Here is a 111,850-nt window from a genome sequence, read left to right on the forward strand (position 1 = left end):
CACCTGGAAGCCCGTTTCGCAACCCCCGCCGCACCCGGCCCGATTCGTTTTCGGCCCGTTCCGTGCTGGCAGAAAGAAATCTACACGGGCCTGAAACGGGCCTGAACACCACCCCCCATTAACGCGAAAACCGCAGGTCATTGCAGCTTCACCCAGATGGCGGCTTGCTGCGGGACCATCGCGCACCACGACACCGGTCCGCCGACCGCCGGAACTCCGGCGACCTCCATCGAGTGATCGCGGTGCGTTTCGCGCGCTGATGCGCGCCGCGCGCGGGTAGCGTGCTCGCCGACCAAGAGGCAGGGGGTAACCGTGGACTCCACACCCATCTACACCGAGTTGCAGCAGCAGCTGATCGACCCGGAAGCGAGCAACTGGGGCCTCAGCGCCCCACCCGAGTTCGCCGCGGCGCTCACGGAGAGCGCCGAGTCGTCGGCCGCCGAACCGGCGGCCACCCAGCACGCCGACGCCGGCGGTCGCGGGAAAGGGCGCAGGCACCGCGCGGCGGACTGAGGAGCGCGCGTTCCGCGCGCGGGGGAGGCGGCAGCGGAGCGACCGGTCCGGAAAGACGACGGTCCCGGAAAGACGAAGAACCGCATCGCGGATCACCACGATGCGGTTCTTCTGCGTTCGGGGCCGGTTGCGCCCCGGCGCCGGGAACGCGACCGGCCGAGACCACCGGTACCGGCTCAGTCCACTGCGGACGAGAATTGCGGCAGCGAGACCGAAGTGGCGGTGCCGTTCGGCCGTTCCTCCTGCGGGCGCGGAGCTTCCGGGGCGGCCTGTTCCGGTTCGCGCGGTTCCACCGCGAGCACGGGTTCGGCCTCGGCCTGTTCGTCCGCTTCCGGTTCGTGCTGCTTGTGCAACCGGTCCTTGCTCCGTTGTGCGGCGCCGCGAATCTGCTCGGTCAGCTGCCGATTCGCCTGGCGGGCGTCGCGCTCATCCCGTTCCTGGCGCTTGGCCGCGGCGGGGGACTGCTCCCGCTCGGGAACGCGCGCCCGCTCGATGTACCGGGCGAAGACTCCGCGCAGGCGTTGCGCGTGCCGTTCGCTCAAGTCGATTTCGTAGGTCACGCCGTCCAGCGCGAAAGTAACGGTCTGCTGGGCTGGCGACCCGTCTATGTCGTCGACGAGTTCGACCTGAATCCGCTCGGCCATGATCACCTGTCTCGGGAACGTGCCCCGTCTCGATCCGCGACACCTGCAGGCGAGACTCCTGCGACCCTGGCCCACGTTGTAGCACGCGGCATCGCTGTTGTCTCGCGTCAACGATAGAACAGCACCACCGGCCGTTGAGAACCGCCGTGCGGGGGCACCGTCGACCCCGCGATGCCGGGTCCCCGGGCGAACCACCCGCAACACACCGTAGCCGATCGGCCGCGAAATCGAGAAAGTAATCTGAAGCACAACGCGGTCACAACAGCGTTCCGGCACTCACGGTCAGTGCTCGACGGACCCAGGGTGGCACATTTTCGCAACAACGGTTTATTGTTCAGAACGTTCTTCGTACGCTCTTGCGCGAAGGCCAGCAATAACGAACCGGAATCGAGGGTTTTCAGTGGCGCAGAAGGTCACCGTGCAGCTCGTCGACGACGTCGACGGGTCGGAAGCAGAGTCGACGGTCGAGTTCAGCCTGGACGGGGTCGACTACACGATCGACCTGTCCGCCGACAACGCAGCGAAACTGCGGGACTCGTTGGCGTCGTACGTCTCCGCCGCACGCCGCACCGGGGGCCGCAAGCGCGCGGCGGGCAAGGTGGGCAAGGCCGCCGCCGCTCCCACGGCCGCCGACCGGGAACGCAACCAGGCGATTCGGGAATGGGCCCGGGAGCAGGGCATGCAGGTGTCGGATCGAGGACGCATTCCCTCGGAGATCGTGGACGCCTACGACAAGGCCAAGTGAGGCGATCGGGATGTCGCGCGGCGCCGCCCGTGCGGGATCGGACATTTCTCCGGTCGGCGGCGTCCGCGACATTCCACCCCGCTTCCGCGCTCAGCCGCGGAACTCCCTGATCTCCTGTTCCGCCGGCATCGACGACATGGCGCCGTGGCGCCCCACCGCCAGCGCTGATGCGGCCGAGGCGGTCGCCAGCGCTTCCCGCACTTCCGCTCCCCCGGCGCGCGCCGCCGCGAAGACGCCGACGAAGGTGTCCCCCGCCGCGGTCGTGTCCACGGCTCGCACGCGGTGTGCGGGCGACCGGAGCACCTCCCCCGCCGCATTGCCGTAGAGCGAACCGGCGGCACCGAGCGTGATGATCACTTCCGGTACTCGTTTCACCAATTCCCGCAACGCCTCGTCCGGATCGTCGCATCCGGTGAGGACGGCGGCTTCGTGTTCGTTCGGCACCAGCACGTCCACGTTCGCCAGCAACGCGGCGGACAGTTCCGCGGCGGGTGCGGGCGTGAGAATCACCGGAACTCCGGCGGCGCGCCCGGCCGCGGCGGCGGATTCGACCCCGGTGAACGGGATCTCCAGCTGCAACAGGAGCGCCCCGGAACTCGCGATCAGATCGGCATCGCCGGGTGCGAGCGAATCGACGGTCGCATTGGCTCCCGGGACCACGACGATCGCGTTTCCGCCGTCGTCGTCCACGACGATATGCGCGGTCCCGCTGTTTCCGGGGACGGTGCGCAGGCCGCGCACATCGACGCCGAAGCCGCGCAATGCCTCGCGCAGCCCGTTCCCCAGTTCGTCCTCCCCCACCGCGCCGATCATCAGCGCCGTGGCGCCCGCGCGGGCGGCCGCGACCGCCTGGTTCGCGCCCTTTCCTCCCGGGTCGGTGCGGAATTCGCGCCCGAGCACGGTTTCCCCGCGCTTCGGGGCGGTTCCCACGTAGGCCACCAGGTCCATGTTGCAGCTGCCGAACACCGCCACCGTCGTCGTCACCAGGTGATGATCCCGCGTTCCGCCGCGGTGGCGCAGGGGGCTCTCCGGGAGCAGTGGCACGTACCATTCGGTGGGTCCGGGAATGGAGAGGCAGCAGCGGTGGACTACGTGGTGACGGCGGTGCTCGAACCGCCGGTGGCGGTGCAGGGGCTGGACGAGTTGCAGCAGCAGGGCGTGGTCGCGTTGCTCGACCGCAGGCTCGCGCTCGTGGAGGGCGTCACCGGGCCGGACCAGGCCGACATCGACGTGCTGGACTTCCGGATCTCCCCGGGTCCGGACCGGACGACGGTGGTGCTGGTGCTGGACGCGCCGTCGCTGGTGGCGGCGGAGTGGGCGGCGGCGACGGTGCTCGACGAGCTGCTCGGCGAGATCGACGAGCTCAGCGGCTGGTCGGTGGCCGAGTCGAAGGTGCGGATCACCGAGGACGAGTTCAACCAGAGCCTGGCCGCGGCGGACGTGCGCACCCCGGACGACTCCAGCGAGCTGGAGCTGGCCGTGGAGGAGGCGCTGGGGGCCGCGGAGCCCGCGGTGGAGGCGAAGCACTGGCGGGAGACGCTGCTGGAGTGCGCGCCCCGGTTGCGCGCGTTCGGCCCGGAGGCCTTCGCGGTCCCGGATGCGGACGAGTCGGCGGCGCGGCTGGCCGCGGGTGCGCTGATCCACGCGGTGTGGGTGGTGACCGACGAGATCTTCTACGACGAGCTGTCGCTGTCCATCAACAACGCGACGGTGGACGAGGCGCAGGGCCTGCTGGTGCTCTCGGAGCTGCCGCCCTGCTACGGCGCCCGCTACGACTCGGCGTTCGCGCGCGCGTTCCTGCTGGCGTCGGCGGCGGTGGCGACCCGCCTGTCGGAGCCGGTGTGGACGCCGCCGCAGTGCGTGGCGGAGGCGCTGGCGCTGCGGCTGCTGGTGCACGAGGCGCAGGTGCTGCTGGATGCGGCGGAGCTGCTGGACTGGTCGCGGAGCACGCCGATCTTCGCGGCGTTCGGAGCGGCCGCGTTCGACGACACCGCCCACGAGCTCTTGTACGAGGTGGACGCGCGGCAGTCGGACGACGCGGTGAACTCGGCGTGGGAGGGGGAGTTGCGGGAGCGGGGCATCGCGTTCGAGCAGTGGTTCGGCGCGCGCACCGGTGCTCCCGGGCTGCACCCGTACCTGCAGTTCCGCTGAGGCCGGACGTGCGAAGAGCCCGCCGGATCGGGTGATCCGGCGGGCTCTTCCGCTGTTCGCTCAGCCCTGGTTGCGCACCGAGTAGGGCGGGACGGTGCAGCCGATGAGGCTGGCGTCGTCGATGGTGCGCGGCTGGTACTCGCTGTTCGGGAGGTTCTCCAGCATGAGGTTGGTGGGGTCGTCGACCGGTTCGGCGCGGCCGAACAGGAACGCCCACTCGTGCTCGTCGGAGCCGAAGTAGGTGACGCTCTCGAACACCGAGCGGAACCGGTTGTAGGCGCGGATCAGCGTTTCGTTGCGCCACACGGTGGGGCAGCCCGCTTGGAACGCGACGACGCCGCCGGGGGCGAGGACCGTTTGGCAGCGCTGCAGGAATTCGAGGCCGTAGAGCCGGTTGTGCTGGCCGTCGGCGTCGTCGGCGCGTTCGTCGGGGAGGTCGACGACGACGAGGTCGTAGCCTTCCGGCGGGGCCTGGTCGAGGAAGGCGACGCCGTCGCCGAAGTGCAGGGTGATCGGTCCGTCGCCGCGTTGCAGCGCGGGGATCTCGTCGGTGGTGTAGCCGTAGGGCAGGTGCTCGGCGCAGGCCCGCACGCAGTCCTCGTCGATGTCGACGTGGTCGACGCGGGTGGCTCCGGCGGCGACGGCGAGCTGGCTGGCGACGCCTTCGCTGGAGCCGATGATGAGCACCCGGTCCAGGTTCGCGGCGAGCAGGAATCCGGGGACCAGCATGGCTTCGTGGTAGACGAGCTGGGAGAACTCGGTGCTCTGCCGGTCGTCGTCGCAGAACAGCGAGACGCCCTGGTCGGTGCGGCCGATGAGCACGTGCTGGTAGGGGGTGTCGCCTTCCCAGATCACGTCATCGACGCGCCACAGCCGCCGCATGTCGGCGCCCATGGGTTCGCTGACCCAACGCTGCCCGTCGATTTCGATCAACGGTGCTCCTCCTCGTCGTGGCGCCCGGGTGGCGGGCATTGAGTGTCCAGTGTGGAGTGATTTCCGCCGGCTCGCGGTCGGCGAGCCGGCGGACCGCTCACGAGACCAGTTCCGGGTCGTAGTCCCGGCCCCGGCGGATCGTCCGGGTGTTCACCGACGCGGGCCGCAGCGCTTCGGCGAGCAGTTCGACCGCTCGCTCCGGCTGCGCGGTGTTCCCGCAGGTGAACACGTCGATGAAGATCGATCCCTCTTCGGGATAAGTGTGCAGCGACGCATGGGATTCCGATAGCAGTGCCAGCACTGTGACGCCCTGCGGTTCGAACCGCTTGGCGATCACCTGGCACACGGTGGCCTGCGAGCGGCTCAGCGCGCTGTGCAGGGTGTCCCGCAGGAACTGCTCGTCGTCGAGCAGTTGCGCGTCCACACCGTCGAGCTCGGCGAGTACGTGCTGCCCGGTGAACAGACCGACGGGTTGCAGGGTTCCGGCATCAATCGACATCTATCGACCTCCCAACATTTCGCAGATTTCGCGGGGAACGTTCGTGTTCGCGCATCGGCGGGGCGCACCGCTGTGGCACGGGCGTGCCGCAGCGGTCAGGGTCGCTCGTGCCCGTCGATGCAGTAGGTCGGCAGCGGCGGGAAGCCGTTGAAGCCGACCGAGGCGTAGCTGGCGGTGTAGGCACCGGCGCTGAGCAGGTCCACGGTGTCCCCGGCGCGCAGCGTCAACGGCAGCTCGTAGCGGGTGCGCTGGTAGATGACGTCGTCGCCGTCGCAGGTGGGGCCGGCGAGCACGACCGGGCCGGTCGGGTCGCCGTCGCGGGAGGTGCGCAGCCGGTAGGTGATCGCCTCGCCCTCGGTCTCGGCGAGCCCGTTGTAGCGGCCGACGTCGAGGTAGACCCAGCGCCGTTCGCCGTCGGAGTCCGGGGCGACGAGGACGACCTCGCTGCGCAGCACGCCCGCGTCGCCGACGAGGCGGCGGCCGGGTTCGACGAGCAGTTCGGGCCGGTCGGCGCCGAAGTCGCGGTCGAGGGCGCGCTCGATGCTCCGCGCGTAGTCGGCCAGCGGCGGCACGGCATCGGTGTAGTGCGCGGGCAGCCCGCCGCCGAGGTTGACCAGGCGCGGGCGGACGCCGTGTTCGGCGGCGCCGCGGAACACCTGCCGCACGGCGGCGATGCCGTGCTCCCAGGCCGCGGTGTCGTGTTGCTGCGATCCGATGTGGAAGGACGCGCCGCACGGGTCGAGGCCGAGCTCGGCGGCGCGGACGAGCAGCCGGACGGCGGTGTCGGGGGTGCAGCCGAACTTGCGGCCGAACGGGGTTCGCGAGCCGTCGTTGGCGACGAGCACGCGGCAGAACACGCTCGCGCCGGGTGCGGCTTCGGCGATGGTGGTGAGGTCGGCTTCGCTGTCGGTGGCGAACAGCCGGACGCCTTGCGCGTGGGCGCGGGCGATGTCGGCGCGCTTCTTGATGGTGTTGCCGTAGGAGATCGTCGCCGGGTCGGCGCCCTGCTGGAGGCAGAGGTCGATCTCGCCGGGGCTGGCGACGTCGAAGGAGGAGCCGAGCTCGACGAGCGCGGCGATGACCTCGGGCATCGGGTTGGCCTTGACCGCGTAGCAGATCCGCGCGTCCGGCAGTGCGGCTCGCAGTTCCGCGTAGCGCTCCCGCACTGCGGTCAGGTCCATCACCAGGCAAGGGGTGCCGGGTACCGCGCCGTCCAGGTGTTCCCGGATGCGTTCAGCGGAACGTGCCGCGGTTCCGGCGACGTCGCCGTCGCTCGGGCGGTCCGTCACACCGGTGGTGGCGGACTGATCGGTCAATCCCGTTACCTCCGTGGCTTCGCGTCGCTCCGGCCGCCGGGGTGGCGGCCGACCAAGCACGGTACCGGTCGACGCACCCGATTACGAACCGATCGGGTGAAACCCCCCGGGCCGGACGGGCGTTTGTGACCACTCACACGACGCAGCGGCCGATCAGGACGGGCCGTCGTCGAGAAGTTGCAGTGCGAGGTGGAAATCCACGCGCGCGGAGAGGTTTCCGAGCTCCCGCCCGGTGATCTGCTCGACCCGGCCGATCCGGTACCGCAACGTGTTCACGTGCACGTGCAACCGGGCGGCGCACCGCGACCACGAACCCGAGCACTCCAGGAACACCCGCAGCGTGCGCACCAGGTCCGCGGCGTGCGCCTCGTCGTACGCCAGCAGCGGGCCCAGCAACTTGTCCCGGTAGGACCGGCGCAGCTCCTCCGGCACCGACGCCAGCAGCACCCGGTGCGAGGCGAGCGCATCCGCCGTCACCACCACCGCATCGGGCGACAGCTGCGCGAGCCGCCGCGCGTGGCCCGCTTCCTCCACTGCCGAGCGCAACCCGTCCGCGGCGGCGACATCGCTGATGCCCGCTCGCAACCCGACCTCCGGCTCCGCGAGAGCGGCGAACTCGCGGAACCGCGAGGGCAGCCGCGCCAGCCGCGACTCCTCGTCCGCGAACACCGCCGTCGCCACCTCGCCCAACGGCGCCGCCACCCACGGCAGGCCCGTCGCCGCCGCCAGCTCGCGCAGCACCGCCGCCGAACGCGCCGCGCCACCGGACACCGACACCTGCACCACCCGCAGCGGCTCCCCCACCGGCAGACCCGCCGCGTCCAGCCGCGCCGCCACCTCCGCCGCGCTCGACGTGCCGTCGAGCAGCCTGCGCAACGCCGACTCCGCGGAACGACCCGCGATCCGGCGGGCCTGATCCACGCGGGTGCGCACCAGCGCGACCACGGTGGCCAGCTCCGCGAGCGCCTCCGGCGGGACCGCACCGGCGCGGGACACCACGAACCAGCGGGCGAGCCGCGGCTCCCGGCCGCCGCCGACCGGGTGCACCGACCACTCGACGAGGCGGGCCGTGCCCGACAGGCCCGGCCGCAGCGCCTCGGCCGCGGGCGGCTCCGGCGGGCCCGCCAGCACCGCGCCCGCGCCCGACACCACCCAGCAGCCGGTGCCCAGCTCCGCCGACGCCAGCCCCAGCACCTCGTCCAGCCCCGCGCCCGCCGCCAGCGCCGGCACCCAGCCCCGGCCCGCCGCGCGGTGCGCGTCCAGCACCCGCTCGGACAGGGCGCTGAAGCTCACCGCGACCGGCACCTCCAGCAGCGGGAGACCGTGCTCGCGGCAGGCCGCCACCAGATCCGGCGGGGTGCTGCCGAGCCGTGCCGTGCCCGCGGCGACCGCCGCCACGCCCGCCGCAGCCAGGTGGGCGGCGAACCGGGCCGAATCCGCCGGGCTCGCCCGCCACATCAAGCCGGTGATCACCAGCTCGCCGCCGCTCAGGTAGCGGCGCGGGTCGAGCAGGTCGGTGACGTACACGCCGCGGAGCACCGGGTCGGTCGAGTCGGTGAGCAGCGTCAGACCCAGCTCCGGGTCGTCGACGAGATCGCTCAGGTGCACGCCGCTCACTCTGCACCGTCGGAGGCGGGCTGTGGAGATATCCGGCGGGATGGAGTGAACGGACCGTTCGTCCGATCCCGTGGGACGAACGGTCCGTTCACTCCGTCCGGGCTGGGCGGCTGGGCGGCGGCGGCGCGCCCCTCCGCAACGCCGCGGGGGTTTCGAGTGAACGGACCGTCCGTCCGATAGAGCCGGACGAACGGTCCGTTCACTCCACCAGCAGCGGAGACGGTCTCGCGCTCGTTCGGGGTGAACGGACCGTTCGTCCCAGCACGTCGGACGAACGGTCCGTTCACTTCGAACCGGGGTCGGGGGCGGAGCGGGGGTGGCGAGCCGGACAGGGACGGCGATCTGTCCGGGTGAACGGACCGTTCGTCCCGTCAGGTCGGACGAACGGTCCGTTCACCCGGTTCGTAGGAACGCACGAGGGGCGGGTGTTCACCCGTCCGGCATTTCGGGCTTTCCACCGCTGGTCGAGTTCCGCTCGCGGGTTGTGTACTGGGACGACGACCCTCGGCGACGGGCCGCGGCCGGTGCGGCTCTCGTCGACGAGCGACGGGAGGAAGCGCCGTGGACTTCCTGCGACCGACCTCGTGGCGCGAGGCCCTGGAACTCCGGGCGGCCCGCCCGGACGCGACCGTGCTGGCGGGCGGCACGGACGTGCTGGTGGGGCTGAACTTCGGGCACGACCGGCCGGCGGCGCTGCTGGACCTCACCGCCACCGGCGCCGAGCAGGACTGGTCGGAGTCGGACGGGCTGCTGCGCATCGGCGCCCTGCTGCCCTACGCGCGGCTGATCGAGGAGCTGGGCGACCGGCTCCCGGGCCTGGCGACGGCGTCGCGCACCGTGGGTTCCCCGCAGATCCGCAATCGGGGGACGCTGGGCGGCAACCTCGGTTCGGCGTCCCCCGCCGGGGACGGGCATCCGCCGCTGCTGGCCGCGGACGCGCGGATCGAGGTGGCCTCGGTGCGCGGCACCAGGACGCTGCCGGTCGCGGAGTTCTTCACCGGTCCGAAGCGGACCGCGCTGGCCCCGGACGAGCTGATCGCGGCGGTGCACGTGCCGCCCGCAGCGGGCCCGCAGCAGTTCGCGAAGGTCGGCACCCGCAACGCGATGGTGATCGCGGTGTGCGCGTTCGCGATCGCGCTGGACCCGGGCCGGCGGCGGGTCGGTACCGGGGTGGGTTCGGCGGGCCCGGTGCCGTTCCGCGCCACCGCGGCCGAGGACTTCCTGGCGGCGGAGCTCACCGCGAGCGACGGGTGGGAGCGGCCGCGGATCCTGCCGGACCTGGTGGTGCGCCGGTTCGGTGCGCTCGTGGCGGCCGCGGCGCACCCCATCGACGACGTGCGCGGCACCGCCGGATATCGCAGGCACGCGCTGGCCGTGCTGGCCCGCCGGACGGTGCAGCGGGTGTGGGACGAGCACCGGAGCGGGAGGCGGTCATGCGCGTGAACTTCACCGTCAACGGGCGGCGGCAGCAGGCCGACGACGTGTGGGAGGGCGAGAGCCTGCTGTACGTGCTGCGGGAACGGCTCGGCCTGCCCGGTTCGAAGAACGCGTGCGAGCAGGGCGAGTGCGGTTCGTGCACGGTGACCTTGGACGGGGTCGCGGTGTGCGCGTGCCTGGTCGCGGCCGGGCAGGTGGAGGGCCGCGAGGTGGTCACCGTGGAGGGACTCGCGGACGGCGACCGGCTCAACCCGGTGCAGCGGGCGTTCCTGGACGCGGGCGCGGTGCAATGCGGGTTCTGCACGCCGGGCCTGCTGGTGCAGGCCACCGATCTGCTGCGGCGGCGGCCGAGCCCGTCGGACGTGGAGATTCGGGAGGCGTTGGCCGGGAACCTCTGCCGGTGCACCGGGTACGAGAAGATCCTGGACGCGGTGCGGCTCGCCGCCCGGCGGGAGGCCGGCGATGCCTGACCGGCCCGTCCCGGTGCGGCCGCTGCCGCGCGGCGCGCGGCGCATCGTCGAGGACGGTGCCCGCACCGCGGCGTCCGAAGTGGACTCGGCGCGCGAGCTGCGCGCCGCGAGCAGCAGGCTCCGCACCCGATCCGAGGCACGATCCGGGGAGGTGGCCCGATGAGCGGCCCCACGCGCACTCCGCAGCACCTCGACACCGGCATCGCGGGCGGCATCGGGGAATCGCCGCCGCGTCCCGACGGCACGCTGAAGGTGCGCGGCGAATTCGCGTTCGCCTCCGACCTGTGGGCGGAGCACATGCTGTGGGGCGCGACGCTGCGCAGCCCGCACCCGCACGCGCGCATCACCTCGATCGACGTGACCGCGGCGCTGCGGTTGCCGGGGGTGCGGGCCGTGCTCACCGCCGCCGACGTGCCCGGCCGCAACCGGTACGGCGTGAAGCAGCAGGACCAGCCGGTGCTCGCGGAGGACGTGGTGCGCTACCGGGGCGAACCGGTGGCGCTGGTCGCCGCCGAGCACCCGGAGCTCGCGCGCCGCGCCCTGGACCGCATCGACGTGGCCTACGAGGTGCTGCCCGCCAGCACCGACGCGGAACTCGCCGCGCACGACACGGCGCTGCCGCCGCTGCACCCCGGCGGGAACGTGGTGCGCCACCAGGTGATCCGCAAGGGGGATCCGGATGCGGTCGCCGACGTCGTCGTCTCCGGCACCTACACCGTCGGCATGCAGGACCAGGCGTTCCTCGGCCCCGAGGCCGGGCTGGCGATCCCCGCCGACGACGGCGGCGTCGACCTGTACCTCGCCACCCAGGACCTGCACTCGGACCGCGCGCAGACCGCCGCCGCGCTCGGCCTCGATCCGGAGCTGGTGCGGATGACGCTGTCCGGGGTGGGCGGCGCGTTCGGCGGGCGCGAAGACCTGTCGATCCAGGTGCACGTGTGCCTGCTGGCGCTGCGCACCGGAAGACCGGTGAAGATGGTGTACGGGCGCGAGGAATCGTTCCACGGCCACGTGCACCGGCATCCCGCGACGATGTACTACGAGCACGGCGCCACCCGCGACGGCGAGCTGGTGTACGTGAAGGCGCGGCAGTACTTCGACGGCGGCGCCTACGCGTCCAAGACCCCCGTCGTGGTGGGGAACGCGACGACGCTCGGCGTCGGCCCCTACCGGGTGCCGAACGTGGACGTCGAGGCCTGGGGCCTGTACACGAACAACCCGCCGTGCGGGGCGATGCGCGGGCTCGGCGCGGTGCAGCCCACGTTCGCCTACGAATCGCAGCTGGACCGGCTCGCCGCCGAACTCGGCATCGATCCGGCCGAGCTGCGCATCCGCAACGCCCTCGCCGAAGGCGACACCCTGCCCACCGGGCAGCGGATCGACCACCCGGCGCCCGTCGCGGAACTGCTGCGGCGGCTCCGCGCCATCCCGCTGCCCGCGGACGGCGGCGAGCGGGACGTGCGGGAACTGCCCGGCGGGGTCGCCAACACCACCCGCGGCGAAGGGGTGGTGCGCGGCATCGGGTACGGCGTGACCATCAAGAACATCTGCTATTCCGAAGGCGCCGACGACTACTCCACGGCCCGCGTCCGGCTCGCCCTCGTCGGCGGTGAGCCGCTCGCCGAGGTGCACACCGCGGCCGCCGAGGTCGGGCAGGGCCTCGTGACCGTGCAGCAGCAGATCGCCCGTACCGAACTCGGCGTCGAACGCGTCACCATCCACCCCAACGACACCTCCGCGGGCCCCGCCGGGTCCAGCTCCGCGTCCCGGCAGACCTACGTCACCGGCGGGGCCGTGCAGGCCGCCTGCGCCGCGGTGCGCGACGCCGTGCTGCTGCGGGCCGCCGAACTGCACGGCGTCACGCCGGCCGCGCTGTCCCTGCAAGGCGGGAAGATCGTGTCCGCGACGGCGGGCGTGCTCGCCGAACTCGCCGAGGTGCTCGGCGACGGGCCCGTCGAGCACACCCGCGAATACCACCACCGCGCCACGTTCCCCCTGGACGCGTCCGGGGCGAGCGAACGCGCCCAGGTGCAGCACGCGTTCTCCGCGCACCGCGCCGTCGTCGACGTCGACGTCGAACTCGGGCTCGTGAAGGTCGTGCGGCTCGACTGCGTGCAGGACGTCGGGAAGGCCGTCAACCCCGACGCCGTCCTCGGGCAGATCCACGGCGGCAGCGCGCAAGGGCTCGGACTCGCCGTCATGGAGGAGGTCCAGGTCGTCGACGGCGCCATGCGCAACGCGTCGTTCACCGACTACCTCATTCCCACCATCCTCGACATGCCGCCGATGGAGACCGACGTCATCGAGCGCGGCGATCCGAACGCGCCCTACGGGGTGCGCGGAGTCGGCGAGCCGCCGACGATCTCCAGCACGCCCGCCGTGGTCGCCGCGATCCGCGCCGCCACCGGCAGAGCCCTCACCCACGTTCCCGTGGCACCGCACCACATCGTCTGAGCCCGCTGGAGAACCCCGTGCCGTCGACCGAAACCGCCGAGGCCCGCTGGGCCGCGGAAGCCGTCGCGCTCGCCACCGGCAGCGTCAGCGACGGCGGCGGACCGTTCGGAGCGCTCGTGCTGCGCGCCGGGCGGGTCGTCGCCACCGGCACCAACCTCGTCACCGGCGAGCTCGATCCGACCGCGCACGCCGAGATCACCGCGATCCGCCGCGCCTGCCGGGAACTCGGCGGGTTCCGGCTCGACGGGTGCGTGCTGGTCAGCTCCTGCGAACCGTGCCCGATGTGCCTCGGTGCGGCGCTGTGGGCGCGGGTCGACCGCGTCGTGTACGCCGCGGACCGCGAGGACGCGGCGCGCGGCGGGTTCGACGACCGCGCCTTCCACGACCTGTTCCGGCATCCCGAGCAGCCGTGGCCGACCGACGTCCGGCAGGTGGCGCTGGCCGAGCGGGCGGTGCCGTTCGAGCGGTGGCTGGCGAAGGCGGACCGGGTCGACTACTGACCCCGCGCGGCCGCTGCGCCGGGTTCGGGTGAGCGGACCGTTCATCCAGCGGGATCGGACGAACGGTCCGTTCACTCCGCGCCTCGGTAGGGTTCGGGGCATGCGGGTCGCTGGGGTGGTGCTGGCCGCGGGAGCGGGTCGCCGGTTCGGGATGCCGAAGGCGCTCGTCGAGTACCGCGGCACCCTCCTGGTCGACCGCGCGGCGCGAGTGCTCACCGAGGGTGGTTGCGCACCGGTGCTCGTGGTGCTGGGCGCGGCCGAGGCGGAGGTGCGGGCGGCGGCGGAGCTGCGGGGCGTCGAGGTGGTGTCCAATCCGGACTGGGACAGCGGGATGGGTTCCTCGTTCCGGGCCGGTCTCACCGCTCTCGCAGCGGAATCCGCGGACGTGCCCGCCGCGCTGTTCCTGCCGGTGGACATGCCGGGCGTGACGCCGGAGGCGGTGCGCCGGGTGGCCGCGCACGCCGCTCCGGACGCCCTCGCCGCCGCATCACTCGACCAGCGTCGCAGTCACCCTGTGTTGCTGGGCCGCACGCACTGGCGGGGGGCCGCGGCGACGGCCGTCGGAGATGCGGGTGCGCGCGGTTACCTTCGTGATCACGCCGTCACCCTGGTGAGGTGCGATGGCGTCTCGGAAGGTTTCGATATCGACCGGCCCGCAGACCTCGACCACGGCTAACCCGTAGAGTCGGCTGTCACGCGTGAGGTGACGCCGAGCCACCGTCCGCGGCTGCGGCGCCCGCCGAGCAGGAGCGCCAACCCGGGCGGTGCGCGCGTGACCGGCCCGCAACAGCGCCGACGGGGAGGCAACATGGCAACGGGACACATCACGGCCAACTACGTGCCGGACGGCGACGACTGGTCGGTCACCGTTTCGACGGGGCAGACGACCCGCACCGCCCGCGCACCCGGCCTCATCGCCGCCCGGGACCAGGCCGACCAGCTCATCGAGCACTTGGCGCCGAACCCGACCGGCCGCGTCGTGATCCACCTGCTCAACGGCGATGGTTTCGCGTTCAGCACCGCCTATCTGCAGGCGCGGCACGGGTTGTCCGACGAGGCGACCCGCCAGGCCGCGGCCGCCGCCGACACCGCCAGCGCGCACGCCGCGCGGTGATCCGGTTCCCGGCGCCCTGGTTCGGGACGATCACCCGGAGGGCCCGGTGGACACCACTCCCCCGTCACTTCTCCCTAGGATGGTCGCCGTGAACGCACCGACCAGCAGCTTGCCCGACGGGACCGGACGGTCCCCCGGACGCGGCCGGCCGCGGGACGCCACGCGCGACGCCGCCCTGCGCACCGCGGCGATGGAAGTGCTCGCCGAGGTCGGCTACCGCGCGCTGACGATGGACGCCGTCGCCGCCAGGGCCCGAGCGGGCAAGGCCACGATCTACCGGCGCTGGGAATCGAAGCTCGACCTGGTGATCGACACCTGCAACGAGCTGGTGCAGCGCAACATCCCGGAACCGGACACCGGCAGCGTGCCGGGGGACCTCGGTGAGTTCCTCCGCGCGTTCGCGGCGTTCCTCACCGGCCCGGCGGGGAAGGCGGCGCAGGCCCTGGTCGGGGAACTCCCGCACGAACGCGAACTGGCGGCGGCGTTCCGCGAATCGTTCCTGCTGCCGCAGCGCGACGTGCTGCGGCGCATCGTGGAGCGCGGCGTGCGGCGCGGCGAGATCAACGCGCAGGCGCCGATGGACACGGTGGTGGAGCTCGCCGGTGCCGCGCTGCTGCACCGCCTGATGCTCACCGGGGAACCGCTGGACTCCCGGTTCGTGGACCGGTTGCTGGACGACGCGCTGCTGCCGCTGCTGCACCGCGCCGTGTGAGCGGCGTGCTCCGCGGGACCATCGCGCGGATGCACCGCTGGCCGGTGAAGTCGTTGCGCGGTGAAGCCGTGCCCGCGGCCCGGTTCGACGAGCGCGGCATGGCCGGCGACCGGGCGCACGTCCTCGTCGACGAGCGCGCGCGGCGCGCCGGTTCGGTGCTGACGGTGCGGCAGAACCCGGCGCTGCTGCACTGGTCCGGGAGCTACGGCGCGGAGGTCGTGGATCCGGGGCCCGGGCCGACGCTGCACTCCCCGGACGGCACCGCGTGGGACTGGTCGGATCCGCGGCTGCCCGCGGCGCTCACCGGTTCGCTGGGGATTCCGCTGCACCTGCGCAGCGAGCCGGGGAACCAGGATCGCGGGCCGACGGTGCTGATCACCGTGCAGTCCACGTTGGACGCGCTGGCCGCCGACCTGGGCGCGCCGGTGGACCTGCTGCGGTTCCGCCCGAACGTGCACCTGGAGCTGGCCGTGGCGCCGTTCGCGGAACTGGGCTGGGGGCCGGGGACCACCATCACCAGCGGCGAGGTCGTCTGGGAGGTCGTCGGCCCGAACTCGGGGGCCTGCGTGCGCTGCGCGGTGCCCAGCTGGGACGCGGGCGGGCGGACGCGGTGGAAGGAGCTGCAGCGGCGGCTCATCGATCGCTGGGACAACCGGTTCGGCACGATCGTGCGCGTCACCCGGGACGGCACCGCGCACCGCGGGGCGGCCGCGGTCGTGCGCCCAGCAGGGCCGTGACCCCGCGGACGCACGCCACGCGGCTCAGCGGAAGATCTTGCGCACGACGATGACGGCGACCAGTGCGCCGACCCCGATCATCGCGTAGCGCACCCGCGGGTCGTTCAACTTCTCCTGCACGCTGGCCTTACCGGACTCCACGAACCGCTTGGGGTCCGCTTTGGTGCTCAACTCGTCCAGTGTCACGGCCAGTGAGTCCCGTGCCTTCTCGATGTCGCGCTGAATGGCGTCCGGATCACGAGCCACGCCGTCCTCCTCCATGTTCACCTGGCTGGTGACACCGTAGATCACACGTCCGGCCCGGACCCACCGACCGTTCCCCGAGTCGAGGCACGCACCGCTCGCCGAACCACCCGGCCGGGGACACAACGGACATCACCAACCGTTAGGCTGGTGCGCACTGGGGGCCGTAGCCCAATTGGCAGAGGCACTAGGTTTAGGTCCTAGCCAGTGCGGGTTCGAGTCCCGCCGGCCTCACCGTCCGCCGCCCGGCGTCGTCGCATTCCGCGCCCGCACCGTCGAATCGGACGGCCTTCCCCGTGTGCTCCGTCGTGGCCCCGCGCTCGCGGGACGTCGCGCCACGGGGTCAGCGGCCGGAGTGGGTGAGCCCTTCGATGGTGAGGGCCTTGCGGCGCTGGTGGACCGTCAGGTAGCGGAGCCCGGACTCCCCGGCGAGGAATTCGCGGCGCGAGCGCTTCGGCAGCCAGAGCAGCACGCCGGGAGCGAGGGGGACGTCGCCGCCTTCGGTGCGCAGCGTTCCCGTTCCGCGCAGCACGTGGATCAGCACGTCGAGGTCGGGCCCGGCGTGCGCGTCGATCTTCCGGCCCGCGGGCAGCTGGATGACGTTGGAGTCCAGGTCGCGGTCGCGGACCGGCAGCGCCCACACCGCACCCGCCGCGTCGGGATCATCGCCCAGGTCGCCGGTGCCGCCCAGATCGCCGGTGTCGCACAGGATCCGGGGCAGCGGCGTGGAGTGCAGCCTGCCGATGCGCACCCGCCACTCCTGCGGACCCTCGGCCAGGTACTCCCAGCTGAAGCCACCGGGGAAGTCCGCTTCGAACTCGCCGCGCAGGGGCTGCGGATCGTGGTCGTCGACCAGGACGACCGCCGCACCGGGGGCGAGCGCGGCGAAGGCGCCGAAGATCGCGGGGTGCTTCCGCGGCTCCGGCAGCGCGCGGACGTCGAGCTCCTGCTCGGGCATGGGGCCTCCCGGGCCTGTTTCCACAACGATCGGTTGTATAAACTCTACGGCCAGGACCGGCAGCGGAACCAGGGCACCTCACCCGGCCCGCGCTCACGGCCACCACGGGAGGAGATCGTCATGGGTGGGAACCCGGCCCCGGCACCGTCCGGGCGGCGGCGGGAAGTGCTGGCGCTGCTGCGGGAGTCCCGCACGACGTGGGACATCACCGCACTCGCCGCACGGCTGCGGGTGCACCCGAACACGGCCCGGTTCCACCTGGACGCACTGGTCGGCACCGGGCAGGTGGAGCGGGTCGACGCGCGGCGCTCCGGCCCCGGGCGGCCGCCGCTGCTGTTCCGCGCCAAGCCGGGCATGGACCCGGCAGGGCAGCGCGAGTACCGGCTGCTCGCGGGCATCCTCGTCGACGAGCTCGCGCAGTCCCCGGATCCGGTGCGCAGCGCGGGCGATGCCGGGCGGCGCTGGGGCGCGCGGCTCGCGGGCGACACCCCGCGGCCCACCCGCCCGGACGCCGTCGAGCACCTGACCGGAGTGCTCGACCGGCTCGGATTCCGGCCCGAGTCGCGTGCGGGAGGCGCGGAGATCGGGCTGCGGCACTGCCCCTTCCTGGAACTCGCCGAGCAGCAGCGGCAGGTCGTGTGCCAGGTGCACCTCGGGCTCATGCAGGGCGTCGCGGCGGCGACGGGTTCGCCGGTGACCGTCGATCGGCTCGACGCGTTCGTGGCGCCCGACCTGTGCGTGGCGCACCTCGCCCCCGCGGAGCGGGGGTGACCGCGTGGGCGGTCGCGGCGGCCGTCACCTTCACCTGGATCGGCATGGTGCTCGCGATCTCGTTCGTCGAGGCCCCGCTGAAGTTCCGCGCGCCCGGGGTGACGGTGCCGATCGGGCTGGGCATCGGACGGCTGGTGTTCCGCGCGCTCAACGCCGTCGAGCTCGTGCTCGCGCTGGTCCTGCTGAGCTGCCTCGCCGCGCGGACGCCGCCGGTCGCGGCCCGGGTCGCGTCGGGGCTCGCCGTGGCGGCGCTGGTGGTGCAACTGCTGCTGGTGCGGCCGGTGCTGGGCCGGCGGACGCGGGCCGTGCTCGCCGGGCAGGAGCCACCGCGCTCGCACGCCCACCTCGCCTACGTCGCGCTGGAGGTCGGCAAGCTGATCGCGCTGCTGACCGGCGGCGTCCTGCTGCTCACGTCCTGAAGGGGAGACCGTTGGCCACGACCCCGCTCACCGAACTCGCCGCCGCCCGGCGCTCCCGCGCGGGACGGGCCGCGAGCACCGTCCACGGCGGGTCGGGGCACGCGTTGCGGCAGGTGCTGCTCGCGCTCACCGCGGGCAGCGCGCTCGCCGACCACGAAAGCCCCGGCGAAGCGACGTTGCAGGTGCTCCGGGGTTCGGTCCGGGTCACCACCGGATCCGATCGCGTCGCCGCGACGGAAGGCGATCACCTCGCCCTGCCGCGCGAACGGCACGGCCTGACCGCGGTCGGCGACGCCGTGGTCCTGCCGACCGTCGTCGCGCCCACCTCGTGACGCGGCCGGTCGTTACCGGCGGATGAGGCCGCGGTCGACGGCCACGGCCACCGCCGCCGTGCGGGAGTCCACGCCGAGCTTGCCGTAGATGTGCACCAGGTGGGATTTCACCGTGGCCTGGCTGAGGAACAGCCGCTTGCTGATCGCCTGGTTCGACAGGCCGTCCGCGACGAGCTCCAGCACCTCCGTCTCGCGGCGGCTCAGCGCGGTGCCGGGCGTGCGCATCCGGTCCATCAGGCGGTGCGCGATGGTCGGCGCCAGCGCGGACTGGCCCGCGGCGGCGGTGCGCACGGCCGCGGCCAGCTCCTCGGGAGGCGCGTCCTTGAGCAGATAGCCGGTGGCCCCGGCCTCGACCGCGGCGAGGATGTCGGCATCGGTGTCGTAGGTGGTCAGCACCAGCACGCGGGGCGCGTCCGGCAGCGCCGTGATGGCGGCGGTCGCGTCCGAGCCGTGCATGCCCGCGCCGAACCGGAGGTCCATCAGCACCACGTCGACCTGTTCGGTGGTGGCGAGCCGGACGGCGCGCGCGGCGTCGGCGGCCTCGGCGACCACCTCGAAGTCCGGTTCGGTGTCGAGCACGGCGCGCAGGCCGGTGCGCACCACCGGGTGATCGTCGGCCAGCAGCAACCGGATGGTCCCGCTCATCACGCCTCCCCTTCCGCCGCCGGCCTGCGCGGGAAGCTCACCGCGAGCGCGGTGCCCTGCCCGGGCGCGGACTCCACGCTCACCGTGCCGCCGAGCGCCCGGGCCCGCGCCCGCATCGCGGCCAGCCCGAAGCCGCCGTCGACGCGCGCGGCGCCGGACTCCGCCGCCGGGTCGAACCCGATCCCGTCGTCCACCAGGTCGAGCGCGACGCGGGTGTCCATGTAGGTCAGCGTCATCTCCGCCGCCTCGGCCCGCGCGTGCCGGACGGTGTTGGCCAGCGCGGACTGCGCGATCCGCAGCAGCGCCACCTCGAACGGGGTGGGGATCGCGGCCGGTTCGCCGTCCAGGTGGAACCGGACGGCGGTCTCGGCGTGCGCCGAGGTGGTCGCGCACAACCGCTCCAGCGCCGCCGGGAGCGAGCCGCCTTCCAGGTCGGGCGGGGTCAGGGCGTGCACGAAGCGCCGGGCCTCCGCCAAGTTGTCCTGCGCCTCCCCGCGCGCCCGCAGCACGTGGTCCGCGGCCAGTTCCGGCTGGTCGGGCAGGGCCCGTTCGGCGGCGCGCAGCAGCAGCTGGATGCTGGAGAGGCCTTGCGCGAGGGTGTCGTGGATCTCCTTGGCCAGTCGCTCCCGTTCCGCGAGCACCCCCGCGGAGCGCTCGGCCGCGGCGAGGTCGTGGCGAGCCGCGGTGAGCTCCTCGATCAGCTCGCGGCGCTGCTCGCTCTCCCGGTACAGGGCCTGGTAGCCGAGCACGACGGCCACCGCGACGGCCGCGCCGAGCGCGGGGCCGAGCGCCGCCGCCGGGGTGAAACCGCCCTGGTGCCAGGCGAAACCGGCGATCGCGAACACCGTGGTGAGCAGGACGACCGGCAGCCCCGACCGATCCGGCAGCAGGTGCAGCTGCAGGAAGAACAGCGGGAACGCCACCCACACGCCGTCCGGGGTGAGCCACAGCAGCACCAGCCACACCGCGCCGAGCAGGCCCAGCCACACCGCCGCGGCCCACTTCGACCGGCTCACCCTGGGCAGCAGCGGCCCCGCGGCGTACACGGCGGCCAGCGCGGTGGCGGCGGCGATCACCCCGCCGGGGCGCGGCAGGTCGTTGGTGACGGCGTGCACGGCGGCCAGCACGAGCAGGCCCGCCATCAGCAGGTGCAGGCACAGGCGCAACGCGCGCAGCGGTCGGGTGAGCGTCAGCGGATCCACGGTTGTTCCAGAGTACGTCCTGGTCAGGGCGGTGCATCGATCGAAAGGTTGATTCGCGGCCGCACCCTTCGACGCCGCGGAGCCGACCGCGGGCGCGATGTTCCGGAGCGCTCCTCGGACGAGTGTCGGTGCCGTGCCGGGGAGGACCCCGGCGGAACGTGAGAGAAAGGCACTCGGCCGTGTTCGTCGCCACCAGAGACCTCCGGTTCGCGAAGGGGCGGTTCGCCCTGATGGGGACCGTCATCGTCCTGATGACCCTGCTCGTCGGCTTGCTGTCCGGCCTGACCGCGGGCCTGGGCCGGGAGAGCACCTCGGCCATCACCGACCTGCCCGCCGACCACGTGGTGTTCGCCGCGCCGCGGGAGGGCCAGGAACCGACGTTCACCGAGTCCGAAGTGGACCGGCAGCAGTGGCTGCGGTGGCGCGAGGTCCCCGGCGTGCACGGCGCGGACCCGCTGGGCATCGCCACCGCCAAGGTGCGGTCCGGCACGACCAGCACGGCGCTGGCCACCTTCGGCGTCGAGCCCGGTTCCGCGCTGGTGCCCGGGGGCGGCGACGTCGGTCCCGGCGCGGTCGTGCTCTCCGAAGGGGCCGCCGAGGACCTCGACGCCGGCGCGGGCGATTCCATCACCGTGTCGGGGCAGGCGATGCGGGTGAGCGCCGTGTCCGGCGACGCCTCCTACAGCCACAACCCGGTCGTGTGGACGAGCCTCGCCGACTGGCAGCGGCTGTCGCCCGGCACCGAGCGGCAGGCGACCGTGATCGCGCTCGACAGCGACGACGACGCCGACCTCGCGGCCGCCGACGCGCGGCTGGGCACCAGCACCGCAACCACCTCCGGCGCCCTGTCGGCGATCGGCTCGTACAGCTCGGAGAACGGGTCGCTGCAACTGATGCGAGCGTTCCTGTTCGCGATCTCCGCGCTGGTCATCGGCGCCTTCTTCACGGTGTGGACCATCCAGCGCAGCGGGGACATCGCGGTGCTCAAGGCGCTCGGCGCCACCACCCGCTACCTGCTGCGCGACGCGCTCGGGCAGGCCGTGGTGCTGCTCGTCGGCGGTACCGCCCTCGGCACCGGCCTCGCCGCCGCGATCGGCGCGGTCGCCGTGGGCACCGTCCCGTTCGTGCTGGAAGTCGGCACGGTGCTGCTGCCCGCCGCCGTGATGGTCGTGCTCGGCGCGCTCGGCGCGGCGCTGGCGGTCCGGCGCATCACGGCGGTCGATCCGCTGACCGCCCTGTCCACCCGTTGACCGCTGCCCCCTCGTCGACCGCTGCCCACCCGTTGATCGGCCTGCCCGCCCGCTGATCACCCCGTTGGCCCGCCGACCGCTCTGCCCACCCGCTGATCAGCCCGGCCATCCGCTGATCGATTCGAACCTGGAGCCAGTCATGAGCTTGCAGTTGCGCGACATCACCCTCACCTACCCCGACGGCGATTCCCGGCTCACCGCCGTCGACCGGGCGAACCTGGACGTGCCCGCCGGTTCGGTGACGGCCGTGATCGGCCCGTCCGGTTCCGGCAAGTCCAGCCTGCTCGCCGTCGCCGCCGCGCTGGTCACCCCCGACTCCGGCCGGGTCGTCGTGGACGGCACCACCCTCACCGGCCTGAACCGGGCGCAGCTGACGGCGGTGCGGCGGGAGAAGATCGGCATCGTCTTCCAGCAGCCGAACCTGATCGCCTCGCTGACCGCCGCCGAGCAGGTGCAGGTCATGGCGCACCTCGACGGTCGCCCGGCGCGCGCCGCGCGGGACCGCGCGGTGGAACTGCTGGACTCGGTGGGCCTGGCGAAGGAGAAGGACCGCAGGCCGCACCAGCTCTCCGGCGGGCAGCGGCAGCGCGTCAACATCGCCCGCGCGCTCATGAACGACCCGGCGGTGCTGCTCGTCGACGAGCCGACCAGCGCGCTCGACCACGAACGCGGCGCCGCCGTGCTCGACCTGATCACCACGCTGACCCACCGCCGCGCCACTGCGACCGTGCTGGTGACCCACGACACCACCCACCTCGGCGAGGTGGACCGGGTCGCCGAGGTCGTCGACGGCCGGGTCCGCGTGCCCGCGGCGGGCTAGCCGGGACGCGATCCGGCCGCGGTGGTCGACGCGGTCCTCGGCCTGGAGCGCCGGTTCCCGTCGATCCACCGCACCCGGCCCGCGCCGATCGGCGCTGAGCCCCGCGGTCCTGGGTGAACGGACCGTTCGTCCGATCCCGTTGGGCGAACGGTCCGTTCACCTGGGCCGTGGCGGGCGGACGCGCCGCCGAGACGAGGTCCGCATCGCTCCGCCGGACCGACCGGCGGAGCGGTACCTGCGGGAGGGCACTTCCGCGGTGCTCAGCACGACCGAGGCGCTGCACGATGCGCCGGCCCCGAGCCGATCCGCTGATCACCGGGACCACCGCGACCCGCGACCGGTGCGACCGCGCGTTGCTCGGCGCCGGGTCCCCGCGCTGCGCCGCGAGCTGAGCCCCCGGGAGGCAGGTGAGCTGGGCCGATACCATGTCCGGGTGAGCGAAGCGGTGGACGAGAATCACGAGGACCTGCCGGAGCAGATGCGCATCCGGCGGGAGAAGCTGGACCGGCTGCGGGAGAACGGAGTCGACCCCTACCCGGTCGGCTACCCGCGCACCACGTCGATCGAGCCCGTCCGCGCGAAGCACGAGGGCCTCGAACCCGACGTCGCCACCGGCGACCGGGTGTCGGTCACCGGCCGGGTGCTGCTGTACCGCACCGGCGGCAAGCTGTGCTTCGCCACGATCCGGGACGACAGCGGCTCCATCCAGATCATGCTCGCGCTGGACAAGATCGGCGCGGAGGCCCTGGACTCGTGGAAGGCCGACGTCGACCTCGGCGACCACGTGGGCATCACCGGCGAGGTGATCACCTCGAAGCGCGGCGAGCTCTCGATCATGGCCGACGAGTGGACGTTGACCTCGAAGTGCCTGCGGCCGCTGCCGGAGAAGCACAAGGGGCTCACCGACCCGGAGGCCCGGGTGCGGCAGCGCTACGTGGACCTGATCGTGAACCCGGAGGCGCGGCAGCTGGCGCACCAGCGCGGCAAGGCCGTGCAGGCGCTGCGGACGGTGCTGCTCGGGCGCGACTACCTCGAGGTCGAGACCCCGATGCTGCAGCAGGTGCACGGCGGCGCCACGGCCCGCCCGTTCACCACGCACATCAACGCCTACGACCTCGACCTGTACCTGCGGATCGCGCCGGAGCTGTACCTGAAGCGGCTCGTCGTCGGCGGGATCGAGAAGGTCTTCGAGATCAACCGCAACTTCCGCAACGAGGGCGCGGACTCGACGCACAACCCCGAGTTCACGATGCTCGAGTTCTACGAGGCCTACGGCGACTACGACACGGCGGCCGACCTCACCACCGAGCTGTTCCGGCAGGCCGCGCAGGCCGTGTTCGGCGACATGGTGGTGCGCCACCCGGAGCACGGGGACATCGACCTGGGCGCCGAGTGGCCGTCGATCACGCTGTACGGCGCGGTCGGCGAGGCCCTCGGCGAGGAGATCACCACCGCCACCCCGGTCGAGCGGCTGCGCGAGCTGGCCGACGGCAAGGAGATCACCTGGGACCCGGCGTGGGGCCCGGGCAAGCTGGTGGAGCACCTGTTCGAGGAGCTCGTCGAGCACACCCTGATCCGGCCGACCTACGTGCGGGACTTCCCGCTGGAGACGAGCCCGCTGACCCGGCAGCACCGGGAGAACCCGCTGCTCACCGAGAAGTGGGACCTGATCGGGTTCGGGATGGAGCTCGGCACCGGCTTCTCCGAACTGGTCGACCCGGTGGAGCAGCGGCGCAGGCTCACCGAGCAGTCGCTGCTCGCCGCCGGTGGGGACGCCGAGGCGATGCAGCTCGACGAGGACTTCCTGCGCGCCCTCGAGTACGGGATGCCGCCGAGCGGCGGGGTCGGCATCGGCATCGACCGGATGCTGATGGCGTTCACCGGCAAGGGGATTCGGGAGACGATCCTGTTCCCGATGGTCAAGCCCGGCTGATCCCGGTGGCTCGTGGCGGGGCGGTGCGCGTGGTCGCACCGCCCCGTTCCGCGTTTCAGAGCGCGGGGAGCACGGTGCCGAGGACCATCAGCCCGCACAGGCCGAAGTTCACCACCCGGTGGTCCAGGAAGATCGCCACGAATTCGCGGATCGTCGCGCTCGGCCAGAAGTAGCGCGCCGTCGGCGATCCGATCACCTGCGCGTTCACCCGTTCCTTCCGGGCGATGCGGGCGGCCCGCATCACGTGGAAGTTGTTCGTGACGACGAGGGCGCGGTGCTGCTGCCGGTGTTCGCGCATGATGACCGCGCTGAACCGCAGGTTCTCCTCGGTGCTGCGCGACCGGTCCTCGACCAGCACGCGGTCCGGCGGGGCACCGCGGGCGAGGAGGTGGTCGGCCATGGCGCGCGCCTCCGGAACGTCCTCACCGGGGCCCTGCCCACCGGAGGTGACCAGCACCGGGTCGCGGCCCTTCGCCCGCTGCTCCTCGAACACGGCGAGCCCCTTGTCCAGCCTGCTCGCCAGCAGCGGCGGCACCCGCGATCCGATCAGCCCCGAACCGAGCACCACGATGAAGTCGGTCTTGCGGCGGTGCGGGAACGCGGCGTAGACGAGGGAGTACAGCAGGAAGCACGCGAACAGCACCGAGACGTAGCCGATGACCCGGCCCGCGGCGTCCAGCGCCACCTCCAGCGGCGTCCACCCGGTGGTGCCCGCCACGCCGCGCAGCACCACGAACGCGATGATCCCGATCCCGGCGGCCAGCGACAGCACGTTCGCGAACCGCCTGCCTTCGCGCCGCAGCATCGTGATCCCGTTCAGGACGAGGAACACCGCCAGCGCCAAGGTGGTCAGCGGGATCAGCAGGCCCAGCACGACCACCACCACCGCCGCCGCGGGCCGCGAGTACGTCGCCAGCCACAGCAGCAGGCCGCCGACCAGGAACAGGCAGGCGAGGAACAGGTAGACGCCGTTGCGGACCAGTCGCCGTTCGTAGGCGAAACCGATTCCGAAGATCACGAACAGGACGGCGGCGGGGATCAGGAACAGCACGCGGCGCAGCCTACCGAGCCGGATCGGGCGAGATGACCGATCGCGTCGATCTCCCGCCTCGTGCGGGGATACCCCTGAGCGCGCCGGAATCTCACCCGGGCTGCGGCGGATCCGGTATCGGCTCGCCGCACTCCGCGCCGCGGCAGCCCTGCAGCGCGTCGAGGTGCCGGTCGAGGAACTCCCGCACCTGCGCGTAGCGGACGTCGTCGTGCTTCGACGCCAGCTCGTACGGGTCCACGTGCAGGTCGTAGAGCTCGTGGTCGCCGCTGACGTACCGGACGTACAGGTAGCGTTCGGTGCGGATCGCCTCGTACGCGGCGTCGAGGACCTGGCTGTGGTCGTCCCGCGGTGCCGCCGGCGCGGGCGGCGAGGCGGAACCGTCCTGGTCCAGGTCACCGGCCCAGGCCGCCCGGCCCGAGGCCACGTCCAGCGCGGACGCCCCGTCGGACGCCGCGCCCGGCCGCACCGGCTCAGGCAACGCGCCCTCCGCCGCCTCGTGCAGCAGCGGCCTTCCGGTGCGCAGCAACGGGTTCTGGGCGAACGGCAGCAGTGAACGCCCGTCCAGCGGGATCGTCGGTTCCGCCCCGCCGATGTCGGTGACGGTGGCCGTGAGGTCGGTGTTCGTGCTCAGCTCCGGGACGTGCGCGCCGCCCGCGATGCCCGGCCCGCGCAGCAGCAGCGGCACGTGCGCCGCCGCCTCGTGCGGCAGGAACTTGCCGGTCGGCACCCGGTGCTGGCCGAAGAAGAAACCGTTGTCCGACACGAACATCAGGTACGTGTCGTCGAGGTGCCCGTTGGCGCGCAGCGCGTCCACGATCCGCTGCACCGCCTCGTCCACGGCCAGCAGCGACTCCAGCCGCAGCCGGTAGCTGGTGTCGATCTCGGTGCGGGTGCCCGCCGAGATCCCCGGGTAGTCGCGGAGGAACTCCGGCTTGTCCGCCACGTCCTGCTCGCCGAACGAGGCGTCGTAGGGCAACCGCTCCGCGGCGAACTCGCCCTGGTGGCGCAGCGCGGGACGCGGACCGCGGCCCACCCGGAAGAAGTCGCCGTTGGTCGGGGCGCCGTGCACGTTCTCCCCGTGCGGAGCCAGGAACGCCAGGCTCAAGAAGAACGGGTTCCCCGCCGCCGACTGCCGGTCGATGAAATCGATCGCCTTGTCCCGGTACACGTCGGTCTGGTACATCGCCGGGTCCTGCACCCACGGGTCGCCGTAGGTGCGCAGCACGCCGTTCTCGTTCAACCGGTAGCCGTACATGTCGTAGGTAGTCGGGTCGATCGAACCGCGCCACTCGTCCCAGCCGGGCGGCACGTGCGTCTCGTCCGACTTGCCGTAGCCGTTCGGGTACTTGCCGATGTGCGAGGTCGTGTAACCGGCCGCCCGCATCCACACCGGCAGCGTGTTCGCCTCGTCCAGCGCGTCGTACCCGCCGAGCGGCGGCGCGTTGTGCCGCACCCCGTTGTTGTGCGCCAACTGTCCACTGAGGTACGTCGAGCGGGACGGGCAGCACAGCGGGAACGACGCGTAGTACCGGTCGAACGTGGCCCCGCCGAGCCCCAGCAGCCGCTGCACGTTCGGCATGAACCGCATGCTGTCCAGCCACTGGTCGTCGGTCATCACCACGACCACGTTCGGCTTGCCGCCCGGAGCCGCCGTGCGCACCGGGGACGCGCAGCCCGCCAGCAGCACGCCGAGGACCAGCAGAGCGGACAGGGCGCGCGGAGTTCCGGCGGAACGGGCCATGACCTCGATTTCCGCGCCGCACCGGGGAAAAGTCAAGGAGCCCGGCGCGGTGGAACACGTTCAGCCGCGTCCCATCGGGTCATCTTCGAGCGCGTGAATCGATCAGGCGGGAACCCGGCCTCCAGCTCCCCGGGCCCGCCGCCGTCGGGATCAGTAGCCGTCGGGATCAGTAGCCGTCGCCGCCGAAGAAGGTCTCCTCCAGCTGGTCCGCGGTGTCCGCCACCAGCTGCAGCGGGTCGAGGAACTCGTTGATGTCGAGGTTCAGCAGCGGCAGCGAGTGGCGCAGCACCACGTGCTCGCCCATGATCACCGCGCCGCAGACGACGGAGGTCTCGCCGATCTCCTTCAGCACCAGGCGCAGGTCCACGTCCGAGACGAGGCCGCACACCGAGGCGATCTGGACCCATTCCTCCCGCTGGTCCAGTACCTCCCGGCACACGATGATCACCTGGCTGCGGTCGTCCTCGTACTCGATGAGGATGCGGATCTCGTCGCCGGTGTCCTCGATGACGCGGTAATCGGACCGGACGAATGCGGCGATGTCGTCCCACGTGGCCAAGGTGCCCCCAAGGTCGTCGAGCGTGCCGCCGCGAGACTAGTGCACTCGATCATGCCGCGGGAACAGCTCGACAGCGTGATCCGATTGCCCCGATCGCACGCCACCGCCCCGAATCCGGCGACACCCCGTGCCTCCCGGCGGCAACGGTGTGACCCCCTCGGTTCTCCGAGTGAACGGACCGTTCGTCCGATCCCGCTGGGCGAACGGTCCGTTCCCCCGGCTCGGCCCGCGGCCGCCGCACGGCTCGAACCGCGCCGCTCTCCTCGGGTGAACGGACCGTCGGTCCGATCCTGTTGGGCGAACGGTCCGTTCACTCCGACCTGTCCGCAGCCGTGCCGTCGCCGGGTGAACGGACCGTTCGTCCGATCCCGTTGCACGAAGGGTCCGTTCACCCCACCTGCTTCGGCGGGTAGCACGGTCGCCTCCCGATCCACGGGTGAGCGGACCGTCGGTCCGATCCCGTTGCACGAACGGTCCGTTCACCCCAGAAACTCCCCGACCGACGGCATGGCAGCCAGATCTTCGAGTGAACGGACCGTCCGTCCGATCCCGTTGCACGAACGGTCCGTTCACCCCAGCCGGACCACGGCCGACGCGGCTCCCCCGGCACCGAGTGAACGGACCGTCCGTCCGATCCCGCTGGACGAACGGTCCGTTCACTCCGGCTCGGGTCAGCGGTGGGTGGGGAACTCCACCACCTGCTGGTAGGTCGGCCGGTTCTGCCAGCTGATCGGGTCGTGCGCGATGCCGCCGATCTTGTTGTGCACGATGGCGTCGGCGCACCACTGGTCGCCGGGTTCGCAGTCGGCGTCGCCGGGATAGGTCTCCTCGGCGGGCGTGTCGGCGGCGGCGCGGAGGCTGTCCTGGAGGGCCTGCCTGCAGGCGTCGAGGCTGCCGTCGCCGCACAGCGAGTTCCCGGGCGCGGCGGGTCCGGCACCGAATCCGCCGGGCACGTCGTCGCCGAGCGCGCCGCGCAGGTTCTTCGACACCTGCCCGTACCAGCCGTTGAGGAACGCGGAGCCCTGGTGCGGTTGCCCGACGTGCAGCCCGGGTTCCCCGTTCTGCCAGCCGGAGGGCGATTCGTTGATGTGCTCGGCCCCGGTCAGCGCCTGGTAGGCGTCGGCGCCGACGGCGGGTTCGAAGATGCCGCGGGTGAGCAGCGGCCACCAGGCGTCGAGGAGTTCGATGGCGTCGGCGTGCGCGTACTCCTCGCTGCCGGGTTCGGTTTCGGTGCGGAGTCCGCCGTCGGCGAGCCAGGCGCGCAGCGAGTCGACCTGTCCGGCGAGCTCGGGGTCGGCGGGCCCGCTGTCGAGGACGCGCAGCAGGTCGGGCAGCACGCGTTCGGCGCGCAGGTCGACGAGGGCGGCTTCGGACATGGCGCGGGTGAGCTCGGCCCGGTCGACGCCGCCTTGCGCGACGAGTCCGCGGACGCGGGAGTCGAGCAGGTCGCCGCGCTGCACGGCGCCCTTGTTGAGCCCCGCGCCGCTGGTGCCGGGGGCCTGCTTGTTGTTCCAGCTGACGTAGTAGTCCTGGTCGACGGACTGCGGGTGCTGCTCGGACGGCAGGTAGCGGGCGGTGTTGCCGTCGGGGTTCCAGTCCTGCCAGTCGTTGCCGGGGTCGGCGAGGATCGGCATGGCGGGGTCGACGTGCGCCGGCCGCGCCGGGTTGGCCCCGGAGTTGAAGTAGGCGGTGTGCTCGGCGTCGGCGTAGAACCAGTTGAAGGTGTAGTTCACGTCGGTAGCGGCCTGCTGGAACGCTTCGGGCGAGGTGATCTCGGCGGGGTCGTTGAACCGCTGGAACCCGATGATCGAGTCGACCTCGTGCTGGAAGGTGGAGCGCAGCGAGGCGTAGGCGACGGGCTTGCCGTCGATGGTCGCGCGGTGCGTGATCGGCCCGTACGCGGTGCGGAAGGACACCAGCCGGTAGGACCCGGCGGGGGTGTCGTCGCCGAGGTTCGGTTCCCAGGAGTCGTGCCGTTCGACCTGCTGCATCGGCACGCAGTCGCCGCGGAGCAGGTAGTGGTCGGCGTCCTTGGTGACGAGCCCGCCGTCCGGGGAGCAGAGTTCGACGGCGTAGGTGTCGATGATGTCCTGGGCGGCGGTGGTGGCGCTCCACGAGTAGTCCTGGCCGCGGCCGAGCAGCGTGTAGAAGCTGAGGCCGGCGAACGAGGCGCCCTTGGAGGAGATCCCGGGCCCTTGCAGCTCTTGCAGGGTGAGCAGCTGCGGCGCGAAGTACCCGGTCTGCGGCCCGTACACGGCGATGGGGTGGCCGCTGGCGGTGTGCTCGCCGGAGACGAGCAGCGCGTTGGACATGCCGCGGGGTTCGGCCATGTCCGCGGGCAGCACGCCGTCGTCGAACATGCCGCGCAGCGCGTCGACCTGCTCTTCGGGGGCCAGCGGCCGTGCGGGCGCGGCTTCGGGCGCGGTCTGCGGCCGGGGCGCGGCGGGTTCGGCGGGTTCGGCTGCGGAGCCGGTGGCGTCGAACACGAGCTGCTGCTCGGTGACCGAGCCGGGGTCGGGCATGGCCCGGCCCTGCGGGTCGTCGGGCGTGGCGGCGTAGGGGAATTCGTGCCCGTCGTGGACGGTGGAGATGGCTTCGGGGTCGTTCTCGGCGCGGAAGGTGCGCCACACCTGTTCGCCGCGCTCGGGACCGAAGCGCTCGTGCAGCGACATGCGGGCCACCGCCTGCTGGACCTCGTTGCCGCCGCCACCGCCGAACTGGGCGCCGACGACGGAGGCGAGCACGACGAGGTCGGTGAGCTGGAACGGTTCGATCTCGCCCGCGTTGGTGATGGCGTCGACGTGGCCGGTGGCGACGTACTCGCCGGGGAAGTAGCGGCCGTCGTGGGCTTCGCGCAGGTAGGTGTTGATGCCGTCCACGTAGGACTGCGCGTCGGCGAGGGCCTGCACGCCGCGCGGCCCCTTCTGCGCGGCTTGGTCGATCTGCCGCTGCAGCTCCTCCTCGGTGTAGGGGGAGGTGGCGAAGAAGTCCTGCTCGAGCTGGCGGTTGGCGGGGGCGCCGCCGGCGAACGAGCTGACCTCGCCGCGACCGGCGTGGCGCAGCACGTCCATCAGGAACAGCTTGTCCTCGGCGGTGGTGTACCCGGCGCCGAAGGTGGTGCCGGAGCGCGTGTCGCCGTAGATGTGCGGGACGCCCGCGGACTTGTCCCGCACGACCGTGACGTCGTCGCGCGGGTGGTAGGTGCGGTCCACGTCGTCGGGCCGCACGCCGAAGGAGTTGTCGTGGAAGAACTCGTCGATGGTGCCGGTGGTGAGCTGCTGGTACCCGGTGGCCAGGTCGGCGTAGGGCGCGATCTGGTCGTCGGAGTGCTTCGGCTTGGTGCCGAACAGCAGGTGCCCGGCGAGTTCGGCGAGCGTGGCGTTGCCGTTCTGGCCGGGCGGCAGCACCTGGTGGCACTGGCCGCCGCAGTGGTCCGGGACCTCGGGCACCGCAGGTTCGGAGGCGGCGGCTTCGGGCGCGGCGGACCCGGGAGCAGCGGGCGCGGGAGCAGCGGGCGCGGCGGCCGCCGCCGGGGCGAGCGCGAGCGCGCCGAGGAGAGCGCCGACGCCGAGTGCGGCGGTGATGCGGTGCGGCCCGGCCATCTGCGAGTCCTCTCGTCGGGTTCGGGCCGGACGCTAATCGAACATCAAGAGAAATGAAATCAATTCATGTTCTGCGTGGATTCAGATTGGGCCATCCGAGTGATCAGGTGGACCTGAATGCTCACGCACGTGACAACCGGCGCTGCGCACCTCGGCGCAGCGGCTCATCCGGCATCCGGGTGCCGCGCCACGTCCGCGGCCGCCCGCTCCGCCGCGGACGTCCCCGCTCCCGGCACCGCCCGATCCGGCATCGCCCCGCCCAGCTCCGCCTCGCCCGACGCCGCCCGATCCGACGCCACCCGATCCAGCGCCGCCCGATCCGACGCCGCCCGACCCAGCGCCGCCCGATCCGGACCGGACCGCTCGATCCCGGAACGCCCCGGCACCCCGCCCGGCGCGGCCCCCGCGATCCCGCCGCCGCGGAGCCGCCGTTCCCGGAGCCGCCGTTCCCGGCGCAGCGCCAGCACTTCCCGCACCACCACCGCCACCCCGTGCGGCAGCAGATCCGCACCGCGCCGCACCAGCCACGGCACTCCCCGGAACACCAGCCACGCCGCGTGGTGCCAGGCCGTGACCCGAACGCCCCCGGCGCAGCGCAACGGCACCGGATCCACCAGCAGACCGGCCGCCACCAGCCGCTCCCCCATCGCCCGCGCCAGCAGCCGGTGCCCGAGCTCGGAGGGGTGCAGCCGGTCCACCGACCACGCGTCCGGCTCGTAGGCGCCGGGCAGCACGTCCAGGTCCACGCAGCGCGCCCCGTGCCGGGACAGCACCTCGTCGAGCACCGCGTTGACCTGCTCGATCCGCTTGCGCAGCGCGCGGTGCAGCGGCGCGGGCAACCGGAACACCCGCCCGTGGTCGTGGTAGCGCGCGGCCACCACCACCGCCCCGGCGCGGGTCAGCTCGCCCACCACCGCGTCCAGCCGCCGCAGCAGCAGGACCGGGTCGAAATCGGAGCGCAGCGTGTCGTTCATGCCGACCACCAGCACCACCGCGTCGGGCCGCAGCCGCAGCGCGCCCGGCAGCTGCACCTCGTGCACGTCGCGCACCCGCGCGCCCGAGGCCGCCAGGTTCGCGTACCGGATGCGGCCCGGCCCGCCGCAGGCGTCCGCGAGCAGCCGGGCGAACCCGCGCCTGCCGCCGCCCGGTGTCCGGTCGCCCATGCCGACGGTCGTCGAATCGCCCAGCGCGACCAGGGTGCGCACCGGTCGTCCTGCGGTTCTCGGCTCGCTCACGCGCAACACCTTCACCGGCGCGGGCTCACCTGCGGTGAGGACCCGGTGGCCGGGCGGAGACGTCTCGGCGAACTGTCGGCCGGTCAGGCCCGGGTGGACTTCTCCGCGCGCCACTCGTCGTGCCTGCTGGTCAGCGCCGACCACAACCGGTTCAGCGGATGCCCCGCGTCGTGCTGCTCCAGCTCGCCCGCCCGCGCGAACGCGCCGACCAGCACCTCCAGCTCCGGTTCCAGGTCGCCGAGCACGTCGAGGGTCCGCAGCCCGCGCCCGTCCGGCAGCCTGCCGTCCATCGCCGCCTCCGCGACGCCGCGGGTGACCAGCATGCAGCCGTGCAGCAGCCCGGAGCTGAGCAGTTCGAACCCGTAGCGCACGTCGTCGACCTCGGCGGCCACGTTCAGCGCCCCCCGGTAGTCGGCGCCGTACCAGCCGCGCAGGAACTCGGTGACGAGCCCGCTGCCCGCGACGATCAGCGGCAGCCGCGGCAGCGCGGCGGCGCGGACCGCGGGACCGGCGACCAGCCTCCGGTCCAGGTTGGTGACGAGGGTGAGCCCGCTGCGCCGCCACTCCAGCACGTCGAGCCCTTCCGGGTCCGCCCCGACGTGGGTGAGGGTGCTGCCGCAGACCAGGTCGACCTCGTTGGCGCGCAACGCTTCCAGCAGGTTGCGGGTGCGCAGGTGCACCACCTTGAGGTCGATGCCGTCATCGCGGAACCCGGCGGCGACCCGCTCCACCGCGGGCGTGAGGAAGCCGAGGGTGAACCGGGTGGTGCCGACCCGCAGCGATCCGCCGACGCGACGCCGGGAGTCGGTGACCACGTCCAGCCAGTCGTCGAGGGTGTCCCGCGCGCGCTCGACCAGCGCCTCACCGGTGCCGGTGAACAGCGCGCTCTTCCCCCTGCCCTGCTTGAGGACCAGCGGTTCGCCGCACAGCTCGCGGAAGTTCCGGTTCAGGGTGTCCAGTTGCTTCTGCACGCTGGACTGCTCGCGGCCGAGCAGCCGGGCCGCGGCCAGCGCGGTGCCCGCCTCGTGCACCACCACCAGGGTGCGCAGCTGGTCCAGGGTCGTGTCCAGGAGTGCCTGCGGGGCGTGCACCCGCCGGTGTTCGGCGTCGGCGGCTGCGATCTCGGAGGTTCCGGTTGACGGCATGTGTCCTTCCACATGTGCGGTGCCGCCCGCTCTGCGGAGCGTGCGTGCTGCGACCGTTGCGCGCGGCGGCTGACGGCCCTCCCCGGGCCGAGTCTATCCCCGCGGACTGATCTCGAGGGCACTCCACATGTTCCGGCGAATTGTCGGCCGTTCCAGTGGAAGCGGTGGTGGCGGTCGTGCCAACCTGATCTCAGCGGCGCCGCGGGGGAGGCGCCGCGCGGCATCCGGGGGGTCGGATGGCCTGGGGGTGGCGGGGGCCCGGTTTCCGGGTCCCCGCGACATCACCGCGCGTGGTCGGCCCGCAGGTCCGGTGCCGGAGCGGGGCTGCGCTGGTGGATCGCGGCCCGGAAGTTCTCGGCGGAGGCGCATCTTCGAGGTGGAATCGGGAATCTGCGGCGGTTCGGGCAGTTCACCAGTACCTGATCGAGCGACGGTTTTTTCCGCGCTGGCACCATATTCTGACGATCATGTCGAACTCCCCCCGGGCCCGCGCACTGGCGGCAGAGGTACGCAAGGTGCGCAAGGACAAAGGGATGTCCCAGGGAGTGCTCGCCGAACAGCTCGGCTGGAGCATCGCGAAGATCAGCCGCATCGAGACGGCGCAGCGCGGTATCGGCGGACCCGACCTGGCTGCGGTGCTGGCGGCGCTGCGGGTGCGCGGCAAGCGGCGCGAGCAGCTGCTGACGATGGCCGAAGAGCTGGGGCGCCCGTCGTGGTGGGAGGCGATGGCGGGGTTGTCGGCGCACACCCGCGCCTGCATCGACGCGGAGCAGCGCGCGTCCCGGCTCACCGAGCTCAGCCTCGGTTACGTGCCGGTGCTGCTGCAGACCCGGGCGTACGCGACCGCGGTGTGCGCGGCGTCCGGCGCAGGGACCGGTGAAGTCGACGAGCAGGTCAACGTGCGCCAGGTGCGGCAGGGCATCCTGCACAAGGCGTCACCCGTGTCGTTCACCGCCTACCTCGACGAGTCGGTGCTGGCCCGGCCCGTCGGCGGTCCGGCGGTGAGCGCCGGGCAGCTGCGGCACCTGCTGCGCTGCGCGGAGGCGCCGAACATCGCGGTGCGGGTGCTGCCGACGAACCTGGGCGTGCACGCCGGGCTCGGCGGCCCGTTCACCGTGATCGAGTTCGCCCGCGGCGTGGCGACGGTGCTGCTGGAGAGCCAGGAGTGCGGACTGCTGCTGGACGACGAGGAGCGGGTCGCGGCGTTCCGCGAATCCGTCGACTGCCTGGACCGGGTCGCGCTGGGGACCGTGGAATCGCGCGCGGTCATCGGCGGCTACGCCACCAAGTTCGAGGACCGCTCGGCCCGCCAGCTCGCGTGAGCTCGGGTTCCCGCTCGGCCGGCGGAGCGCATCCACCGCTGCTGGGTTCTCGTCCCCGGTGGCTCCACCGCGGGAGAAGCCCACGTCCTCGCGGGGAAAGCGCGGCGAACCCGCTGCGGTGCGCGCGGGTGGCCGCCGCTCGGCGGCCGAGGGGACGTCGCCGGTAGGACGAGGCCAGGACGGGACGCCGGGAACGCGAGAACGGGGCGGTCCGCGTGGACCGCCCCGTTCTCGTACCGTTCAGCGGATCAGTTGCCGATCTGCTCGGTCAGGACGTCGTTGTAGGCGCCGACGCGGGCGTAGACGCCGGGCTTGCCGGGGCGGGCGCAGCCTTCGCCCCAGGAGGTGACGCCGATGAGGCGGCCGTCGGCCACCATCGGGCCGCCGGAGTCGCCCTGGCAGGCGTCGACGCCGCCCTCGGGCAGACCGGCGCAGACCATCGAGTCGGGGCTGTACTCGTCGTACCCGGCGGAGCAGTCGGCGTCGGAGCTGACCGGCACGGTCGCGGTCTTGAGGTGGTCGGAGGTGGAGCCGCCTTCCTGGGTGGTCCCCCAGCCGAGGAGGGTCGCGTCGGTGCCCGCGGTGTAGCCGGCGTCGTCGGCGGTGGCCAGCTCGATCGGCGCGGCGCCTTCGACGGGCGCGGACAGGGTCAGCACGGAGACGTCGAAGCCCTGGGTGGCGTCGGTGTACTCGGGGTGCACCCAGACGTCGCTGACCTCGGAGACGGTGCCGCCGGTGCCGCTGATCTCGGTCTGCCCGCTGAGCACGTTGATCTCGGACGGGTCGGAGCCGGTGGTGCAGTGCGCCGCGGTGACGACCTTGGTCTCGGAGACGAGCGAGCCGCCGCAGAACTGCTGTCCGTCGGGCGTGGTGAGGGCGACGACGAACGGGTGGTCGGCGATGTCGGCGTCCTGGCCGCCGACGATGTACGGGCTGACGTCGGCCGGTTCGGCCTGGGCGGCCGAGACGGAGACGGTGGCGGCGGCCGAGAGGGCGACCGCGGCGATCCCGGCGATGCGGGCCAGACGACGTGGGGCAGCGACCATCTTGCTCTCCTCGATCTCGCGTCCGGGTCGATGGGGCGTCCCGGGCGTTGTCGGTTGTCCGGGATCGGCTGCGCGTGGTCCGTTCCCGGGTCCCTCCACGAAACGGGCCGGTGCCCGCCCCGCTGCCATTGAGGAATCGTCTGCGACCCTAATCGCGGCGACATTCGGCCCAAAAGTGCCGGTATTTGCCGTTTTCACAGTGCCGTTCGGCAATCCGCGATTCGCCCGGTCGGCGGTATTCGGGTCGGCGCCGCGCTTTCGCGCCGAATGCCGGGGAAACGGGTCCGCGGCCCCGGCGCGCCCCGAACGCACCGGGGCCGCGGTTCTGCCGCGACCGGTACTCCCGCCGGTCGTGGCGCAGCCAGCGGTCCCCGGACCGTGGCGGGTGCGGCCACCGGGCCCCGACTGCCGCTGTGGCGGACGCACCGCGTCCGGTGTACCGAACGACCGGTGGAATATTCCAGAGCCATTCGGGCGACCACGTTCGCGCAGGCCGCGCGGCACCGGGGCCGGAACCCGCTGACCTGGTGAATCCACCTGGATCACAGATTGGTTGCAACGCGCGCGGACGGGCGCGCGAGAGGCGACGGGCGCGGGGACTCGGCCGCTCCCCCGGCGGGCTAGCACAGCGGCGGTCCGCACCGGCGGCGCCGCGACCCCCTGCCGCAGAACATTCAGGGAATCCCCTCGAAGAAAACCGACCACGCGGATTCCGAAACACGGACCTAACGTTCCACAAGAACGCGAACCTTGACATCGAACGCCGCGGAACACAGTATTCGACCAGCATCACGAGCGGTCCGGAACAGAACCGGCGGACACCGCACGAGAGGCCATGAAACCCAGCGGCCAGAACGGGATTGGCACTGTGACCTCAATTGTGCACCAGCTCTCCCTGAACGAGAATTTCGCCCCACCGCTGCCCGGCGTGAGAACTGCCGCCGAAGCCGCGCTCGACACGCTGAACCTCACTCCGGACCCGTTCTCCGCGGATCTGGTCGCGCGCATCGCCGAGCACCACGGGGTGGCCGCGGAACGGGTGCTGGCGGGGGTCGGGTCCGGCGCGCTGCTCCAGCAGTTCCTGCAGGTCCACGCGGGCCCGGGCACCGAGGTGGTGCACCCGTGGCCGTCGTTCGAGATGTATCCGCTGATGATCCGCAACGCCGGAGCGACCGCGGTGGGCGTGCCGCTGCGGGATGCGGCGCACGACCTGGACGCGATGGCGGCCGCGATCACGGAACGCACTCGTGCGGTTCTGCTGTGCAACCCGAACAATCCGACGGGATCGATCCTGACCGCGGAACAGATCACCGGGTTCCTCGATCGCATTCCGAGTGATGTGCACGTGGTGCTCGACGAGGCCTACATCGACTTCGCGACCGGGACCACCGAGAACATTGCGGATGGAATCGAACTAGCCCGAACGGACCAGCGCCTGACCATCGCTCGGACCTTTTCGAAGTCCTACGGGCTGCTCGGGATGCGCGTCGGTTACCTGCTGGCACCGGAACCGGTGGTGGCCGCGTTGAAGCCGGGCGCGCTGTTCTTCCGGGTGAGCGCCCCCGCACAGGCGGCGGCCGCGGCGGCGCTGGCGGCGTCCGCGGTGATGCGCGCCCAGTGCGCGGAGGTCGCCGCCGAACGCGACCGGCTCCGGGACGGCCTGCTGGCGCGCGGCATCCCGGTGCCCGCCAGCGGCGGGAACTTCCTGTGGCTGCCGCTGGGCGCCGCGAACCAGCGCTTCGTGGACCGGTGCGCCGAGCGCGGCGTGGTGGTGCGGGAGATCGCCGAGTCCGGGGTGCGGCTGACCGTCGGCACCGCCGCGGCGAACGACCTGGTGCTGGAGGTCGCGGCCGAGTTCACCACCGAACTCGCGCCCGCGGAGCCCGGTATCGGAGACCTGGCCGCCGAGGTCAGCGAGCCCGCCCGGTGACCGCCCGGATCACCGACGCCCACGACCTGTCCGGGGATCCGGCGGCGGTGCTGGCCGCGTCCCCGGTGGCGGCGGAGCTGCGCGCCGAGCTGGAGCGCCGCTGGCCGGCGGGCACCGACCACATCGGCGAGGTGTCGCGGTACGCGCTGCTGGCACCGGGCAAGGTGCTGCGCCCGGTGATGCTGGTCGCGGCGGCGGAGGCCGTCGGCGGGGACCGCGCCGCGGTGCTGCCCGCGGCGGTCGCCATCGAGTACCTGCACGTGGCATCGCTGGTGCACGACGACATCATCGACGGCGACGAGCTGCGGCGCGGCCGGGCTTCGGTACCGGTGCGGTTCGGAGTGCCGGACGCGATCGTCACCGGGGACGCGCTGATCCTGAGCCTGTTCGCCGCGCTCACCGAGTGCGGGCTGCCCGCCGAACCGGTGCTGGCCGCGGTGCGCGCGGTCGCCGACGCGGGCGTGGACCTGTGCCGGGGCCAGGCGCTGGAGGCGGAGCTGCTGCGGGACCCGGCGTGCCCGCCGGAGCGGTACCGGCGGATGGCGGCGTTGAAGACGGGTGCCCTGTTCCGGGCGGCGTGCCGGTCCGGCGCGGTGCTCGGCGGCGGGGACGCCGAGCAGGTGGCGGCGGCGACGCGGTTCGCCGACCGGGTCGGCACGGCGTTCCAGATGCACGACGACCTGCTGCCGTACCTGGCGGACACCGAGGTGACCGGCAAGTCGGGCAGCAGCGATGCGGGGAACATGCGGCCGACGTTCCCGGTGATCGTGGCGCACGGCATGGCGGGGACGCGGGATCGCGCGCTGCTGGCGGAGGCGCTCAGCGGCTCCCGGTCGCCGGTGGAGTCGTTCGCGCTGCTGCGGGACGTGCTGACCCGGCTGGGCGCGGTGGAGCGCGCCGCGGCGGAGGCGGCCGAGGAGATCCGGCAGGCGCACCGGGATCTGGCGGTGCTGCCGGTCGGCGAGGGCGCGCGGCTGCTGGCGGCGGTCGCGGACCTCGCGATCCACCGGGACCGCTAGCCGTGGCCGCGTCGATGTCCGCGGTGCGCCGCGGGATCCGGGCGCACGTCGAGACCTGGCGGCCCTACACGACCTGCTATCCGGCGATGGTGGGGATCGCGGGCGCGGTCACCGCGGGCGCCGGTTGGGGCGTGCCGCTGGTGGCTGCGGCGGTGGTGCCCGCGCTGGGCTGGTTGTCCGGGCACTACCTGGGCGACTACTTCGACCGGGAGCTGGATGCGATCGGGAAGCCGCAGCGGCCCATCCCGTCCGGCCGGTTGTCGCCGCGCGCGGCACTGGCCTGCGGGCTGGGGTGCGCGGCGGCGGCCGCGGTGTTCGCGCTGCTGGTGAACTGGCGGGCGGTGCTGCTGGTGGTGGTGGCGACGGCGGGCATCGTCGCCTACAGCCGGTTCTGCAAGGCGCGCGGCCTGTCCGGGAACCTGGTGCGCGGCGCGCTGACGGCGCTGGCGCTGGCGGCGGGCGCGCTGCTGGGCGCGGACCGGTTGCCGTGGCCGGTGCTGGTGTTCGCGCTGGTGTTCTTGGCGCACGACGCGGCGTCGAACCTGGTGGGGACGATGCGCGACGTGGACGGCGATCGGGCCGGTGGCTACCGGTCGGTGCCGGTGCGCAGCGGTGTTCCGGTGGCGGTGCGGATGTCGTTCGCGCTGTACGCGTCGGGGCTGCTGGTGGTGCTGGCGCTGGCGGAGGCGGTGCCGCAGCGGGGCGGCTATTCGGCGTTGGCGACGGTGGCGGCGTGCGCCGGAACGGCGGCGTTCTCGTTGCTGCTGGAGCACATCCGGGAGTTGCCGCCGCGGAAGGCGTTGCGGGCGCACGAGATCCTCGTCGCGGAGCGGCTGGTGCTGGCGGGCGCGCTGATCGCGGGTGCGGCGGGCCTGTGGCTCGCGTTGGCGGTGCTGGTGCCCGCGCTGGTGTTCAGCCTCGGTGCGCAGGCCGTGCTGCGTTCGGGGCACGAGTTCCCCACGGCAGAGCGACGGGAGGCGACGCTGCCATGACGACTTCGCGGGCCGAGGAGGTCTCCGAGGCGATCGAGGCCGCGGCGGAGGCGGTGTTCGCCGCGCGGCGCCCGGACGGCGTGTTCGACTACTCGGAGGACGGGCTGACGTCCACGTTGAGCACGGTGGGCGCGGTGAGCGCGCTGCACTTCGCCGATCCGCGGGGTTCGGCGGACCTGATCGAGCGGGGCGTGGCGTGGCTGCGGGCGCAGCAGTCGGACACCGGCGGCTGGAGCATGGTGCCGGGCGGTGCGGACGAGGCGGGCCCGACGGCGGTGGCGTCGGCGACGCTGCAGCTGGTGGCGCCGGAGTCGGCGGGCGACGCGGTGGCGGCCGGGCAGCGCTGGATGCTGGACCACGGTGGCCTGGACGGGATTCCGCACCCGGAGGTGACGGCCTGGTGCCGCCAGTTCTACTCGTTCGTCGGCTGGCTGCGGACCTCGGACATGCGCCGGTTCCCGCTGGAGCTGGCGGTGCTGCGCGGCCCGTTCCTGCGGTTGTTCGACCTGCGCGCGCCGATGGTGTGCGCGTTGGGCTTGGCGCAAGCGGCGACGCGGGAGCAGACGCCGGTGACTCGGCTGCTGGCGAAGGCGGGCACGCCGGGCGCGCTGGCGATCATCCGCGAGGTGTACGCGCACGAGGGCAGCACCGGCGGCTGGTGCGAGGACGCGTGGGTGACCGGGTTGATCTGCGGCGGCCTGGCGCGCGCGGGCCTGGGCGCGGACATGGTGGCGGGCGCGGTGCGCTGGTTCCGGGAGCAGGTGAACGAGGACGGGTCGTGGAACAGCGGCCCGCTGGGGCTGACCTGGTCGATGTACGCGGGGGGCGGGTTGCTGGAGGCCGGGTACGCGGCGGACGAGCGGCTGCTGGCGACCCGAGAGGTGTTCCTGCGGGAGCAGCAACACCGGCCGTTCACGGCATTCGGCTGCCCGCCGGGTTTCTGGGGCTGGTCCGGCAAGGGCTGGCCGGCATCGCTGGAGACCGGGGAGATCATGTCGGCGCTGGCCCGCTTCCCGGGTGAGCTGCAGCGCCCCGCGCTGGACGCGGGCGCGCGCTGGTTGTTCGCGCAGCAGGACTCGCGGGGTTCGTGGGGCTTGTGCGTGCGGAACACGAAGGTGGCGAACAGCGGGCCGTGCCCGCACATGACGGCGCAGTCGCTGGACGGGCTGCTGGATTCCGGGGTTCCGGCGGCGGATCGGCGGATCCGCAAGGCGGTGCGCTGGTTGCAGCGGGCGCAGCGGCCGGACGGTTCGTTCGAATCGGTGTGGTACCGGATGCACACGGCAGGCACCTCGGCGGTGCTGCAGACGCTGGTGCGCGCCGGGGCGGGCGGTTCGGATGCGGCGCGGCGGGCGCAGGAGTGGCTGGTGCGCGCGCAGCTGCCGGACGGCTCGTGGGGAACCGGTGGCGACGAGCCGGGCACGGTCGAGGAGACGGCGTGGGCGGTCGGCGCGCTGCTGGTCGCGAGCGGCGGCACCGAGGGCGCGGAGGTGCGGCGCGGGGTGCGCTGGCTGCTGGACGCGCGCCGCCCGGACGGGTCGTGGTCGGCGGCTCCGGTGAACGAGTACGTGCGCCACGTGTCCCGCTACGGGAACCGGGCGTTGGCGAACGGGTTGGCGTTGCGGGCGCTGGCCCGCTACCGCGATGCGGCGGGGAGGAGTTGACCGTGGACGCCGATGTGGTGGTGTGCGGCGCCGGGGTCGGCGGCCTCGCCGCGGCCTGCGCGTTGAGCTCGCGGGGTTTCCGGGTGCTGCTGCTGGAGAAGAGCGCCGAGCCGTCGCGGGTCGCGAAGGGCGAGGTGCTGCAGCCGGGCGCGCTGCGGGTGCTGCGGGACTGGGGCGTGGCGCGGCGGCTGGAGGAGCGCGGCGGGCTGCGGCTGGCGCGGCTGGTGGCGCGGGACACCGCGGGCGCACCGCTGATGGCGTTGGACTACGACCGGTTGCGCGAGCAGGAGCGGTGGCTGCTGGCGCACGACTACCCGGTGATCCTGGATGCGCTGGCGGACCGGCTGGACGGTTCGGTGGAGTTCCGCCGGGGTGCGCTGGTGCGGGATCTGCTGCGGGACGCGGACGGCCGGGTCGTGGGGGTGCGGGTCGCCGAGGGCGGGCACGAGCGGGAGGTGCGGGCGTCGCTGGTGGTCGCCGCGGACGGCGTCTCCTCGCGGCTCCGGAAGGCGGCGGGCATCGAGGTGCGGCGGGACGAGTACCCGCACCGGCTGGCGGCGTTCGACATCGCGGACGCGCCGCGGGTCGAGCAGGACTTCTCGGCCTACGTCAGCGAACGCGGCCTGCGGTTGCGGTACCCGCTGCCGGGCGGCCGGGTTCGGCTGTACGTGCAGGTGGGGCCGGACGAGCTGCGCGGACTGGACGCCGACGGCATGGCCGGGTGGATCGAGCGGCTGGTGCGGGACACGCCCGCGCTGGAGCCGCTGGCGGAGGCGCTGCGGGCGAGCGCGGCGAACCGGCAGGTGCTGCCGGTGTCCCGGTTCCTGGCACCGAGCCTGGGGATTCCGGGGTTGGCGCTGGTCGGCGAGACGGGACACGCGGTGCACCCGATGGCGGCGCAGGGCATGAACACGTCGATCACGGATGCGGAGAGCCTCGCCCGGCACCTCGGCGACGACCTGGGCGCGGAGGGGGTGGACGCGGGAATTCGCTCGTACGAGGCGGAACGACTCCCCGAACTGGTCCACATCGGACAGACGAGCCACAACGCGGCCCGCATGATCACGGACCTGTCGTGGACCGGCCGGGTGGTGGGGCGGCGCGCGCTGCGCTGCACCGGCGGCAACGACCGGTTGCGCTACACGGTCATGCACAACATGGCCGGGCTCGGGCAGCACCGGTTGTCGCTGCTGGACCGGCTGCACCAGGTGGGGGTGCTGCCCGATCCGCGGGCCCGGCACCTCCCGGCCTGGGCATGAGCACCGCCCAGGCCGGGGCGGGGTGGCTACCCGGCGAGCTCGCACTCCACGAGCACCAGGCCGCCGTCCCAGCTGCGGGTGCCGCGCACGACGAGACCGGCTTCGGCGGCCAGCGCCTCGAAGTCGGCGACGGAGCGTTCGCGGCCGCCGAGCAGCGACAGCGACTGCAGGTCGAACGAGGAGTTGTTCTTCGCGTGCTCCTCCCCGGCCAGCACCTCCACCACCAGGATGCGGCCCGCGCTGCCCGCGGCCTCCGCGCAGCGGCGCAGGATGCGGACCGCGTCGGCGTCCGGCCAGTCCGTCAGCACCCGGGACACCACGTACCGGTCGTAGCCGGTGGGCAGCTCGTCGAAGAAGCTGCCGGGCACGAACTCGGCGCGGCCGGACACCTCGGAAGCGGCGAGCGCCTCGTCGGCTTCGGCGGCCACCGGCGGCAGGTCCAGCACCGCGCCCTCCAGGTGCGGCTGCCCGCGCAGCACCTCGACGAGCAGCGCGCCCACCCCGCCACCGATGTCGATCACGTTCTTGACCGCGGACCAGTCGTACTCGGCCGCCAGCAGCGGGCCGGTCTGCCACGCGTGCGCCGCCATGATCGCGCCGAAGAAGCCGCGCAGCGCGTCGTCCCGCTGGTAGTCCTCCCAGAACGGCACGCCGTGCACCGGCCCGTACCCGGAGCGGCCGGTGCGCACCGAGTGCGCCATGCCCGCGTACGCCAGGTCCATCTTCACGCCCGGCCCGTCCAGGTCCAGCCACTTCTTCTGCCACGCGCTGTCCGCGCCCAGCAGGTGCCGGGACACGTCGGTCAGCTCGAAGCGGCCGTCCTGCTCGGCCACGAACCCGATCGCCACCAGGTGGCGCAGCAGCCGCGCCAGCGAATCGGCGTCGGTTCCGGTGGCGGCGGCCAGCTCGGCGAGCCCGCCGGTGCCCTCCGCGATCCGGTCCGGGACGCCGAGCGTCACCGCCGCGCGCACCGCGAACGGGGTGGCGAGGTCGGTCAGCGCCGCCAACCGCGCGCCGGGATCCGTCGTCTCCGAAGCCATACTGGTGCACTCCTGTTCATGCTTCCGGTGTTCTCCAGCCGGATTCCCGGCTCGCGTCCCCCCGATTTACCGCGCATTTCACGCGGTTCCTTCGCCCGGGGAAAATCACCACCGGAACTCGAATCCGGTTCGCGCAGCATCGCACCGGAACCCGAATCCGGTCAAGAATTCGACCCGATCCGGACGGCGATTCCTCGATTCGCCGATCCGCCATTCCGCGTGCGCGGAACAAGTGTCATCGGCTCCACTCAGAAAGGCGCATCATCATGGTGGCTCCCGCTCAGGACACCGGCCTGCAGGTTCGTCCGATCAGCGGCGCGCTCGGCGCCGAAGTCCGCGGCATCGACCTGAACGACCTCTCCGATGAGACGTTCGCGCAGGTCCACGCACTGCTGCTCGAACACCTCGTGCTGTTCTTCCCCGAGGCCGCCGGGCTCGGACCGCAGGCGCACATCGACTTCGGCAAGCGGCTCGGCGAACTCGAAGTGCACCCGTTCCTGCCGAAGCTCGACGGGCACGAAGAAATCGTCGTGCTCGATTCCGCGCAGGGCGCCAAAGCCGACGTGTGGCACACCGACGTCACCTTCAGCCCCACTCCGCCGGTCGCCTCCATCCTGCAGATCGTGCAATGCCCGCCGTTCGGCGGGGACACGATGTGGAGCAACCAGCACCGCGCCTACGAATCCCTTTCCGCGCCGCTGCGCGACATGCTCGACGGGCTCACCGCGATCCACGTGTTCGAGCACCCCAACGGCTCGTTCCGCAGCGAAGCCGAACACCCCGTGGTGCGGGTGCACCCCGAGACGGGGCGGCGCTCGTTGTACGTCAACCGCATGTTCACCCGCCGCATCCCGCAGCTGACCGCCGCCGAGAGCGACGCGCTGCTCCAGCACCTCTACGCCGTCGCCGAGCACCCGAGCAACGTGTGCCGGTTCCGCTGGAACGCCGGCGCCATCGCCATGTGGGACAACCGCGCCACCCAGCACTACGCGATCAACGACTACGCCGACCGCCGCGTCGGCCAACGCGTCACCGTCCTCGGCGACACCCCCACGGGCGACACCCCGCGCTGGCCGCACCTCGACGCGGACGGCACGGGCGCCGAAGCCCTCCGAACCAAGTCCTGACCCGGCACCGAGTGAACGGACCGTTCGACCAACTAGATCGAACCAACGGTCCGTTCACTCCGACCCCGAACGCTCCAGGAACGGTCAGCTAGGCGCGGCCACCGCACCCGAGTGAACGGACCGTTCGCCCAACCAGATCGGACCAACGGTCCGTTCACTCCTCCCGAGGCAACGGGCAGCCGAGACGATCACCAGAGCCCACCCACCTCCACCGGAGCGGAGTGAACGGACAGCCCGTCCAACCAGATCGGACCAACGGTCCGTTCACTCCGCTTCGTCCACGGCACCCGAGTGAACGGACCGCCCGTCCAACTAGATCGGACCAACGGTCCGTTCACTCCGACCCGAGCGCCCCAGGAGCGGGCCGCTAGACGCGGCCACCACGCCCGAGTCAACGGACCGTTCGACCAACTAGATCGGACGAACGGTCCGTTCACTCGCGAAGAGCGGGTCAGCCCGGGAAGCTGTGCGCCCGCAGCCCCGACCCCGCGCCGGGCAGGACCAGCAGCGCCCCGTCCGCGGCCCCAGGTTCGGCGAGGCCGTCGCGGGCGGTGGTGATGTAGAGGTCGGTGAGGTCCTCGCCGCCGAAGCAGCAGCCGGTGGGGCGCTGCGACGGCAGCGGCACGGTCCGGTCGAGCCGCCCGTCGGGCGCGTAGCGCCGCACTTCGCCGCGGTCGCGCATCGCGATCCACAGGCAGCCGTCGGCGTCGGCGCACATCCCGGCGGGTTCCCCGTCGACCTCGAACGCGGCATCGCGCGCGGTGACATCGCCCGTCACCTGGTCGACGGTCAGCACATCGACGCGCCGGGCGGCGCTGTCGGCAAGGTGCAGCCGGGTGTCGTCGGGGCTCCAGGCGAGCCCGTTGCCCGCGGCGATCCCGCCGGCGATGACGTGCGCGGCCCCGGTCGGGTCGACCCGGACGAGCCATCCGTCACCGTCCTCGTGCTCGCACACGGTGGTCGCCCAGACCCGCCCGCACACGTCGACGGTGGTCTCGCCGGCCCGCACCCCGTCGCGGGCCCAGAAGGTGAGCCAGGTGCGGCGTTCCCCGTCGGCGTCGTAGAGCGCGACGCCTTCGTCGAAGTGCAGCAGCAGCCCGCCGCGGGTGCGCGGTTTGGCGGCGCTGACCTGCTGCGGGACCTGCATGGAGTGGTCGGTGTCGTCGGGCGCGTAGCGGTGCACGGCGCGGGCGCGCAGGTCGGTCCACAGCAGGCTCGCGGTCCCCGCGTCCCAGGTGGGGCCGTGCCCGTGCTGCGCTCCGGCCGGCACGGCCTGCTCGGCGGGAGTGGGCACCGCTGTTACCTCCTGGGGATTCCGGTTCGGCGAACGGTGCGGGAGCTTAGCTGGCCCGGATGGCGGTACCGGCTCGTCCCCGAGCCACCGAGGTCACTCCTCCGCGTAACCTCGAAAAGGTGACGAATCAGCCAGAGCGGCCGCGCGTGCTCCCGCGGAATCCGCTGCGCGCGGCGGTGCAGATGGCGTTCATGGTGGCGGTGCTCTACGCCGTCGAGTTCTGGGACCAGGCGACGCCGGGGAACCTCGACCAGAACGGCATCGTGCCGCACCGGATCAGCGGGTTGGACGGGATCCTGTGGGCTCCGCTGCTGCACGATGGCTGGGGCCACCTGATGTCGAACACGGTGCCGCTGCTGGTGCTGGGCTGGCTGCTGCTGGCGAACGGGGTGGGGCAGTTCGTGGCGGTGACGGCGATCGTGTGGGTCGTCGGCGGCCTCGGCACCTGGCTGATCGCGACCGGCGGCGTGCACGTGGGCGCGTCGGGAGTGGCGTTCGGCTGGATGGTGTTCCTGCTGGTGCGCGGCTTCTTCAACCGCAGCCTGGGGCAGATCGTGGTGGCGGTGGTGCTGTTCTTCTACTGGGGCGGCCTGCTGTGGGGCGTGCTGCCCGGTCAGCCGACGATCTCGTGGGAGGGTCACCTGTGCGGGGCGCTAGGCGGGTTGCTGGCGGCGTGGCTGGTGGCGCGCGGCACTCGTCGCGGCTCGGGAACGGCGCAGCCTGGCACACTGTCGGCGTGACGAACGCGCCGATCGGGATCTTCGACTCCGGGGTCGGCGGGCTGACCGTCGCCCGGGCCGTGCTGGACCAGCTGCCGGGTGAGGCGATCCGCTACGTGGGCGACACGGCGAACGCCCCGTACGGGCCGCGCCCGCTGGCCGACATCCGCGAACGCACCTTGGCGATCACCGATTCGCTGGTGGAGGGCGGGGTGAAGGCCCTGGTCATCGCCTGCAACACGGCGTCGGCCGCGTGCCTGCGGGATGCGCGGGAGCGCTACGACGTGCCGGTGGTGGAGGTGGTGCTGCCCGCGGTGCGCCGCGCGGTGGCGACGACCCGCAACGACCGGGTCGGGGTGATCGGCACGGCGGCGACGATCCGTTCCCGCGCCTACGACGACGCGTTCACCGCGGCCCCGCAGGTGCGGCTGACGACGGCGGCGTGCCCGCGGTTCGCGGACTTCGTGGAGCGCGGCATCACCAGCGGCCGCCAGGTGCTGGGGCTGGCGCAGGGTTACCTGGATCCGCTGCAGCGGGCCGATGTGGACACGCTGGTGCTGGGCTGCACGCACTACCCGATGTTGACGGGCGTGCTGCAACTGGCGATGGGCGATCAGGTGACGCTGGTGTCGAGCGCGGAGGAGACCGCGAAGGACGTGGTGCGGGTGCTCACCGAGCAGGACATGCTGGCGGGGCCGCAGGAGCCGGCCCACGAGTTCCGCACGACGGGTGATCCGGCGAGGTTCACCCGCTTGGCGAGCCGCTTCTTGGGGCCGTTCGGGGCTTTCGGGTCCGCTCGGCCGTTCGCCATGTCAGGCTCGTCAGCGTGAAGCTGACGATTCTCGGATGTTCCGGCAGCCTGCCCCGGCCGGATTCACCCGCCTCCGGCTACCTCGTCGAAGCCGGCGGGGCGCGGATCGCGCTCGACCTGGGCAACGGCACCGTGGGAGCGCTGCAGCGCCACCTGGACCCGTTCGAGCTGGACGGCCTGTTCCTCAGCCACCTGCACCCGGACCACTGCTCGGACTTCGGGGCGTTGACGGTGCTGCGCCGCTACCACCCGGAGCCGCCGCACGACACGACGCGCCGCAAGCTGCCGGTGTTCGGCCCGCCGGAGACTCAGGACCGGTTGACCAGGTTGTACGCGCCGAACGCCGCGGAGCTGGCGGAGACCGACCTGGGGGACGTGTACGAGTTCGGGGGTGTCGACGTGCCCGCGGAAGTCGGCCCGTTCCGGGTGTCGGCGTTCGCGGTGGACCACCTGTGCCCGGCGTGGGGGTTCCGGGTGGCGGCGGGCGACCGGGTGCTGGCCTACACGGGGGACACCGGTCCGTGCGCGGCGTTGGAGGAGCTGGCGCGGGGCGCGGACGCGCTGCTGGCGGAGGCGTCGTGGTCGGACTCGCCGGATCGCCCCGACGGGGTACACCTGTCCGGGCGGCAGGCGGCGCGGGTGGCGAAGCGGGCCGGGGTGCGGCAGCTGCTGCTGACCCACCTGCAACCGTGGACCGACCCGCAGGAGATCCTGCGGGAGGCGACCGAGGAGTTCGACGGCCCGGTGGAGGTCGTCGAGGCCGGTCGCGACTACCTGATCTAAGCGCGCCGCGGGCGCGGCGGGAAGGACGAGCATGACGATCACGGCGGTGTGGTCGATCGCGTCGACGGCGGACGCGAACGCGGGCGACGGGCTCAGCGTCACCGAACCGGGCGAGGTCGACGACCTGGTGCGCCGGTTGTCGGAGCCCAACGCGGGCCCGGCGACGATCTGGCACGAGGGCCGGGAGCCCGCGGACTCCGCCACCGGCATGCTCGACCACGACGTGATCGCGGCAGTGTCCGGCGGCTACGGCTACCTGAGCCACATCGACACCGACCACGACTACGCCGTCCTCGACGGCGATCCGGAATCACCCGCGCTGATCAGCGAAGACGCCGAGTTCCCCGCGGGCAGCGGCGTGGACCCGGCGGTGCTGGCGGCGGCGCTGCGGGACTTCCTGGCGACGGGGCGGCGGCCGAAGGCCGTGGAGTGGCGCACCCTCGACTGGTAGCGCTCCGGTCACCGCCACCCAGAACGGGCGCGACCCCGGCAGTTAGGGTGGGCGCGTGGCGAGAGCGGATGGGCGGAGCGACGATCAGCTCCGGGACGTGCGAATCACCCGCGGATACCAGGACTGGCCTGCCGGTTCGGTCCTGGTCGAGTTCGGGAAGACCCGCGTGCTGTGCGCGGCGAGCGTGCAGGACGGGGTGCCGCGCTGGCGCACCGGTTCCGGCCTCGGCTGGGTCACCGCCGAGTACGCGATGCTGCCGTCGGCGACGAACACCCGCGGAGTGCGCGAATCGGTGAAGGGCCGCATCGGCGGCCGCACCCACGAGATCAGCAGGCTCATCGGCCGTTCGCTGCGCGCCTGCATCGATCTGGCGGCGCTGGGCGAGAACACGATCGCGCTGGACTGCGATGTGATCCAGGCCGACGGCGGCACCCGCACGGCGGCGATCACCGGCGCGTACGTGGCGCTCGCGGACGCCGTCACCTGGCTGAGCTCCGCGGGCCGGTTGTCCGACCCGAAGCCGCTGTCCTGCTCGATCTCCGCGGTGAGCGTCGGCGTGGTGGACGGCCGGGTGCGGCTGGACCTGCCGTACGAGGAGGACTCGCGCGCCGAGGTGGACATGAACGTGGTCGCCACCGACCACGGCACCCTCGTCGAGGTGCAGGGCACCGGGGAGGGCGCCACCTTCCCGCGGTCCACTTTGGACACCATGGTGGACTTCGCGCTGAACGGCTGCGCCGAGCTGTCCCGCAAGCAGGCCGAAGCGCTCGCCGCGCCGTACCCCGGTGAACTCCCCGGCGGTGCCCGGTGACGCGCCTGCTGCTGGCCACCCGCAACGCGAAGAAGCTCGTGGAGCTGCGACGCATCCTCGAAGCCGAAGGCGTCACCGGCATCGAGGTCGTCGGCCTGGACGCGGTACCGGAATTCCCGGAAGCACCCGAAACCGGGGCCACGTTCGAGGAGAACGCGCTCGCGAAGGCCGCCGACGCGGCCCGCGCCACCGGACTCCCCGCCGTCGCCGACGACTCCGGCCTCGCCGTGGACGCGCTCAACGGCATGCCCGGCGTGCTGTCCGCCCGCTGGTCCGGCGGGCACGGCGACGACCAGGCGAACCTGGACCTGCTGCTCGGCCAGATCGGGGACGTGCCCGACGAGCGGCGCGGTGCCGCCTTCGTCTCGGCCGCCGCGCTGGTGCTGCCGGACGGCACCGAGACCGTGGTGCGCGGCGAATGGCCGGGAACCGTGGTGCGCGCCGAGCGCGGCACGAACGGGTTCGGCTACGACCCGATCTTCGTTCCCGAGGGCGAGACGCGGACCGCGGCGGAGCTGTCCGCCGCGGAGAAGGATGCGGACTCGCACCGGGGGCGGGCGCTGCGGCTGCTGCTGCCTTCGGTTCGGGAGCTGGCGGGTCAGTAGTTGTACCTTTCGCGGCCGTGCTTTCGCCTCTGCTCACCAGAGAGGAACCTGCCTGAATTCCGGTAGTGCACGTTCGTTCCGGGCGGGAGTTTCTCCGCACCCAGCACGGTCGCATCGTGCCGGACGCCGACGCTCAGGTCGACGTTGCGCAATTCGCTGAGATCCACGACATCGGACGCCCCGAAGTCGAGGTTCCGCAAGGATCTGCTCGCCGCCAACGCACCCAGTGACGCGAAATCGGTGAACTCGTTCAGGTAGATGTCGCGCAGCGCAGGTAGGCCCGCCCAGTTTCCGGTGTGCAACCGCGGGTTCGAGAGCAACATAGAACGAACCCCGGTACACAGCCGGGTGATGGAGCCGAGGTCCAGCTCGACTTGGTCGACCAGGTTGAGTTGCACCAGCTTTTCCGGATGCGGAAGCTTGCTGACCAAACGCTCCACCGAGCATGACCCCCACACGACGAGCGTCGCGAGCCGGTTCAGCAGGTCCAGCCGACGCCATGGCACCTCGTTCGAGAGCGGACCGATGATCAGTTGCTTCAGATTCCACAGCGTGGACAACGGCTCCAGATCGTCGAGAGGTCGTTGCGGGCACAGAATCAGATTCGTCAGCCCGTCCAATGCAGCGAGGGAACCGACTCCTCGTATCCCGGCCACGTGGAACAGCGAGAGGCTGATCAGTTCTGCATGACGTCCGAGCGAGGTGAGGTCGACCTCCCCAACGCCGCTCATCATGACGGACCGCAGCCCCACCACGTCGTGCAAGATGCCGAGATCTTCCCGGGCGGGGGAGACCACGTCCACGTGCGTGCTGCGGTGGTGCCGCAATTCCTTGAGCCACGGCACGTGTGCGAGATCCCGCACCAGCGCCGCCCCGTCGTGCAGCGGTGCGTCTCGCAGCACGGTGCAGGCGTACTCCTCCGGGTCGTAGAACTCCCAGGCGTCGATGAGTTCGTCCTGCACCGCCAGCCGCGGATCTGCGGCGTACTTCCGCAGCAGCGGCAGGGAATCCGGACCGTTGATCAGGCTGGCGGTGTAGACGCAGGCCGCCGCCTTCGCGGGGCTCAGCCCGGAGAGGTCCGTCGGCAACCGGTCCAGCAGTGATTCGCCCACTGTGGACAGTGACCGGCTGACGGTGGTGTTCGCGGGTGGGACGAGCGTGCCGATGCAGTCGTCCAGCCGCGCGAGGACCTCGGGTTCCAGGTCGTGCACCGATTCGCGGCAGCTCGCGGCGAGCAACCGGAGACGACGGGAGACGCGGCGCTCCGAATCGGCCCGATCCAGGATTCCGCTGATCAACCGACCACGTTCCCGCCGGTGGAACAGCCCCGCCGCCATGATGACGACCTCGCGCCACTGGTCGGAGCTGGCCTTGTCGATGAGCAGCCCGACGTTGCCATCGTCGACGGATTCCCGCGCGGTGAGGAACTCCTGGAAGGTGCGGTGCACGAAGTCGATGCGCCCGACCGCCGGTTCGCGCAGCACCCCGCTGCGCTCCAGCAGGTGGTCGAGGGCGTCCTCCGCGGAGGTCGACGCCCTGGTCGACCGGCCCAGGGTGCGCTCGAACCGGGCCAGCGCCTCCTCACGGGTCAGCTCGGAGCGGTTGTTCAGCGCCAGCCAGTGCGCCAGGTCCTGCAGCAGCACCAGCTTGTCCGGGTACGGCAGCGACACCGCGGAGGTGATCTCGCGGAGGGCGTCGCGGCGGTCCAGCAGCATCTCCAACGCCGCCTCGTACAGGCCCTTCCGGTTGCGCGGCAGATCGCCGTCGCGGTCCAGGTTGAGCGCGCACACCATCGCGCACAGCAGCGGGTTCCGGGTCAGGTTCCGCAGGTGCGGACGGGATTCCAGCTGGGCCAGCAACCGGCGGTGGTGCCCTTCGAGGACGGGGCGCTCGAACGACCGGGTGTCCCGGTCGGCGGCGAGCAGCGCCTCGTGCCAGCGGCGCAGGAACTCGCGCACATCACCGGGTGTCATGTCTTCGAGGGTCACCGCGCTGAACCCCTCGTGGGCGAGCCACTTGGCACCGGCCGCGGACGGACGCGCGGTGACGACCACGCGGATGCCCGGATAACCCTGCAGCAGCTCGTCCAGCCAGGCCCGCATCTTCCGGCGCTGCCCGGGCGGGACCTCGTCCACCCCGTCGACGAGCAGCAGCACCCGGCCCGCGTCGAGCTGCCGGTGCATCCAGCCGTCCGGCACCGGCGGCAACGTCGGCAGGTCGACGAACTCGGCGGGCGCCGGCAATGGGCGGCCCGCGTGGCTGCGCAGCTTGATCAGGACCGGCACGCAGCCGTTCCAGGCTTCGAGCGCGGGCCCGAACCGCTCCTGCGCAGCCGTGACGACCAGCCAGCTCAGCAGCGTGCTCTTCCCGGATCCCGCCTGGCCGCGGACCAGCACCCGGTCGGCTCGGCCCAGCGCGGCCTCGATCCGCTGCGAACCGCCGAGGTGGTGCCGCTCGTTGAGCTCGAAGTCCGCGTCCTGCTGGAACGCGGTGTCCACGCTCAGGCTCAGGTAGGCGACCGACAGCGTGGTGCGCGGGCGGAAGTTGCGGACGCTGACGCCGATCAGCTCCAGGTCGTCGTGCTTGCGGGCCATCGCCGCCAGATAGCGGTGGCGGAACTCCTCGTCCCGGTCGGCGCCCGCCGGGGCGTCGAGGCTCGTGGCCGGGAGGCGGTCCAGCACCCGGTCGAGGCCGGTGAGGACGGTGCCGAGGCGGCGCAGCGCCTCCTCGGCGAGCCGCTCCTCGTACTCCGGCAGCTCGCGCACCAGGTGCACCAGCTGCACACAACCGTGGTCCAGTACCCGGTCGAACAGTGCCCGCGCCGACTCGCCCAACCCGGCCCGGCGCGGTGCGGACGGCACCTGGCGGCGGACCTCCCGGGCGAGGGACACCGGATCGAGGTCGACGCGCAGCAAGGTCGCGTCCGAGAGGTCGGCGTCGGACAACGCGTCCACCGCAGCGTCGACGGCCGCGGCGCGCTCGGCCTCGTCGAGGTCGGCGCACTCCCGTTCGCACCACGCCTGCAGGTGCGCGCCCGCGGTGTCGCCCGCCTCCTCCAGCTTCCGCACCAGATCTCGGCGGGACCGGGCGGACAGGCCACCGAAGCGCAACCCGATGAGCTCGGTCAACTCCGCGCCGCGCCGGTTCTCCGCGCTGCGCTGCGCGAGCCAGGCGCGGACAGCGCCGCGCACCACGATGTTGCCCGCCTTCAGCGCAGCGTCCTCCAGGCCGGTCACCGGATCTCCCCTCGTCGGAGACGAAGCCACCGATGGTCCCGGAAAGATCGTCGGCGCAGTGCCGGGTCGGCCCGATCATCATGCGAATGGCGGACCGCGCATCGGGTTTCACGCGGACGGCGCACCCGCTCGGCGACTTCGCCGAACCGCGGCGACGAGGTGGCACAGCCGAGCGGCGGCCGATCGGCACAAGGCCCGGCGCGGCACCGCCCGAATGCCGGGTGTGCGCTGCACTACTCCCGCCGGACTTCCCCTGGACGCCGCGTAACGACCAGCGGCGATCCCGCGAAGTGTCCGGTGGGTCCGCGAATCGGGGCGGGCTCCGCAACCTCTCGCCATCGGGCGGACATCGCCGCGCGGCGCGGTGCAGGGACGCACCACGCGCCGGCCCTTCGCGCTCCGGCCCCTGCGCGGCCCGGAACCTCCGGTCCGATCGGCGACCCCGGTGCCCGCCGCACAGTTTTCGCCGAAGGAGAGAACCTCGATGAAGCCGTTGCTCGTGTGCGTGTCCGTCGGTGTCACGTCCGCCGCCGTCACCTTCAGCGTGCTCGCCGCGCTGCACGCCGCGAACTCGCTCGCCGCTCCCCCGCCGCGCCGCCGCGTCGAACCCGCCGACGTCCCCGCCGTTCCCGACGGCCTCGACGTCGACCTGCCGGAACCCGTGCGCGCCCCAGTCCCAGCGCGGTGAACCGACCAGCGCATTCCGCCCATACCGCCCGACTGCGCGCCCGAGGACGTTCACCAGGCGGAATACCGCTGTGACGACGGTCGCCCCAGGTCCCGGTCCCGCGGCGGCGGCGGTTAGGTTCCGCTGGTGTTCAGCGAATGGATCGAACCGGTGCTGCTGCTCGTCGTCGGATTCCTGTCCGGGGCGATCAACGCCGTAGCGGGCGGCGGATCGCTGCTGGTGTTCCCGGCGCTGCTGGCCACCGGGATGCCGCCGCTGGTCGCCAACGTGACCAACTCCGTGGTGCAAGGACCCGGCTTCGTCGGTGCCGCCGTCGGGCAGCGCGACGACCTCAAGGGCGCGCCGCGGCGGCTGTTGTGGACGTCCATCGCCGCGGCCGTCGGCTCCTCCATCGGCTGCGTGCTGCTCATGGTGCTGCCCGGCGAGGTGTTCGACGCCGTGGTGCCCGTGCTCATCGGGCTATCCGCGGTGCTCATGGCCTTCCAGAACACGATCAAGCGCTGGTTCGGCCGGACCGAGGGCGGTGCCGAACGCCTCGGGTGGTTGTCGTTCGGGCTCTTCCTCGCCTCCATCTACGGCGGTTACTTCGGCGGGGCGCGCAGCGTCATCCTCATCGCGATCCTCATGCTCGCCGTCAACGACACGATGCGGCGGCTCAACGCGCTGAAGAACTGGCTCGGGTTGATCGGCAGCGCCGTCACGCTGGTGGTGTACTCGGCGATCGCACCGGTCGACTGGGCCGCCGTGCTGCTCGTCGCGCCGACGACCGTGCTCGGCGGTTACGTCGGCGGCAAGATCGCCCAGCGGATACCGGCGACGCTGCTGCGCTACCTGGTGGTCGTGATCGCGGCCGGGGTGGCGATCTACATGGCCCTCGACTGATCCGGAGTGAACGGACCGTTCGTCCAGCCGGATGGGGCGAACGGTCCGTTCACCCATGCCACGCCCGCTCCGCCGGACCTCCCGACCGGAGTGAACGGACCGTTCGACCAACCGCACGGGACCAACGGTCCGTTCACCCGTGCGGCAGTGCGGCAGGCCACCCGTGCTCCGGGGCCGGAGTGAACGGACCCTTCGCCCAACCGGATCGGACCAACGGTCCGTTCACTCACGCCGACAGGGCACCAGGCCACCCGCACTCCCCGACCGGAGTGAACGGACCCTTCGCCCAACCGCACGGGACCAACGGTCCGTTCACTCGCTCCACCGGACACCGGCCGACCGCCATCGCCGAGCGCGGTGAACGGACCGTTCGACCGATCTGACGGGACGAACGGTCCGTTCACCCATCAGCCGGGACGTGTTGCGGGTTCGCGGCGGCCGAGCCGACGACTCGGGTGAACGGACCGTTCGCCCAACGGGATCGGATGAACGGTCCGTTCACCCACCGACGGGGAACATGCGGGAGGGGACGGTTCCACGGTGGAACCGTCCCCTCCGGTGACGCGGGTCGTCAGATGCCGAGGTCCTTGCGGAGCCGGTCGACGTGGCCGGTGGCCTTGACGTTGTAGAGCGCCTTGTCGATCTTGCCCTCGGGGCCGACGACGAAGGTCGAGCGGATCACGCCCTGCACGACCTTGCCGTAGTTCTTCTTCTCCCCGAAAGCGCCCCACGCGGTCATCACCGACTTGTCCACATCGGACAGCAGCGGGAAGGTGAGGCCTTCGGCGTCGCGGAACTTCGCGAGCTTCTCCGGCTTGTCCGGGGAGATGCCGACCACGTCGAACCCGGCGTCGTCGAGCGGCGCCAGGCTGTCCCGGAAGTCGCACGCCTCCTTGGTGCAGCCGGGAGTGCTCGCCGCCGGGTAGAAGTAGACCACCAGGGAACGGCCCGCGTAGTCGGCCAGCGCCACGGTCTTGCCGTCGGCGTCCGGCAGGGAGAAATCGGGGGCGGCGTCACCCGGTGCGAGTCGCTGCTGTTCGCTCATGCCCCGACGCTAGTGCACGCCGAACCCCTCGCTCGCCTGGGCGGCCACCGACCGCCCAGGCGACTGCTAGCAGGACCACCTCGGTCAGGGCAGCTGCGGCGCGGTCTCCGACACCGTCTGCGAGACGGTGTTCACCGACACCGCTTCCTCCTGACCATCTGTGGCGATGAACCCACCGAAGAACAGCCCGGCCAGAGCCGAGGCGGTCACGGACAGCGCGCAAAAGGTGTACAGGCGCAGGCTCACCGTTTTCCCTTTCCTGGAGGAGTTTTCGAGGAACACGTCGACATCGACTACCCACTGATCGCCGATCGGAGCGGAGACGTTACCGATGTCCCCCGAACGGGCGGTGAACGCGGCACTACGTCCTGGAGTTGCAGGGGTGCACCGCCCCGCGTAGACGGGAGGCACCAGCACCCCACCTTCCGGGAGACCTCATGCCGACCGTGGCCGACCAGTTCATCGAAGTGCTCGCGCAAGCAGGTGTGCAACGGATCTACGGCATCGTCGGGGACAGTCTCAACCCGGTGGTCGATGCGGTCCGGCGCACCGACGGCATCGAATGGGTGCACGTGCGGCACGAGGAGGCGGCGGCGTTCGCGGCGAGCGCCGAGGCGCAGCTGACCGGGCGGCTCGCGGTCTGCGCCGGCAGCTGCGGGCCGGGGAACCTCCACTTGATCAACGGGTTGTACGACGCGCACCGCAGCGGGGCACCGGTGCTCGCGCTGGCCTCGCACATCCCGTCGGAGCAGATCGGCACCGGGTTCTTCCAGGAGACGCACCCGGAGGAGCTGTTCAACGAGTGCAGCCACTTCTGCGAGCTGCTCTCCCAACCCGAGCAGATGCCGCGGCTGCTGCGCAGCGCGATGCAGACCGCGGTCGGCCGGCGCGGCGTCTCGGTGCTGGTGTTGCCCGGGGACGTCGCGCACAAGTCGGCGGCGCGCCCCACCGGCACCGGCGTGGTCGATTCGGAACCGCCGATCGTGGTGCCCTCGCCGACGCAGGTCGATCGGCTCGCCGAATCGCTCAACTCCGCGGAGCGGGTGATGTTGTTCTGCGGCGCGGGCACCCGCGGCGCGCACGAGGACGTGATGCGGCTGGCGAGCACGGTGCAGGCCCCGGTCGGGCACGCGCTGCGCGGCAAGGAGTGGATCCAGTACGACAACCCGTACGACGTGGGGATGAGCGGGCTGCTCGGCTACGGCGCCTGCCAGCAGGCGATGCAGAAGGCCGACCGGGTGGTGCTGCTCGGCACCGATTTCCCGTACGACAACTTCCTGCCGCAGGCCAACACGGTGCAGGTGGACATCGATCCGACCCACCTGGGGAGGCGCACCGTGCTGGACCTGGCGGTGCAGGGCGACGTACGGGAGACGATCCGCGCGGTGCTGCCGAAGCTGCGGCAGAAGACGGACCGCTCGTTCCTGGACCGGATGCTGCGCGAGCACGCCGACCAGCTGGAGCAGGTCGTCGACTCGTACACCACCAACGTCGACAACCAGGTGCCGATCCACCCGGAGTACGTGGCCGACGTGCTCGACGACCTGGCCGCCGAGGACGCGGTGTTCACGGTGGACACCGGGATGTGCAACGTGTGGGCGGCGCGGTACGTCACGCCGAACGCGCACCGCCGGGTGCTGGGCTCGTTCGTGCACGGGTCGATGGCGAACGCGCTGCCACAGGCCATCGGCGCCCAGCTGGTGGACCGGCGCAGGCAGGTGGTCGCGATGGCGGGCGATGGTGGGCTGTCCATGCTGCTGGGCGACCTGCTGACGCTGCGCACGCACCGGCTACCGGTGAAGGTCGTGGTGTTCAACAACTCGTCGCTGGGCATGGTGAAGCTGGAGATGCTGGTGGACGGGTTGCCGGACTTCGGCACCGACCACGATTCGATCGACTTCGCTGCGATCGCGGCCGCGGCGGGCATCCATTCGGTGCGGGTGGACCGGCCCGGCCAAGTGCGGGAGGCGTTGGAGGGTGCGTTGGCGCGGCCGGGCCCGGCCCTCGTCGACGTGGTGACCGATCCGAACGCGCTGTCCATCCCTCCGAAGATCACCGGTACGCAGGTGAAGGGGTTCGCGCTGGCGGTGAGCCGGACGGTGCTCTCGGGCGGGGTCGGGAAGATGGTGCAGCTGGCGCGGAGCAACCTGCGCAACATCCCCCGCCCGTGAGCCTTCGTCACTCGTCCTGGTTCGGGACCGGCCGGTTTCCCGCGGAGCGGTCGCTCTGCGTGAGCGCTGGCCGCGTGTCGGCGGGATCGGGCGGCCGGGCGTGACGATCCGGTCGCCGCCGCATCCTTCCGGCAGCGCGGCCCGGCCCCGATCCCTGGACCAGCGGACCGGGGTCGGGCACCGCCGTGCCGAGCCGGAAAACCCAGCGGCGGCAGGAGTTCCGACCGCTGCCGCGCCACCCGGTGCGGGCCCGGTGCGCGCCGCCGACACCGGGAAAAGGATGTCGGTTGGGTGACGCGATGGTGACGCTCGGTTCGCAGGGTGGACACTGATCGCCATGACAGTGAGTCCCACGGTGCGTCGCCGCCGCCTCGCCGCGGAGCTGCGCAGGCTCCGAGGACTGGCGGAGGTCACCCAGCAGCAGGCCGCCACCCACCTCGGTTGCACCCAGGCGAAGATAGGCAGATTCGAGACGGCCAAGCGCTCCCCATCGATCGGCGACGTCAGCGCGTTGCTGGACTTCTACGCGGTGAACGGCGCCGAACGCGAACAGTTGATCAACCTGGCTCGGGATGCCCGGAAACGCGGCTGGTGGCACTCCTACAGCGATGTGCTGCCCGAGTGGTACGAGACCTACGTCGGGCTGGAGGCCGAGGCCTCCTCGATGCACACCTGGGAATCCGAGGCGATCCCGGGCCTGCTGCAGACCGCGGAGTACGCGTACGCCATCACCAAGTCCACCTTGATCCGGGCCGACGAACCGGAGATCGGCCGCCGCGTCGAGCTGCGGATGCAGCGGCAGGACCGGATCACCGGATCGCAGCCGCTGGACCTGTGGGCGGTGATCGGCGAGACGGCGTTGCGCCGCGGCGTGGGCGGTTCGGCGGTATTGCGCCGCCAATTGGAGCACTTACTCGCTTTGGCGGAACTCCCGAACGTGACTCTGCAGGTCATGCCGCTGGACGCCGGAGCGCATCCCGCGCAGGCAGGGCCATTCGTCATCCTGCGCTACTCCAATCACGTCGATCCGGATGTGGTCTATCTCGAAACCCACGTGGGAGGCCTGTATCTCGAACGGGATAACGAGCTGTCCAAATACGTGACGATGATGGACCATCTACGCGCACACGCGATCGACCCGGAAGGGTCCATTCAAGTGATTCACGAGCGCATAGGAGAGCTGTAGATGGAATACCTCACGGGTTGGCGGACCAGCACCCGGAGCACGCACCAGGGACAATGCGTGGAGGTCGGGTTCGGGGTCGCGCGCGTCGGCGTGCGCGACACGAAGGACCGACCGGGTGGCTACTTCGTCGTCGATCCCGCGCGGTGGACGGACTTCCTCGGAGGTCTCAAGCGCGGAGCTTTCGACCGCTGACCCTCGCTCCACCACGCCCGGTGGCCGCGCTGCCCCGGGCGTGAGAACGAACCGAAGAACCGAGCGGGTCGCTGGATCCGCGCCCGCTCGGCTCCGATTCTCGAACTCGGATTAATCTGTTTATTGATCACCGCGTTTCCGCGGGCCACGGCGCCTTCCTGCTATTCCCCGGATCACTGCGAAACGCATCTCACCCGAACGGTCCTACTCGTCGCGGGTATTAATCGGTGGCACCGGTTCGAGGAATGGGGCGAGCAGGCCCGGTACCGCGTCCTCGGCCAGTGCCAGCCCGTCACCGGCACGCACGTCGGGAACCGCGCACTGCCCGGTTCCCGCCGCCGTGGTGGCCACCACGTCCAGGAGCCCGGATCGGCGTTGGAACACCGACTGCTCGAAGCGCCAGCCGATGATCCCGTCCCGGCGCAGCGCGACGGTCCGGCGCAGCGCGGTGCCGCGCCTGCTCACCAGGTAGGCGCCGTGCAGCCGGTGCCCGAGGTTGCGGTAGGCGTCGATGCCGAACGCGATCCCGAGCAGCGCCGCCGACGGCACCACGGTCACCGCCAGGCCGATCGGAATCCATCCGAGCACCGCGGACACGACCGCGACGACGGCGAACGGCAGCGCCACCAGCAGCCCCCAGGTGATTCGCCGGCGCAGCGCGGCGGACGGGTGCGTGGTGAACCCGTCGACGGGGAAGCTCTCCTCCCGCAGCACCGCGGCGGCGACGCGGCGGGCCTGCGCGCGCGGCGCGGGCGGCAGCAACGTCTTCGCGTCCGGTTGCTTTCCCCCGGCTTCGTCGCTGAGCCCGGTGGCGACCGCGTGCGTGCGGGCACCGCCGACCCAGCGCAGCAGCAGCGGTTCGGACAGCTCCACGCCGCGCAACCGGCTCTCCTCCAAGGAGATCGACCGCTGGGTGAGCAGTCCGCGCCGCACCCGCAGCGTTCCGGCCGGTTCGCGAGTGAGGGTGAAGCCCCACCACAGCTCCAACGACAGCAGCAACGAGCCGAGCACCCCGATCAGCACGACCACCAACGCCGGGACGACGATGGCCAGCCAGAGCGGAACGGCCTGGAGCTCCTCCCCGACGACCCGGTACACCCCGAACTTGACCAGCAGTTCGGAGAACGAGCCGACGGTCGAGGCGATCGCGCCCCAGACGGCGAGGATCAGCGACATCGTGGCCCCGGAGTACAGCAGCCACGCCGGGCGCAACCGGGCCAGCACCCCTCCCCGGGGCTCCTCCGCCACCCCCTCCGGAGATTCGTCCGAAGTGGACTCGCGGAGCAGCAGCGCGGCCCGGAGGCGTTCCGCGTCGGGCCGGGCCAGCGCGTCCAACTTCAGCTCGCCATCGCCCTGCGCTCCGGTACCGATCTTCACCACGGACAGCCCGAACACCCGGTGCATCGGGTCGGCGGTGAGGTCGACGCTGCGGATGCGGTCGCGTGGCAGCGAGCGGTGGCTGCGGGACAGCACGCCCTTGCGCAGTTCCACCCGCTCCTCGCCGACCCGGTAGGAGCCGAACCACCAGTCCAGTCCGGTGCTCACGGCGATCAGCACCGCGCAGGCGGCCCAGATCCCCGCCGTGGCCGCGACGCCGCCGGGTTTCGTCCCGGCGACGAGCATCACCGCGAGGGTGGGCACCAGCGGCAGCAGCGCCAGGACCACCGGCACCAGCACGACCCGGCCGTCGAGCCGCCGCCAGTCCGTCGGCGCGCTCATGTCGCATCTCCCGGCGCCGCCTGGGTCGTCGCGGTGAGCCGCTCCACGAGCTCGGCGGCGACCTGGTGGTCCAACCCGTCGATCCGCAGCGGACCCGCGGCGGACGCGGTGGTGACCGTGACGCTGGCGAGCCCGAACGCGCGCTGCAGCGGGCCGCGCACCGTGTCGACGGTCTGGATCCGCGACATCGGCGCCACCCGCCACTCCTGCCGCAGCCAGCCCGCAGCGGTGTACACGGCGTCCTCGGTGTTCTCCCAGCGGTGCACCCGGTAGCGCCACTGCGGCATCACGAGCAGGTAGGGAATGCCGAGGACGGCCACGACGGCGAGCCCGAGCAGCAGCCAGGGTCGGGCGGGGGCGATCAGCACGGCGAGCACGGCGAGCACCACCACCGGTGGCACGACGAGGCTCGCCGCCTGCGCGGACCACCAGCCGATGGCGCGGTGCTCCACCCGGTGCCGGGGTGGCCGCAGCCGGACCTGCCCGGCGGATTGACTGTCTTCTGTGGACACGAGGTGTTCTCCGATTTCAGTGGTGCGGCCCGGTTCCCGGCGGGCCTTACTTCAAGCTCCGGACCTGTTCCCACAGCTGCGGCCACGGCTCCCGGCGGCCGGTGAACGACCACAGCGGGGTTCCGCCACCCTCGATGCGGCGCACCTCGGCGAAGTGCGGCCGCCACGGTTCCGGGTCCTCGCCGACGAACAGCACGGCGTCCGCGCTCTCGTCCGGCGTCCCGAAGTAGCCGTAACCGCGGTGCGCGCTGTGCGCCGGTGGCAGCCCGAACTCGTCGGTGTGCGCCTCCAGCATCGCAGCGAGGATGTAGCTCTCCCCCACCACCGCCGTGTGCTCCCGCTGCTGGGCGGGCAGCTGCCGGTACGCGGTGGCGACCTCCTGGGCGAGGGCCCGGTCGGCGGGCACGCCGAACGCGGTGGCCAGCAGCGAGGACATCACCACGACGGCGCCGGCGGCGAGCACCGACAGCACCCCGGCCGGCCACACGAGCCACGCCGCGCGGCGACCGCCGGCCGCGGCCCGCGCCTCCCGGCGTCGTTGGAAGGCGACCGCACCGGCCGCGAGCAGCACGCCGTACATGCCGACGACGTAGTAGGGCCGTCCGCTGGTGGCGATGTAGAAGACGTACTGCGCGACGGCCGCGGCCGCGATGAACCGGTACGGGCGGAACTCGGCGGCGGTGAACATCCGCGCCACGCCGTAGGCGCAGAGCGGGACGCCGAGGATCCCCGCGTACAGCACCATCGAGATGGCTGCGCCACTCCGGCCGCCGCTGAGGATCGGCGTTTCGGCCTGCACCACCTCGCTCATCGCCAGCTGCGGCCACCCGTGCACGGCCTGCCAGATCAGCGTCGGTGCCGCGATGACCAGTGCGATCCCGACGCACCCCCAGAACATCGGGCGCCGCAGCAGGTCACGCGGTCCGAACACCAGCAGGCCGAGCAGCAGCGCCGCGCAGAGCACGGCGACGTGCACCTTCACCTGCATCGTCCCGCCGATGACGACGCCGAGGGCGAGCAAAAGCCGGTCGTCGGCCCGCCCGGCCGCGTGCTGCCTGCACCAGCGCACCAGCAGCAGGCACAGCAACATCCACAGCGGCACCTCCAGCGTGTACGGGGTGATCCAGTGCGCGACCAGCGAGGTCCACAGCCCGGTCGCGAACCCGAGCCCGGTGAGCACCTGGCTGCGCCGGTCGCCGCCGAGCTCCCGCGCCAGCAGCCCGGCCAGCAGCACGCCGCTCGCCGAGATGAGCACCGCGGGCAGCCGCAGCACGATCATGGAACCGGGGGCGAGCCATCCCATCGCGCCGGCCAGCAGCGGCGCCAGCGGTGGCTGGTCCACGTACCCCCAGTCCAGGTGGTACCGGCCCGCGGCCAGCATGTAGACCTCGTCGATCCAGTAGCCGCCGAACGCCCCCACCCCGAGGTGGACGACGGCGAAGGCGGCCGCGATGAGCAGCAGCGGGCGGCGGGCGAACGCGGGCGGTCCCGCGGTGGTGGTCGGCGGCGCCGCGGTGGCGCGCACGTCGGTCTGCATGGTCTCCCCCAGGAGGCGTCCGTGATCGATGCCCATTCCACTCCACCCGGAGCGACCGGCGCGACGGATTTCGGTCGGTTCCTGCTGTGACGGAAGTCGTGCGCAGGTGCGACTTCCGTAGGTTCGCGGCCGACGGCGGGATGGATTCGGGCGGTCCGCCCGAGATCCGCGGCTACGGTGTGGCTGTGCAACGCCCGCTGTGGCGACACCTCTGGGACACCCCGCGCGATGCGGTGTTCGACGTGGTGCTGGTCGCCGTCCTGTTCCCGCTCGGCCCGATCCTGGCCGTGTTCTTCCCGCCGGACGTGCCGCCGCAGGACTTCCGGTGGCTCGGCGGGGAGTGGGTCGCGCAGGTGGTGCTCAACCTGTTCACGCTGGGCCTGCTGGTGCGGCGCCGCTACCCGGTGGTGCTGCTGGCGATCGCGCTGGTGATGATGCTGGTGCACCTCGCCGCGGTGAGCACGGGGACCGGGGCGCTGTTCGCGATCAACCAGCACTCCGATCCGTGGATGCCCGGGGAACTGCCGTTCCTCACCTACGCGTTCGCCGCGTTCGAGACCCGGGCCCGGTGGCGCGCCACCGGCTGGGTGCTGGTCGCCGCGGTGGTGTTCACGGCGCTGCGGCCGTGGACGAACCCGGACGGCGAGACGTTGAACAACGCGGTCTGGGTGACGGCGTTCCCGGCGCTGCTCGGGCTGTGGACCGGCGCGCGGCGGCGACTGGTGGCGGCGCTGCGGGACCGGGCGGAGCGGGCCGAGCGCGAGCAGCACCTGCTGGCCGAGCAGGTGCGCACCGAGGAGCGGGCGAAGCTGGCCTCCGAGATGCACGACGTGGTCACGCACCGGGTGAGCCTGATGGTGCTGCAGGCGGGCGCGCTGGGGGTGACCGCGCAGGACGCGGCGACCCGGCAGGCCGCCGAGGAGCTGCGCGCGGGCGGCTGCCAGGCGCTGGACGAGCTGCGGGACTTCCTCGGCGTGCTGCGCTCCGGCGAGGGGCGACCGGACGTGGTCGCCGAGTCGGCGCTGCCCGACCTGTCCGGGCTGATCGCCGAATCGGAGTCGGTGGGCGTCCTGGTGCGGCTCACCGAGCTCGGCGAGTCGACCGCGGTGTCCCCGTCGGTGGGCCGCACCGCCTACCGCGTGGTGCAGGAGGCGCTGACCAACGTGCACAAGCACGCGCCGGGCAGCGAAGTGCTGGTGCACGTGGAGTACGACGCGGACCGGGTGCGGCTGGCGGTGCGCAACACGCGCCCCGATCCCGCGGGCGGGAGCGAACTCGCCGCCAGCGGTTCCGGGACGGGGCTGCGGGGGCTGCGGCAGCGGGTGGAACTCGTCGGCGGGACCTTCCGGTCCGGCCGAACCGGGGACGGCGGGTTCGAGGTCGGTGCCATACTCCCCGGGTACGTGCCCACGGCCGAAGCCGAATCGGGCTAGGCGCGCGGTGAACGGGGTTTCCGTGGTGAGCGAGACGATCCGCGTCGTCGTGGTCGACGACGAGCCGATGGTGTGCGCGCACCTGCGCACCATCCTGGGTTCGGCGCCGGACGTCGAGGTCGTGGACGACGCGCAGGACGGTGCCGCGGCGGTGGAGGCCGTGGTGCGGCACCGGCCGCACGTGGTGCTGATGGACCTGCGGATGCCGGGCGTGGACGGGTTGACCGCGACGGAACGCATCGCGCGGCTGCCCGAGGCGCCCGCGGTGGTGGTGCTGACGACGTTCGACGCGGACCAGCACGTCCTGCGGGCGCTGCGGGCCGGGGCGTCCGGCTTCCTGGTGAAGTCGACTCCGCCCGAGGACCTGATCGGCCTGGTGCGGGTCGCCGCGGACGGGCACACCGTGTTGTCCCCGCAGGCGGCGAAGCGCCTGGTCGCTGCCTCGGACGGGTCCGGGCGGCAGCGGGCGCAGGCTGCGATCCGCGAACTCACCGACCGGGAGCGGGAGGTGCTGGCGGGGATCGGCGACGGCCTGTCCAACGCGCAGATCGGCGAACGCCTCTTCCTGTCGGAGGCGACGGTGAAGGGCTACGTGTCCCGGACCTTGGTGAAGCTGGAGTGCGCGAACCGGGTGCAGGCCGGGTTGATCGCCCACGAAGCGGGCTTGACCGAACGCTGACCGCCGGTCCGCGCACCAGCCGCGGTACCGCCCCGGGAACGGCGGAAGGCCCACCCGAGGCGTGCTCGGATGGGCCTTCCGCGCGCCGGGCTCAGGCCCAGAGCTGTCCGTCGAGGCGTTGTGCGGCCTCGTCGAGGGTGCCGCCGTAGGCGCCGGTGGACAGGTACTTCCACCCGGCGTCGGCGACGACGAAGACGATGTCCGCCGATTCCCCGGCGGCGGCGATCTTCTCGCCGATGGTGAGCGCCGCGTGCACCACACCGCCGGTGGAGATCCCCGCGAAGATCCCTTCCGACTCCAGCAGCTGCCGGGTGCGCCGCAGCGCGTCGTAGGAACCGACGGAGAACCGCCGGGACAGCACGTCCGGGTCGTAGAGCTCCGGCACGAAGCCCTCGTCGAGGTTGCGCAGCCCGTACACGAGTTCGCCGTAGCGCGGTTCGGCCGCGACGATCTGCACGCCCGGTTTCTGCTCCCGCAGGTACCGGCCCACGCCGACGAGGGTGCCGGTGGTGCCCAGCCCCGCGACGAAGTGCGTGATGCCCGGCATGTCCCGCAGGATCTCCGGCCCGGTTCCCCGGTAGTGCGCGTCGGCGTTCGCGGAGTTGCCGTACTGGTAGAGCATCACCCAGTCCGGGTTCTGCTCGGCCAGCTCCTTGGCGACCGCGACCGCCTGGTTGGAGCCGCCCGCCGCGGGTGAGGACACGATGCGGGCGCCGAAGGCCTGCAGGATCTGCCTGCGCTCCTCGGAGGTGTTCTCCGGCATCACGCACACCAGGCCGTAGCCCTTGAGCTTCGCGGCCATCGCCAGCGAGATGCCGGTGTTGCCGGAGGTGGGCTCCAGGATGGTGCAGCCGGTGGTGAGCCTGCCTTCCTTCTCCGCCGCTTCGATCATGGACAGCGCGGCGCGGTCCTTGATCGAACCGGTCGGGTTCCGGTCTTCCAGCTTCGCCCAGAGCCGCACGTCGGCGGCGGGCGAGAGGTTCGGCAAGCCCACCAGCGGGGTGTCACCGAGCGCGTCGAGCAGCGAGTCGTAGCGGGCCACGACGAGCCTCCAGTCTCAGCGGCGGTGGGAGATCAGCGCATGCCGCCGGCGACGGCGGGCAGGATCGTCACGTTGTCGCCGTCGGCCACGCTGGCCTCCAGGCCACCGGCGAAGCGCACGTCCTCGTCGTTGACGTAGACGTTGACGAAGCGGTGCAGCGAGCCTTCCTTGACCAGCCGGTCCTTGAGGCCGCCGTGCTTGCTGTCGAGGTCGTTGATGACCTCGGCGACGGTGCTGCCGCTGGCCTCGACGGACTTCTGCCCGTCGGTGTGGCTGCGCAGGATGGTGGGGATCGAGACCTTGATTGCCATGATGGGAACCTCCCTGTCCACGAGGACTACTGAACGGAACTTGCGCACGCCGAAACCCGCCGCGGCGGGGCGGCGGGTGCGGCTCAGCCCTGGTCGGGCACCTCGTCGGCGCCGGTGTGGGCGAACATGTACGACTCCACGATCTGCACCGGTTCCTCGGTCACCACGCCGTCGAGGATCCGGTAGGAGCGCAGTTCGTGGGTCTCCGGGTCCCTGGTGGACACGAGGACGTAGTGCGCGTTGGGCTCCGAGGCGTACGAGACGTCGGTGCGCGACGGGTACGCCTCGGTCGCGGTGTGCGAGTGGTAGATGACGACGGGCTCCTCGTCGGCCTCGTCCATCCCCCGCCACACCTTGAGCTGCTCGCCGGAGTCGAACCGGTAGAACGTCGGCGAACGCTCCGCGTTGATCATCTCGATGAGCCGCTCGGGGCGGTCCGACCCGTCGGGACCGGCGATGACGCCGCACGCCTCGTCCGGGTGGTCCCGTCGAGCGTGCGCGACCATCGCGTCCACGAGGTCACGTCGAATCACCAGCACAGGCACCATCCTACTAAGTGGGGCACCGGTGTCCAACATGCGGAATTCCGCTGTCCGGTGCCGTTTGCGGGATCAACGTCCGCCCACGATGGTTCATTCCCGCGCCGAGGGGTAGAGGCTCGTGTACGACGTCACCTCGCCGACGGGTTCGGCGGCGAGCACGGCCTGCACGATCGCCCGGCGGACCACGCCCGCGGCGACGGCGCACACCTCGTCGAGCACCGGAACCCACTGCGCACCCGGCTCGCGTTCGCCGGTGGCGAGCGCGAACACCGTGTCGCCGTCGGCGAGGGAGTGCGCGGGCCGGATCGCGCGGGCGAGGCCGTCGTGGGCGGCGACGGCGATCCGCTTGCAGTGCGCCTTGGTGAGCGCGAGGTCGACGGCGACGACGCCGATGGTGGTGTTCAAGGGGCGGGATGCGGTGCCGTGCCTGCTGGGACGCCCGGCGGCGGGGCCGGTGCGGGCGCGGGCGGCGACGACCTCGGCTTCGGCGGGGGCGCGCAGACCGGGGTGCCCGTCCCAGGGCAGGCCGGTGCCCGGGTCGATCACGGCGCCGAGGGAGTTCACCGCGAACAGGGCGCCGACGGTGACGTCGATGCCGAGCGCGGCGCTGTGGAAGACCTCGCTCGCGGTGCCGATGCCGCCCTTGAGCGAGCCCGCGACGGCGCCGGTGCCCGCGCCGACGTTGCCCTCGCGGCGCTCCTCGGCGGTGGCGGCGTCGCAGGCGAGGCGGCCGAACTCGGCATCCGGCCGGTTGCCCCAGTCCCCCATCGGCAGGTCGAACAGGACGGCGGCGGGCACCACCGGCACCACTTCGCGGGCGTGCTCGCCGACGCGGAAGCCGTAGCCGCGGTCGCCGAGCCAGCTCATCGCGCCGTCGGCGGCGGCGAGCCCGTAGGCACTGCCGCCGGTGAGCACCACGCCGTGGGCCTGCGAGACCAGGTGCGTCGGTTCCAGCACGTCGGTCTCGCGGGTGCCGGGGCCGCCGCCGCGCACGTCCACCGCGGCGGTCGCGCCGCCGGGGGTGAGCACCACGCTCGTCCCGGTGGCCCACCGCTCGTCCAGCCGCTGGTGGTGCCCGACGAGCACCCCGCCCACGTCCACGATCGAATCCCGCGTCCCGGCAGCCATCCCCCCATCCTGCCGCAGGGAGCGGCCCCGAAAACCGAGACCGAGCAACCCGCCGCCCGATCTACCTCTTGTCAGCGGCAAAGCCGCTGAGCAGCGACCACCAAAGCAAAAGGACCACCCGCGGGTTCTCAGCCGCCTTCTCGCGAGGACAGCTTTTTCCCTCGTGGCGGAGCCACTCGGGAAAAAGATCCCGCAGCGAGAAGGCGGCTGAGGTTCCGCCACCCCACCCGAAAATCAGGCTGGGGAACGAAGAACCCCCCTCAAGAAGAGACCGCGTCGACCAGGCTGTCCTGGACCCAGGTGAGCCACTGGTACACCCCGAGGTGCTCCCGCCGCAGGTCGTCCTCCGGGGGTTCTTCCGGCATCTCGTCCTGCACGTCGAGGGCGGTGCCGAGGGCGAGGCGCACGTCGTTGAGCGCCGCCATCCAGTTGTCGGCCTGCTCGCCGCTGAGCACGACCCGGCCGCCTTCGCGGGGGCAGGTGTCGAGGACGACGGCGGCGACGCCGGTCTTCACGTCGAGCAGTTCGGGTTCGTAGAGGGAGCGCATGGCGCCCGCGGCTTCGGGCTGCTCTTCGTCGGTCTCCCCGGTCTCGGGGTCCCGCCGGTAGAAGTCGGGCAGCAGCCGCCCGAGCACCCGGTCTTCGGGCGGGGTGGAGGGGCCGGTGCGGATGCCGGTGAGTTCGGCCAGCTCGTCCTGCGGCGTCTCGTCGGCGCGCGCGGTGAGCATGTCCTTGATCTGGCCGACGAGCCCGCGGATCACGGCCGCTTCCTGCTGGGAGAGCTCGGCGACGACGTGCCCGTTCTTGCGAGTCCAGCCGTTCACGTGATCACGAGTCTTTCTGCATCGTGGCCCACAGGCCTGCGGCGTGCAGTTTCGCGACGTCGCCCTCGACCTTCTCCTTGGCGCCCGAGGACACGGCGGCCCGGCCCTTGTTGTGGACGTCGAGCATGAGCTTGGTCGCGTGGTCCCGGCTGTAACCGAAGATCTTCTGCAGAACGTAGGTCACGTAGGACATCAGGTTCACCGGGTCGTTCCAGACCACGGTGACCCACGGCTTGTCCTCGTCGCCGAGTTCAGCCGGTTCCAGTTGCGCGCGCTCCAGTTCAGCGGGCGAGGTCATGTCCCCATGTTCGCACGCGGGCACGGAGCGCATGTCGACCGCACGGTCAATTCGGGCACGACCTGCGGAGGGGGCGGGCGGCCGCGGGCACGTAACCTCTGATCCATGACGGCTGCTGCCAGTACCGCGTTGCGCACTGATCATTACGAGCTGACCATGCTGGCCAGCGCCTTGCGGGATGGGACCGCGGAGCGCCGGTGCGTGTTCGAGGCGTTCACCCGGCGGTTGCCGGACGGCCGCCGCTACGGCGTGGTCGGCGGCACGGAGCGGGTGCTGGAGGCGATCGAGAACTTCCGCTTCGACGAAGCCGAGCTGGAACGCCTTGCCGAGGATCATGTGGTCGATGAGACCACCCTCGCGTGGTTGCGCGACTACCGGTTCCGCGGCGACGTGGACGGCTACCCGGAAGGGGAGCTGTACTTCCCGGGATCGCCGCTGCTGACGGTGCGCGGCACGTTCGCCGAGGCGGTGATCCTGGAGACCGTCATCCTGTCGATCATGAACCACGACAGCGCGATCGCCGCGGCGGCCGCGCGGATGGTGTCGGCGGCCAACGGCAGGCGGATCATCGAGATGGGCTCGCGCCGCACCCACGAGGAGTCGGCGGTCGCCGCGGCCCGCGCCGCCTACCTGGCCGGGTTCACCGCGACCTCGAACCTGGAGGCGGGCCGCCGCTACCGGATCCCGACGGCGGGCACCTCGGCGCACTCGTTCACGTTGCTGCACGACTCCGAGCGTGCCGCGTTCGAGTCGCAGATCGCCGCACTTGGCGCGGACACGACACTGCTGGTGGACACCTACGACATCTCGCGGGGCATCGCGACGGCCGTGGAGGTCGCCGGTCCGGGGCTCGGCGCCGTGCGCATCGACTCGGGCGATGTGGGCGTGCTGGCGCGGCAGGCGCGGGAGCAGCTGGACTCGCTGGGGGCGACGGGCACCCGGATCGTGGTGTCGGGTGATCTGGACGAGTACGCGATCGCCTCGCTGCGCGCGGAACCGGTGGACGGCTACGGGGTCGGGACTTCGCTGGTGACCGGTTCGGGGGCGCCGACGGCGGGCATGGTCTACAAGCTGACCGACGTGGAGGGGCGGCCGGTCGCGAAGCGCAGCACCCACAAGGAGTCCCGCGGCGGCACGAAGTCGGCGCTGCGCAGGCACAAGGACACCGGCACCGCGCTGGAGGAGGTCGTGTTCCGCACCGGCCGCGGTTTCGAGGACCCGAAGGCGGGCTCGCACGACCGGGTGGTGCCGATCCCGATGGTGCGCGGCGGGGAGCGCGTGGCGGACCTGCCGTCGCTGGAGGACGCGCGGGAACGCCTGCGGCACGCCCTGGTGAGCCTGCCGTGGGAGGGCCTGAAGCTCTCCAGCGGGGAACCGGCGATCCCGACGGTGTTCCAGTCGGAGGAGTCGGCGTGAGCGGCCCGGTGCGCGCGCTGCTGGTCGTGGACGTGCAGCTGGACTTCTGCGAGGGCGGCGCGCTGGGCGTGGCGGGCGGGGCCGCGGTGGCGGCGGCGATCTCCCGGTACCTGGCGGAGTCGGACTACGCGCACGTGGCCGCGACCCGCGACTACCACGTCGACCCGGGCGGGCACTTCAGCACGGAACCGGATTTCGTGCGGTCCTGGCCGGTGCACTGCGTGGCGGGCACGGCGGGCGCGGCGTTCCACCCGGAGCTGGAGGTGGGCCCGGTGCAGGCCGTGTTCTCGAAGGGGCGCTTCGACGACGGGTACTCGGGGTTCGAGGGCGTCGACGGTTCGGGCCAGGGCCTCGCCGAGTGGCTGACCGGGCGCGGGGTCACCGAGGTCGACGTGGTGGGCATCGCCACCGATCACTGCGTGCGGGCGACCGCGTTGGACGCGGCGGCGGCCGGGTTCGCGACGACGGTGCTGCTGGACCTGACGGCGGGCGTCGCGCGACCCACGGTCGATGCCGCGCTGGCGGAGCTGCGCGCCGCGGGGGTGCGCACCACCGGTTCCCCGGTCGTGGGGTGACGTCGGGACGCGCCCGGATGCACCCGCTCGGGGCGTCGGAGGTGGCCGGTAGCGTTGCCGGGCGTGCCAGGTTCTGTTCCGCAGTGGTCCGATCCGGACGTGTTCGCGCTCGACGACGATGACGAGCTCCCGCCCGAGATCGCCGCCGACCTGGCGTTGCAGGGGCCACCGGAACGCCGCAAGCAGCACCGGGACGAGCCGATCACGGCGAAACCGCCGGAGCAGATCCCGGACCTGGCGACGCTGCTGGGCTTGGCGGTGCACTCCGTCGGCGGCGCCGAACGCGAAGGCCAGTCGCGGATGGCGGCGGCCGTCGAGCACTCCATCTCCTCCGGCGAGCACCTCGCCGTGCAGGCCGGAACGGGCACCGGGAAGTCGCTGGCCTACCTGGTGCCCGCGATCCGGCACGCCGTCGCCGAAGCCACCACCGTGGTGATCTCGACGGCGACGATCGCGCTGCAGCGCCAGCTCGTCGACCGCGACCTGCCGCGGCTGTCGAAGGCGCTCGCCGACGCGCTCGGCAGGCCGCCGACGTTCGCGATCCTCAAGGGCCGCCGCAACTACCTGTGCCTGAACCGGATCCACGGCGGCGCGCCCGCCGAACCGGAAGAAGGCGCGCTGTTCGACCCGTTCGCCGCGTCCGCGCTGGAACGCCAGGTCAAGCGGGTCCGCGAATGGGCCACCGAGACCGAGACCGGGGACCGCGACGAGCTGGTTCCCGGCGTCACCGACCAGGCGTGGCGGCAGCTGTCGGTGACCGCGAAGGAATGCCTCGGCGTGCACCGCTGCCCCATCGGCACCGACTGCTTCGCCGAACGCGCCCGCGGTGAGGCGGGGCGCGCCGACGTCGTCGTCACCAACCACGCGCTGCTCGCCATCGACGCCCTCGACGACCGGCCGGTGCTGCCCGAGCACGACGTCGTCATGGTCGACGAGGCGCACGACCTCGTCGACCGGGTCACCTCCGCCGCCACCGGCGAGTTGTCCGCGAACCAGGCGAAGCTCGCCGCGCGCCGCTGCGGCCGCGCCATCGACCAGGGCATCGCCGACCGGCTCGACGAGGCCGCCGAAGGCCTGGAGATCGTCCTCGCCGACGCCCGGCCGCAGCGGATCGAGGAGATGCCGGAGGCGCTCGGCGGCGCGCTCACCGCGCTGCGCGACGCCGCCGCCGCGTGCACCACCGCGCTCGGGCCGGAGCACAAGGAGGATCCGGACGGCAGCAGCGCCCGCAAGCTCGCGCTCGCCGTCACCGAGGAGGTCCACGACAACGCGGTGCGGCTGCTCGACGCCTTCGACGAGCCGGAAGGGGAGCGCCGCGACGTCGTGTGGATCGCCGCCGAACCGAACCGGGCGCCCGCGGTGAAGGTCGCGCCGCTCGGCGTCGGCGGGCTGCTGCGGGAGCGGCTGTTCGGGCAGCGCACCACGGTGCTCACCTCGGCGACGCTGGCGCTCGGCGGGTCCTTCGACACCCTCGCCCGGCAGTGGGGGCTGCCGCCGGAGCGCAAGGCCTCCCCCGCGCCCGGCGCGGCCAGCGGCAAGGAGGTGCCCTCCGACTCCGGCGGGCCGAAGTGGACCGGGCTGGACGTGGGCTCGCCGTTCGAGCACCAGCGCAGCGGCATCCTCTACGTCGCCCGGCACCTGCCGCAGCCCGGGCGGGACGGGTTGCCGCCGGAGTACCTCGACGAGCTCACCGAACTCGTGGAGGCCGCCGGGGGCCGCACCCTCGGGTTGTTCTCCTCGATGCGGGCCGCGCGGCAGGCCGCCGAGGAGCTGCGCGGTCGGCTCGGCACGCCGGTGCTGTGCCAGGGCGAGGACAACACGGCGCAGCTCGTCGCCAAGTTCGCCGCCGATCCGGCGACCTCCCTGTTCGGGACGCTGTCGCTGTGGCAGGGGGTGGACGTGCCCGGTGATTCGCTGCAGCTCGTGGTGATGGACCGGATCCCGTTCCCCCGGCCGGACGACCCGCTGGCCTCGGCTCGGCAGAAGGCGGTGTCGGCGCACGGCGGCAACGGCTTCCTCACCGTGGCGGGCACGCACGCGGCGCTGCTGCTGGCGCAGGGGGCGGGGCGGCTGCTGCGGTCCTCGCACGACCGCGGGGTGATCGCGGTGCTCGACCCGCGGCTGGCCACGGCCCGCTACGGCGGGTTCCTGCGCGCCTCGCTGCCGCCGTTCTGGACGACGCACGACCCGCAGGTGGTGCGGGGCGCGCTGACGCGGTTGAACGCGGCGGCGGGCTGAGCTCGCGCGCTGCGGAGAACGGGGCGGGTGAACGGACCGTTCGTCCGAACCCGATGGACCAGCGGTCCGCTCACCCCGGCCGGGAGCGCGGAGTGAACGGACCGTTCGTCCCATCCCGTCGGACCAGCGGTCCGTTCACTCCGAAACGGGTTGTCGGGTGTCCACAATGTGGCGCAGGTCTTTCTGTCCCGGCCCCGCCTGCGGGTACGTTGACGCCGATCCCGTGATTCCTCGTGAGGAGGCGTCGTGCCCGCGCAGCGCACCGAACCGGCCGCAGACCTGGCCAGGACCGTGGTGTTCGCGGCGTTCATCGCCGTGCTCGGACTGTTCCCCGGCCTGTACCTGGCGGGCGCGGCGGTACCGGTGGTGCTGCAGAACATGGGTCCGCTGCTGGCCGGCAGCATCCTGGGAGCGCGCCGGGCGGGCGCCTCGGTGCTGCTGTTCCTGGCGCTGGTGGCGATCGGGTTGCCGCTGCTGTCCGGTGGGCGCGGCGGCATCGCCCCGTTCGCGGGGCCGAGCGGCGGGTTCGTGATCGGCTGGCTGTTGTCGGCGATCGTGGTGGGGCTGATCGTGCAGCGGGGGCTGCCGCGTCCCGGGCTGCCGCTGCTGCTGGTGGCGAACCTGGCGGGCATCGCAGCGGACTACCTGATCGGCATCCCGTACTGGGCGCTGTTCACGGGTGATCTGGGTGCGGCCGCGGTGCAGTCGCTGGTGTTCCTGCCGGGTGACGCGGTGAAACTGGTGCTGGTGTCGCTGGTGGCGGCGGCGGTGCACCGGGCGCTGCCGTCGTCGCCGGCCGGGGCGCGGCGCTGAATGTTCCCGGCGTTGATCTCGCGGGTGACCTGCGATGACGTGACCTGGGACGGCGCGGAGCTGCGGCGGCGCGCGCACGGTGCGGCGCGGGCGCTGGCGGGCGCGTCCCGGGTCGCGGTGGACGAGCCGGAGCCGGTGCACCGGTTGGGCTGGGTGCTGGGCGCCGAGCTGGCGGGCGCGGCGGCGCTGGTGGTCGATCCGGACTGGTCGCGGCGGGACGAGGTGCTGGCCGACGCGGCCCCGGACGTCGTGGTGTCGGGAGTCCCGGAGCCGGGCGAGCCGGTCGCGCCGCGCGGCGGTGAGCGCACCTGGTTCTACCTGCCGACGACGTCGGGCAGCAGCGGGGCGCCGAAGGTGCTGGTGCGGTCGCGGCGTTCCTGGCTGGAGAGCTTCCGGGCGCTGGACGTGCCGCTGGGCCCGGACGACGAGGTGCTGGTGCCGGGCCCGTTGAGCTCGTCGTTGTTCCTGTTCGGCGCGCTGCACGCGGTGCACGAGGGCGCGCCGCTGCGGCTGCTGCGCCGCTGGTCGGCGACGGCGGCGGCCGAGGCGTGCCGGGAGGCGGCGGTGGTGCACGTGGTGCCCGCGATGCTGGCGGCGCTGCTGTCGGTGTGGGAGCGGGCACCGGAGCCGCGGCCCCGGCTGCGGCTGGTGGTGTGCGGTGGCGCGGCCGTGGACGCGGAGCTGGAGGCCCGGCTGCACCGGGTGGTGCCGGGCTGCGAGCTGCTGGAGTACTACGGGGCGGCGGAGTTGTCGCTGGTCGCGGTGCGGCGCGGGGAGCCGCGGCTGCGCCCGGTGGTGGAGGTGGACGTGCGCGACGAGGACGGTGCTTCCCTCCCACCGGGCGTGCCGGGCGCGTTGTGGGCGCGGTCCGAGCTGGTCTTCGACGGCTACCTGCGCGGCGGCGAGTTCCGGCCCGCCGAGCCGGGCTGGTGCGGCGTGGGTGATCGGGCGGTGCGCCACGAGGACGGCGCGCTGACGGTGCTGGGCCGCTCCGGTGCGGTGATCGGCACCGGCGGGCACCTGGTGGCGGCCGAGGAGGTGGAGGCGGCGCTGCGCGCGCTGCCCGGGGTGCTGGACGTGGTGCTGGCGGGCACGCCGCACCGGCGGCTGGGCTCGCTGGTGACCGCGGTGCTGGAGCTCGACCCGGAATCGCCGCCGACGCGGGCGCGGCTGCGGGACGCGACCCGCCACCTGGAACCGGCGAAGCGGCCGCGCCGCTGGCTGGTGCTGCCCGAGCTGCCCCGCACGCCTGCGGGGAAACCGGCGCGGGCCGAGGTGGCGCGGCTGCTGCGGGACGGCGCGCTCGACGCGGAGGTGCCGTCGTGATCGATCGTGAACCGGTGGTGATCGCCGCCCGCCGCAGCCCCGTCGGCGAGGTCGGCGGGGTGTTGCAGCACTGGGAGGTGGACCGGCTGGCCGCGCCGGTGCTGGCGGCGGCGCTGCGGGATTCGGGCCTGGATTCGGTGGACGACGTGCTGCTGGGCAACGTGCTGGGCCCCGGCGGGAATCCGGCGCGGGTGGCGGCGTTGCGCGCCGGGTTCGGCCCCGAGGTGCCGGGCATGTCGGTGGACCGGCAGTGCGCGAGCGGGTTGAGCGCGATCGTGGCCGCGGCGGCGCTGGTGCGCGGCGGCGCCGGGGAGCGCTTCCTGGCTGGTGGGGTGGAGAGCGCATCGACGGCGCCGTGGCGAGCGCACCGGCCCCGGTCGGCCGCGGAGCCGCCGCGGTTCTACGCGCGCGCCGCGTTCGCGCCCGCCGACGTGGGCGATCCGGACATGGGCCCGGCGGCGGACCTGGTGGCGGCGGAGGCGGGCGTGTCGCGGCGGCGGCAGGACGAGTTCGCGGCGCGCAGCCACGAGCGCGCGGTCGCCGCCCAGGACGCGGGGCGGTTCGACGCGGAGCTGGTCGATTTCAACGGGCTCCGGGACGAACGGCCGCGGCGCGGTTTCACCCCGGAGCGGCTGGCCCGGTTCCGCCCGGCGTTCACGGTGGACGGCACGGCGACGGCGGCGAACTCGTGCGGGATCAGCGACGGGGCCGCGGCGGTGCTGGTCACCAGCGAGCGGGAGCGCCGCCGGCTCGGGGTGCCGGGGTTGCGGCTGGTGGCCGAGCGCACCTGCGGGGTCGATCCGAACCGGTTGGGCCTGGGTGCGGTGCCCGCGCTGCGGCACGTGCTGCGCGACCGGCCCGCCCCGGAGCTCGTGGAGTTCACCGAGGCCTTCGCCGGTCAGGTGCTGGCCTGCACCGATGCGGCCGGGATCGACGAGCGCGCGGTGTCTCCGGACGGCGGGGCGATCGCGCTCGGGCACCCCTGGGGCGCGTCCGGCGCGGTCCTGGTGGTGCGATTGTTCAGCCGCATGGTGCGCGAGGACGGGCCGCGCACCGGGGTGGCGGCCCTGTCCTCCGGTGGCGGGCTGGGCGTGGCGACGGTGTGGGAGCGAGTGGAGTGATCGAGTTCGAGGGCGTCGGGCACGCCTACGGCGAGCACGCGGTGCTGGACGGCGTCGACCTGCGGCTGGCCGAGAAGCGGGTCGCGTTCGTGGGGGCGAACGGGTCCGGCAAGTCCACCCTCGCCCGCATGATCAACGGGTTGGTGTCGCCGACGCGGGGCCGGGTGCTGGTGGACGGGCTGGATCCGGCGCGGGAGGGCCGGGCGGTGCGCCGCCGGGTCGGGTTCGTGTTCACCAACCCGGACAGCCAGATCGTGATGCCGACGGCCGGGGAGGACGTGGCGTTCTCACTGCGCAGGCACGGTGTGCCGAAGGCGGAGCGGGAGCGGCGGGCGGCGGAGGTGCTGGCCGCGCACGGCCTGGACGGCTACGCGGAGCACCCGGCGCACCAGCTCTCCGGTGGGCAGAAGCAGTTGCTGGCGCTGTGCTCGATGCTGGTGCTGGAGCCGGACGTGCTGGTGTGCGACGAGCCGACGACGCTGCTGGACCTGCGCAACAAGCGGCACTTCGTGGAGCTGCTGCAGGAGTTGCCGCAGCAGGTGGTGCTGGTGACGCACGACCTGCACCTGCTGGACGGGTTCGACCGGGTGGTGGTGATCGACGAGGGCCGGGTGGCCGCGGACGACACCCCGGCGGCGGCGCTGGCGCACTACCGGGAACTGGCCGGATGAGCCCGATCGGGCTGTACGAGCCGGGGTCGAGCGTGCTGCACCGGACGCCGGCCGGGGTGAAGTTCGCGCTGCTGCTGGCGTTCGCGGTGCTGATCTTCCTGCTGGGTTCGCCGGTCGCGCTGGGTGCGGTGGTGGCCGGGGTGCTGGCGGCGTACGCGGTGGCGCGGATCCCGCTGCGGCGCTGCTGGCAGGTGTCCCGACTGCTGCTGCCGCTGCTGGCGGTGATCTTCCTGCTCCAGTGGTGGACGCTGGGTGCGCAGCAGGCCGGGGTGGTGACGTTGCGGCTGCTGGCGGCGATCGCGGCGGCGAACCTGTTCACGTTGACCACGCGGGTCGACGACCTGGTGTCGGCGGTGGAGCGCGGGTGGTCGCCGTTGCGGCGGGTCGGCGTGCGCCCGGAGCGGGTGGGCTTGCTGGTGGGGTTGACCTTGCAGGCCGTCGCCGCGCTGTCGATCATCGCCGCGGAGACGCGGGAGGCGCAGCGGGCCCGGAACGCGGACCGGTCGCCGAGCGCGTTCGCCGTCCCGTTCCTGGTGCGCACGTTGCGCCACTCCGACGAGCTGGGCGAGGCCCTCGCCGCGCGCGGGGTCGGCGACGACGAACCCGCCCGCTGACCGGAGGAACGGGTTCCCCCGCCGCGCGGACGGGGGAACCCGTTCGGGGCCGCGTCACCGCGGACCGGAACGCACCGGGCGGCGGCGGTGCGCACCGCCGCCGCGCCGATCACTTCGGGGCCGCCCTGATCACTTCGGGGCCGCGCCGATCAGTTCGGGACCATGCCGGTCAGCAGCCAGGAGCCGTCCTTCTCCCAGTCCTCGCAACCCCAGCCGATGATCTTGCCGTCGTCGTACAACTGCTGGCCCTTGGCCTGGCACTTCTCGGCGCTGGGGAACTGGCCCATCTCCACCGGGTGCGCGTCCTTCGCGAGCGCGGTGCCCGCGCCGAGCGCGGTCATCCCGGCCGCGCACAGCGCCAGCGTGGTGACGGTCTTGCGAATGCGCATGAAGCGCTCCTCTACGAGATCGGAAGTGGTGGGGCGGGCGGCGGGGAGAACACCGCCGCGCCGCGGGCTCGTCCCGTGCCGGGGTGTTCCCGGCGCCGCGGACGCCGGTTCTCAGCCCCGCACGAGGTCGGTCGGGCCGTCCAAGTCGTCGGTGGTCGGCTCGCACATCAGCGGGCCCGGGTCACCGTCGTGGGCGTGCTGCATCAGCACGTCCGAGCACTCCTGGGCCGTGTCGTAGTGCCCGATCACCACCTCTTCGGCGAGCGCGGTGCCTGCGCCGAGCGCGGCGAAACCGGCGGTGCACAGGGCCAGGGTGGTCAGGGTCGTGCGAAGGCGCATGCGAATTCCTCTCGGGTCGCTTCGAGGTTCGACCGGGAAGCTACCGACGAGGTGATCGGGCACGAGCGGATGCGGACGCGCGAACCGGGAAACCCCTCGGCGAACGGGTGGCTCCGGGTCGGGTCGGCGGGATGGGTCGGCAGACCAACTCGTCGGCACGGCTCAGCGCGACGGGGTGGCGGAGCAGCTCGTCGGCACGGCTCAGCGGGACGGGGCCGCAAACCAACTTGTCGGCACGGCTCAGCGGGACGGGTCGGCAGACCAACTCGTCGGCACGGCTCAGCGCGACGGCGTCGGGACGGTTCAGCGGGACGGGTCGCCGGATCCCGCCTCCGGACCCATCAGGCGGGCGCGGTGACGCCGAGCCGGTCGGCGTGCCGTGCCAGGAACGCGCGGACCTCGTCGGGGGACGCGTCCGGCAGCCCCCAGATCGCTTCGGTGACACCGCAGTCCGCCCAGTCCGCGAGCAGCTCCGGCGTCGGTTTCCGGGTGGCGAGCACCCGGATCTCCGGCTCGCCCGCCCGACCGGCTTCGGCCCAGGCGGCGCGCAGCCGGTCCGCTCCCCCGGCCACGTCGGTGTCGGCGGGCGTGGTGATCCAGCCGTCGGCGTGCGCGGCGATCCAGGCGAAGGTCTTCGGCCCGGCGCCCGCCCCGATCAGCACCGGGATGCGGGACGGCTTCGGGTACGCCCAGGACGGTCCGAAGCGCACGAATTCGCCGGAGTAGGAGGCTTCGTCCTCGGTCCACAGCGCGCGCATCGCCGCCAGGTGTTCGCGCAGCGCGGCCCGGCGCCGGTGCGCGGGCACGTGGTGGTCGGCGAGCTCGTCGGTGTTCCAGCCGAACCCGGCGCCGAGCACCACCCGGCCGGCGGAGAGCAGGTCGAGGGAGGCGATCGTCTTGGCGAGCGTGATGGGGTCGGATTCGACCGGCAGCGCCACGGCCGTGGCCAGTTCGATCCGGGTGGTGCGCGCGGCCGCGGCGCTCAGGCTCACCCACGGGTCGAGGGTGCGCAGGTAGCGGTCGTCGGGCAGCTCCGCGCCGCCCGTGCCGGGATGCGCGGCGGTGCGCTTGATCGGGATGTGGGTGTGCTCGGGAACGTAGAAGGTGTCGAAACCGGCCTGCTCGGCCGCCTCCGCGGCGTCGCCCGGCGTGATCCCGCGATCGCTGGTGAACAGCACGATGCCGTGTCGCACGGTTTTCCCCTCTCCCGCGGCGTTGCGTGGAAAGAGCCTGGTGGAGATCGACCTCTCGACCCTAGCAAGCGTTTGGCCGAGGACCAAAGGAACAGTGGAAACCCGTTGTGGCGCAGGGTGATCCGGTCACGGCGGCGGGGAGCGGAACCCGAACGAGGCCACGAAGTCCGCATCCGGCGCCGCGTGCGCCAGCCCGGTGATGACGAAGTCGTCGTAGAGGCCGGCGGGTACCGCGGTGTCCACCCGCACCCGCACCCCGAGGTGGTGGACCGCCGCGGGCGGGAGCGGGAACGGGACGTGCACCCGCCCGTCCTCGGCGCCGGTGAGCCGCGCGGTCGCCAGCACCGCGGCCACCCACTTCGACGGGTCCTCGCCGGGCGCGTACCGGACGATCTCGACGGAGTGACCCGGGTAGCCGTCGTAGGTGACGACGTCCCGCGCCGAGAGCACCAGCGCGGTGCCGACCCCGCCGGTTCCCGGCACGGTCTCCAGGGTGAGTGGTAGTTCCACGGCCAGCCCCGCGTAGGCGGCGTCCCCGTAGCCGCCGGGTTCGTCGCCGAGGTGGATGCGGCCGCGCCACACCTGTTCGGAACGCGCATCGCGCATGTCAGTGCTCCTTCTCCCGATGGGCCGAGTGGGCCACTGCTGCTCCGGTGACGGCGCGGTCCAGGCCGCGCACCCCGGGCACGAGCAAGCCGAGCACGCCGAGCGCGGCGGTCAGCACGCCGCTGAACCCGAGCAGCACGGCCATGCCGCTGCCGTGCCCGGTTCCGGCGATCCAGCCGAACGCGCCGCGCAGCCAGCCCGGTTCGCGCATCGCCGGTTCGAGCACGTGGTCGGCGAGCGGGCCCGCGAGCAGCAGCACGGCGACTCCGGCGGATTCGGTCATCACCCGCCGCGCCGCGAAGATCCGTCCTTGCTGGTCGACGGGGGTCCGGGACTGCCAGATGGCCTGGTTGGACGCTTCGATCGGGGCGTAGAGGAAGGCACCGGCGAACGAGGCCACCACCCACGCGGCGGGTACCCCGTCGAGCACCAGCGGCAGCTGCCCGCACGTGCCGGTGAGCACGAAACCCACCAGGACCACCAGGACGTGGTCACGCCGCGGTCCCCACACCGCGGTCGCGAGCCCGCCGGCGATGCCGCCGATGCCCGCCGCGGCGAGCACGGTCGCCAACAACGCCCGGCCTGCCCCGGCATCGCCCGATCTGGCGAGCACCATCGGCGCGAGCAGCACGCCGAACATGCCTGCGAAGTAGAAGGCGAAGAACATGCCCTGCAGCGCCAGCAGTCCGGGCAGCGCCGCGATGTAGCGGAAGCCGTGCACGAGGTCGGCCGCCCACCTCCCCCGCCGCGGGCGCTCCGCCGCGCGTTTCTCGACGTCCGCCGCACAGCTCCTCGCCCGCACCGCGGTCAAGGTCACCGCGCACAGCGCATAGCTCGCGAGGTCGATGGCGAAGTAGGTGCCGAGCCCGGCGCCGCCGAGGAACGCGGCGGCCACGGCGGGCCCGGCGGCCCCGGCGATCGAGGTGGTTAAGGACAGCACGCCGCTGGCACGGGCGTAGTGCCCGCTCGGCACCAGCGAGGTCACGGCAGCCAGCATCGCCGGGTACTGGAAGGCGAGCGCGGCGCCGAGCACCACGAGCGCGGCGTACACCCACGGCGTGGTCAGCGTCCCGGTCGCCGCGAGCAGCAGCAGACCGGCCAGCAGGCCGCCCGCGGCCAGGTTGCTCGCGATGAGGGTCCGCAGCGGCCCGCACCGGTCGCACACGGCTCCGGCGAACGGTCCGAGCAGCACCACGGCTCCGAAGGAGCAGAATTCGATCATCGCGATCGGCAGCGCCTGCCCGGTGCGCGCCCAGATCCACAGCACGATCCCGAAGTTCGTCAGCAATGTTCCGAAAGCGGAGGCGGACTGGCCGATCCAGAGCAGCACGAACGGCACCGGGTCCCATCCGGATCCGGTTCTCGATCTGCGGAACCGGAGCGTCATCGCAGCAGCCGGCCCAATTCCAGGTGGCGGTCGACATGGCCGGTCCAGCGGTCGATCTCGGCGTCCAACTCCGCGCTGCCGACCAATCCGCGGGTCTGTTCCGGACTGCCCGGAACCGCGCTCAACGCCGTGAGACCTGGGAGATCGGGAACGGTTCCCCAGCATTCCACTCCGGTGCGTTCTTCCAATATCCGCGCACCGGCGATGAATCCTCGCGGGTCGCCCGCGTAGCGGTTCACGACCAGTCCGGCGACGAGGGCTCGTTCGGCGGGGCGCATCAGCTGGAGGGTGCCGACGAGCGCGGCGAACACGCCGGTGTGCGTGACGCTGCCGACCAGCAGGCAGGGGGCGGCGAGGGTGCGGGTGAGCCAGAGGTTGGACAGATCGCGGCGGCGCAGGTTCAGCTCGACGGGGCTGCCGCAGCCTTCGATGACGATGAACTCGTGCCTGCGGGCGAGGCTCAGGTAGGAGTCCATGATCGCCTCGCGGAACAGGGCGGTGCGCCGGTGCGCCGAGCGGCGCGCCAGGGCCGTGTTCTGCGCGCCGCGCACCGCGGTGATGACCTGGCCGGAGTGCGCCCACACCGCGATGGGGTTCATGTGCGTCTCGGGTTCGAGTTTGGCGCCGGACGCCTGCTGCACCTGCTGGTAGTGCACCAGCCCGCCGGAGGCGGTGCGGTAGAACGAGTCGCCGTCCTGCATGGACATCGCCTTGAACGGCGCCACGTCGATGCCGTGGTCGCGGAGCCAGCGGCAGATCGCGATGGTGATCAGTGTTTTCCCGACACCGGAGGCGGTGCCGAGCACCGCGAGGTTCCGAGTAAACGTCCCCATGAATCCCCCCAGGATTCGCGGGCGCTTTTCGCGCCCACCGGGATCATGGCACCGGGAACCGTTCGCGGACAAGGCGGAAACGCGGCGCGTTGCGGGCGCATTCCGGCGCTGATCCGCAGCGAATTCCAGATCAGGCCATCCGCGCCACCTATTGCGGGAACGGTGCAACCATCAATGCATCGCGCAATTCATTTTCGCCAATTGCACGACCACTGGTCCGCTCGTCAGCGCCACTGCGCGAGCACCGTCACGGTGCCCGGATCGACCTCGGTGAACCCGGCATCGCGGACCGCCGCCACCCCGTCGCGGCGCCACGCGGTCTCCGCGTCGTCGCCGGGCAGCAACCGCGCCCAGGTAGCCGGATCGGCGGTGCGCACCGAGCAGGGCAGGTCCGCCGCCGACCAGCGCGCCACCTCGTCGTCGCGGCCCTCGCCGTGCAGCAGCGCGGCCAGGAACATGGTGGCGTGCCCGACCTGCGCGGCGGACTTCCCCGCGCTCATCGGGACGTGCGGGTTCAACCAGAGCACCGGCGCGTCCGGGCGGGGCGGCCCCGGCTCGTCGGCGTCCAGTTCGCTGCCGGAGATCTGCAGCCGGGTGAGCTCCCGCGGCATGTCGGCGACCCGCGACGGCAGGAACGCGCGCACCTGGGCACCGTCCACCTCCGCGGTGCGGCCCGGCAGGTCCTGCACCGCGGCCCAGTGCGCGCCGCGAGCCCGCCGGGACACCTTGCGGATGCGGCCCGACGTCCAGCGGTGCAACGGCTCGTGCCACTCCCCGCCCGGCTCGGTCCGCTCGTCCAGGCACACCGCGAGCGCGGCGGCGGCCGCGGCCTCCAGCAGCGCGGTCCGGCCCGGCGGAGTGCCGCGTTCGATGCGCAGCACCATCGGCATCAGGACGACCTCGTCCGGGTCCTCGTCGGAGGTGTCCGCGGTCGCCTCGGTGGGCATCGCCAGCCAGGAGGCGTAGCGGGTGAGCAGGGGGTCGAGCACGTCGAGCACCCCGCGATTATCTCTCGGACCCGCCGGTGCGAGGGGCCGGGTGACGGAACACTCAGCGGGTCGCTCCCCGCGGGATCGATCTCGGCGACGGCTCCGGGCCCCATGATCGCCGGGCTCGGGAGAAGACGGCCGGGACCTCGCGGCAGTACCGGTCACTCGCGTCGGCTCAACGGCCGCACCACCGGCACGACGACGCGGAACCACCTCGATCGGGCGCGAGTGAACGGACCGTTCGTCCGATGGTTCCGGACGAACGGTCCGTTCACCCCGGGCTCACGCCTCGGCGGTCGCCTTGAGCCGCTGCAGCGTCTTCTCCATGCCGCCCCGGAAGGACGCGGCGAGCTTCTCCTCACCGCCCGCGAGCCGGTTGAGCGTGTTCACCACGAACTTCTTGCTCTTCGAGGTGTCGCGCTGCTCGGTCACCAGGGTTCCGTCCCCGTCGGGGGTGAGCACGTAGCGCCACACGGTGTCGTGCGCGGTGGTGCGGAAGGAGAACTCGCGGCCGCGCTCGGCGCTCTCGACGACGTTCGGCGTCGGGAAACCGGTCTTGTTGAAGCCGATGAACCGGGCTCCGACGACGGGTTCCCGCACCTTCCCGCGCCAGCTGCAGCGCCACAGGTCCGGACTCCACTCCGGCATCCGGGTGATGTCGGCGAGCAGGTCGTAGACCTGCTCCGGCGCCGCCTCGATGCGCAAGGACACCTCGTCCACGTGGTCATCTCCATTCGATCCGTGATCTCCACTCGAAGGAACGATCACGGGGTGGTTCTGGTTCCGGCTCAGGCTTCGAGCGGGACGCGCCGCAGCACGCCGTCCTCGGCGTCGGCGAGTTCCACTTCGGCGCGTGTCACGCCGAGCACGAACAGGATCGCGTCGAGGAACGGGTGGGACAGCGCGGTGTCGGCGACCTCGCGCAGCGCGGGCTTCGCGTTGAACGCGACGCCGAGCCCGGCGGCGGAGAGCATGTCGATGTCGTTGGCACCGTCGCCGACCGCGACGCACTGGCCGGGCGGCACGCCGAACTCGGCGGCGAACCGGCGCAGCGCGCGGGCCTTGCCGGGCCGGTCGACGATCTCGCCGAGGACCCGGCCGGTGAGCTTGCCGTCGACGACCTCAAGCTCGTTGGCCGCGCTGAAGTCGAGCCCGAGCTCGGCGACGAGGTGGTCGATGATCTGGGTGAACCCGCCGGAGACGACGCCGGTGTGGAAGCCGAGCCTGCGCAGGGTGCGCACGGTGGTGCGGGCGCCGGGGGTGAGTTCGAGGTCGGCGGCGACCTCGTCGAGCACGGTGGCGGGCAGCCCTTCGAGCACGGCGACGCGCTCCCGCAGCGACTCGGCGAAGTCCAGTTCGCCGCGCATGGCGCGCTCGGTGACCTCGCGGACCGCTTCTTCGCAGCCGGCCTTGGCGGCGAGCATCTCGATGACCTCGCCCTGGATGAGCGTGGAATCCACGTCGAACACGACGAGCCGCTTGGCCCGCCGGGTCAGCCCGGCCCGCTCGACGGCCACGTCCACGCCGAGCCCGGCGGACAGGTCGCCCATCTCGGAGGTGAGCAGCGCCCCCATCTCGTCGCTGGAGTCGGGGGCGGTGACCTGTAGTTCGAGCCCGGTGACGGGGTAGTCGGCGACGCGCCGGATGGAGTCGATGTTGACGTTCATCGCGGCGAGGCGGCGCGCGACCTCGGTGAAGCTGCGCGCGGACACCGGGTGCCCGAGCACGACGACGACGTGCGTGGCGGCCTGCTTCGCCGGGTCCCCGTCGGGGGCGCCGATCAGCACGTCCACCGACATGCCGACGGTGGCCATGGCCTGCTCGACGGCTTCCTGGAGGTGTTCGGCGTCGCCTCCGGTGGAGACCAGCACGCCGAGCACCAGGCGGTCGTGGATGACGACCTGTTCGACGTCGACGATGTCCACCCCGTGCGCGGTGAGCGCGGCGAAGAGCACGGAGGAGACCCCCGGCTTGTCCTGCCCGGTGACGGTGATCAGCACGGTGGTGGGTTTCGGCGTGCTCACGGCTGCCGGCACTCCTTTCCGGTCGGGAACACGAGAAACCCCGGCAGACCTGGGGTCTGCCGGGGCTCGTACTTCAGAGCCGACTCACCTTGGCACAGCGGTGTGGCGCGGCGATAGCGCGCACATCACGTTGCGCTCCCGCGGTGCCGCCGGTGGGTGCGGTCACTTCTCCCTGGCGTCGCGGTCCCCGCCCTGCTCGGGCGGCGTGACGGCCTGGGCGGCCTTCTCCGAGGGCGCGGCGTGCGCCAGCGGCTTGCCGGTGAGGCCGACGTGGGCTTCGAGGCGCATCCGCTCGGCGACGTGCGGGTAGTGCAGCTCGAACGCCGGGCGCTCGGACCGGATCCGGGGCAGCTCGGTGAAGTTGTGCCGCGGCGGCGGGCAGGACGTGGCCCACTCCAGGGAGTTGCCGTAGCCCCACGGGTCGTCGACGTCGACGATCTCGCCGTACCGGTAGCTCTTGAACACGTTCCACAGGAACGGCAGCATCGAGGCGCCGAGGATGAACGCACCCACGGTGGACAGCGTGTTCAGCGCGGTGAAGCCGTCCGACTCCAGGTAGTCCGCGTACCGGCGGACCATGCCCTCGTTGCCCAGCCAGTGCTGCACCAGGAACGTGGTGTGGAAGCCGATGAACGTGAGCCAGAAGTGCAGCTTGCCGAGGCGCTCGTCCATCATGCGACCGGTCATCTTCGGGAACCAGAAGTAGATCCCGGCGAAGGTCGCGAACACGATCGTGCCGTAGAGCACGTAGTGGAAGTGCGCCACCACGAAGTACGTGTCGGACACGTGGAAGTCGATCGGCGGGGCGGCCAGCAGCACGCCGGTCAGACCGCCGAACAGGAACGTCGCCAGGAACCCGACGCTGAAGATCATCGGCGTTTCGAAGGTCAGCTGGCCGCGCCACATGGTGCCGATCCAGTTGAAGAACTTCATGCCGGTCGGGATGGCGATGAGGAACGTGGTGAACGAGAAGAACGGCAGCAGCACCGCGCCGGTCGCGTACATGTGGTGCGCCCACACGACGACGGACAGCGCCGCGATGCCCAGCGTCGCGTACACCAGGCCGGTGTAGCCGAACAGCGGCTTGCGGCTGAACACCGGGAAGATCTCCGAGACGATGCCGAAGAACGGCAGCGCCACGATGTAGACCTCGGGGTGCCCGAAGAACCAGAACAGGTGCTGCCACAGGATGACGCCGCCGTTGGCGGGGTCGAACACGTGCGCACCCAGCTGCCGGTCCGCCAGCAGACCCATCAGGGCCGCGGTCAGGATCGGGAAGGCCATCAGGATCAGCACGCTGGTGACCAGGATGTTCCAGGTGAAGATCGGCATCCGCCACATCGTCATGCCGGGTGCGCGCAGGCAGACCACGGTGGTGACCATGTTGACGGCACCGAGGATGGTGCCCAGACCGGACACGGCGAGCCCGGCGACCCAGAAGTCCGCGCCGTGGCCCGGCGAGTGCAGGGCGTCCGACAGCGGCGTGTAGGCGAACCAGCCGAAGTCCGCGGCACCGCCCGGCAGCAGGAACCCGCTCACGACGACCAGCCCACCGAACAGGTAGAGCCAGTAGCCGAACGCGTTCAGCCGCGGGAACGCGACGTCCGGCGAACCGATCTGCAGCGGCAGGATGTAGTTCGCGAAGCCGAACAGGATCGGCGTCGCGTACAGCAGCAGCATGATCGTGCCGTGCATCGTGAACAGCTGGTTGTACTGCTCCTGGGACAGGAACTGCATCCCGGGAACGGCCAGCTCCCCGCGGATCAGCATCGCCATCAACCCGCCCACGATGAAGAACGCGATCGAGGTGACGAGGTAGAGGATGCCGATCTGCTTGTGGTCGGTGGTGCGGAACATCCGCGCCAGGAACGACCCCTTGACCGTTTGGCGCGCCGGATAGGGGCGCGTGGCTATCGGCTGTGGCGCGACGGCCGTCACGGTGCCTCCTGCACTGTTCCTCGTGATTGCGCGGACCCGCTGGCGGGACCGCCCGACCCGGTCGGGTCGGCGCGTCGGCTGCGACGCGCCCAGGAATCAGGTGGCCTGCGCCCGGCACGATCGCTGCCGTCTGCGGATAGTAGTCCGGCCGCCGCGTGCTCCTGCGGCCGGGCCGTAGCCACCCTAGTCATCGCTTCGCGCAAGGTCACCTGCGGTGAGAGGCAGGTGACACCGCGCGGCGGCCGCCGCGTCGGCGCACCCTGGCGACCGCGGGGTCCTCGATCGTTAGCCTGGGCCCCGGCAGCCCGGCCACCGACCGGCCGGAGACGATCACCAGCTTCGGGAGAGGGCGGACGTGCAGCGAGCCTTGTTCGATCGGTCCCCCCGGCCACGGCGGCGCCACCGGACGGGACCGCCCGCACCGCCGCGGGTGCTGGCCGGAGCCGTGCTGACCTGCGGACTCGTCCTCACCGGCTGCGGCCCGGCGGAACAGCCCGCGCCGCCACCGCCCGCCCCCGGATCGCCGCCCGCCGACGAGGACATGAGCGAAGCGACCAGCGACGAGGACGCCCCCGACGAGCCCGAGGACGCCGCGCACACCGGCACCGACCAGGAGTTCGCCCGCAGGCTGCTCGCGCACCACCAGCTGCTGCTCGAAGCCACCGCGCTCGCCCAGGACTCCGGTGAGCAGCGGGTCGCCACCTTCGCGGCGCGCATCGCCCCGGAACGGCAGGCCGAGGCCGACGAGCTCACCGCCTGGCTCACCGCGGTCGAAGGCGCCCCGTCCGGCAGCGCGCCCGAGGACCTGGTCGCCGAGGAGGACGAGCAGTCCGGGCTCCTCCACCCCGACCTGGTGGAGCAGCTGCGCACCGCGCGCGGCACCGAGTTCACCGCCCCGTTCAAGCAGGTGGTGGCCGAGCTCTACGACTGCTCCGAGCAGCTCGCCCAATCCGAATTGCAGGAAGGCTCCGCCGAGCAGATGCGCGCCCTGGCCGAGCGCACCCTCGACGAGCACGACGCGGAGCGCGCCGAGCTCGAAGCCCTCTGACCGCGGCACCCCGCGAGTGAGCGGACCGTTCGTCCGATGCAGCTGGACGAACGGGCCGTTCGCTCGGGCTCGGCAGCGGTTCAGCGGGAGCGGTGCGCACTCCCCTGGCGGCGCACTTCCGGTGAAGTGAGCGGACCGTTCGTCCGATCCCGCTGGACCAACGGGCCGTTCACCCGCGTCGTTCGTGGCCGTTTCCGGGCGCGGCGCTGGATCTACCGAAAGTAAGCTACCGACGGTAGGCTACTTCGGAGTAGGTGAAGGTCCGCACAGGAAATCGGGAGCGCGCATGCCGTCAACGACGTCCGGCAAAGTCGTCCTCATCACCGGTGCCGCTCGCGGCATCGGCGCGCAGACCGCGCGGGAACTCGCTCGCCGCGGCGCCAAGGTGTCCCTGATCGGGCTCGAACCCGACGAGCTCGAAGCCGTCGCCGCCGAGCTCGGCGACGGCCACACCTGGTTCGAGGCCGACGTCACCGACCCCGACTCGCTGCAGGCCGCCGTCGACGGCACCGTCGCCGCCCACGGCCGCATCGACGCGGTGATCGCCAACGCCGGCATCGCCCCGCTCGGCACCGTGCTCAACGGCGACCCGCACGGGTTCACCAAGACCGTCGACGTGAACCTCAACGGCGTCTTCCACACGGCGCGGCTCGCGCTGCCGCACCTCATCGAGCAGCGCGGCTACGTCCTGGTCGTGTCCTCGCTGTCGGCGTTCGCACCGATCGGCGGCATGGCCGCCTACACCGCGAGCAAGGCGGGCGCCGACGCGCTGGCCAGCGCACTGCACTCCGAGGTCCAGCACCTCGGCGTCGCGGTCGGCACCGCGCACCCGTCGTGGATCGACACCGACCTGGTGCGCGACATGAAGACCGACCTGCGCAGCTACAGCGAGATGCGCAAGCGGCTGCCGTGGCCGATGCACTCCACCACCACGGTCGAGAAGTGCGGCACCGCGTTCGCCAACGGCGTGGAGCGCCGCTCCCGGCGGGTCTACGTGCCGCGCACGATCATGCTGATGCACTGGCTGCGCAACCTGCCGTCCTCGAAGCTCGTCGCCAAGCTGATGGCTCCGTCGCTGCGCAAGATCATGCCCCAGATGGAGGAAGAGGTCGCCGCGCTCGGCCGCTCGTTCAGCGCCCGCAACCAGGCCCTGCAGGGGACGTCCACCGATCGGGCCGCGAAGGACTGACCCGGATTCCACCCGGCGATTCGGCCGCCGGGTGGTTCCCGGTGACCGGGCGGAGCAGGTGCGGGCCGCCCGGCCACCGGGCTCGACCGCGCCCTCGCTCGACCGTCCTCGGGTGAACGGACCGTTCGTCCGACCGGATGGGACCGGCGGTCCGTTCACCCCCGAGCCGTCCCGTCACCCCTCGGGTGAACGGACCGCTCGACCAACCGAATGGGACGAAGAGTCCGTTCACTCCACCCGCACCCCGCACCGACCAACCCGAGTGAACGGACCGTCCGACCAACCGGACGGGACGAAGAGTCCGTTCACTCCGCACGAAAGCCCGCACTGGCCCGCGCCGCTCCAGACGTGCCTGCCCCTCGGGTGAGCGGACCGCTCGACCAACCGAGTGGGACGAACGGTCCGCTCGCTCCAACCCCGGGACGACGCGCCGACCTGTGAGTGAACGGACCGTCCGACCAACCGGACGGGACGAACGGTCCGTTCGCTCCACCCGCGCGCACGCACCTCCCAGGCCATCGAACCCCGAGTGAACGGACCGTTCGTCCGACCGGACCGGACGAACGGTCCGTTCACTCAGGTCTGGTCAGCGGAGGCGGGCCGTTGCTCGGCCCGCGGGGGCCGGGACCGCGCGGGTGTGGTCGTGCGCCGGGCGGCCGTCGGGGCGTGCCGCGCCGGGGTCGGGCCGGGGGCGGGGGGCCGGGGCGCCGGGGGCGGGTGCCGGGTTCTGCGGGAAGCGGGCTTGCGGGGCGGACCCGGCGCGGGGCGCGGGCGCTCCGGAGCCGCGGGCGGACCGGCCGTCCGGTGCTCCCGCGCCGCGCGCGACCGGAGCCGCGGGCACGCGCGCGGCCTCGCCGGCCCGCGCAGGCCGAGCAGCGGTTCCCACGACCCCGCGTTCGGACCGAGCAGCGGTTCCCACGACCCCGCCTCCGCCTCGACCGGCGGCCGCCATGCGGTCGGGCCGACCGGCGCGCACCACGACGCCACGAGCGGGCCGATCGTCGGGCATCGCGGCGTTCCGCGTCCGGGGCGCCGCGAGCCGATCGCGCGCGGCGCCACCACCGGGGGTCTCCGCGCCGAGCCCGGCTCCGGGCCGGCGCTCGTGCTCGATCTTCTCGATGATCCGCCACACGGTGGTCTGCGCATCGTCCGGCTCGGCGCTGCGGTGGTTCGGCCCGGGCAGCTGGACTTCGGCGCGTCGCCAACCGGCGCAGACGACGAGGCCGCCGGCTGCGGCACCGAGGGTGTTGAGCACGACGTCGTCGGTGGAGGCGACGCGGCCGGGAATGCAGAAGAACTGGACGGTCTCGATGGTGAGCGCGGTCAACATTCCGCCGATGACGATCTTGCCGAAGCCGTCGAACCAGCGGACCCGCAGCGGCACGAGCGTGGCCATCGGGATCAGCAGCATCAGGTTCCCGCCGAGCTGCACCCACGGGCGGACGTCCCCGGGCGCGGCCCGCAGCGCGGTGTAGAGGTCGTTGCCGAGCTCGACCTCCACGCGGTCGGCGATCTCGGGCTGGGGGTAGAAGACGAGGTACCCGGTGAACAGCACGGCGAACACGAGCAGCGCGTCGATCAGCGGGTCGTGCACCGGGGACACGGATCGGAGCCGGTTGCTGCGCACCGTGCCGGACGCGGCGGCGACCAGCACGGCGAGGGGGAACAGGACCGTCAGGGCGGGGACGAAGCCGTCGAAGGCCATGAAGAGCTCGTACATCTCAGCCGCACTTCCTCTGGTCAAGCCAGGACCGCGAACCACTGTCTGCATCAGGCGGTGTCACGCGAGGCGGCGCTGCTCCGGCGCCGCGGGTGACGACCGCCTGCCGCGCTCGGGGGCGCGGCGGGTCGGCGGTCGACATTGACCGATCAAGAAGGAGGTCAAGAATGTGGCCGGACATCGCCTCTCGGGTCGATGCCCGGCCACACCGGAATCGTGCTGGGCGTCAGCCCGCGTCGACCTGCAGGAGGTCGGCGATGGTGCCCTGCGGCGCACCCTGGATGACGCCGGTCGAGGCCCCGCTCTGCAGGCCCTTGATCACGTCGGCCGGGGCGGCACCCTGGTTGGCTTCGAGGAACAGCGCACCGGCACCGGCCACGTGCGGGCTGGCCATCGAGGTCCCGTCCATCGACTCGGTCCCGCCACCGGGCACGGTGGAGGTGATGTCGACGCCGGGCGCGTAGCCCTCAACGGTCTCGCCGAAGTTGGTGAACTCGGCGGAGGTGTCGGTCTTGTCGGAGGCCGCGGTGGTGAACACGCCCTCGGCGCTGGCCGGGGACACGTTCTCGGCGTCCTGCGACTCGTTGCCGGCCGCGACGGCGAGGAACACGCCCTTGTTGACCAGCCCGGTGGCGGCCTCGTCGAGGGCCGGGTCCTTGCTACCGCCGAGCGACATGTTCGCGACGGACGGGCCGTCCGCGTTCTCGGCGACCCAGTCGAGGCCGGCGATGATGTCGTCGGTGGTGCCGCTGCCGTCGTCGCCGAGGACCTTCACGCCGACCAGCTCGGCGCCGGGCGCGACGCCGTAGGTCTTGGAGCCGATGGTGCCCGCGGTGTGGGTGCCGTGGCCCTGGACGTCGGCACCGTCGCCACCGGTGGCGTCGAAGCCGATGGAGGCGCGGCCCTCGAAGTCGGGGTGGTTGACGGCGAGGCCGGTGTCGATGACGTACGCGGTGACGCCCTGGCCGGTCTGGGCCGGGGTGTAGCTGTCGTCCAGCGGCAGTTCCGGCTGGTCGATGCGGTCGAGGCCCCAGGAGCCGGTGGCCGCGGCGTGCGGGTTCTCCACCTGGATGCGGAAGGACTGCGAGACGCCGTCGACGGCCGGGTTGGCGCGGACGTCGTGCAGCTGCTGCGGGCTCAGCGTCGCCGAGAACCCGTTGAGGGTGTTGTTGTAGACGTGCTCGGTCTGCACGCCGAGCTCCTGGGCGACCGCGGCGGCGTCGGCACCGTCGGCGAGGTTGACGACGAAGGAGTCGCCGGCACCGGCGGCGTTGGCCGTGTGCATGGTCAGCGGGGCCAGGTCTTCCTGCGGGGCGGCGGCGAGTGCGGGGACCGCTGCGACCACGAGCGCCGCGGCCGACAGACCGGCGCCGGCACCGAACAGCATTTTCTTCACGGGATTCCCTCCGTCACGAACCGACAAGTTTCCCGGCGGACGCACCGCCCGAGGCACTGGAGTCGATTGCTCTAATTGACTCGGATGCCAGGAACGTAACCAGCGCATCGGGCTCGAACAAAGACGTGGCTAGAACCCGCCACCCCTTCTCGACGTGCGGAGATGCCGCTCAAGATCCCCATCTTGACAGTCCCCAACTGGCGTTTTCCTGCATATTGGGAGCGATTCAGGCGAAAGTGCCGAGGGACACGCACCGGGAGTTTGCCATCATTCCCACGGCAGGCTCGGCGGCCTACTGTTCAAGCTGGGAAAGCGCGGGAAAAACGTGGAGGGCGGCGCTGCTGCCGCAGCTCAGCGACCAGGCGGGCCACGGCGCACTCCTGCCGCCTGCCGAAACGGACGCCGCACCGGTCGATTTCAGCCCGGTCCCGGGAGCCAGCGCTCCGCGCACCGCGATCGCCGCCCGAAAAGACCGTTTCGAATGCGCGATCACCGTATGCATTCAGGCGAAGCACCGTAAGTGCACGATTCCCGCCATGTGAAACGTGGTCGTTCACCGCGAAACAGATCGGACATCCGATCTTCCGCCGTGCGCATTGCATCCGATCACATCGCCGCCCGAAATGCGCGAGCGGGTGTCATCGGCGTTTGCGGAACAGCCGCAGCAGCGGGTCGTAGTAGCGGTCCGCGGCACGTTCCTTCAACGGGATGAGCGCGTTGTCGGTGATCTGGATGTGCTCGGGGCACACGTCGGTGCAGCAGCGGGTGATGTTGCACATGCCGAGCCCGTGCTCGGTGCGCGCCTCCTCGGCGCGGTCGGTGCCGCGGGCGTCCAGCGGGTGCATGTCGAGCTCGGCCTGCCGCATCAGGAACCGCGGCCCGGAGAACGCCTCCTTGTTGTCCTCGTGGTCGCGGATCACGTGGCAGACGTCCTGGCAGAGGAAGCACTCGATGCACTTGCGGAACTCCTGCGGGCGTTCCACGTCCACCTGCTGCATCCGGTACTCGCCGGGTTCGAGGCCGGGGGGCGGTTCGAACGCGGGGACCTCGCGGGCCTTGACGTAGTTGAACGACACGTCGCACACCAGGTCCTTGATCACCGGGAAGGTGCGCAGCGGGGTGATGGTGACGATCTCGTCGGTGGCGAACGTGGACATCCGCGTCATGCACATCAGCTTGGGCTTGCCGTTGATCTCGGCGGAGCAGGAACCGCACTTGCCCGCCTTGCAGTTCCAGCGCACCGCCAGGTCGGGGCATTCGGTGGCCTGGAGCCGGTGCACCAGGTCGAGCACCACCTCCCCTTCCTCGGCTTCGACGACGTGGTCGCGCAGCGCGCCGCCGTCGGCGTCGCCGTGCCACACGCGCAGGTGCGCCAGGTAGCTCATTCGGCCTCCTCAGCCCGCGAGTTCCTCGTCGGTGAAGTACTTGCGCAGTTCGTCGGCGGTGAACAGGTCCAGCAGGTCGGGTCGCACCGGCACCTGGCGCTGCTCGTCTACGCGCACGCCGTCCCGGTCGAGGGAGCAGGCCAGCAGGGTGCGGCGCCAGTCGGCGACCATGCCGGGGTGGTCGTCGCGGGTGTGCCCGCCGCGGCTCTCGGTGCGCTGCACGGCGGCGCGGGCCACGCATTCGCTGACCAGCAGCATGTTCCGCAGGTCGAGGGCGAGGTGCCAGCCGGGGTTGAACTGCCGGTTGCCCTCGACGGTCAGGTGCCGGGCCCGCTCGTCGAGCGCGTGCAGCCGCCGCAGCGCGTCCCGCATCTGCTCGCCGGTGCGGATGATGCCGACGAGGTCGTTCATCACCTGCTGCAGTTCGGCGTGCAGCGCGTACGGGTTCTCCGGTTCGCCCGCGGCGGGGTCGAAGGGCTGTTCCGCCCGCCGCGCAGCATCGTCCACATCGGACTCGCGCGGTTCGGACCCGCCCGCGGTGGCGAGGTGCTCGGCGGCGCCGATCCCGGCGCGCCTGCCGAACACCAGCAGGTCGGACAGCGAGTTGCCGCCGAGCCGGTTCGAACCGTGCATGCCACCGGCGACCTCCCCGGCCGCGAACAGGCCCGGCACCCCGGAGGCCGCGGTGTCCGGGTCGACCTCGACCCCGCCCATCACGTAGTGGCAGGTGGGCCCGACCTCCATCATCTCGGCGGTGATGTCGACGTCGGCGAGCTCGCGGAACTGGTGGTGCATCGACGGCAGCCTGCGCCGGATCTCGTCCGGGCCGAGCCGGCTCGCGATGTCCAGGAACACGCCGCCGTGCTCGGTGCCGCGGCCCGCCCCGATCTCGGTGTTGATGGCCCGCGCCACCTCGTCGCGCGGCAGCAGTTCCGGTGGCCTGCGGTGGTGTTCGGGGTCGTCGTACCAGCGGTCGGCCTCGTCCTCGGTGTCGGCGTAGGCGTCCTTGAACACCTCGGGGATGTGGTCGAACATGAACCGGCGGCCCGCCGCGTCGCGCAGCACTCCCCCGTCGCCGCGCACGGATTCGGTGACGAGGATGCCCTTCACGCTCGGCGGCCACACCATGCCGGTCGGGTGGAACTGCACGAACTCCATGTTGATCAGCTGGGCTCCGGCGCGCAGCGCCAGCGCGTGCCCGTCGCCGGTGTACTCCCACGAGTTCGAGGTGACCTTGAAGGACTTGCCGATGCCGCCGGTCGCGAGCACCACGGCCGGCGCGCGGAACAGCAGGTACCGGCCGCTCTCCCGCCAGTAGCCGAACGCCCCGGCGATGCTCCCGTCCGGGGCGTCCTTCAGGAGCTCGGTGATGGTGCACTCGGGGAACACCTTCAGCCGCGCCTCGTGGTCGCCGTGCTCGGCGAAGTCGGCCTGCTGCAGGGACACGATCTTCTGCTGCAGGGTGCGGATGAGCTCCAGCCCGGTGCGGTCGCCGACGTGGGCGAGCCGCGGGTACTGGTGGCCGCCGAAGTTGCGCTGGCTGATCCTGCCGTCGGCGGTGCGGTCGAACAGGGCGCCGTAGGTCTCCAGCTCCCACACGCGTTCCGGCGCTTCCCGCGCGTGCAGCTCCGCCATCCGCCAGTTGTTGAGAAACTTCCCGCCGCGCATGGTGTCCCGGAAGTGCACCTGCCAGTCGTCGTGCGGGTTGGCGTTGCCCATGGACGCGGCGATGCCGCCTTCGGCCATCACGGTGTGCGCCTTCCCGAACAGCGATTTGCACACCACCGCCGTGCGCAGCCCGCGCTGCCGGGTCTCGATGGCCGCGCGGAGCCCCGCACCGCCCGCGCCGATCACGATCACGTCGTAGTCGTGCTGCTCGATCCGCATCGCGGGCCCTTCAGTTGAACAGTCGGGGGTCGGGGAACGCTCCCGAGGCGAGCAGCAGCACGTACAGGTCGACCAGCGCCACCGAGATCAGCGACGCCCACGCCAGCTGCATGTGCCGGGCGTTGAGCGCGGTCACCTTCGTCCACAGCCAGTAGCGCACCGGGTGCTTGGAGAAGTGGTTGATGCGGCCGCCGACGAGGTGCCTGCACGAGTGGCAGGACAGCGTGTACGCCCACAGCAGCAGCACGTTCACCACCATCAGCACCGTGCCGAGCCCCACCCCGAACCCGCCGTCGGCACCGCGGAACGCGATGGCCGTGTCGTAGGTGAGCACGCCCGCGACGAGCAGCGCCGCGTAGAAGAAGTACCGGTGGAAGTTCTGCAGCACCAGCGGCAGCCGGGTCTCCCCGGTGTAGGTGCGGTGCGGTTCGGCGACCGCGCACGCGGGCGGTGCCAGCCAGAACGAGCGGTAGTAGGCCTTGCGGTAGTAGTAGCAGGTCAACCGGAACCCGAACACGAACGGCAGCACGAACACCGGCGGCGGCAGCAGCGGCCCGAGCGCGGGGAACGGCTGCCCCCAGTGGCTCGCCCCGGGCACGCAGGCCGCGCTCAGGCACGGCGAGTAGAACGGCGCCAGGTAGTGGTATTCCGGCACCCAGTACGCGCTGTTCATGAAGGTGCGGATCAGGCCGTAGACCAGGAACAACCCCAGCCCGGTGGCCGTCAGCAGCGGCGCCAGCCACCACCGGTCGGTGCGCCGGGTGCGCGGGTCCGGGGTGCCCGGCGGGTGCGCGGGTTCGGCGCCGAACGGATCGATACCGGGGAGTGCGGACATGGCTGACCTCGTCGTCGGTGTCCGGTGGGCCTGGTGGTCCTCGATCTCGTGTTGTGCCCGGGAGTCCGGTGCGGGCTCGGCGCCGTCGCCCGCCCGCGCCGGCCTGCTCAGTGCGGTTGGCGGCCACCGACCCCTTCGTCGTCGGCATCGCGCCACAGCGACGGGTCGTAGGGCGTGTCCGGCACCATCACCGTTTCGCCGCAGGCCATTTCGCGGCGCGGGGCGGGCAGGGCGGACAGCTCGGCCAGGTCGATCTCGAGTCGTTCCACATCGTTGCTCAGGCGGCGCACGGCCGCAGCGTCGCCGTACCGCGAACGGAGCATGCCTACGCTGCTGCGCAGCTGCCCCAGCACCCGCTGCACATCGGTCAGTTCGGTCGTCGAAGCCATGGGCGAGCACCTCTCGTACGGGTCGTCGCATCGACGTCTCCGAGAGTGCCCGCGCCGCGCCGAGTGTGACAAGAGCCACACGGTCGACTTCGGGGATTTCCCTCGACCGAGCTCCGCGGCGGACCCGGTGCGGGCGCTGCGGCGAACCCGCGGTGACCGGGCCGGCTCAGCCGTCGGCGGGGTCGCGGGTGGTGGCGGGGCCGCCGGGAGCGGTGGTGCCGGGGTGGCCGGTGGTGCCCCACGCGGAGGTTCCGCGCGCGGCGTCGTCACCGGCTCCGGCCGGGGCTGTCGTCACCGGCCCCGGTCGCGGTGTCGTCACCGGCTCCGGTCGCGGTGTCGTCACCGGCCCGGGTCACGGTGTCGCCATCGGCTCCGAACGAGTCGGCGCCGCAATCGGCTCCGGACGAGTCGCCGCCGGCGTCGTCCGCGCGGCCGGTGCCTGCGTCCGGGGCGCCCGCGCCGTCCGCGCCCGCGCCGCCGTCCGCCGCCGCCTCCTCGTCCTGGGGCCTGCGGCGGTCCCGGTAGACGATGACGCCGACGACGGCGAGCACCGCGAAGGTGGGCACGAAGAACGGCACGGCCGTGATGATCGGATGGCTGGCCAGGATCTGGGTGCCCGCGAGGATCACCGCGCCGCCCCCTCCGCCGCCGGTTCGGGCTCGATCACCTCGGGCCGGTCGGCGCCGACGCGCGCGATGCGCTGCGCGCCCCAGCCGAGCGCCAGCACGAGGGCCAGCGAGCAGGCCAGCACGACCAGCGAGGCCACCACCCACAGCCAGGACGGGACGTCCTGCTTGGTCTCGCGCTGCAGCACCTGCCACTCGGGCTGCGAGTCGCGGCTGAAGTGCGCGTCGGCGGGCACCGCGGGCAGGCCGATGGCCGAGTCCGAGGGCATGTAGACGGGGATCGCGACCTGCGCCCGGCCCTGGTGGAACCGGATCATGGTCTTCCAGGTGCCGTGCAGCGGCATCGGCCGGGTCGTGCGGTAGGTGTCCGGCCCGATCGGCACCAGCCGGTCGACGTGCAGGCCGCCGCCCTGCCAGCCGGTGGTGGTGAGCCAGGCGGCGTCCTGCCCGGTGCCGGGCGGGCTCATCCGGATCACGGCCTGCGCGGTGCGGTCCTGCGGCCCGCCGCGCACGTCGGTGAGCGCCACGTCGGCGTGCACGGTGGGCGAGGTGCCGATCAGCGCGTTGGTCACCGCGAGCGCGATCACCACGAGGGAGCCGCCGAACAGCGGCACCGAGAGCTTCGGCCGGGGCAGCGCGCCGCGCAGCGCCAGCGCCAGCAGCGCGCCGAGCACGCCACCGGAGACGCCGCCCGCGACGGCCATCGCGGCGCCTTCGGCGGCCATGTCCGGGGTCCACGGCAGCGGGAACGCGACCTGGGTCCAGGCGTATTCGGCGGCGTAGCCGACGGTGCCGATGAGCAGCCCGGACACCGCGCCGAGCGCCAGCGCGCGCCGGGCGAGGAACACCGCGGCGAGCTCGACGCAGAGCGCTTCGACCAGGTGCAGCGGGATGACGGCGAACTCCTCGCCGATGATCGGCCCGACGAACACGGCGACCCCGCCGCGCACCAGCACGTAGAACCCGACGGCGAACAGCGCCGCCCCGCGCCCGGCCCACAGCCGGGCGACGACGAGCGCGCAGCCGGTCGCGACCGCGATCATGAACGGCTGGTGCACCATCCGGAACTGCTGCACGCCGTAGTCGAACTCGGCCTGGAACACCGAGAGGCCGACGAGGAGCCCGCCGACGGCCATGCCGCGGTGCACGAACCGGGACAGCGCGCGCGGTTCGCCGAGGTCGCTGCGGGCGAGCCTGCCTTCGCGCTCCAGCAGCACCACCGCGACCAGGGACAGCCCGGCACCGCCGATGAGCATCAGGTGCGTCGGCCCCCACAGCGTGACGTCCTGGCCGAAGATGCGGTGCCACACGTCGTCGAGGGGGAAGCCGAACAGCGCGTAGAACCCGGCGCCCGCCAGCAGCACCCCGCTGATCGGGGCGTGCCAGTCGCGGGTGATGCGGATGGCGGCGCGGCCGACGGGTTCGCCCTTCGGCAGCACGACGGCGAGCATCCCCGCGGCGAACAGCCCGAACAGCCCGATGAGGATCGGGTAGTGCGCGACGTTGGCCAGCGGGCCCTCGTCCCGGCCGTGGGTGATGTGCAGGGAGATGTCCCAGTACATCCCGAGCAGCGCGGTGAGCAGCGAGATCATCGCGATGATCTGCGGCAGCGCGACCCAGCCGGGCAGCCCGCCGGGCAGCACCCGCTGGGAGCGCTCGGCGAGCCGCGCCAGGAGCTGCGTCCGCCCGGTGCGGTGCCCCCAGCCGAGCAGGAGCAGCAGCAGGGTGAGCGCGGTGGCGCCGCCGGAGGCGATGAAGATCTGGTCGAGCGCGGCACCTCCCGCGGGCCGCACCTCTTGCGCCAGGAGCGTCGTCCAGGGCTGCGCTGCCGGGGTCGAGTTCATGCCGGTCATGGAACACCAGAAGCTGGACAATGTCATCCCCAAATGTGACATTGCTCGTTGTCAACGTTCGGAGTGACCTCGGAAGGACCAGCGCCATGACAACGACCCGGCGACTCATCGGATGCGCGTTGACGGCGGCGGCCCTGCTGCTCTCCGGCTGCGGCGCGCCCGCCCCGCAACCGGCTCCCCCGCCCGCCGGGCAGCAGGTGGCGCCCGTCGTGGTCGACGTCCAGGTCGCCGGCGGCCAGGTGCGCACCGGCACCGACCGCATCCCGGTGCCGCTGGGTGCCCAGGTCCGCTACCAGGTGCGCAGCGACCAGCCGGACGAGGCGCACGTGCACGGCTTCGACGAGGCCGTCGAACTCGCCCCCGGGCGGACCGGGGTCGTCGAGTTCACCGCCGACATGCCCGGCGTGTTCGAAGTGGAGCTGCACCACTCCGGGCTGTCGCTGCCCAGCCTGGAAGTCCGGTGAGCACCGAGTTCCTCGCGCACGGCCTCGGTGGCCGCACCGACCTGCCGCTGAACGGGGCGGCGGCCGTCGTCGGCGGCGCGCTCGCCGTCGCGGTGTCGTTCTTCGCGCTGGTCGCGCTGTGGTCGAAGCCGTGGCTGGACCCCGAGGCCGGTCGGCCCGTGCGGCTCCCGGTGCGCCCCGACCGGCTGGTCGGCGCCGCGCGGATCATCGTGCTGCTGCTGGCGGTGTTCGTGGTCGCCGTCGGCGCCGTCGGTCCCGCGGAGACGAACCGGAACCTGGCGCCGTGGGTGCTGTTCGTGACGTTCTGGGTGGGGCTCATCCCGGTGAGCGTGCTGTTCGGGCCGGTGTGGCGGGCGGTGAACCCGCTGCGCACCCTGCTGCGGCTGCTGCGGCTCGGTCGCGCGCCGCGGCCGCTGCCCGCGTGGCTCGGCTACCGGGTGGCGGCCGGGTGGCTGCTGGGCTTCGTGTGGCTGGAACTGGTCGCGCCGAACCGGGCCGATCCGCGGCTGGTGACCGCGCTGATCGTCGGCTACGCGGTGGTGAACCTGGCCGCGGCCGCGCGCTACGGCCCGGTGTGGTTCGAGCGCGGCGACGGCTTCGAGGTGTACTCGACGCTGCTGGCCCGGTTCTCCCCGCTGGGCAGGCGCTCCGACGGGACGCCGGTGCTGCGCAATCCGCTGGCCGGGCTGGTGCGCGCCGATCCGGTGCCCGGGCTGGCCGGGCTGGCGTGCGTGCTGATCGGCTCCACCGCGTTCGACGGGTTCACCCGCACCAGCTGGTGGCAGGCGCTGCGCAACGCGGCCGGACTGCCGGACGTGCTGGTGGGCAGCGCCGGGCTGCTGGTGTGCATCGCAGGGGTGTCGTCGCTGTACTTCGGTTCGATGCGGTGGAGCGCGCGGCTGTCCGGCAGCGCCGAGTCGCCGGCCGCCCGGTTCGCCGCGACGCTGCTGCCGATCGCGGTGGGCTACGGGGTGGCGCACTACTTCTCGTTCTTCGTGATCGAGGGGCAGCAGCCGTTCATCCTCGCCGGTGATCCGTTCGGGACCGGACTGGACCTGTTCGGCTCGGCCGGGAACGTGCCGGACTACTCGGTGCTCTCGCCCGGGGTGGTCGCCATGGTGCAGATCAACGCGATCGTGCTCGGCCACATCGCGAGCACCGCCGCCGCGCACGACCAGGCGCTGCGGTCGTTCGACGCGCGCGGCGCTCGGGTCGGTCAGCTGCCGGTGGTGCTCGCGATGGTGTTCCTGACCGGCGTCGGACTGCTCCTGCTGCTGTCCGGTTAGGACGGCAGCGGATCAGTCGCCGCCGCCACCGCCGCTGTCGCCGCCACCGCCGCCGTCCCCGCCGAAGCCACCGTCGCCACCACCGGGCCCCGAGTCGTGGTGGTGCCCGTGGTGCCCGTTCCAGTCCGAGCTGTAGGAGGGGTCCGACGACCCCGTGTAGCCACCACCGCGGCCGCGCCCACGCCGGCTCGCGACCCCCGCGAGCACCAGCACGACCAGTACGAACAACACCGACACAGCCAAGGCCACGATCTTCGCCCCACTTCCGTTCCGGTCCGCTTCCCCAGGTCGAGCGGACCGGCCGGAAATTACCAGCGGGCACCGGTGCCGGGACCGAATTCCGGGAAACCGCCCGGAAAGTCCGTTCCGATCAGCGGCCACCGCACCGGCTCCCTCCCGCGCCCACCGGACTTCCGGGGCGAGGCGACCAGCGGGACCGCACCCCCCGACACCGGCTCCCCGCCGAAAACCCCGCCACCGCAACGGATTCCGCCCCGCGCACCACCAGCCCGGCGACACCCGCGGCAGCGGGCCGCCGGTCGTCGCCCTCCGAGCTCCCCGCCGGAATCCCGCCGCGCCGCACCGCGTTCCGCCACCGGTCAGCGCGGGGCGGATCACCCGATCGCTGCAGCGAGTGCTGGTCCGTCCGGGCGCTTTTCGTTGCGGGGCAGGGGGATCAGAAGCCGTGCATGCGCTCGCGGGTGGTGTGGTAGGCGTGGCGGACGGCGTCGCCCTGGTAGGAGTTCGCGGCTTCGCAGCGGCTGGAGCGCAGCTCCCACTCAGGGGGTTCGGCAGCGCCGGACAGCGCCCAGGCGGCCTGCTTCGCGGCGCCGAGCGCCACGTACTCGGCGGCTTCCGGGACGTCCACCGGCACGCCGAACAGGGACGGTGCGATCGCGCGCACCGCGGCCGATTCGCTGGCGCCGCCGATCAGCAGCACGCGCCGCACCTCCACCCCGACGGCGCGCAGCGCGTCGACCCCGTCCGCGAGGCCGCACAACATGCCTTCGACGGCGGCGCGGGCCAGGTTCTGCGGGGTCATGTTGCCGCCGCGGAGGCCGGCGAGCGTGCCGGTGGCGTCCGGCAGGTCCGGGGTGCGTTCCCCTTCCAGGTAAGGCAGCAGGGTGAGCCCGCCCGCGCCCGGCGCCGCCGCCAGCGCCAGCCGGTCCAGCCCGGCGAGGTCGGTGCCGAGCACCGCCGCGGTCCCGCTGAGCACCCGGGCGGCGTTGAGCGTGCACACCAGCGGCAGGAAGCGGCCGGTGGCGTCGCAGAACCCGGCGACCAGCCCGGTCTCGTCCGCGCTGGGGTGCTCGGCGACGGCGAACGCGGTTCCGGAGGTGCCCAGCGACACCACCACGTCACCGGGTCCGGCGCCGATGCCGAGCGCGCCCGCCATGTTGTCGCCGGTGCCCGCACCGAGCAGCGCGCCCTCCAGTGGCGCGAATCCGGTGGCACGGCCCGCTGATCCGGCAGGCCCGAGCACGTCGGGCAGCCGCGGAGTCCGGCCGCCCATCGCGGCGGAGAGCAGGTCCGGCAGCCATTCGCCGGTGGCGGGGGCGAAGTAGCCGGTGCCGGAGGCATCACCGCGGTCGGTGCAGGCTCGCTCCGGTCGTCCGGCGAGCAGCCAGGTCAGCCAGTCGTGCGGCAGCAGCACCCGGTCCACCAGGTCGGCGCGGTGCGGTTCGTGCTCGGCCAGCCAGGCCAGCTTGGTGAGGGTGAAGCTCGCGACCGGCACCGAACCGGTGCGGTCGGCGAGCACCCCCGCGCCGTGCTGCTCGACGAGGGCGCGGGCCTGCGGCGCGGAGCGGGTGTCGTTCCACAGCAACGCATCCCGCACCGGGTCACCCGCGGAATCGACGGCGACCATGCCGTGCTGCTGCCCCGCGACGGACACCGCGGCGATCGCACCGGGGGCGTGCGCGGCGGCCTGCTCGATGGCGTCCTGCGCCGCGGTCCACCACGCCCACGGGTCCACTTCGGTGCCGGTGGGGTGCTGGGCTTTGCCCTCGGCCACGACCCGGCCCGTCTCCGCGTCGGCGACCACTGCTTTGGTGGATTGGGTCGAACTGTCGATGCCGAGAACGAACACGGGTCAGCCTCCACCTCAAAGCCCGGTGCAACGTCGGAATCCTGCCAGACCACCGAGTGCGACCGGGGTGCGCGGTGGGGACGTCAGGGTTTGCGCCCGACCCCGCACAGCAGCAGGTTCTGCGCGGGGACGCGGGCGCGCAGCCGCGGCCCGTCCGGCCACCAGTCGAGGGGGCGCACCAGGCCGGGTTCGGTGATCTCGGTGCCGTCGAACAGCGCCGCGATCTCGGCGCGCCCGCGGAACCAGCCGGTGCCGAGCTCGGAGAGCATCAGCTTCTCCAGCTGCGCGGCGGACGCGGCGTGCGCGGGTTCCTCCGGGCTGTGCAGGTGGCTGACGGCGACGTAGGAGCCGGGCGCGAACGCGTCCAGGTAGCGCGCCATCACGCGGTGCGGCGACCGGTCGTCCGCGACGTGCTGCAGCGTGGCGCCCTGCAGCATCGCCACCGGGCGGGACAGGTCGATGTTGCGGGCCACGGCGGGCAGCGCCAGCAGCTCTTCCGGCTCGGTGAGGTCGGCGAACGCGAAGTGCGTGTGGTCGTTGTCGACGAGCAGCGCCTGCCCGTGGGAGAAGACCATCGGGTCGTGGTCGGCGTAGACCACGACGGCGTCGGGGTTGGCGCGCTGCGCGACCTGGTGGGTGTTCTCGCCGGTCGGCAGCCCGGAGCCGATGTCGAGGAACTGGTCGATGCCGACGGTGCCCGCCAGGTAGCGCACCACCCGCATCAGCCATTCCCGGTGGTCCTGGGTGGCGACGACGAGGCCGGGCGCGATCTCCAGGGCGGCGTCGACGACGGCCCGGTCCACCGCGTAGTGGTCCTTGCCGCCGAGCAGCGCGTCGAAGCACCGCGCCACGCTGGGGCTGCGGGTGTTGAGCGTCCGGGAGCCGGGTGCCACGGCGGTCGCACCGGCTCCGGCGCGCATCCAGCTGAGACGGGCGGGTTCGACACCGGAACGATCAGGCATCGAGCACCTCACAACCGATCGTGACACTTGCACTGTCACGAATAGTATAAGCACGGCTCGGCTCGTTCCGATCGCCCGGTCGGCGGCCGGATCGCGATCGAACGCTCCCGTTCGTCCGATGGGCCCGCCCCGGCGCGGGCGCCGAGGCCGGCACCCGCATCATGATCGGCTTCGCCGCCCGCCGACACCGCCGCGCGGCCGAACCTCACCCGCGCGGCGCAACCGCCCGCCCACTCCGGAACACCGCCGCGAGGCGGAATCCGCGCAGTGCTCGACTCCGGGTGACGGCGAAGGCCCCGGGTGAGCGAACTCGAACGCGCTCTCGGCCCGCACGCGCGGTGATCAGCCGACGTCCGGACGGCGCACCGGGAAACGGATCCGCTCCTCCCGGCCGACCGCGCGGAGCCGGGATCGACCTCCGCGCCGTCCGCCGCGCACCGGCGGGCGGAGCTCAGGGCCTCCGGGCGGCGAGGAAGGTTCGGGTGGCGCGGACGGTGAGGTCGGTGCGGTTGCGGAGGGCGCCGGGACCGTCGCCGTCGAGGAGTTCGCCGAGGGCCGCGATGTCGGCGTCGTCGAGGGACTCGTCGAGGAACGGGCGCGTCCGGCGCAGCGTCACCTCGGCGTAGCGCCGCGCGGCGGCGGGCAGCGGGCCTGGCAGGTCGACGTCGACGGTGCGGTGCGCGGCCACGGCGAAACCGGCCGCGGCCACCTGTTCCGCCCAGTCGGCGCTGATGTGCGGCAGGTGCGCGGCGCGCTTGCGGGCGAGCAGGTCGCGGCAGCGCTCCTCCAGGCCGGGCCGCCCGAATCCGAGGTCGTCGGGCAGGAACCGGGGGAACGAGTCGAGTTCGGCGACCGCGAGCACGCCGCCGGGCCGCAGCGCCGCGAACACCTCGCCGAGGACGCGCGCCGGATCGGCCAGGTGGTGCAGCGACGCGGACGCCCACACCAGGTCGACGGGCGCGTCCAGCGACGGGAACCCGGCGTCGAGGTCGGCGCGCTCGGTGCGCACCCGGCCGGCTTCGCCGCGGGCGGCGGCCTTGGTCGTGAGGTGCGCGAGCACGGGCTCGTCGGCGTCCACGGCGAGCACGGTGGACCGCGCGAACCGCTCCAGCAGGACGAAGGTGCCCGCCCCGGTGCCGCAGCCCAGGTCGAGGATCCGGTGCACCGGCGGGTCGACGAGTCCGGCGAGCTCCCCGGTCAGCTCCGCCAGGTGGTCGTGCATGACCTCGGCGTCGAGGTCGAGCATGTCGAACCGGGCGGTGTCGTCGGTGTTCGGGTGTTCGTGGTGTGCCATGCCGCCAAGGTAGCCGTGGTTTGCGCCGATGGCATACTGTTTTGCGCATGACGCAAGACGGTGAGTTGGACGCCCTCGTCCGGCAGCGGATCCGGAGCCTGCGGACCTCGCGCGGCCTGTCCCTCGACGAGCTGGCCGCGCGCTGCTACCTGAGCACCTCCACGCTCAGCCGCATCGAGACCGGGCACCGGCGGATCAGCCTCGACCAGCTGGCACCGCTGGCCCGCGCGCTCGGCACCTCGCTGGACCAGCTGGTCGAATCGGCCACCGACGAGGACGTGGTGATCCGCCCGGAGCGCGATGAGACCCGCGGCATCACGTCCTGGCTGCTCAGCAAGGATTCCGGGCCGCACGGCATGACCGTCGCGAAGATGCGGCTCACCCGGCCGGCTCCGGCGCGCGATTCCGAGCGGCTGGCGGTGCACCCGGGCCACGACTGGTTCACGGTGCTGTCCGGGACGGTGGAGCTGGTGCTCGGCGAGCGCACCATCCTCGTCGAGACCGGGCAGGCCGCGCAGTTCAGCACCATGACTCCGCACGCGGTCGGCGCGCGTGGCGGACCGGCGGAGATCCTGACCATCCTCGATCACGACGGGCAGCGCACCCACCTCACCTGACCGCTCGGCACGGGTGGTCGGACGAGGGTTCCGCGCGATGCCGCCGGGCCGGGTGGTGATCAGGCCTCGCAGGCGACGCCGTCGCCGTCCCGGTCCAGCCCCGGGCGGTATCCCGGATCACCGACGTGCAGCGGCGCCGCGCCCGCGGCCTTCGCGGCCTTGCAGTTCGGGTAGTAGGCGGCACCGCCGTCGTCCGCGTTCCCGTCGTCGGCGTCCTCGTCGTCCGACGCGGACGTCGGGCTCGGCGCGGGCTGCGGGTTCGGTCGCGGTTTCGGCTCCGGGTTCGGCTGGGGGTTCGGCTGGGGGCTGGGTTCCGCCGTGGAGCTCTCCCGGGCCGCGCCGCACACCGACCAGGCTCCGACGGCCGCCGACTCCGCGCGCTCGCCCGCCGCGGAGATCTCCGCCCAGCGCAACGCGTTCGGCGGCATGAACTCGGCGGCGGCGGCACCACCGCCCACGAGGTCGGCGTTGACGAACTCACCGCGGTCGTTCCAGAGGTAGCGCAGGTCCAGGCCCTGCGCGTCCTGCGGCTGCACGTCCGCGAGCAGCCAGACCACCGATCCGACGGGGGCGAGCCGGTTCAGCTCCGCGGTGGACTCGTCCCGGAAGCAGTCCGCGATGGGGCGGACGTGCAGCAGCCGGACGTCGCGCGGGGCGGAACCGGGCAGCGCCCCCTCGTCGACAGCGGTGACCCGCAGCCGAGCGCCCTCCTCGACGCTCACCACGACCGCGCGCTGCACCCCCGCCGGAACACCGGCCGGGACCAGCGGGGCGGGCGGGAGCGCCGGAGCCGGTGGCGCGTCCGGGGTGGCCGACGGTGGCGCGGTCGCCGCGGGCTGCGCCGCCGGGTCCGCCACCACCTGGGTCGCCGGCTCGGTGGACGGCAGCAGCGCGAGGCCCACCACGAACAGGACCACCCCCGGCGCGAGCCGCGCCGCGAACCCGCGGGTGACGGCCCGGTCCCAGCCGTGCGGATGCCGGGCCGCGAACACACCGGACCAGATGATCAGGCCGATCCCGGTCAGCAGCAGGAATCCGAGGGCGGCGTCCCCTCCCGCCGGATCCAGCAGCAGCGCCAGGAACATCGCCGCGTAGCCGCCGCCGAACCGCCACCAGAAATCCTTGCGCACCAACGGGTCCCACGTCCGGCGGCGGCGAACCCCCAGCACGACGGCCCAGATCATGACTCCCAGGCCGGTGATGCCCAGGAATGCGACGGCTGTTTCCACGACGAGAACTCCCCCACGGACGACGACGGTGCACCTCGCCGCGCATCCCCCGGGGCGAGGTCGAAGCGAACCGTATCGAACCGATCACTCTTCGTGTCCGCGGGTGCAGGTGCGGGACGCCCGCGCTCGAACCGATCGAGCCGGGCGGTCGTCCCGACGTGCGAACGGCGGCAGGTGATCGCCGCGTTCCGCCGCTGCTCGTCGCAGGTCGAATCGCGGGCGCACCGGGGGATTCCCGCCCGTGGTGCCGGCGATCGCCCGGGCGGGTGCGATGCGGTCCGCTCACCGCACGTCGCCCGGTTCGGCACCGGGTTCCGGGGCGGTGGCGGTGATGCGGACGCGGGCGATGCGGCGGCCCTCCACGGCGCGGACCGTGAAGTCGTGGCCCAGGGCGGAGACCGAATCGCCCTCGCGCGGCATCCGGCCGAGGCGGGCGAGGACGAAACCGGCGAGGGTGTCGTACGGGCCTTCCGGCAGCGCGATCCCGGAGCGGTCGGCGACTTCGCTGCGGTGCAGCAGGCCGTCGAGTTCCAGCACGCCTTCGGCGGGCGGCGCGGCGGGGCGTTCGCGCGGGTCGTACTCGTCCCAGATCTCGCCGACGATCTCCTCCACCAGGTCTTCGAGGCTGACGATGCCCGCGGTGCCGCCGTACTCGTCGGCGACGACGGCGAGGTGCCCGCCGCCGCGGCCGCGCATCGACGTCAACGCGGCCAGCGCGGGCTTCGTGCCCGGCAAGGTGCTGATCGGCCGGGCCAGCGACCCGACCGTGCGATGCCCGCCGCCCCGACTCGCCTCGTACAGGTCGCGGACGTGCACGAAACCGATCACGTCGTCCGCGGAACCGTCCCGCAGCACCGGGTAGCGCGAATGCGGCTTGCCCAGCACCTCGTCCACGGCTTCGGCGGCGCCGGTGTCCGCGTCCAAGAAGTCGACCTCGGTGCGCGGCACCATCACCTCGCTCAGCACCCGGTCGCCGACTTCGAAGGCGTCGGTGATGAGGCGGCGCTCCTCGGTGGTGAACTCGTCGCTGGTGCGGACCATGTCCCGCAGCTCCTCCTCCCCCACCTGCTGCTCGTCGGCGCGCGGGTTCACCCCCAGCAGCCGCACCACCGCGTTCGTCGACACCGACAGCAGCCAGATCATCGGGCGGCACGCGGTCGCCACCGCGTCCAGCACACCCGCGGACGCCAGCGACACCGCCTCCGGGCGCTGCAGCGCGAGCCGCTTCGGCGCCAGCTCGCCGAACACCAGCGACAGGTACGACACGAACGCGGTCACCAGCAGCAGCGCCACCGTCGCCGCCAACCCCACCGGCAGGCCCCACCCGACCAGCGGTGGTTCCAGCCGCACCGCCAGCGTCGCCCCGCCGTAGCTGGACGCGAAGAAACCGGTGAACGTGACCCCGACCTGCACCGCCGACAGCATCCGGTTCGGATCGGCCTTCAACCGGGCCACGCCCGCGCCTCTCCTGCCCCGGTCCGCCAGCCGGTGCACCTGGCTCTGCCGCAACGACACCAGCGCGATCTCCGCCGCCGCGAAGAACCCGCCGAGCAGGACGAACAGCGAGATCAGCGCCAGGTTCCCGACGACCTCCCCCATCAGCCGATGGTGCCCAGGGGCGGGCAAGAACACCACGCGCCTCACGTTCCGGCACCGCCGGGCGTCTACTGGACGTGATGAGACCGTTCGAGCAGATCGTGGCCGAGCACGGGCCGGTGGTGCTGCGGGTGTGCCGGGCCGTGCTCGGGCCGGTCGACGCCGAGGACGCCTGGTCCGAGACGTTCCTCGCCGCCCTGCGCGCCTACGCCGAGCTGGACGAGGGCGCGAACGTGCAGGCGTGGCTGGTGACCATCGCGCACCGGAAGGCCATCGACGCCACCCGCGCCCGGGCCCGCCGGCCGAGCCCCGTGGAGCAGGTCCCGGAACGGCCCGCGCCGCGCGGCCGGCCCGAGGACTGGGACGGCGACCTGTGGGACGCGCTGGCCGCACTGCCCGACAAGCAGCGCACCGCCGTCGCCTACCACCACCTCGCGGGCCTGCCCTACGCGGACGTCGCGGCCATCACCGGCGGCAGCACCGACGCGGCCCGCCGCGCCGCCGCCGACGGAATCCGGGCGCTGCGCAGCAGCTACCCGGCATCGGGAGGAGGAGCACCATGACATCCGACGGGTTGTTCGACGCGCTGCCCGCCGCCGACGCGGGCACCCTCGCCCGGCTGCACGACCGCGTCGTCACCGCGGCCGCCGCGGACGGGCTGCTCGACGTCGCCTACCGGACCGTGCCCAGCCCCGTCGGGGAGCTGCTGCTCGCGGCCACCGCCGACGGGCTCGTCCGGGTCGCGTTCGGCGGAACCGAGGAGGTGCTGGGGGCGTTGGCCGAGCGCATCAGCCCCCGGGTGCTGCACGCGCCCGGCAGGCTCGACGACGCGGCCCGGCAGCTCGACGAGTACTTCGCCGGGCGTCGCACCTCGTTCGAGCTCGCGCTGGACCGGCGGTTGTCCCGCGGCTTCCGGCGCACCGTGCTCGCACGGCTCGCCGAGGTCGAGTACGGGCGCACCGCCAGCTACGCGCAGCTCGCCGCCGCCGCGGGCAGCCCGCGGGCGGTGCGGGCGGTCGGCACGGCCTGCGCGACGAACCCGCTGCCGATCGTGGTGCCGTGTCACCGGGTGGTGCGCTCCGACGGCGGCGCGGGCGGCTACGTGGGCGGAGAGGCGGCGAAGCGGACCCTCCTCGACCTCGAAACCCGGTCGGAGTGAACGGACCGTTCGTCCGATCCAACCGGGACGATAGCGACCGACCGTTCGCTAAAGGCCGCGCCCGGCGGCCCGAGCGACCGTTCGTCCGCCCCAGCCGGGCACAACGGTCCACCCACCCCCACCTCAATTTCAGCACCAACGGGAGTGAACGTCCCGTCTGTCCGATCTAGTTGAACGAAAGGTCCGTTCACTCGAACCGGACGTTCGTGCACGACCGGACTTGGTGGTGTGAACGGACCGGTCGGCCGGTAGAGCTGGACGGACGGTCCCTTCACTCCCCGGGGGGGGGGGGTGGTGGCGGGTGGGTT

General features: G+C 72.6%; 109 protein-coding genes and 1 tRNA gene. 55 read left to right on the forward strand and 55 right to left on the reverse strand.

Features of this window, described 5'->3' with window-relative positions; all coding sequences use genetic code 11:
• Positions 1–312: 312 nt before the first annotated feature.
• Complete coding sequence (locus AC29IT_RS27035) at positions 313–513, forward strand: hypothetical protein (RefSeq protein ID WP_358438301.1); 201 nt, start codon at positions 313–315, stop codon at positions 511–513.
• Between the two features lie 176 nt (positions 514–689).
• Here AC29IT_RS27035 and AC29IT_RS27040 read toward each other — a convergent pair whose 3' ends face one another.
• The gene (locus tag AC29IT_RS27040; RefSeq protein ID WP_488220608.1) at positions 690–1,157 is read right to left on the reverse strand and encodes a histone-like nucleoid-structuring protein Lsr2; all 468 of its coding nucleotides are present in this window, start codon (positions 1,155–1,157) and stop codon (positions 690–692) included.
• 400 nt (positions 1,158–1,557) lie between these two features.
• Between AC29IT_RS27040 and AC29IT_RS27045 the strand changes: the two genes are divergently transcribed.
• Complete coding sequence (locus tag AC29IT_RS27045) at positions 1,558–1,902, forward strand: histone-like nucleoid-structuring protein Lsr2 (RefSeq protein ID WP_358438307.1); 345 nt, start codon at positions 1,558–1,560, stop codon at positions 1,900–1,902.
• Between the two features lie 90 nt (positions 1,903–1,992).
• On the opposite strand, the gene AC29IT_RS27050 is transcribed toward AC29IT_RS27045, so the two are convergent.
• The gene (locus AC29IT_RS27050) at positions 1,993–2,874 is read right to left on the reverse strand and encodes a ribokinase (RefSeq protein WP_488220547.1); all 882 of its coding nucleotides are present in this window, start codon (positions 2,872–2,874) and stop codon (positions 1,993–1,995) included.
• Between the two features lie 111 nt (positions 2,875–2,985).
• Here AC29IT_RS27050 and AC29IT_RS27055 point away from each other — a divergent pair, with 111 nt between their 5' ends.
• Positions 2,986–4,053 (forward strand): hypothetical protein, encoded by a 1,068-nt coding sequence (locus AC29IT_RS27055; RefSeq protein WP_488220548.1) that lies wholly within the window; start codon positions 2,986–2,988, stop codon positions 4,051–4,053.
• Positions 4,054–4,113: 60 nt separating this feature from the next.
• On the opposite strand, the gene AC29IT_RS27060 is transcribed toward AC29IT_RS27055, so the two are convergent.
• The 4 genes from AC29IT_RS27060 to AC29IT_RS27075 all read right to left on the reverse strand — a co-directional run bounded on the left by AC29IT_RS27060 (position 4,114) and on the right by AC29IT_RS27075 (position 8,409).
• Positions 4,114–4,986, reverse strand: a complete 873-nt coding sequence (locus tag AC29IT_RS27060) for a spermidine synthase (RefSeq protein WP_488220549.1) — start codon at positions 4,984–4,986, stop codon at positions 4,114–4,116.
• A 97-nt stretch (positions 4,987–5,083) separates the two neighbouring features.
• The gene (speD, locus tag AC29IT_RS27065; protein WP_358438318.1) at positions 5,084–5,485 is read right to left on the reverse strand and encodes an adenosylmethionine decarboxylase; all 402 of its coding nucleotides are present in this window, start codon (positions 5,483–5,485) and stop codon (positions 5,084–5,086) included.
• A gap of 95 nt (positions 5,486–5,580) precedes the next feature.
• Entirely contained in the window at positions 5,581–6,801 is a 1,221-nt protein-coding gene (locus tag AC29IT_RS27070) for a type III PLP-dependent enzyme (protein ID WP_488220550.1), read from the reverse strand.
• Positions 6,802–6,954: 153 nt separating this feature from the next.
• Positions 6,955–8,409: a helix-turn-helix domain-containing protein gene (locus AC29IT_RS27075; protein WP_488220551.1), complete on the reverse strand. Its 1,455-nt coding sequence runs from the start codon at positions 8,407–8,409 to the stop codon at positions 6,955–6,957.
• 570 nt (positions 8,410–8,979) lie between these two features.
• Between AC29IT_RS27075 and AC29IT_RS27080 the strand changes: the two genes are divergently transcribed.
• From AC29IT_RS27080 to AC29IT_RS27120, 9 genes are all read left to right on the forward strand, one after another.
• On the forward strand, positions 8,980–9,861 hold the full coding sequence (locus AC29IT_RS27080) for an FAD binding domain-containing protein (protein ID WP_488220552.1): 882 nt from the start codon (positions 8,980–8,982) through the stop codon (positions 9,859–9,861).
• Positions 9,852–10,325 (forward strand): (2Fe-2S)-binding protein, encoded by a 474-nt coding sequence (locus AC29IT_RS27085; protein WP_358438328.1) that lies wholly within the window; start codon positions 9,852–9,854, stop codon positions 10,323–10,325. Before AC29IT_RS27080 ends, AC29IT_RS27085 begins: the two co-directional genes overlap by 10 nt.
• On the forward strand, positions 10,318–10,488 hold the full coding sequence (locus AC29IT_RS27090; protein ID WP_488220553.1) for a hypothetical protein: 171 nt from the start codon (positions 10,318–10,320) through the stop codon (positions 10,486–10,488). Before AC29IT_RS27085 ends, AC29IT_RS27090 begins: the two co-directional genes overlap by 8 nt.
• Positions 10,485–12,779 (forward strand): xanthine dehydrogenase subunit D, encoded by a 2,295-nt coding sequence (gene pucD / locus AC29IT_RS27095; RefSeq protein WP_488220554.1) that lies wholly within the window; start codon positions 10,485–10,487, stop codon positions 12,777–12,779. The genes AC29IT_RS27090 and pucD overlap by 4 nt, the downstream gene beginning before the upstream one ends.
• Before the next feature lie 17 nt (positions 12,780–12,796).
• A complete protein-coding gene (locus AC29IT_RS27100; protein ID WP_488220555.1) occupies positions 12,797–13,279 on the forward strand; it encodes a nucleoside deaminase in 483 nt (160 codons plus the stop codon).
• Positions 13,280–13,379: 100 nt separating this feature from the next.
• On the forward strand, positions 13,380–13,955 hold the full coding sequence (locus AC29IT_RS27105; protein ID WP_488220556.1) for a nucleotidyltransferase family protein: 576 nt from the start codon (positions 13,380–13,382) through the stop codon (positions 13,953–13,955).
• Positions 13,956–14,087: 132 nt separating this feature from the next.
• Positions 14,088–14,393, forward strand: coding sequence for a hypothetical protein (locus AC29IT_RS27110; protein ID WP_224960604.1), 306 nt, complete (start codon positions 14,088–14,090; stop codon positions 14,391–14,393).
• A gap of 88 nt (positions 14,394–14,481) precedes the next feature.
• Positions 14,482–15,105: a TetR/AcrR family transcriptional regulator gene (locus AC29IT_RS27115; RefSeq protein WP_358438343.1), complete on the forward strand. Its 624-nt coding sequence runs from the start codon at positions 14,482–14,484 to the stop codon at positions 15,103–15,105.
• A gap of 5 nt (positions 15,106–15,110) precedes the next feature.
• A complete protein-coding gene (locus tag AC29IT_RS27120; protein ID WP_488220557.1) occupies positions 15,111–15,842 on the forward strand; it encodes an MOSC domain-containing protein in 732 nt (243 codons plus the stop codon).
• Between the two features lie 24 nt (positions 15,843–15,866).
• Here the strand turns inward: AC29IT_RS27120 and AC29IT_RS27125 are convergent, their stop codons facing one another.
• Positions 15,867–16,088, reverse strand: coding sequence for a DUF3618 domain-containing protein (locus tag AC29IT_RS27125; protein WP_224960620.1), 222 nt, complete (start codon positions 16,086–16,088; stop codon positions 15,867–15,869).
• Between the two features lie 157 nt (positions 16,089–16,245).
• On the opposite strand from AC29IT_RS27125, the gene AC29IT_RS27130 reads away from it, so the two are divergent.
• Positions 16,246–16,319, forward strand: a tRNA-Leu gene (locus AC29IT_RS27130).
• Between the two features lie 109 nt (positions 16,320–16,428).
• Here AC29IT_RS27130 and AC29IT_RS27135 read toward each other — a convergent pair.
• The gene (locus AC29IT_RS27135) at positions 16,429–17,043 is read right to left on the reverse strand and encodes a DUF2249 domain-containing protein (RefSeq protein ID WP_358438348.1); all 615 of its coding nucleotides are present in this window, start codon (positions 17,041–17,043) and stop codon (positions 16,429–16,431) included.
• A 120-nt stretch (positions 17,044–17,163) separates the two neighbouring features.
• On the opposite strand from AC29IT_RS27135, the gene AC29IT_RS27140 reads away from it, so the two are divergent.
• From AC29IT_RS27140 to AC29IT_RS27150, 3 genes are read left to right on the forward strand one after another with little or no spacing between them, the layout of a single operon-like run.
• The gene (locus tag AC29IT_RS27140) at positions 17,164–17,814 is read left to right on the forward strand and encodes a helix-turn-helix transcriptional regulator (RefSeq protein ID WP_358438351.1); all 651 of its coding nucleotides are present in this window, start codon (positions 17,164–17,166) and stop codon (positions 17,812–17,814) included.
• A gap of 44 nt (positions 17,815–17,858) precedes the next feature.
• Complete coding sequence (locus AC29IT_RS27145; protein WP_358438488.1) at positions 17,859–18,233, forward strand: hypothetical protein; 375 nt, start codon at positions 17,859–17,861, stop codon at positions 18,231–18,233.
• Between the two features lie 11 nt (positions 18,234–18,244).
• The gene (locus AC29IT_RS27150; protein WP_358438353.1) at positions 18,245–18,565 is read left to right on the forward strand and encodes a cupin domain-containing protein; all 321 of its coding nucleotides are present in this window, start codon (positions 18,245–18,247) and stop codon (positions 18,563–18,565) included.
• Between the two features lie 12 nt (positions 18,566–18,577).
• On the opposite strand, the gene AC29IT_RS27155 is transcribed toward AC29IT_RS27150, so the two are convergent.
• Both AC29IT_RS27155 and AC29IT_RS27160 read right to left on the reverse strand, forming a co-directional pair.
• The gene (locus AC29IT_RS27155; RefSeq protein WP_358438356.1) at positions 18,578–19,210 is read right to left on the reverse strand and encodes a response regulator; all 633 of its coding nucleotides are present in this window, start codon (positions 19,208–19,210) and stop codon (positions 18,578–18,580) included.
• Complete coding sequence (locus AC29IT_RS27160) at positions 19,210–20,412, reverse strand: sensor histidine kinase (protein ID WP_358438358.1); 1,203 nt, start codon at positions 20,410–20,412, stop codon at positions 19,210–19,212. The genes AC29IT_RS27155 and AC29IT_RS27160 overlap by 1 nt, the downstream gene beginning before the upstream one ends.
• Before the next feature lie 179 nt (positions 20,413–20,591).
• Between AC29IT_RS27160 and AC29IT_RS27165 the strand changes: the two genes are divergently transcribed.
• The 3 genes from AC29IT_RS27165 to lysX all read left to right on the forward strand — a co-directional run bounded on the left by AC29IT_RS27165 (position 20,592) and on the right by lysX (position 24,415).
• On the forward strand, positions 20,592–21,662 hold the full coding sequence (locus AC29IT_RS27165) for an ABC transporter permease (protein WP_358438490.1): 1,071 nt from the start codon (positions 20,592–20,594) through the stop codon (positions 21,660–21,662).
• Positions 21,663–21,801: 139 nt separating this feature from the next.
• The gene (locus AC29IT_RS27170) at positions 21,802–22,482 is read left to right on the forward strand and encodes an ABC transporter ATP-binding protein (RefSeq protein WP_358438361.1); all 681 of its coding nucleotides are present in this window, start codon (positions 21,802–21,804) and stop codon (positions 22,480–22,482) included.
• 433 nt (positions 22,483–22,915) lie between these two features.
• On the forward strand, positions 22,916–24,415 hold the full coding sequence (gene lysX, locus AC29IT_RS27175; protein WP_358438364.1) for a bifunctional lysylphosphatidylglycerol synthetase/lysine--tRNA ligase LysX: 1,500 nt from the start codon (positions 22,916–22,918) through the stop codon (positions 24,413–24,415).
• Positions 24,416–24,470: 55 nt separating this feature from the next.
• On the opposite strand, the gene AC29IT_RS27180 is transcribed toward lysX, so the two are convergent.
• The 6 genes from AC29IT_RS27180 to AC29IT_RS27205 form a co-directional block, all read right to left on the reverse strand.
• Complete coding sequence (locus AC29IT_RS27180) at positions 24,471–25,466, reverse strand: YdcF family protein (RefSeq protein WP_488220558.1); 996 nt, start codon at positions 25,464–25,466, stop codon at positions 24,471–24,473.
• 91 nt (positions 25,467–25,557) lie between these two features.
• Entirely contained in the window at positions 25,558–27,207 is a 1,650-nt protein-coding gene (locus tag AC29IT_RS27185; RefSeq protein WP_488220559.1) for a sulfatase family protein, read from the reverse strand.
• A gap of 166 nt (positions 27,208–27,373) precedes the next feature.
• A complete protein-coding gene (locus AC29IT_RS27190; protein ID WP_358438371.1) occupies positions 27,374–27,766 on the reverse strand; it encodes a hypothetical protein in 393 nt (130 codons plus the stop codon).
• Positions 27,767–28,437: 671 nt separating this feature from the next.
• Positions 28,438–31,368 carry a penicillin acylase family protein gene (locus AC29IT_RS27195; protein ID WP_488220560.1) on the reverse strand — a complete coding sequence of 977 codons (2,931 nt, stop codon included), beginning with the start codon at positions 31,366–31,368 and terminating at the stop codon, positions 28,438–28,440.
• A 164-nt stretch (positions 31,369–31,532) separates the two neighbouring features.
• A complete protein-coding gene (locus tag AC29IT_RS27200) occupies positions 31,533–32,603 on the reverse strand; it encodes an SGNH/GDSL hydrolase family protein (RefSeq protein WP_488220561.1) in 1,071 nt (356 codons plus the stop codon).
• Positions 32,604–32,686: 83 nt separating this feature from the next.
• Positions 32,687–33,748 (reverse strand): LysR family transcriptional regulator, encoded by a 1,062-nt coding sequence (locus AC29IT_RS27205; protein WP_358438379.1) that lies wholly within the window; start codon positions 33,746–33,748, stop codon positions 32,687–32,689.
• Positions 33,749–34,215: 467 nt separating this feature from the next.
• On the opposite strand from AC29IT_RS27205, the gene AC29IT_RS27210 reads away from it, so the two are divergent.
• Positions 34,216–35,070 carry a helix-turn-helix domain-containing protein gene (locus AC29IT_RS27210; protein ID WP_358438382.1) on the forward strand — a complete coding sequence of 285 codons (855 nt, stop codon included), beginning with the start codon at positions 34,216–34,218 and terminating at the stop codon, positions 35,068–35,070.
• A gap of 248 nt (positions 35,071–35,318) precedes the next feature.
• On the opposite strand, the gene AC29IT_RS27215 is transcribed toward AC29IT_RS27210, so the two are convergent.
• Complete coding sequence (locus AC29IT_RS27215) at positions 35,319–36,116, reverse strand: S1 family peptidase (protein ID WP_358438384.1); 798 nt, start codon at positions 36,114–36,116, stop codon at positions 35,319–35,321.
• A gap of 835 nt (positions 36,117–36,951) precedes the next feature.
• On the opposite strand from AC29IT_RS27215, the gene AC29IT_RS27220 reads away from it, so the two are divergent.
• From AC29IT_RS27220 to AC29IT_RS27240, 5 genes are read left to right on the forward strand one after another with little or no spacing between them, the layout of a single operon-like run.
• Positions 36,952–38,046 (forward strand): aminotransferase class I/II-fold pyridoxal phosphate-dependent enzyme, encoded by a 1,095-nt coding sequence (locus AC29IT_RS27220; RefSeq protein ID WP_488220562.1) that lies wholly within the window; start codon positions 36,952–36,954, stop codon positions 38,044–38,046.
• A complete protein-coding gene (locus AC29IT_RS27225) occupies positions 38,043–39,065 on the forward strand; it encodes a polyprenyl synthetase family protein (RefSeq protein WP_358438390.1) in 1,023 nt (340 codons plus the stop codon). Before AC29IT_RS27220 ends, AC29IT_RS27225 begins: the two co-directional genes overlap by 4 nt.
• A gap of 2 nt (positions 39,066–39,067) precedes the next feature.
• The gene (locus AC29IT_RS27230) at positions 39,068–40,057 is read left to right on the forward strand and encodes a UbiA family prenyltransferase (protein WP_488220563.1); all 990 of its coding nucleotides are present in this window, start codon (positions 39,068–39,070) and stop codon (positions 40,055–40,057) included.
• On the forward strand, positions 40,054–41,721 hold the full coding sequence (locus tag AC29IT_RS27235) for a prenyltransferase/squalene oxidase repeat-containing protein (RefSeq protein ID WP_358438396.1): 1,668 nt from the start codon (positions 40,054–40,056) through the stop codon (positions 41,719–41,721). Before AC29IT_RS27230 ends, AC29IT_RS27235 begins: the two co-directional genes overlap by 4 nt.
• A gap of 2 nt (positions 41,722–41,723) precedes the next feature.
• The gene (locus AC29IT_RS27240; RefSeq protein WP_488220564.1) at positions 41,724–42,980 is read left to right on the forward strand and encodes an FAD-dependent oxidoreductase; all 1,257 of its coding nucleotides are present in this window, start codon (positions 41,724–41,726) and stop codon (positions 42,978–42,980) included.
• Positions 42,981–43,006: 26 nt separating this feature from the next.
• Here AC29IT_RS27240 and AC29IT_RS27245 read toward each other — a convergent pair whose 3' ends face one another.
• Complete coding sequence (locus AC29IT_RS27245; RefSeq protein ID WP_358438402.1) at positions 43,007–44,020, reverse strand: methyltransferase; 1,014 nt, start codon at positions 44,018–44,020, stop codon at positions 43,007–43,009.
• A 266-nt stretch (positions 44,021–44,286) separates the two neighbouring features.
• On the opposite strand from AC29IT_RS27245, the gene AC29IT_RS27250 reads away from it, so the two are divergent.
• Complete coding sequence (locus tag AC29IT_RS27250; protein WP_488220565.1) at positions 44,287–45,147, forward strand: TauD/TfdA dioxygenase family protein; 861 nt, start codon at positions 44,287–44,289, stop codon at positions 45,145–45,147.
• A gap of 451 nt (positions 45,148–45,598) precedes the next feature.
• Here AC29IT_RS27250 and AC29IT_RS27255 read toward each other — a convergent pair whose 3' ends face one another.
• Positions 45,599–46,441 carry an SMP-30/gluconolactonase/LRE family protein gene (locus AC29IT_RS27255; RefSeq protein ID WP_488220566.1) on the reverse strand — a complete coding sequence of 281 codons (843 nt, stop codon included), beginning with the start codon at positions 46,439–46,441 and terminating at the stop codon, positions 45,599–45,601.
• Between the two features lie 182 nt (positions 46,442–46,623).
• Between AC29IT_RS27255 and AC29IT_RS27260 the strand changes: the two genes are divergently transcribed.
• From AC29IT_RS27260 to rdgB, 6 genes are read left to right on the forward strand one after another with little or no spacing between them, the layout of a single operon-like run.
• On the forward strand, positions 46,624–47,181 hold the full coding sequence (locus AC29IT_RS27260; RefSeq protein ID WP_488220609.1) for a rhomboid family intramembrane serine protease: 558 nt from the start codon (positions 46,624–46,626) through the stop codon (positions 47,179–47,181).
• Entirely contained in the window at positions 47,178–47,990 is an 813-nt protein-coding gene (gene murI / locus AC29IT_RS27265) for a glutamate racemase (RefSeq protein WP_358438410.1), read from the forward strand. The genes AC29IT_RS27260 and murI overlap by 4 nt, the downstream gene beginning before the upstream one ends.
• The gene (locus tag AC29IT_RS27270; RefSeq protein ID WP_358438413.1) at positions 47,987–48,754 is read left to right on the forward strand and encodes an MBL fold metallo-hydrolase; all 768 of its coding nucleotides are present in this window, start codon (positions 47,987–47,989) and stop codon (positions 48,752–48,754) included. Before murI ends, AC29IT_RS27270 begins: the two co-directional genes overlap by 4 nt.
• Before the next feature lie 31 nt (positions 48,755–48,785).
• Positions 48,786–49,205, forward strand: coding sequence for an Imm1 family immunity protein (locus AC29IT_RS27275; protein WP_358438415.1), 420 nt, complete (start codon positions 48,786–48,788; stop codon positions 49,203–49,205).
• A gap of 55 nt (positions 49,206–49,260) precedes the next feature.
• Positions 49,261–50,016 carry a ribonuclease PH gene (gene rph, locus AC29IT_RS27280; protein WP_258342625.1) on the forward strand — a complete coding sequence of 252 codons (756 nt, stop codon included), beginning with the start codon at positions 49,261–49,263 and terminating at the stop codon, positions 50,014–50,016.
• Positions 50,013–50,621: an RdgB/HAM1 family non-canonical purine NTP pyrophosphatase gene (rdgB, locus tag AC29IT_RS27285; RefSeq protein WP_488220567.1), complete on the forward strand. Its 609-nt coding sequence runs from the start codon at positions 50,013–50,015 to the stop codon at positions 50,619–50,621. The genes rph and rdgB overlap by 4 nt, the downstream gene beginning before the upstream one ends.
• Here the strand turns inward: rdgB and AC29IT_RS27290 are convergent.
• The gene (locus AC29IT_RS27290; RefSeq protein WP_488220568.1) at positions 50,615–53,857 is read right to left on the reverse strand and encodes an NACHT domain-containing protein; all 3,243 of its coding nucleotides are present in this window, start codon (positions 53,855–53,857) and stop codon (positions 50,615–50,617) included. The genes rdgB and AC29IT_RS27290 overlap by 7 nt on opposite strands.
• Before the next feature lie 484 nt (positions 53,858–54,341).
• On the opposite strand from AC29IT_RS27290, the gene AC29IT_RS27295 reads away from it, so the two are divergent.
• Both AC29IT_RS27295 and AC29IT_RS27300 read left to right on the forward strand, forming a co-directional pair.
• Entirely contained in the window at positions 54,342–54,545 is a 204-nt protein-coding gene (locus AC29IT_RS27295; protein WP_358438423.1) for a hypothetical protein, read from the forward strand.
• A gap of 126 nt (positions 54,546–54,671) precedes the next feature.
• Positions 54,672–55,427, forward strand: coding sequence for a sulfite exporter TauE/SafE family protein (locus AC29IT_RS27300; RefSeq protein ID WP_358438425.1), 756 nt, complete (start codon positions 54,672–54,674; stop codon positions 55,425–55,427).
• Positions 55,428–55,998: 571 nt separating this feature from the next.
• Here AC29IT_RS27300 and bcp read toward each other — a convergent pair.
• Together bcp and AC29IT_RS27310 are read right to left on the reverse strand one after the other, a co-directional pair.
• Positions 55,999–56,472: a thioredoxin-dependent thiol peroxidase gene (gene bcp, locus AC29IT_RS27305; protein ID WP_488220569.1), complete on the reverse strand. Its 474-nt coding sequence runs from the start codon at positions 56,470–56,472 to the stop codon at positions 55,999–56,001.
• 84 nt (positions 56,473–56,556) lie between these two features.
• Positions 56,557–56,883 carry a hypothetical protein gene (locus AC29IT_RS27310; protein ID WP_488220570.1) on the reverse strand — a complete coding sequence of 109 codons (327 nt, stop codon included), beginning with the start codon at positions 56,881–56,883 and terminating at the stop codon, positions 56,557–56,559.
• Between the two features lie 26 nt (positions 56,884–56,909).
• Here AC29IT_RS27310 and AC29IT_RS27315 point away from each other — a divergent pair, with 26 nt between their 5' ends.
• From AC29IT_RS27315 to AC29IT_RS27325, 3 genes are all read left to right on the forward strand, one after another.
• Complete coding sequence (locus AC29IT_RS27315) at positions 56,910–58,643, forward strand: pyruvate dehydrogenase (protein ID WP_488220571.1); 1,734 nt, start codon at positions 56,910–56,912, stop codon at positions 58,641–58,643.
• A gap of 337 nt (positions 58,644–58,980) precedes the next feature.
• Positions 58,981–59,829, forward strand: a complete 849-nt coding sequence (locus AC29IT_RS27320) for a helix-turn-helix domain-containing protein (protein ID WP_358438436.1) — start codon at positions 58,981–58,983, stop codon at positions 59,827–59,829.
• Positions 59,830–60,021, forward strand: a complete 192-nt coding sequence (locus AC29IT_RS27325) for a DUF397 domain-containing protein (RefSeq protein WP_358438439.1) — start codon at positions 59,830–59,832, stop codon at positions 60,019–60,021. It abuts the gene before it with no gap.
• A 204-nt stretch (positions 60,022–60,225) separates the two neighbouring features.
• Here AC29IT_RS27325 and AC29IT_RS27330 read toward each other — a convergent pair whose 3' ends face one another.
• The 3 genes from AC29IT_RS27330 to AC29IT_RS27340 are packed head-to-tail and all read right to left on the reverse strand — an operon-like array spanning position 60,226 to position 63,825.
• Positions 60,226–61,740: a PH domain-containing protein gene (locus tag AC29IT_RS27330; protein ID WP_488220572.1), complete on the reverse strand. Its 1,515-nt coding sequence runs from the start codon at positions 61,738–61,740 to the stop codon at positions 60,226–60,228.
• Positions 61,737–62,252: a PH domain-containing protein gene (locus AC29IT_RS27335; protein ID WP_488220573.1), complete on the reverse strand. Its 516-nt coding sequence runs from the start codon at positions 62,250–62,252 to the stop codon at positions 61,737–61,739. Before AC29IT_RS27335 ends, AC29IT_RS27330 begins: the two co-directional genes overlap by 4 nt.
• Positions 62,253–62,298: 46 nt before the next feature.
• On the reverse strand, positions 62,299–63,825 hold the full coding sequence (locus AC29IT_RS27340; RefSeq protein ID WP_488220574.1) for an ArnT family glycosyltransferase: 1,527 nt from the start codon (positions 63,823–63,825) through the stop codon (positions 62,299–62,301).
• 149 nt (positions 63,826–63,974) lie between these two features.
• Between AC29IT_RS27340 and AC29IT_RS27345 the strand changes: the two genes are divergently transcribed.
• Together AC29IT_RS27345 and AC29IT_RS27350 are read left to right on the forward strand one after the other, a co-directional pair.
• Complete coding sequence (locus AC29IT_RS27345; RefSeq protein WP_488220575.1) at positions 63,975–65,222, forward strand: sensor histidine kinase; 1,248 nt, start codon at positions 63,975–63,977, stop codon at positions 65,220–65,222.
• 25 nt (positions 65,223–65,247) lie between these two features.
• On the forward strand, positions 65,248–65,901 hold the full coding sequence (locus AC29IT_RS27350) for a response regulator (RefSeq protein ID WP_488220576.1): 654 nt from the start codon (positions 65,248–65,250) through the stop codon (positions 65,899–65,901).
• 91 nt (positions 65,902–65,992) lie between these two features.
• Here AC29IT_RS27350 and AC29IT_RS27355 read toward each other — a convergent pair whose 3' ends face one another.
• The 6 genes from AC29IT_RS27355 to clpS form a co-directional block, all read right to left on the reverse strand.
• On the reverse strand, positions 65,993–66,943 hold the full coding sequence (locus AC29IT_RS27355) for a PLP-dependent cysteine synthase family protein (protein WP_224959029.1): 951 nt from the start codon (positions 66,941–66,943) through the stop codon (positions 65,993–65,995).
• Positions 66,944–66,975: 32 nt separating this feature from the next.
• Positions 66,976–67,254, reverse strand: a complete 279-nt coding sequence (locus AC29IT_RS27360; protein WP_224959028.1) for a MoaD/ThiS family protein — start codon at positions 67,252–67,254, stop codon at positions 66,976–66,978.
• Between the two features lie 83 nt (positions 67,255–67,337).
• Positions 67,338–67,793: a M67 family metallopeptidase gene (locus tag AC29IT_RS27365; RefSeq protein ID WP_308011279.1), complete on the reverse strand. Its 456-nt coding sequence runs from the start codon at positions 67,791–67,793 to the stop codon at positions 67,338–67,340.
• A 93-nt stretch (positions 67,794–67,886) separates the two neighbouring features.
• Positions 67,887–68,924, reverse strand: a complete 1,038-nt coding sequence (locus AC29IT_RS27370; RefSeq protein WP_488220577.1) for a P1 family peptidase — start codon at positions 68,922–68,924, stop codon at positions 67,887–67,889.
• A gap of 260 nt (positions 68,925–69,184) precedes the next feature.
• A complete protein-coding gene (locus tag AC29IT_RS27375; protein WP_358438462.1) occupies positions 69,185–69,748 on the reverse strand; it encodes a DUF2017 domain-containing protein in 564 nt (187 codons plus the stop codon).
• Positions 69,749–69,752: 4 nt separating this feature from the next.
• Positions 69,753–70,046, reverse strand: coding sequence for an ATP-dependent Clp protease adapter ClpS (gene clpS, locus AC29IT_RS27380; RefSeq protein ID WP_184477241.1), 294 nt, complete (start codon positions 70,044–70,046; stop codon positions 69,753–69,755).
• A gap of 105 nt (positions 70,047–70,151) precedes the next feature.
• On the opposite strand from clpS, the gene AC29IT_RS27385 reads away from it, so the two are divergent.
• From AC29IT_RS27385 to AC29IT_RS27420, 8 genes are all read left to right on the forward strand, one after another.
• Positions 70,152–71,462: a nicotinate phosphoribosyltransferase gene (locus AC29IT_RS27385; RefSeq protein ID WP_358438465.1), complete on the forward strand. Its 1,311-nt coding sequence runs from the start codon at positions 70,152–70,154 to the stop codon at positions 71,460–71,462.
• Positions 71,459–72,037, forward strand: coding sequence for an isochorismatase family protein (locus AC29IT_RS27390; protein ID WP_358438467.1), 579 nt, complete (start codon positions 71,459–71,461; stop codon positions 72,035–72,037). The genes AC29IT_RS27385 and AC29IT_RS27390 overlap by 4 nt, the downstream gene beginning before the upstream one ends.
• A gap of 63 nt (positions 72,038–72,100) precedes the next feature.
• A complete protein-coding gene (locus tag AC29IT_RS27395; RefSeq protein ID WP_488220578.1) occupies positions 72,101–74,275 on the forward strand; it encodes an ATP-dependent DNA helicase in 2,175 nt (724 codons plus the stop codon).
• Positions 74,276–74,521: 246 nt separating this feature from the next.
• The gene (locus AC29IT_RS27400; RefSeq protein ID WP_488220579.1) at positions 74,522–75,088 is read left to right on the forward strand and encodes a biotin transporter BioY; all 567 of its coding nucleotides are present in this window, start codon (positions 74,522–74,524) and stop codon (positions 75,086–75,088) included.
• Positions 75,089–75,100: 12 nt separating this feature from the next.
• A complete protein-coding gene (locus tag AC29IT_RS27405) occupies positions 75,101–76,414 on the forward strand; it encodes a class I adenylate-forming enzyme family protein (RefSeq protein WP_488220580.1) in 1,314 nt (437 codons plus the stop codon).
• Positions 76,411–77,535 carry a thiolase family protein gene (locus AC29IT_RS27410; protein ID WP_488220581.1) on the forward strand — a complete coding sequence of 375 codons (1,125 nt, stop codon included), beginning with the start codon at positions 76,411–76,413 and terminating at the stop codon, positions 77,533–77,535. Before AC29IT_RS27405 ends, AC29IT_RS27410 begins: the two co-directional genes overlap by 4 nt.
• Positions 77,532–78,206 (forward strand): energy-coupling factor ABC transporter ATP-binding protein, encoded by a 675-nt coding sequence (locus AC29IT_RS27415; RefSeq protein ID WP_488220582.1) that lies wholly within the window; start codon positions 77,532–77,534, stop codon positions 78,204–78,206. The genes AC29IT_RS27410 and AC29IT_RS27415 overlap by 4 nt, the downstream gene beginning before the upstream one ends.
• The gene (locus AC29IT_RS27420) at positions 78,203–78,820 is read left to right on the forward strand and encodes an energy-coupling factor transporter transmembrane component T family protein (protein ID WP_488220583.1); all 618 of its coding nucleotides are present in this window, start codon (positions 78,203–78,205) and stop codon (positions 78,818–78,820) included. Before AC29IT_RS27415 ends, AC29IT_RS27420 begins: the two co-directional genes overlap by 4 nt.
• 149 nt (positions 78,821–78,969) lie before the next feature.
• On the opposite strand, the gene AC29IT_RS27425 is transcribed toward AC29IT_RS27420, so the two are convergent.
• From AC29IT_RS27425 to ctaD, 10 genes are all read right to left on the reverse strand, one after another.
• Positions 78,970–79,209 carry a hypothetical protein gene (locus AC29IT_RS27425; protein WP_488220584.1) on the reverse strand — a complete coding sequence of 80 codons (240 nt, stop codon included), beginning with the start codon at positions 79,207–79,209 and terminating at the stop codon, positions 78,970–78,972.
• Between the two features lie 111 nt (positions 79,210–79,320).
• Entirely contained in the window at positions 79,321–79,548 is a 228-nt protein-coding gene (locus tag AC29IT_RS27430; protein ID WP_488220585.1) for a hypothetical protein, read from the reverse strand.
• A gap of 341 nt (positions 79,549–79,889) precedes the next feature.
• Positions 79,890–80,741 carry an LLM class F420-dependent oxidoreductase gene (locus tag AC29IT_RS27435; protein ID WP_488220586.1) on the reverse strand — a complete coding sequence of 284 codons (852 nt, stop codon included), beginning with the start codon at positions 80,739–80,741 and terminating at the stop codon, positions 79,890–79,892.
• A gap of 126 nt (positions 80,742–80,867) precedes the next feature.
• Positions 80,868–81,347, reverse strand: a complete 480-nt coding sequence (locus AC29IT_RS27440) for a hypothetical protein (protein ID WP_488220587.1) — start codon at positions 81,345–81,347, stop codon at positions 80,868–80,870.
• Position 81,348: 1 nt separating this feature from the next.
• Complete coding sequence (locus AC29IT_RS27445; protein ID WP_488220588.1) at positions 81,349–82,686, reverse strand: MFS transporter; 1,338 nt, start codon at positions 82,684–82,686, stop codon at positions 81,349–81,351.
• Between the two features lie 44 nt (positions 82,687–82,730).
• Positions 82,731–83,567 carry an AAA family ATPase gene (locus AC29IT_RS27450; protein ID WP_488220589.1) on the reverse strand — a complete coding sequence of 279 codons (837 nt, stop codon included), beginning with the start codon at positions 83,565–83,567 and terminating at the stop codon, positions 82,731–82,733.
• Between the two features lie 224 nt (positions 83,568–83,791).
• On the reverse strand, positions 83,792–84,565 hold the full coding sequence (locus AC29IT_RS27455) for a peptidyl-tRNA hydrolase (RefSeq protein WP_488220590.1): 774 nt from the start codon (positions 84,563–84,565) through the stop codon (positions 83,792–83,794).
• Between the two features lie 273 nt (positions 84,566–84,838).
• Complete coding sequence (locus AC29IT_RS27460; protein ID WP_488220591.1) at positions 84,839–85,276, reverse strand: SRPBCC family protein; 438 nt, start codon at positions 85,274–85,276, stop codon at positions 84,839–84,841.
• 68 nt (positions 85,277–85,344) lie between these two features.
• On the reverse strand, positions 85,345–86,580 hold the full coding sequence (gene serB / locus AC29IT_RS27465; protein ID WP_358443899.1) for a phosphoserine phosphatase SerB: 1,236 nt from the start codon (positions 86,578–86,580) through the stop codon (positions 85,345–85,347).
• Between the two features lie 162 nt (positions 86,581–86,742).
• On the reverse strand, positions 86,743–88,518 hold the full coding sequence (gene ctaD / locus AC29IT_RS27470; RefSeq protein WP_358443902.1) for an aa3-type cytochrome oxidase subunit I: 1,776 nt from the start codon (positions 88,516–88,518) through the stop codon (positions 86,743–86,745).
• A gap of 430 nt (positions 88,519–88,948) precedes the next feature.
• Between ctaD and AC29IT_RS27475 the strand changes: the two genes are divergently transcribed.
• Both AC29IT_RS27475 and AC29IT_RS27480 read left to right on the forward strand, forming a co-directional pair.
• Positions 88,949–89,566: a DUF305 domain-containing protein gene (locus AC29IT_RS27475; RefSeq protein WP_488220592.1), complete on the forward strand. Its 618-nt coding sequence runs from the start codon at positions 88,949–88,951 to the stop codon at positions 89,564–89,566.
• A gap of 286 nt (positions 89,567–89,852) precedes the next feature.
• On the forward strand, positions 89,853–90,755 hold the full coding sequence (locus AC29IT_RS27480; RefSeq protein ID WP_488220593.1) for an SDR family oxidoreductase: 903 nt from the start codon (positions 89,853–89,855) through the stop codon (positions 90,753–90,755).
• Positions 90,756–91,341: 586 nt separating this feature from the next.
• Here the strand turns inward: AC29IT_RS27480 and AC29IT_RS27485 are convergent.
• Together AC29IT_RS27485 and AC29IT_RS27490 are read right to left on the reverse strand one after the other, a co-directional pair.
• On the reverse strand, positions 91,342–92,475 hold the full coding sequence (locus AC29IT_RS27485) for a VanZ family protein (protein WP_488220594.1): 1,134 nt from the start codon (positions 92,473–92,475) through the stop codon (positions 91,342–91,344).
• A gap of 226 nt (positions 92,476–92,701) precedes the next feature.
• The gene (locus AC29IT_RS27490) at positions 92,702–93,862 is read right to left on the reverse strand and encodes a S8 family peptidase (RefSeq protein WP_488220610.1); all 1,161 of its coding nucleotides are present in this window, start codon (positions 93,860–93,862) and stop codon (positions 92,702–92,704) included.
• 245 nt (positions 93,863–94,107) lie between these two features.
• On the opposite strand from AC29IT_RS27490, the gene AC29IT_RS27495 reads away from it, so the two are divergent.
• Positions 94,108–94,413, forward strand: a complete 306-nt coding sequence (locus AC29IT_RS27495; protein ID WP_488220595.1) for a hypothetical protein — start codon at positions 94,108–94,110, stop codon at positions 94,411–94,413.
• Positions 94,414–94,509: 96 nt separating this feature from the next.
• Here AC29IT_RS27495 and AC29IT_RS27500 read toward each other — a convergent pair whose 3' ends face one another.
• The 6 genes from AC29IT_RS27500 to AC29IT_RS27525 form a co-directional block, all read right to left on the reverse strand.
• Positions 94,510–95,256, reverse strand: coding sequence for a succinate dehydrogenase/fumarate reductase iron-sulfur subunit (locus tag AC29IT_RS27500; protein ID WP_488220596.1), 747 nt, complete (start codon positions 95,254–95,256; stop codon positions 94,510–94,512).
• A gap of 9 nt (positions 95,257–95,265) precedes the next feature.
• On the reverse strand, positions 95,266–97,143 hold the full coding sequence (locus AC29IT_RS27505) for a fumarate reductase/succinate dehydrogenase flavoprotein subunit (protein WP_488220597.1): 1,878 nt from the start codon (positions 97,141–97,143) through the stop codon (positions 95,266–95,268).
• 10 nt (positions 97,144–97,153) lie between these two features.
• Entirely contained in the window at positions 97,154–97,978 is an 825-nt protein-coding gene (locus AC29IT_RS27510; RefSeq protein WP_358443923.1) for a hypothetical protein, read from the reverse strand.
• A gap of 107 nt (positions 97,979–98,085) precedes the next feature.
• Complete coding sequence (locus tag AC29IT_RS27515; protein ID WP_358443926.1) at positions 98,086–98,367, reverse strand: hypothetical protein; 282 nt, start codon at positions 98,365–98,367, stop codon at positions 98,086–98,088.
• Between the two features lie 266 nt (positions 98,368–98,633).
• Entirely contained in the window at positions 98,634–98,996 is a 363-nt protein-coding gene (locus AC29IT_RS27520) for a hypothetical protein (protein ID WP_488220598.1), read from the reverse strand.
• Positions 98,993–100,837, reverse strand: a complete 1,845-nt coding sequence (locus tag AC29IT_RS27525) for a hypothetical protein (protein WP_488220599.1) — start codon at positions 100,835–100,837, stop codon at positions 98,993–98,995. The genes AC29IT_RS27520 and AC29IT_RS27525 overlap by 4 nt, the downstream gene beginning before the upstream one ends.
• 95 nt (positions 100,838–100,932) lie before the next feature.
• Between AC29IT_RS27525 and AC29IT_RS27530 the strand changes: the two genes are divergently transcribed.
• A complete protein-coding gene (locus AC29IT_RS27530; protein WP_488220600.1) occupies positions 100,933–101,310 on the forward strand; it encodes a hypothetical protein in 378 nt (125 codons plus the stop codon).
• Positions 101,307–102,596, forward strand: a complete 1,290-nt coding sequence (locus tag AC29IT_RS27535) for a hypothetical protein (protein ID WP_488220601.1) — start codon at positions 101,307–101,309, stop codon at positions 102,594–102,596. The genes AC29IT_RS27530 and AC29IT_RS27535 overlap by 4 nt, the downstream gene beginning before the upstream one ends.
• Positions 102,597–102,608: 12 nt before the next feature.
• Here AC29IT_RS27535 and AC29IT_RS27540 read toward each other — a convergent pair whose 3' ends face one another.
• The 4 genes from AC29IT_RS27540 to AC29IT_RS27555 all read right to left on the reverse strand — a co-directional run bounded on the left by AC29IT_RS27540 (position 102,609) and on the right by AC29IT_RS27555 (position 106,941).
• Positions 102,609–102,839, reverse strand: coding sequence for a hypothetical protein (locus AC29IT_RS27540; RefSeq protein ID WP_488220602.1), 231 nt, complete (start codon positions 102,837–102,839; stop codon positions 102,609–102,611).
• 433 nt (positions 102,840–103,272) lie between these two features.
• On the reverse strand, positions 103,273–104,685 hold the full coding sequence (xylB, locus tag AC29IT_RS27545; protein ID WP_358443940.1) for a xylulokinase: 1,413 nt from the start codon (positions 104,683–104,685) through the stop codon (positions 103,273–103,275).
• Positions 104,686–104,768: 83 nt separating this feature from the next.
• Positions 104,769–105,647: an SAM-dependent methyltransferase gene (locus tag AC29IT_RS27550; RefSeq protein WP_358443942.1), complete on the reverse strand. Its 879-nt coding sequence runs from the start codon at positions 105,645–105,647 to the stop codon at positions 104,769–104,771.
• A gap of 451 nt (positions 105,648–106,098) precedes the next feature.
• Entirely contained in the window at positions 106,099–106,941 is an 843-nt protein-coding gene (locus tag AC29IT_RS27555; RefSeq protein WP_488220603.1) for a class I SAM-dependent methyltransferase, read from the reverse strand.
• Positions 106,942–106,988: 47 nt separating this feature from the next.
• Here AC29IT_RS27555 and AC29IT_RS27560 point away from each other — a divergent pair, with 47 nt between their 5' ends.
• Positions 106,989–107,558 carry a helix-turn-helix domain-containing protein gene (locus AC29IT_RS27560; protein ID WP_358443947.1) on the forward strand — a complete coding sequence of 190 codons (570 nt, stop codon included), beginning with the start codon at positions 106,989–106,991 and terminating at the stop codon, positions 107,556–107,558.
• 59 nt (positions 107,559–107,617) lie between these two features.
• On the opposite strand, the gene AC29IT_RS27565 is transcribed toward AC29IT_RS27560, so the two are convergent.
• A complete protein-coding gene (locus AC29IT_RS27565; RefSeq protein WP_488220604.1) occupies positions 107,618–108,787 on the reverse strand; it encodes an excalibur calcium-binding domain-containing protein in 1,170 nt (389 codons plus the stop codon).
• A gap of 282 nt (positions 108,788–109,069) precedes the next feature.
• Complete coding sequence (locus AC29IT_RS27570; RefSeq protein WP_488220605.1) at positions 109,070–110,386, reverse strand: hemolysin family protein; 1,317 nt, start codon at positions 110,384–110,386, stop codon at positions 109,070–109,072.
• 77 nt (positions 110,387–110,463) lie between these two features.
• Here AC29IT_RS27570 and AC29IT_RS27575 point away from each other — a divergent pair, with 77 nt between their 5' ends.
• Positions 110,464–110,946 carry an RNA polymerase sigma factor gene (locus AC29IT_RS27575; protein ID WP_488220606.1) on the forward strand — a complete coding sequence of 161 codons (483 nt, stop codon included), beginning with the start codon at positions 110,464–110,466 and terminating at the stop codon, positions 110,944–110,946.
• On the forward strand, positions 110,943–111,542 hold the full coding sequence (locus AC29IT_RS27580) for a methylated-DNA--[protein]-cysteine S-methyltransferase (RefSeq protein WP_488220607.1): 600 nt from the start codon (positions 110,943–110,945) through the stop codon (positions 111,540–111,542). The genes AC29IT_RS27575 and AC29IT_RS27580 overlap by 4 nt, the downstream gene beginning before the upstream one ends.
• The last annotated feature ends 308 nt before the right edge of the window (positions 111,543–111,850 follow it).

It is taken from the genome of Saccharopolyspora sp. MMCC62, from assembly GCF_057736575.1.

Bases quoted from the DNA above. Each gene is read 5' to 3' on its own strand.
- AC29IT_RS27040 (WP_488220608.1), bottom strand. From the start codon at position 1,157: ATGGCCGAGCGGATTCAGGTCGAACTCGTCGACGACATAGACGGGTCG.
- speD (WP_358438318.1), bottom strand. From the start codon at position 5,485: ATGTCGATTGATGCCGGAACCCTGCAACCCGTCGGTCTGTTCACCGGG.
- AC29IT_RS27085 (WP_358438328.1), top strand. From the start codon at position 9,852: ATGCGCGTGAACTTCACCGTCAACGGGCGGCGGCAGCAGGCCGACGAC.
- AC29IT_RS27090 (WP_488220553.1), top strand. From the start codon at position 10,318: ATGCCTGACCGGCCCGTCCCGGTGCGGCCGCTGCCGCGCGGCGCGCGG.
- pucD (WP_488220554.1), top strand. From the start codon at position 10,485: ATGAGCGGCCCCACGCGCACTCCGCAGCACCTCGACACCGGCATCGCG.
- AC29IT_RS27105 (WP_488220556.1), top strand. From the start codon at position 13,380: ATGCGGGTCGCTGGGGTGGTGCTGGCCGCGGGAGCGGGTCGCCGGTTC.
- AC29IT_RS27110 (WP_224960604.1), top strand. From the start codon at position 14,088: ATGGCAACGGGACACATCACGGCCAACTACGTGCCGGACGGCGACGAC.
- AC29IT_RS27135 (WP_358438348.1), bottom strand. From the start codon at position 17,043: ATGCCCGAGCAGGAGCTCGACGTCCGCGCGCTGCCGGAGCCGCGGAAG.
- AC29IT_RS27140 (WP_358438351.1), top strand. From the start codon at position 17,164: ATGGGTGGGAACCCGGCCCCGGCACCGTCCGGGCGGCGGCGGGAAGTG.
- AC29IT_RS27145 (WP_358438488.1), top strand. From the start codon at position 17,859: ATGGTGCTCGCGATCTCGTTCGTCGAGGCCCCGCTGAAGTTCCGCGCG.
- AC29IT_RS27155 (WP_358438356.1), bottom strand. From the start codon at position 19,210: ATGAGCGGGACCATCCGGTTGCTGCTGGCCGACGATCACCCGGTGGTG.
- AC29IT_RS27170 (WP_358438361.1), top strand. From the start codon at position 21,802: ATGAGCTTGCAGTTGCGCGACATCACCCTCACCTACCCCGACGGCGAT.
- AC29IT_RS27185 (WP_488220559.1), bottom strand. From the start codon at position 27,207: ATGGCCCGTTCCGCCGGAACTCCGCGCGCCCTGTCCGCTCTGCTGGTC.
- AC29IT_RS27195 (WP_488220560.1), bottom strand. From the start codon at position 31,368: ATGGCCGGGCCGCACCGCATCACCGCCGCACTCGGCGTCGGCGCTCTC.
- AC29IT_RS27205 (WP_358438379.1), bottom strand. From the start codon at position 33,748: ATGCCGTCAACCGGAACCTCCGAGATCGCAGCCGCCGACGCCGAACAC.
- AC29IT_RS27210 (WP_358438382.1), top strand. From the start codon at position 34,216: ATGTCGAACTCCCCCCGGGCCCGCGCACTGGCGGCAGAGGTACGCAAG.
- AC29IT_RS27215 (WP_358438384.1), bottom strand. From the start codon at position 36,116: ATGGTCGCTGCCCCACGTCGTCTGGCCCGCATCGCCGGGATCGCCGCG.
- AC29IT_RS27220 (WP_488220562.1), top strand. From the start codon at position 36,952: ATGAAACCCAGCGGCCAGAACGGGATTGGCACTGTGACCTCAATTGTG.
- AC29IT_RS27235 (WP_358438396.1), top strand. From the start codon at position 40,054: ATGACGACTTCGCGGGCCGAGGAGGTCTCCGAGGCGATCGAGGCCGCG.
- AC29IT_RS27245 (WP_358438402.1), bottom strand. From the start codon at position 44,020: ATGGCTTCGGAGACGACGGATCCCGGCGCGCGGTTGGCGGCGCTGACC.
- AC29IT_RS27250 (WP_488220565.1), top strand. From the start codon at position 44,287: ATGGTGGCTCCCGCTCAGGACACCGGCCTGCAGGTTCGTCCGATCAGC.
- AC29IT_RS27260 (WP_488220609.1), top strand. From the start codon at position 46,624: ATGGCGTTCATGGTGGCGGTGCTCTACGCCGTCGAGTTCTGGGACCAG.
- AC29IT_RS27275 (WP_358438415.1), top strand. From the start codon at position 48,786: ATGACGATCACGGCGGTGTGGTCGATCGCGTCGACGGCGGACGCGAAC.
- AC29IT_RS27295 (WP_358438423.1), top strand. From the start codon at position 54,342: ATGAAGCCGTTGCTCGTGTGCGTGTCCGTCGGTGTCACGTCCGCCGCC.
- bcp (WP_488220569.1), bottom strand. From the start codon at position 56,472: ATGAGCGAACAGCAGCGACTCGCACCGGGTGACGCCGCCCCCGATTTC.
- AC29IT_RS27315 (WP_488220571.1), top strand. From the start codon at position 56,910: ATGCCGACCGTGGCCGACCAGTTCATCGAAGTGCTCGCGCAAGCAGGT.
- AC29IT_RS27320 (WP_358438436.1), top strand. From the start codon at position 58,981: ATGACAGTGAGTCCCACGGTGCGTCGCCGCCGCCTCGCCGCGGAGCTG.
- AC29IT_RS27325 (WP_358438439.1), top strand. From the start codon at position 59,830: ATGGAATACCTCACGGGTTGGCGGACCAGCACCCGGAGCACGCACCAG.
- AC29IT_RS27330 (WP_488220572.1), bottom strand. From the start codon at position 61,740: ATGAGCGCGCCGACGGACTGGCGGCGGCTCGACGGCCGGGTCGTGCTG.
- AC29IT_RS27340 (WP_488220574.1), bottom strand. From the start codon at position 63,825: ATGGGCATCGATCACGGACGCCTCCTGGGGGAGACCATGCAGACCGAC.
- AC29IT_RS27360 (WP_224959028.1), bottom strand. From the start codon at position 67,254: ATGGCAATCAAGGTCTCGATCCCCACCATCCTGCGCAGCCACACCGAC.
- AC29IT_RS27370 (WP_488220577.1), bottom strand. From the start codon at position 68,924: ATGGCTGCCGGGACGCGGGATTCGATCGTGGACGTGGGCGGGGTGCTC.
- clpS (WP_184477241.1), bottom strand. From the start codon at position 70,046: ATGACCTCGCCCGCTGAACTGGAGCGCGCGCAACTGGAACCGGCTGAA.
- AC29IT_RS27385 (WP_358438465.1), top strand. From the start codon at position 70,152: ATGACGGCTGCTGCCAGTACCGCGTTGCGCACTGATCATTACGAGCTG.
- AC29IT_RS27420 (WP_488220583.1), top strand. From the start codon at position 78,203: ATGAGCCCGATCGGGCTGTACGAGCCGGGGTCGAGCGTGCTGCACCGG.
- AC29IT_RS27425 (WP_488220584.1), bottom strand. From the start codon at position 79,209: ATGCGCATTCGCAAGACCGTCACCACGCTGGCGCTGTGCGCGGCCGGG.
- AC29IT_RS27430 (WP_488220585.1), bottom strand. From the start codon at position 79,548: ATGCGCCTTCGCACGACCCTGACCACCCTGGCCCTGTGCACCGCCGGT.
- AC29IT_RS27440 (WP_488220587.1), bottom strand. From the start codon at position 81,347: ATGCGCGATGCGCGTTCCGAACAGGTGTGGCGCGGCCGCATCCACCTC.
- AC29IT_RS27450 (WP_488220589.1), bottom strand. From the start codon at position 83,567: ATGGGGACGTTTACTCGGAACCTCGCGGTGCTCGGCACCGCCTCCGGT.
- AC29IT_RS27480 (WP_488220593.1), top strand. From the start codon at position 89,853: ATGCCGTCAACGACGTCCGGCAAAGTCGTCCTCATCACCGGTGCCGCT.
- AC29IT_RS27485 (WP_488220594.1), bottom strand. From the start codon at position 92,475: ATGTACGAGCTCTTCATGGCCTTCGACGGCTTCGTCCCCGCCCTGACG.
- AC29IT_RS27490 (WP_488220610.1), bottom strand. From the start codon at position 93,862: ATGCTGTTCGGTGCCGGCGCCGGTCTGTCGGCCGCGGCGCTCGTGGTC.
- AC29IT_RS27500 (WP_488220596.1), bottom strand. From the start codon at position 95,256: ATGAGCTACCTGGCGCACCTGCGCGTGTGGCACGGCGACGCCGACGGC.
- AC29IT_RS27505 (WP_488220597.1), bottom strand. From the start codon at position 97,143: ATGCGGATCGAGCAGCACGACTACGACGTGATCGTGATCGGCGCGGGC.
- AC29IT_RS27510 (WP_358443923.1), bottom strand. From the start codon at position 97,978: ATGTCCGCACTCCCCGGTATCGATCCGTTCGGCGCCGAACCCGCGCAC.
- AC29IT_RS27515 (WP_358443926.1), bottom strand. From the start codon at position 98,367: ATGGCTTCGACGACCGAACTGACCGATGTGCAGCGGGTGCTGGGGCAG.
- AC29IT_RS27525 (WP_488220599.1), bottom strand. From the start codon at position 100,837: ATGAACTCGACCCCGGCAGCGCAGCCCTGGACGACGCTCCTGGCGCAA.
- AC29IT_RS27530 (WP_488220600.1), top strand. From the start codon at position 100,933: ATGACAACGACCCGGCGACTCATCGGATGCGCGTTGACGGCGGCGGCC.
- AC29IT_RS27550 (WP_358443942.1), bottom strand. From the start codon at position 105,647: ATGCCTGATCGTTCCGGTGTCGAACCCGCCCGTCTCAGCTGGATGCGC.
- AC29IT_RS27555 (WP_488220603.1), bottom strand. From the start codon at position 106,941: ATGGCACACCACGAACACCCGAACACCGACGACACCGCCCGGTTCGAC.
- AC29IT_RS27560 (WP_358443947.1), top strand. From the start codon at position 106,989: ATGACGCAAGACGGTGAGTTGGACGCCCTCGTCCGGCAGCGGATCCGG.
- AC29IT_RS27570 (WP_488220605.1), bottom strand. From the start codon at position 110,386: ATGGGGGAGGTCGTCGGGAACCTGGCGCTGATCTCGCTGTTCGTCCTG.
- AC29IT_RS27575 (WP_488220606.1), top strand. From the start codon at position 110,464: ATGAGACCGTTCGAGCAGATCGTGGCCGAGCACGGGCCGGTGGTGCTG.
- AC29IT_RS27580 (WP_488220607.1), top strand. From the start codon at position 110,943: ATGACATCCGACGGGTTGTTCGACGCGCTGCCCGCCGCCGACGCGGGC.